The organism is Streptomyces sp. NBC_01142, assembly GCF_026341125.1.
Lineage (GTDB): Bacteria > Actinomycetota > Actinomycetes > Streptomycetales > Streptomycetaceae > Streptomyces.
The window spans coordinates 2,466,796-2,580,226 of the sequence record NZ_JAPEOR010000002.1 but is presented as its reverse complement, the minus strand read 5'-3'; the positions used below and the strand labels follow the sequence as shown (position 1 = coordinate 2,580,226).

Here is a 113,431-nt window from a genome sequence, read left to right as displayed (position 1 = left end):
GCGTTGTCCAGCAGCGCCTCGGCGAGCGCCGCGTCCTCGGCGCGGTCCGTGCGCGGCACCTGCTTGGCCAGCTGCCGGTAGCTGGCGGAGAGCTGCTCGCGCAGCTCCCGTTCCGTGGCCGGGACGGGAATCGAGGCCGGCAGCGAGGCGCGGAGCTCGGCCAGCACCTCGGCGCCGCCGTCCTGCCGCGCGGCCCGGACCAGTTCGAGGAGCAGCTCGCGCAGTTCGGCGGTGAGCCGCTCGTGGGCCTGGCGGTCGGTGAGACCCTCGTGGCTGGCCAGCCGGTGCAGGGCGGCATACGCGCGCACCGCCGAGGCCACCGTCGGCGGGGAGCCGTCCGCGGGTGGGCTGGCGTGGATGCGCACCATCGCCGTACGCGCGGCGGTGCGGTGCCGGGAGTCCGGGGGGACGCCGTCGAGCGAGGCGAGGGCCAGGTCCGGGCTGCGGCGGGCGAGATGGATCCGGGCGAGGCCGAAGGCGGCGCTGCCGAGCGCGTGGTTGCGCCGCCACACCGCGTCGTAGAACTGCATGGCCTGCTGCTCGTGCTCCTCCCGCGCCGCGACGGCCTCCGGGGTGTCGGTGTCCGTGTCCGCCTGCGCGCCGCCGCGCCATTCGTCGGCGAGCTTCTCGTGGCAGTAGCCGAGGGCGAGCTTGGGCGCGTACTCGCCGGGGATGGCGTGGTAGACCCAGTCGAAGGAGGTCAGGGCCCGGCGCAGCCGGCCCTGGGCGAGGTCGGTCAGTCCCCGGTGCCAGTCGAGCCGCCAGTCGTAGCGGGCCCGGTCGCCGAGCAGCCGGTGGGCGCGGTCGAGTTCCATGGCCGCGGTGACCAGCTCCCTGTCGCGCCCGCGCACCTGGTCCCGCCCGCGCACCTGGTGCCGGGCGAGCTCCAGATGGAGCCGGCAGCGCAGCAGATGGAGCTCGGGGGACGGCAGCCATTCGTCGCTGAGCTGGAGCAGACCGGCCGGGTCGTCGTACGAAGTGCGCTGCAGCTCCTTCCAGTTGGGGTCCTGCCGATCCGCCTTCGGTACGGGAAGGGCGACGGCGGCCTCGGCCGGCCCCGGCACCCGGGCGCCGAGGCGGTGCCCGTCGCCGCAGCCGGCCCGCCAGCGGTCCAGCGGCGGGGCCTTGCCCAGCTGACCGTCCAGCGCCATGGCCGCCGAGTCGAAGAGCGGGGACGGTTCGAAGGTCTCCTCGCCGAGCCGCAGGGAGCGCAGTTCGCGCAGCACACCGCGCAGCTGGACGGCCATCTCCTGGGCGGAGGCGTAGCGCCGCTTGGGATCGGGGGCCATGGCGCGCCGCAGCGCCCGGTGCAGCGACTCCGTGCCGAGGTCGGCGGGTGGCGCCGGGTCCTTGTCCAGGAGTACGCCGAGCACCGCGCCGACGCTGTAGAGATCGCCGGCCGTCGTCATCTCGCCCGCCGCCCCGGTCTCCGGCGGGCGGTGGCTGACCGGTCCGGGTGTGCCCGGCTCCCGTACGCCCGCCACGTCGATGAGTTTGATGCCGTTGCCGCAGTGCAGAACGTTGGTGAGGGACAGATCGCCGTAGACGAACTCCTCCTGGTCGTGCAGATAGCTGAGCGCGTCCAGAATGCGCAGCCCGTACGCGACGATGAACTCGCGGACCCGGGGCCCGGAGAACGGCGCGTCGTGCTGGGCGATCCGGGCCGCGACCCACTCCAGCGGCGCCCCGTCGGCGAACTCCATCACGATGAACTCGGCCGAGGACGACGGATGGCGCGCGTAGTTGACCACGCGGATGACGGACGGATGGTTGAGGCTGACCAGTCGCAGCCGCTCCTGATGCGCCTGGAGGACGGCGGCGGGGTTCCCCGGGTCGAGGATTCCCTTGAGCGCCACGGGCCGGTTCTCCAGCAGCAGATCGCGGGCCAGATACACCTGACCGTGGCTGCCCTGCCCGAACGGACCCACCACCTCGTACTGCTGGTGCAACCGGTCGCCGCCCGCCAGATGTGCCCCGGCCGGGGCGGTCACGAGCGCGTCCGGATCGCGTACGGCGACGACCGGAAGATCGGTGAGGCCGTCACCGGGCGGCTCCACCAGGAACTCGTGCGGGCCCATCGGACCGGCCAGCGCCTGCTCGGCGGCCTCGGCGGCCAGCAGTGTCGTCTCGATGTCGACGGTGAGCCGGAACAGGGCGTGCGGCAGTGCGGGGGTGTCGTACAACGGGCCGTCGGGGCGCAGTTGCTGGAGCTCGCGGCGCAGGCGCGGGGCGTGGGTCTCCGGGCGGCGCGGCGCGGGCCGTCCGCCCGCGCCCGCCTTCTGGGGGAGCTGTCGTAATCGCTGCTCGGTCTCGGCGAGCCGGCTCACCCGGACCGCGAGCCGGTCCATCCGGCGGTCGGCCCAGTCGGGCTCGAGCAGTTCGGTGCGGACCATGGTGAGCAGCGGCGAGCGCGGATCGCTGAAGACGAGCAGCAGGCGGCTGTCGTCGTGCGCCAGCAGAGCGCGCAGCAGCGCCACCATCTCCTCGTCGCCGGAGGCGGACCGGTCGACCGCGAGGAACGCCCCGATGAGGGGCGGGCTGTCGGCGGCGATCCGGGCGAGCAGTGCCTGGTGGGGCGTACGGGCGGGGAGCGGCGCGTCGAGGCCGATGCGGTCGGCCGCGTGGACGGCGAGATCCTCGACCGTCCGGTTGGTGACGTCGACGGCGATGTCGATGCTGCCCACCTGTGGCTCGCCCGCCGTCGAAGTGCCGGACGCCGAGGGCGGGCTCTGCTCCCGGTCGGCGAGGGTGAGGACCGATCTGATGGTGTGCAGCAGCGCGTGCTCGCCCTCACCGGCGAAGGCCTGCTCGACGCGGTCCGTGTCCGGCGCGCCGTCGAGCCACCGGGTCAGCCGGCGGTGCAGACCGGGGATCCGGCCCGAGGCGGTCCTGTCGGGGGCGACGGCGACCTCGCCGGAGACGGCACGGGACCCGGTCACCGTCAGTCCCAGCCGCTCCAGTGGCAGATACTTCAGCACCGTCTCGGTCGGGATCATGTACGCGTGCTCCCGCCGCACGGGCGCCTGCGGGGTGCCGAACTGGTGGGCCACGATGCCGATGACACGGCGCGAGCGGCTGTGGACGACCCCGCCGCCGCTGTAGCCGTGCCGGACGACGTACGGCGAGCCGTCGGTGTCGAGCTGCACCCACTCGGGGGTGGGGGCGGGGCCGCCGCGCCCCATCAGCCGGGCGTCGAGATGCTCGCCGCCCGGCAGGTCCTCCGGGTAGCCGGTGAAGTGCACGGGCTCGTTGCGCGCCGGTATCTGGCGGTGCAGTACGGCGTGGGCCACGGACGGCTCGTGGTCCAGTTTGAGGAGGGCGAGGTCGCCGCTGAAGTGCGGCGTGGGCAGGACGAGGTACTCCCGCAGCAGCCGGGCGCGCAGCGGTCCCGGTGCGTCGGCGGACAGGGCGGTGCTCGGGACGTCGACGTACACCGTGTCGAAGGGTGTACGGGTGCCGTCGCGGTCGGGCCGGGACAGGACCGTATGGGCGCAGGTGAGCACCAGGCCTCCGGGGAGCAGCACACCGGCCCCCAGCGGACGGCCGGACCGATCCTGGGTCCGGAGCAGGCAGACCCGCCAACTTTCTTCCTGTGGTGATGAGTTGGACGCGCGTGACGGCTCCCTCATACTGCTCAACGATAACTACGGGAGGCGAGGGGCGCGATGGCTGAGCGTGACGAAACCGCGGTGGCGGGACTGGCCGAGGTGATCGGACAGGTCCGCGACGAGCTGGAGCGGGCGCAGCTGGCCGGAGAGGGACGCGCACTCAAGTTCAGTGTGGAGAAGGTGAATCTGGAGTTCGCGGTGCAGGTGCGGCGGGAGGGCAGCGGGCGGGCGGAGCTGCGGATCGGGGTGGTCACGGCGGGCGGGGGCGGTTCGGCGGGACACGACCGTACGCACACGATCAACATCGAGCTGAAGCCGCACGGACGCGACGGCAACCCGAACATCAGCGTGGGCGGGGAGTGACCGTGCGCTCTGCTCAGGGGGTGCCTCTCTGATCGTGCCGGGCTCGCCCGCCCCGGCGCGGCACCTCGCTGCGGTGTCGCCGGGCCCGTTCCGTGACCGTGGCGGTTCGGCCCGCGCGGTCCGGTTGCCGGACCGTCCTCCATCGCCGGACGGGCGGAAATCCGGCCTGCCCGGCCGTTGCGGACAGCGCGGCCGAAGGCCACGCGAAAAGTCGAGGCGAGCAGATCGGCCAGCATCGCACTACAGCCTGCTCAGCGACGCCGCCGCGAACAGGACGTCCCTGATCGCCTCCCGGTCGCCGTCCTGGCCCGCGGCGGCCTCCTCCGGCGGCACATGGCCTGCGACGAGTCGGCAGAACTCCACTCCGTCCAGGGCGACTTGAGCCACCGCCAGGTCGCGGGAGCCGGTGGCGGCCGGGGAGTCCAGGGCGATGTACCAGTTCCCGCCGCCCGAGCCCTCCACCTCCAGATGCAGCGAACGGCCCGGTGCGCCGGGCGTGACCAGATGCCGGGCAGGCCCGGCGAGACCCGCGCGTCTGCGGTCCGCGAGGGCGGCGGGCAGCAGCCGGGCCGCCAGGTCGATCATCCGGTTCAGATGCTTGCCGCTGGGCGGCTCGTAGGGATAGTCCACCGCGTCCGCGATGTCGCCCGCGTGCATCCAGCACTCGAAGGCGCGGTCGAGTAGGGAGTCCTGCAGCGGGAGGGCGAAGTCGCCGTACGAGACCGGCAGTTCGGCGACTGCGCGGCCGGCGAAGGACACCGTACGGATGAGGGTGTGGCTCTGGTCGCGCCACGGCTCATGGATGGTGCGGGTGGGCGGCAGGTCGGCGGTCTGCCAGAACGACTCGGTGCGCTCGGTGGGCACTCTCGGCGCGTTCGCTCCGAGGGGATCGTCCAGGCCGAGGGCACCGGCGACCAGTCCGTCGACGGTCATGAGATGCCCTATGACCCCGGCGACGGTCGTTTTCCGGCTCACCTGCCGCTCGCCCTCGAACCACTTGAGCCGGACCGGCGCATGCCAGTCCGTGTCGCCGATGTCCCGCAGCAGGGCGTCGAGCCGCGCCGTCTCGGCGTCGTACGGATTCGCCCAGGTGGGCACGGGGATACGGGCGGGCCTGCGGCCCAGGCAGTTCTCCAGCACCCGGAAGCGCAGCAGCGGGTCGAGATCCAGATCCCGGTCGGTGTGCAGCAGGCCGACGGCGTCACGCAGCCGCAGGGCTTCTTCCGCGCAGGGCGCGCACTCGCCGAGATGTTCCTCGACTGCCACGGTCTCCTCGGCGGAGCAGGCGGACAGCGCCCAGGCGCCGAGGAGCGACTTCAGCACACTGTGGGAGCGGCCCGGCTCGTCGCCGGAGCTCGTGCCGCTGCCGGATCCGCCGCCGGCCGGCTCGGGGTGAGGGCTGGGCCGGGGCGGTCCGGTCGTCGTCGCCGGCGAGAGCGCGGGTGGTGGCAGATCGTCCCCCGCCGACCGCGGTGCCGGTATGCGCGGAACGCCCCGTACCTCGTCACGGCCGTCGTCACTGCCGCCACTGCCGCCACCGTCGCGGCCACCGCGGCCGCCGCCGTCCAGAGGCCCGTTCACAGGGAGCGTCCGTATCCGGGCGGGGACGAGCCTTCGAGCGGGCGCGTATTGGCCGTGGAGAGCAGTTGGAGGCCCAGCCGCAGCCGGCGCCTGGCCTCGTCCTCGGTGACGCCGAGGTCGGCCGCGGTCTGGCGGTAGTCCCTGCGCTGGAAGTACGCGAGCTCCAGCGCGGCCCGCAGCGGGGCCGGCATGGAGGTGACGATGTAGTCCGCGCGGGCGGCGACCGCGGCCCTGCGCACCTTCTGCTCCAGCTCCTCCGGGGTGCCGTCGCCGCCCTGCGCGAGCGCGGCGGCCTCGGTCTCGCGCAGCCGGTGCACGGCCTGGCTGTTGGTGAGCTTGGCGACCCAGGCCCGCATCGAGCCCTGTTTGGGGTTGTAGGCGTCGGGGTTCTCCCAGATGTAGCCGAAGACCTCGCGGGTCACCCGGTCCGCCGCCTTGTCGTCCTCGAGCACGCGGTGGGCCTGGCTGTGCACGAGCGCGGCGAACCGGTCGTACAGTTCGCCGAGCGCAGCGGCCTCTCCCCGCGCGAGCCGCTGCTGCATCCTGCGGTCCCAGCGCGGCGGTGTTTCCTTTGCCATACGGCCCCCAAGCTCTACGCCCTTGTGCTGTGCCTGCGTGGCTTCGCCTGCGTCGACTTTTCGCCTTTTTCGCCTGTCGCCTCCTCGAATGTAGTGCGCGGGCCGGGGACACACGCCTCTTTGCCGCAAGTGCGCCCCTGAGAGGGGCGGGGAATGCTAGGGGGTGTCGTTTGGTTCTTGCCGGGCTCGATCCAAACGACACCCAGGCGTGTCGAGACCCCTTGCCCCGGCGCCGCGCTGTGAGCATCGTGTTTCATGAGAGTGCGGCTGGGAAGCCGCCGGGGGAAGGACAGCTTCCGGATTTCCGTCACTGCGTACCGCAACTGCGTTCTGCAACCGCGCGATTCCGGATCGGCACGAGGAGAGGTCCGGTCGTGATGCTCAACGTGGACGAGAGCCGCCAGGGCACGTGGACGGTGCTGCACGTCAGTGGCGAACTCGATCTCGTGTCCTCGCCCGTGGTCCGTCAGCGGGTCCACGACGCGGTTGCCGCCGCCCGGCGCGATGTGGTGCTCGATCTCTCCGAGGTGTTCTTCTGCGACTCCAGCGGCGTCGGTGTACTGATCGCCGCCCGTCGGCTGATGCGCTCCTGCCAGGGCCGGCTGCGGCTGATCCTGCCCGCCCGGGGCGCGGAGGACGGTTCGCACGTCAACCGCGTCCTCGCCGCTCTCGGCGTGCGCCGCCTCTTCGCCGTGTACGCGGACGTGGATTCGGCCACCGACGAGGGGGCGCAGCCGCTCTCCGCATGAGGGTGCCCCACCGGCGAACAGCGGCGGTCCACCGGCGTACACCGGCGTGCGGCGTGCCTGTCACCCACAGTGTGTCTGCATGTCGCCGCCACGTAATTCACCGGGTACTTGCACGCGTCAGCGCCCGGGGTCGTACGCTCCCCGCATGGACAGCGCAGAGTACGAGCGCAAGATCGCTTCCCGCTTCGCCGCCTTCGACCAGGACGGCAATGGCTATATCGACCGCGAGGACTTCAGCGGGGCCGCCGCCGCCCTGCTCGCCGAGTTCTCCACGACCGCCCGCAGCGACAAGGGCCAGGCCCTCTACAGCGGTGCGGAGGCGTTCTGGCAGGGCATGGCCGGAATCGCCGACGTGGACGGGGACCAGCGGGTCACCAAGCCGGAGTTCATCACGGGTGCGGTGAAGAGACTGCGTGACAATCCCCACCGGTTCGGCGAGATCGCCCGCCCCTTCCTCCATGCCGTGATCGCCATCGCCGACGAGGACGGCGGCGGTGTGACCCCGTCCGCCGCCGAGCGGGTCCTGAAGGTCCTGGGCGTGGAGCCCGGCCTCGCGGCCCAGGTGGCGGCCGGCCTGGACACGGACGGCGACGGCCGGATCAGCGAGGAGGAGATCCTCTCCGCCTTCGCCGCGTACTACGTCACGCCCGAGCAGCCCTGATCCCCGCCACCCCCGCAATCCCTCGACCGCTCACCGCCATCCCCGTCCCCTCATCCCCCCGCTCCCTGTGAATATCGCTCCCTGAGCTTGTACTTGAGCACCTTGCGCAGGGTCTCGTTACGGGGGAGGGCGTCCACCACCTCGAGCTGCTCCGGCAGCTTGTGCACGGACAGGCCCTCCCCCCGCAGATACGCGGTCACCGCGTCCAGGGTCAGAGCCCCGGCCCCCGCGGGCTGCTCGATCACCGCACACACCCGCTCCCCGCGCTCGGCGTCGGGGAGCCCGATCACCGCCGCGTCCCCGACGCCCGGGTGCTGGTGCAGCAGATCCTCGATCTCCTTGGCGGAGATGTTCTCGCCCTTGCGGATGATGATGTCCTTCAGCCGCCCGGTGAGCACGAGATGGCCACTGAGGGTGACGTGGCCGACGTCGCCCGTGATCAGGAAGCCCTCGGAGTCGAAGGCGGGCCCGGTCTGCCCGGAGTTCAGATACCCCTGGCACACGGCCTCCCCGCGCAGCCGTACCTCCCCGTCGGCTCCGGCCGGCAGCGGTTTCCCGTCCCCGTCGACGATCCGTATCTCCATACCGGCGGGCGGTCTGCCCTCGGTGGTGGCGAGGTTCTCGGCGGTGTCGTCCGGAGAGCCCATCGTGATCATGGGCACTTCGGTCATGCCGTAGCCGTGAGTGAGCCGGCAGCCCATCTCCCGTACGACGGCGTGGTAGATCTCGGGCGGTTTGGGCGCCCCGCCGCCGGCCAGCAGCCGCAGGGTGGGGATCAGCTTCTCGCCCGGCTGCTTGCGCTGCTCGGCGAGGAACATCGAGTAGAAGGCGGTGGAGCCGCCCGCGGTCGTCACGCCGTGCTTGCGGTAGGTCTCCAGGGCGTCGGGCAGCACGAACTTCTCGAAGAGGACCGCGGGGAACCCGTACAGCAGCAGCATCACGAGATAGTCCGGGCCTCCGATGTGCGCGAAGGGGAACGCGATCGAGCCGACGTCGTCCGGCGACAGATGCAGCGCATGGGCCAGGCAGGAGCCGCCCGCGATCAGCGAACGGTCCGTGTGCAGCACACCCTTGGGGTCGGACGTGGTGCCGGAGGTCCAGTAGATCCAGCGCACGTCCCCGCCGGAGGCGGGCGGCGCCGGCAGCGTGGCCGGGTCGCCGTCGGGCAGTGTGCCGTATGCCTCGAAGACGCCGGGCGCCCCGATCCGGTGTGCCATCGCGGTGTGGTCGAACCCGCGCCACTCACCCGGTACGGCGAAGAACGCGGCCCTGGACTCGCGCAGCGCGAAGCCGGTTTCGCGGTCCCGGTAGAACGGGATGACCGGTGACTGTACGGCGCCGAGCCGGGCGAGAGCCACGCTGAGCAGCACCGTCTCGATACGGGTGGGCAGTTGCCAGGCCACCACGGTGCCGGGGCGCACACCCAGCCCGTACAGCCCCGCCGCAACCTGTTCGGAGCGGCCTTGCAGCGCGCCGAAGGTGAGGGTGCGTTCGTCCTGGAACAGCACGGGGCGGTCCGGGGTGAGCCGGGCGCGGCGGTCGACGAGTTCCCAGAGTGTGCGGGATTCCCCCAGGGCGTGTGCGGTCTCGTTCATGCCGGAGAGCCCCCTCCATTGCTGACGGGTAGTCAGATCGTGCCGAGAGCGTAGGGCTCTGCGCCTTGTCGGTCCAGAGGGTGCGGAGCTAGCCTGGAACCTGACGGACCATCAGAAAGTCTGTCGTGGACGGAGGGCGCTGATGGACCTCACCTGCACGGAGGAAGAGGAAACCTTCAGAGCGAAGCTGAGGGAGTGGCTCTGGCAGGTGCTGCCGAAGCTGCCGCCGAAACCCGACCCGGGCGACTGGCCGGGGCGGCGGGAGTACGACCTCGGCTGGCAGCGGATGCTGTACGACGCCGGGTACGCCGGCCTGCACTGGCCCGTGGACGCGGGCGGGCAGGGCGCGACGCCCACCCAGCACCTGATCTATCTGGAGGAGACCGAACGGGCCGGCGCCCCCTACGTCGGCGCGAACTTCGTGGGCCTGCTGCACGCCGGACCGACGATCGCCGCGGAGGGAACGGCCGAACAGCGCGCCCGCTGGCTGCCGCCCGTGCTGCGCGGCGACGAGGTCTGGTGCCAGGGCTTCAGCGAACCGGACGCGGGCTCGGACCTGGCGTCCCTGCGTACGAAGGCCGTCCGGGACGGGGACTCGTACGTGATCACCGGATCCAAGATCTGGACCTCGCACGCGGAGGTCGCCGACTGGTGCGAGCTGCTGGTGCGCACGGAACCCATCGGCCCTTCCGCGCCCAAGCATCGCGGGATCTCCTGGCTGGCGATGCCGATGGACGCGCCCGGCATCACCGTCCGGCCGCTGCGCACCCTGGCGGGGTCGGCCGAGTTCGCCGAGATGTTCCTGGACGAGGTCCGGGTGCCGGTGGCGAACCGGGTCGGCGAGGAGAACGACGGCTGGCGCGTCACGATGGTCACCCTCTCGTTCGAGCGGGGCACGGCCTTCGTCGGCGAGGTCGTCGCCTGCCGCCGCACCCTCGGCGAACTGGCGCGTACGGCGCAGCGGAACGGCCGCTGGGACGATCCGGTGCTGCGGCGGCGACTCGGCAGGCTGAACGCGGAGTTCAGCGCCCTGTGGCGGCTCACCCAGTGGAACGTGAGCGAGGCGCAGAACGCCGGCGGAGTGCCCGGCGCCGGCGGCTCGGTCTTCAAGCTGCGCTACTCGCACGCACGCCAGGAGCTGTACGACGCGGCGGCCGAGGTGCTGGGCGGTGACTGCGTGGATCTCGCGCACGAGTGGAATCAGGACCGGCTCTCCTCCCTGTCGTACACGATCGCCGCCGGTACCTCCCAGATCCAGCAGAACATCGCCGCCGAGCGCATCCTCGGCCTCCCGAAGGGGCGCTGATGGACTTCCGGTTGACCGACGAGCAGCGGGCGCTGCGGAACGGCGTACGGGAACTGCTCGCCGGCCGCTTCGGCCGTGATGCGCTCCGGGCGGCCGTGGGCCGGGAGGGGACGGTCGACCGGGCGTTGTGGCGGGAGCTCGGCGAGGCCGGGTTCTTCTCGCTGCGGGTGCCGGAGGCGGACGGCGGAGTCGGGCTCGGGCTCCCCGAGGCCGTCCTCGCCTTCGAGGAGGCGGGCCGGGCGCTGCTGAACGGGCCGCTCGTGGCGACGCATCTGGCGGCCACGGGCGGTGTACCGGGTGCGGCGGACGGAGGCCGGGTGGTCACCTGTGACACCCAACTGCCGGGCTTCATACCGCATTTCGCCGACGCGGACGTGTCCGTCGCCCTCCACGGCGCATCGATGGAGGGCCGGTCTACCGATGGCCGGTCGTTGCAGGCCCGGCCACTGCAGGCCCGTTCGATGCGGGTCCGGTATCCCAAGGACCTGCCGACCGCGCGGCCCGCGCGGTCCATGGACCCGCTCACCCCCCTGCACCGGATACCGGGCGCCGCCCGCACGGCCCCGCCGCGTCCGGACGCCGTACTCCTCACCGCCGCCGAACAGCTCGGCAGCGCCGCCCGCACCACGGAGATGGCCGTCCAGTACGCCAAGGAGCGCGAACAGTTCGGCCGTCCCATCGGGGGCTTCCAGGCAGTCAAACACCTGTGTGCCCAGATGCTCGTACGCACGGAGGTGTCCCGCAGCGCCGTCTACGCGGCAGCCGTGACCGAGGACTTCACCGAGATCGCCGGCGCCAAGCTGCTCGCCGACGAGGCCGCCGTACGCAACGCACGCGACTGTCTGCAGGTGTACGGCGGGATGGGCTTCACCTGGGAGGCGGACGTCCATCTCCATCTCAAGCGGGCCTGGTTGCGCGGCGCGATGTGGCTGACGGCGTCGGAGGCGGAGGAGATCCAGGCGGAGGCGTTGGCCTCAGCACTCTGAAGCGTCACCGTGTGTTGATACCGGGTTGTGTCCTTCGGGCGACTCGTCACGGGCCGGAGTCGGGGTCGAGCTCCGGTACCCTCCGTGGGATGCGAGTCGTTCCGAGGCCGGGTTTTCACGGAGTTGCCTGTGCGGCGGCCCCGGGAATGTGCGCCGTTCGCGCCACGTGGGCAGGGCATACGCGTCTCAGTTCGATTCCCCGCAATGTGCGTCGCACAGTATGCACCACGCATACTCCTTCGCGCTGGAATATGCCCGAAGCGCTTGTTGCGGTGACTGTACGTCAACCATGCTGTCATGCAAGGGGGTCACGGTCAGTGACCTGGTTCAGAACCTTGTCGAGGCGCGAGGCGATGTGTCCGCCGGTTCGGATGGTGTGAGCGGTGCAGGTGCTTCAGGTTCAGCTGGAGATCGGTCCCGATCCCGCGGAAGTGGGCCGAGCCCGGAGGTGGGCTCGCTCCAGGCTCGCCGGGTCCGGCATAGGGGTCGACGAGCCGCTCGCGGAGGTGCTGATCCTGCTGATCTCGGAACTGGTCACCAACGCCGTCGTCCACACCGGCTGTCCGGCCGTGCTGCGGATGCTCTTCGGCGCGGGAGCGGCCGAGGCCGGCACGGTGCGGGTGGAGGTCGCCGACATCAGTGCCTGCCCGCCGCGGCCGCGCCGCGCGGAGGGCGACGACACCAACGGCCGGGGCCTCGAGCTGGTCGACGGGCTCGCCGACCGGTGGGGCTGGCAGCCGGAAGGTGTGGGCAAGTCCATCTGGTGCGAGGTGGACAGGGGCGCGCCGACGGTCACGAGGGGGGCGTACGAGCCCGGTGTGTACAAGACCGGCGCATACGAGCCGGGCATGTACGCGCCGTCGTGCGCTGTCACTCGTGGGGCATAAGGTGTAAATCTCCGAATCGGTGTTGACGGCTGGTTGCCGTTTGATCACCCTTGGATGAGCGATGCGTTGCGAGGGGACGCCGAGGGCTCGGCCCTCGGCGAATGCGGATCGCGGCTCGGCGTCGGCTCTTCGGGGCAGAGGAGCAGTGACACGTGCGCCGTAGCGAGCGGGTGGCGGCCGCGGTGCCGTGCTCGGGGCGCGCATGTGCGCGCCGCCACCCGACACCGGCCCGGCATCGAGGGGCACTCACAGGATGGCTACGGGGGCGACGGGTGTTCCCGTGCCGCCGACGAACGGCTCGGGCATCGCGGACAGCAGGAACGCGTACCGCCTCTCTTCTGCACAGGCTGTGGACAACTTTTCCAGATTCCAGTTCTGGCCCTGGAGCATGCCCATCTCGACGAGGTCGAGGGCGTGCACGGGCAGCCAGAGGTTCTCGATCTCCGGCGGGAAGATCTCGAAGGTGAGGGTGTCGTTCGCGACGGCGGCGACATCGCGGGCGTGGAACCACTCGGGTGTGCGGACGGACAGCCCCGGGGACGGGTACGCGTAGCCGTGCCTGTCGCCGCCGAGGCAGACCTGCATCTGCCCGGTGCGTACGAGAACGACGTCCCCGGATGTGATCGTCAGCCCGGCGAACTCCGCGGCCTCGTCGAGGTCCTCGGGGGTCACGGCGTGGTCGCCGGGCAGCCGGTCGAGTCCTTTCGCGCGGGCGACATCGAGCAGTACGCCGCGCGAGACGATGTGGCGGGCCTTGTCGATGCCGCTGAACTGCGCACGGGTGTGCGGCGTGATGGTGTCGGCGGGACGGCCGTTGTAGATCTTCCCCGAGTGCGAGACATGGGTCAGGGCGTCCCAGTGGGTGGCGGCCTGAAGTCCCATGGTCACAACATCGTCGCTGGTGGCGACGGTACCGGGGCCGAAGAGCTCCTGGTTGATCTGCGCCATGGTGTGCAGGGGGTTGACCCGGCCCGGGATGACGCCGGTCTGGATGCCGTCCTGGTGGAGGGGGAGTGCGAGAGCGACGCGACGGCCGCTTCGTACGGTGGCGGCGGCGTGTGCGACCACCTCGTCGGTGATCAGGTTGAGGGTCCCGATCTCGTCGCCCGCGCCCCAGCGCCCCCAGTTGTTCACGCGTTTGGCGATGTCGTGGAACTCGGCCGGAAGTGACATCGGACCTCCTGGGGCTTGTGCTCGAGTATCTGACTGACCGTAGAATCTAACGGTCCGTCAGAAACCGCGGGAAGGGGCCGGGCGTGGGGAACTTCTTGGCAGGCAAGGTCGTCGCCGTGACGGGGGCGGGGCGCGGCATCGGCAGGGCGGTGGCGCTGGCATGCGCGGCCGAGGGGGCGCGGGTCGTCGTCAACGACTACGGGGTCTCGATGGCGGGCTCCGAACCCACCAGTGAGGTCGCGGCGTCGGTCGTCAAGGAGATCGAGGCGGCGGGCGGGGAGGCGGTGGCGGTCGCGGACGACATCTCGACGATGGCCGGGGGCCAGCGGATCGTGGATGTGGCGCTGGCGCAGTACGGGCGGATCGACGGTGTGGTGTGTGTGGCCGGGATCCTGCGCGAGCGGATGCTCTTCAACATGACGGAGGAGGAGTGGGACCCGGTCGTCGCCACGCACCTGAAGGGCACGTTCACGGTGTTCCGTGCGGCGTCGGCGGTCATGCGCAAGCAGGGCGGCGGAACCCTGATCGGGTTCACCAGCGGCAACCACCAGGGGAGCGTGGCCCAGGCGAACTACTCGGCCGCGAAGGGCGGGATCATCTCGCTGGTACGGAGCGCGGCGCTGGGTCTGAACAAGTACGGCGTGACGGCGAACGCGGTGGCGCCGGTGGCGCGTACGCGGATGTCGGCGAACGTCCCTATGGAGCTGAAGGAGATCGGCGAGCCGGAGGATGTGGCGGCGCTGGTGGTGTATCTGCTCTCCGACCGGGCGCGGGAGGAACGGATCACGGGCCAGGTCTACACGATCGCGGGCCCGAAGATCGCGGTCTGGGCGCAGCCGAGGGAACTGAGGGCCGGGTACGCGGAGGGGGCCTGGACCCCGGAGAAGATCGCGGACTTCCTGCCGGGGACGGTGGGGTGCGACCCGATGCCGATGCTGGCGCAGCTGGAGGCGATGGCGAGGGCGGCGGCGTCGGGAAGCCGTCCGAACGAGTAGCCGGGGCGCTGCCCCGTACCCCGCACCTCCGTTGGGGAAACCCCAGCCCCGCAGCTGGAGGCGCTGGCGAGGGCAGCGGCGTCGGGGCTCCGGCCGAACGGCCGGCCGGGGTGCTGCCCCGGACCCGCGCCTCGATCGTCGGCGGGGCTGGGGTTCGGCGGCCGGGAAGCCACCCGGTCCAGCGGGAGTCCGGTCCGCCGGGAAACCCCAGCCCGTCCGGCGGTTGAGGACACGCCCGGAGGGCGTACGGGGGTCTGGGGGCTTGCCCCCAGGGGGTTCCCGGGCGCTCACCGTTCCCCCGCCCTCGCGTACTCGCGGCGCGGAGCAGCCGCAGGGGGAGTGGGGGGACCCCCGTACCCCCACAACTCAAGGGCGGGTGGGTGCGGAAAACACCCCCGGACAGGGAGGAACCGTGGACTTCAGCTTCGAACCGGCCGACGAGACGTTCCGGGCCGAGGCGCGCTGCTGGCTGGGGGCGCACCTCGTCGGGGAGTACGCCGAGGCCGCCCACCACGGCGCCCCCGGCAGCGAGCACGAGCGCGTCGAGGCCCGCCGCGCCTGGGAGCGGGAGCTCGGGAGCGGCGGATGGATCGGGCTGGGGTGGGAAGAGGGCCGGTACGGGAACCGGCAGGCCACCTTGACCCAGCAGGTCGTCTGGGCCGAGGAGTACGCCAGGGCCGGCGCGCCCGGACGCGTCGGGCACATCGGGGAGAACCTCCTCGCACCCACCCTGATCGCATACGGCAGCCAGGAGCAGAAGGACCGGTTCCTGCCCGCCGTCGCGCGGGGCGAGGAGCTCTGGTGCCAGGGGTACAGCGAGCCCGGCGCGGGCTCCGACCTCGCCGGGGTGCGGACCGCCGCCGTACGGGACGGGGACGTCTACCGGATCAGCGGGCAGAAGATCTGGACCTCCCTCGCGCAGGACGCCGACTGGTGCTTCGTGCTGGCGCGCACCGAAGAGGGCTCCGGGCGGCCCGGCCCCCGCCAGGACGGACTCGGCCGGCAGGGACCTCGCGAGGACGGACTCCGCGAACAGGGCACCCGCGAGCACGGACTCCGCGAGCAGCGCCCCCGCCATCACGGACTCTCGTTCCTGCTCGTGCCGATGGACCAGCCGGGCCGTATCGACGTACGGCCGATCCGCCAGATGTCGGGGACCGCGGAGTTCAACGAGGTCTTCTTCGACGGCGCGGCCGCCGCCGCCGCGCATGTCGTCGGCGGCGAGGGCAACGGCTGGCGCGTCGCCATGGGCCTGCTCGCCCTCGAGCGCGGCGTGTCCACTCTCGTCCAGCAGATCGGCTTCGCCGAGGAGTTGGCGAGGGTCGTGCGGATCGCCGTGGGCACGGGCGCGGTGCACGACCCGGTGCTCGCGGAACGTCTCGTACGTCAGTGGGCCGAGCTGCGCACCATGCGCTGGAACGCCCTGCGGACACTGGGAGGTTCAGGCGAGGGCGACCCCGGCGCCCCCAGCGTCGCCAAACTGCTCTGGGGCGGCTGGCACCAGCGCCTCGGCGAACTCGCCATGCAGGTCCGGGGCGCGAGCGCGGCCGCAGGACCGGGGGACTGGAACAGCGAGAACCCGTACGAACTCGACGCTCTCCAACGCCTGTTCCTCTTCACCCGGGCCGACACCATCTACGGCGGCTCGGACGAAATCCAGCGCAACATCATCGCCGAGCGGGTGCTCGGCCTACCGAGGGAGCCCCGATGAGAGGCGTCGTCTTCGACGGCAAGCAGCCCCAGGTGGTTGACGATCTGGAGATACGGGACCCGGGCCCCGGTGAGGTTCTCGTCGCCGTCGCCGCCGCCGGGCTGTGCCACAGCGATCTGTCGGTGATCGACGGCACGATCCCCTTCCCTGTGCCGGTGGTGCTCGGGCACGAGGGCGCCGGCGTCGTCTCGGCGGTCGGCGCGGGCGTCACCCATGTCGCGCCCGGCGACCATGTCTGCCTGTCCACCCTCGCCAACTGCGGCGCGTGCGCGGACTGCGACCGCGGGCGGCCCACGATGTGCCGCAAGGCGATCGGCCGGCCCGGCCGCCCCTTCTCCCGCGCCGGCGAACCCCTCTTCCAGTTCGCCTCCAACTCCGCATTCGCGGAACGGACGATCGTCAAGGCCGTCCAGGCCGTGAAGATCCCCTCCGCCCTGCCCCTCACCTCCGCCGCGCTGATCGGCTGCGGGGTCCTGACGGGTGTGGGAGCCGTACTGAACCGCGCGAAGGTCGACCGGGGCGACACCGTCGTCGTCATCGGGACCGGCGGCATCGGCCTCAACGTCCTCCAGGGCGCCCGGATCGCGGGTGCCTCCACGATCGTCGCCGTCGACTCGAACCCGGTGAAGGAGGCGGTGGCCCGGCAGTTCGGCGCGACGCACTTCCTCGGATCGGCGGAGGCGGAGGACGTACGGGAGATCCTGCCGACCGGTGCCGATCACGTCTTCGAATGCGTCGGGAACACCGCACTGATCCGCCGGGCGATCGAGCTGCTCGACCGGCACGGCCAGGCGATCCTCCTCGGGATGCCGGCGGCGACGGCGGAGGCGTCGTTCGTGCCCGCGGGCCTGTTCCTGGACAAGTCCATCCTGGGCTGCCGCTACGGCTCGTCGCGCCCGCAGCGTGACATCGCGCTCTACGCCGACCTGTACCGGCAGGGGCGGCTGCTCCTCGACGAACTGGTCACCGAGACCTACCCGGTCGAGGACTTCGCGAAGGCGGCGGACGATGCGCACCACGGGCGGGTGGCGCGCGGCGTGCTGACCTTCTGACCGGCTGGGCGCGCCTGCCCGGAGGCGCTGCTCGGAGACGCGCGTGCTGGGGCGCCTGCTCGGACGCGCCTGACCGGACGCGCGTGCTCGGCCGCCGCGGGGAGCGGCGGGGAGCGGCGGATGTCATCCGTCCGTAGGGCTTTCGCTGCCGGCCCCGGCGCGGAACGTACGCCGGTAGACGGTCGGCGGGACCCCCAGCACTGCCTGGAGGTGCTGCCGCATCGACTGCGCCGTACCGAAGCCCGCGTCCCGCGCCACCAGGTCGACCGACAGCTCCGTGGATTCGAGCAGATGCCGGGCCCGCTCCACACGCTGCTGCGTCAGCCACTGGCCGGGGCTGACACCGACCTCCTCGCGGAAGCGGCGCGTGAAGGTCCGTACGCTCATGGACTCCTGTTCCGCCATGTCGCGCAGCTGGATCGGCTCGTGGAGGCGGCCGAGTGCCCAGCCGCGTGCGGCGGTTGTGGTTGCCAACTGCGGTGCGGGGAGGGGGCGTTGGATGTACTGGGCCTGCCCGCCGTCCCGGTGCGGCGGTACGACGCTGCGCCGGGCGACGTCGTTGGCGACGGCCGCCCCGTGGTCGCGCCGCACCATGTGTACGCACAGGTCGATGCCGGCCGCGACGCCCGCCGAGGTGAGGACGTCGCCGTCGTCGATGTACAGCACGTCCGGGTCGACCTTGACGGAGGGGAAGAGGCGCTGGAAGCGGTCCGCCCAGTGCCAATGGGTGGTGGCGGGACGGCCGTCCAGATAGCCGGCGGCGGCGAGGACGAAGCTGCCGGTGCAGATGGAAGCCATACGGGTGCCGGGGCGGACATGACGGAATGCCTGGGCGAGCTCGTCGGGGAGGCGGCCCTCCTCGTAGAGCACATCGGGCTCGTACGCGGCGGGCACGATCACCGTGTCCGCTGCGGCCAGTGCCTCCGGGCCGTGCTCGATGTACAGCGAGAAGTCCGCATCGGCCTGTACGAAGCCGGGTACTGGTGCGCAGGTGACGACCTCGTAGAGGTGGTCACCGCCGGGGGAGACAGCGCGTCCGAAGATGCGGTGGGGGATCCCCAGCTCGAAGGGGATCACTTGGGGCATGGCGAGGACGGCGATGCGGTGCTTCTTGGGTGCGGAGCCGGTCGTCTCGTGTCTCTTCGCGTCGGCCATGGCCCGATCCTAACGAACGCTGTCTCTCGGGCCACTCGTTGCCGGTGATCGATCCCCGGATGCTGGGTGACGTGCCCCAGACAACCGCGCCACACGGCAGCCCGCAGCCCCTTCGTCGTCCTCCCCGTATCCACCGCGCGTGGTTCGTCGCGGCAGTGGCCTTTGTGACGATCATCGGGGCAGCGGCGTTCCGCTCCCTGCCGGGCCTGCTGATCGGTCCGCTGCACAACGAGTTCCACTGGTCACGCGGCACCATCGGCTTCGCGGTCTCGGTGAATCTCGCCCTGTACGGGCTGACGGCGCCGTTCGCGGCGGCGCTGATGGACCGCTTCGGCATCCGCCGGGTCGTCGCCGTCGCCCTGACAGTGATCGCCGTCGGCTCGGGCCTGACCGTCTTCATGACGTCGTCGTTGCAGCTCATCCTCTACTGGGGCCTGCTGGTCGGCCTCGGCAGCGGCTCGATGGCGCTGGCCTTCGCGGCGACGGTCACCAACAGGTGGTTCACCGAGCGCCGCGGTCTGGTCACCGGCATCCTGACGGCCGCCTCCGCCTCCGGCCAGCTCATCTTCCTGCCGCTGCTGTCCTGGCTGGTGGAGCAGCACGGCTGGCGTCCCGCGTCGATCACGGTGGCCCTGTCGGCGCTCGCCGTCGTGCCCTTCGTCTGGCTGCTGCTCCGTGACCACCCGGCGGATGTGGGCCTGGCGCCGTACGGTGCCACGGAGTTCGTCCCGAAGCCCCCACCGGTGACGGGGGCCGCGCGCCGCGCGGTGTCCGTTCTCTTCTCCGCCGCCCGCACGGGCCCGTTCTGGCTCCTCGCCGGTACGTTCGCGATCTGCGGCGCCTCGACGAACGGCCTGATCCAGACCCATTTCGTACCCGCGGCTCACGACCACGACATGCCGATCAGGGCGGCCGCGTCCCTGCTCGCGGTGATCGGCGTCTTCGACGTCGTCGGCACGATCGCCTCGGGCTGGTTCACCGACCGCTTCGAGGCGCGCCGGCTGCTGGCCGTCTACTACGCGCTGCGCGGTATCAGCCTGCTCTTCCTGCCGATGCTGCTCGCCCCGTCCGTCCACCCGCCGATGCTCTTCTTCATCGTCTTCTACGGCCTCGACTGGGTGGCCACGGTCCCGCCGACGATCGCCCTGTGCCGCGAGCACTACGGCGACGACAGTGCGATCGTCTTCGGCTGGGTACTGGCATCGCACCAGGTGGGCGCGGCGGTCGTCGCGTTCGCCGCCGGGCTGGCGCGGGACGTGTTCGGTGAGTACGACGTCGTCTGGTACGCCTCGGGCGCGCTGTGCGCGGCGGCCGCGCTGATGGCCCTGGTGATCCGCCGCCGGCCCCCGGCTCCCCTTTCGGGCGCGGAGTCGGTGTCGCCCGTGTCACCGGTGTCGGCGGGATCACCGGTGTCGCCGGTGTCGGCGGTGTCGGCGGAATCGCTGGTGAAGGGGGCGGACGGGACCGACGCGGTCACGCGCTGAAGCGGCCGAACTTCCCCCGGTGGAAGAGCAGTGGCACCTCCTCGGCGCCCGCGCTCGCCTCCACCGCGCCCAGGGCCGCGACCCGGCCCACCACGATCAGATGGTCGCCGCCGGTGTGCACGGTCTGGATCGTGCAGTCGATCCAGGCCGGTACGCCCTCCAGGAGCGGTGACCCGGTCACCGGCGATCCGGTGTGCGCGACCCCGGCGAACTTGTCCGCGCCGCTCACCGCGAAGCCGCGGCACAGCTCGCCCTGGTGGGCGCCCAGGACGTTGACACAGAAGGACCCGGCGCGGGCGATGCGCGGCCATGTCGTCGATGTGCGGGCGACCATGAAGGCGACCAGCGGCGGATCGAGCGAGAGGGAGGCGAAGGACTGGCAGGCGAACCCGGCAGGACCGTCCTCGTCGCAGGCGGTGATGACGGTGACGCCGGTCGCGAAGTGCCCCAGCACGTGGCGGAATTCGGCCGGGGCGACGGGCAGTCGCTCGTCGTCGCCGACGGCCCTCAGGCCGGGGCGCGGCAGGGGGTACCCGCCGGCGGCGGTGGCCGCGGGCGCGTCGAAGGGCTCGGTGGCCGTGGGGGCCCCGACCGACCTGAGGTATCGGACGGCGGTGGCCGCCATCCCTGCGTGTCCCATCACGCCTTCCATTGAAGCTGACGGGCCGTCAGATTGGAAGGGCTGCGGGAACGCCCGGCACCGAAGCGTCCCTGTTCCTGGTGCCCCTGTTCCTGGTGTCCCGGTTCCTAGCGCCCCTTGTACTCGGGCGTGCGCCGCTCCACGAAACTCGCCACACCCTCGTTCGCGTCCCGCGTGGTCATGTTGATCTCCTGGGCGGCAGCCTCGGCGGCGAACGCGGTGGCGCGGTCGGAGTCGAGTGAGGCGTTCACCAGCTGCTTGGTGAGCGCGAGGGCCCTGGTCGGTCCGGCGGCCAGCCGTTCCGCCCACTCCCGGGCGGTCTTCTCCAGCTCCTGCGCCGGGACGACCCGGTTGACGAGCCCGAGCCGCTCCGCGTCCGCGGCCGGGAGCGAGTCGCCGAAGAACATCAGCTCCTTGGCGCGGTGCGGCCCGATCAGCCGGGGCAGGAGGTACGCCCCGCCGCCGTCCGGGACGAGTCCGCGCCGTACGAACACCTCGATGAACGTGGCCGGTTCGGCGGCGAGTACGAGATCGCAGGCGAAAGCGAGATGGGCGCCGATGCCGGCGGCGGTGCCGTTGACGGCGGCGATGACGGGCTTCTCGCAGTCGAGTACGGCTCCGACGAGGCGCTGAGCCCCCAGCCGTATCGTCCGCGCGACGTCCCCGGCGATCCGCTCACGGCCGGGCGGCGGCGTACCGCGCAGATCGGCACCGACGCAGAAGCCCTTGCCGGTGGCGGTGATGACGACGGCCCGTACATCGGGGTCGGCGGAGGCGGAGGCAAGCAGCGAGATGACCCGTTCCCGCTGGTCCCATGTGACGGCGTTCATGGCCGCGGGGCGGTTGAGGGTGATCCAGGAGACGCCGTTGTCAGTGCTGTGCAGTACCAATGATTCAACGGGTTCTTCGGGGGAGGAAGTCATGGGGGAGAAGCTCCGTCTCTTACGGCCGACGACGTGGTGGAGGTGGCCGACGTGGTCGTGGTCGAGGTCAGTGCCGAGGCCGATGATGTGGTCGATGACGTGGTCGAGGTGGGCGCCGCGATCACGTGCCGCTCCAACTGCACCGGCCCCAGAGGCTTCACGTGCCTCATCAGCCTCATCAGCCTCATCAGCCTCACCGGCGTCACCGACCTCACCGGCACACGGCGAGTGCGTCCAGCGCCACCGCGCCCTGCCCGCGCGGCAGCACCATCAGGGGGTTGATGTCCAGCTCCGACAACTCGTCGCCCAGCTCGAGCGCCATCCGCTGGACCCGCAGCACGACCTCGACCAGGGCGTCCACATCCACCGGCGGGCCGCCGCGTATGCCGTCCAGGAGGGCGCGGCCGCGCAGTTCACCGAGCATCGCGCGCGCCTGGTCCTCGCCGAAGGGGGGTACGCGTACGGCCGAGTCGTGCAGGACCTCCACCAGCACACCGCCCAGGCCCACCGTCACCGTCGGGCCGAACAGCGCGTCCTGGGTGACCCCGACGACCATCTCCACACCTCGCTCGACCATCTGGCAGACCAGGATTCCGTCCAGGTCGACGTTCTCGTAGCGGGCGATGTCGGTCAGGTCGCGATAGGCGTCGCGCACCTGGCTGGCCGAGGTCAGCCCGACTTTGACCAGGCCCAGCTCCGTCTTGTGGGCGAGCTGCGTCCCGGAGGCCTTCATGACGACCGGGTAGCCGACCAGGCCGGCCGCCCGCACCGCGGCCGCCGCGCTGGTCACCAGCTGCTCGCGCGGCACGCGGATGCCGTACGCCCGAAGGAGCTGCTTCGCCGCGTGCTCGCTCAGCTGCTTGCCCGGGCGCATCAGTGCCTGCGCCTTGCGGAAGGAGGGGGACGGGGTGCGCGGCGCCTCGTCGAAGGGGGAGAGGTAGCCGGTGGCGAAGCGGTGGTGGTCCAGATAGGCGCGGACCGCGGTGATGCAGTTGGCGAAGGTACGGAAGGTGGCGACGCGCGAGGACCCGAGCAGCGTCTCGCGGTACGCCGTCTCCGTGCCCACCGGCGACCCCCACACCACGCACACCAGCTTGTCCGTGGCCTCCGCCGCGTCCGCCAGGTCCTGCGCGAGCTTGTCGCTCATCGGCGGGAAGGGGCCGGTGATCGGACAGATCAGCACCCCGACCGCGGGGTCGGCCAGGAGCGCGTCGATGATCTTGCGCCCGCGCCAGTCGCCCACAGGGTGCCCGCCGTTGTCGACGGGATTCGCCACACTCAGGTACTCCGGTATCCATGTGTGCAGCTCAGCCTGCTTGGCCGCGGAGAGTTCCGGCAGCTCCAGCCCGGCAGCCGTGGCCAGGTCCGAGAAGTGCGCGCCCGTGCCGCCCGAGATCGAATAGACGACGACCCCGTCGGCGAGGGGCTTTCGCGCCCGCGCCAACAGGGCGGAGGTGTCCTGGAGTTCGTCGAGCCCGTCCACCCGGATCACGCCGAACTGCCGCATCGCCGCGTCCACCACCTGGTCGGCGCCGGTCAGCTTGCCGGTGTGCGAGGCGGCCATCCGCGCCCCGGTCTCGGTGCGTCCGACCTTGACCGCGACGACCGGCACCCCGCGCCGCGCGGCCCGGTCGGCGGCGAGCAGGAAGGAGCGCCCGTCCTTGAGCCCCTCCACATAACAGGCGATGGCCCCGACTTCCGGCCGCTCGGCGAAGTACGAGATGAAGTCGGCGGTCTCCAGATCGGCCTCGTTGCCCGTCGGAGCCCAGTGGGAGAGCCGTACGCCCAGCTCCTGCAGGGTGAAGACGGGCCGCCCCTGGTGTCCCGACTGGGTGATCAGGGCGATCGCCGGGCCGTCGAGGTCGTCGCGGAACTTCTCGAAGGCGTTGAGGTTGGTGTTCGGCCCGAGCAGTCGCAGTCCGGAGCGTTCCACCGCGGCAGCCAGCCGTGTCTGGGCCGCCGCCCCCTGCTCGCCGGTCTCGGCATACCCGGAGGCGAAGGCCACGGCGAACTTCACCTTGGCCTCGGCGAGTTCCTCGACGACCGGCAGCGGATCACCGACCAGCAGCACGGCGAGATCGACCTGCTCGGGCAGCTCGCGGACGGAGGGGTAGCAGGTCAGCCCGAAGACGGTGTCACGGGTGGGGTGCACGGGATACAGCCGCGCCCCGACGCGCTCGGCCCAGTCGATGAGCTGCCGGGTGATGCCGGTACGGGGCCGTCCCTCGGCGTCGGACGCCCCGACGACGGCGACGGAGCCCGGCCGAAAGAACCGGTCCAGATCGGGCACGGGCGCGTACAGCGGACGTCCGCTGACATCGAGGTCGCCGTCGGAGGCGGTGACCTCGGCCGTGTCATGGACGGCGTTGCGGGGATGCTCCCCGCAGGCCACCACTCGCGCGCGGAGGTCGGAGGTGAGGGTGCCGTGAGTAGATCCAAGCATCGCTGATCCCCGCTCCTGCTCGTTGGCCACGTATAGCTGACGCATAGTCAGATTACAGAACTGACGGCCTGTCAGGAACGGTCCTGCGGGCAAAGGCTGGCAGCGGGCGCGGATTTACGGGTTCTCGGGGCCGTGCGCACAGTTCTCACGGATGGCGCCGGCCGCCCACCGAAGGGCCGCCGTCTCCCTCCGTACCCAGGCAAGCGATCCGGCTATCCCCGGCCTTCGCCGCGAGGAACTGTTTCGGCCAGCCGGCCCTGCCGCGGACACTGCTGCCGCCACTGCCCCGCGCCACCTTCATTCGCGCGGCGCGGTACGGGCGAAGCCCCCAGGGGCCGGGGCAAGTGCCCGCGGCCCAGCGCGTGGACCACGCCCAAGGGGTCAGTTCGCGGACGCGGCCAGCTTCTTGGCGATCTTGCGTGCGTCGATCGCCAGCTCTCGGATCGTCCCGCTGATGGGGTTGGTGAACCCGGTGAAGTACAGCCCCGGCGCCTGCGCGGGTGACCGGCCGCCGTGGGCCGTCGGTCTGCCGCGGTCGTCCAGTACGCCGAGATGGCCGACCAGACCCTCCAGCGCCCGCCGGTAGCCCGTTGCCGCGATCACCGTGTCCGGGGTGATGCGGGTGCCGTCCGCCAGGATCACCTTGCCGGCATCGAAGGAGTCGAGCGCCGCGACCGGTTCGACCGTGCCGGAGCGGACCGCGTCGATCAGGCCCACGTCCTGGACCGGGATGGCGCCCTCTTTCACGCGGGAGTACAGACCTGTGTCCGGGCGGGGCAGGCCGCGGTCCGTGAGGTCGGGGACCGAGATCCTGCCTATGACGTCGCCCGCCCGGTCCACGAGGCGGACCGGCAGGCGGCGGACCAGGATGCCGGTGCGCTGGGCCGGCCAGCCCGCCGTCGAGCGGCGCACGATGTGCGGGGTCGTCCGCACGGCAAGGCGGACCCGCGCGGCGCCGCCCTCGACCAGGTCGACGGCGATCTCTGCGCCCGTGTTGCCGACGCCGACGACCAGGACGTCCTTGCCCGCGTACGGGGCGGGGTTGCGGTAGGCACCCGCGTGCAGCAGTTCGCCGGTGTAGGACTCCCGGCCCGGCCAGTCGGGCAGCTGCGGGGTGTGGTTGCAGCCGGTGGCCACCACGACCGCCCGCCCGGTCAGCTCGCGGCCGCCCGTCGCCTGCAGCACCCAGTCGGAACCCGAGGGATCGATCCGGGAGACCTCGACCCCCGTCACGATCTCCAGCTCATGGAACTCCGCGTACTTCTCCAGGTACCGGATCACATCGTCCCGGGACACCCAGCGCCCGAACGACCGGGGCATCGTGAGACCGGGCAGGCCGGACAGCTTCCGGGTCGTGTGCAGGTGCAGCCGGTCGTAGTGGCGGCGCCAGGAGGCGCCGACCGATGCGGACTTCTCCAGCACCACGGCCCGTACGCCCCGCTCCCGCAGCGCGGCGGCCGTCGCGAGACCGCCGGGTCCTCCGCCGATGATGTAGACGGGCCGGTCGTTCGTGCGGTCGATGTCCTTTTCGTCGGGCATGAATCGTGAGCGTAATCGCCCGATTACTTGATGGGTCTCAGTCAAGACGGGAATCGGTTGCGAATTCATCACGCACCCGAACCCCTTGCGTGGGGCCCGGCCCGTCCGCTGAACTGATGCATCGTCAGAAATAGTGGAACAGGAGGATGCGCATGACCGTCGCTTCCCGGTTCGACCTTCCCGAGGCCGACGACTTCACCCGCCCCTTCTGGGACGCCGCCGCCGAGGGGCGGCTGCTGATCCGTCGCTGCGGCGCATGCGCCAGGGCTCACCACTACCCGCGCGAATTCTGTCCGTACTGCTGGAGCGAGGATGTCGTCTGGGAGCGGGCGAGCGGCCGCGCCACGCTCTATACCTGGTCCGTCGTCCACCGCAACGACCTGCCGCCGTTCGGCTCCCGGGTCCCGTACACCGCCGCCGTCGTCGAGCTCGCCGAGGGCCCGCGGATGATGACCGAGGCCGTGGAGTGCGCGGAGGGGGAGCTGAGCATCGGGATGGAGCTGGAGGTCACCTTCCGCCGGGACGGCGGCGGCAACGGTGGTGTCGGCGACGGCGGGGTGGCCGTGCCCGTCTTCCGGCCGGCGCGCCCGCGGTCTCAGGGCCAGAGCAGCTCCGTTGCCCAGCCGTCCTCTTCGCGGCGGTAGCGCAGGCGTACGTGCTGCCGCCGCGCGTCGCCCTGGAAGAACTCGGCCTCGTACGGCTGCAGGGCGTAGCGCGTCCAGGTCGGTACGGGCGCGTCGGGCTCGGCCTGCGCCTGCTCCCAGGCGGCCTGTGAAACTCTTGCCAACTCCTCCTTCGAAGTGAGGAGTTCGCTCTGGCGGCCGGTCAGCGCGGCGGCCAGCGCACCCGTCGAGCGGGCGTGCAGATCGGCCTGGCTCTCGGTCGCCGGGGCCGGGGTCACCCGGCCCCGGATCCGGATCTGGCGGCCCTGTGCCGCCCAGTAGAAGCCGAGCGCGGCCTCGGGGTGCGCGGCCAGCTGCCGGCCCTTCGTGCTGGTGACGTGCGAGGCGAAGTGCCAGCCCCGCTCGTCCGCGTCGTGCAGCATCAGCGTCCGCAGGTCGGGGCGACCCTGGTCGTCCACGGTGGCCAGGGTCATGGTGTGCGGCTCGGGCTGGCCGGCCGCCACGGCCTCCGCGAACCACTGGTGGAACAGCGGTAGTGGTGCGCGGGGCGCGGCGGCCGGGTCGAAGGCGGGCAGGGCGGTGTCCCAGACCCGCTGCGCGTGCAGGAGCCTGCGGAACGTTTCCTGCTGGTCGTTGTCCATGCGGACATCCAACACTTTGTCGCTGCCTGTTGGTCCGTCGATCCCCGGTCTACCGGTTGCTTCCCGGCTTGGGCAGGGGGCGCGGTCGCGGGGCCGACCGCAGGGGCTTGGGCTGGACGAACGGCGAGGAAGTCCGCTGCGGCTTGCTCGGGAACTGGTTTCGCATCTGGTTCTCCGTCATCGCTGGGTGAATGTCACTCCATCTGAAGTACTTCAGGTGAAGTGGCGAGAACGTAGTACTACACTTGGAGTGGTGTCAAGGAAAAAGCTCGGCGGAGCGATGGAGGCGGACGAATGAGGCAGAACCTGGCCCGGCGCGCGGCGCTCGTGGACGCGGCGATCGAAGTCCTCGCCCGGGACGGCGCACGAGGGCTGACCTTCCGGGCCGTCGATGCCGCGGCGGACGTGCCCAAGGGCACCGCGTCCAACTACTTCTCCAACCGCGACGACCTGCTCACCCAGGCCGGGGGCCGCATCTACGAGCGGATGCGCCCGGACGAAGCAACGATGGAGGCCATGCAGGCCGGCCCGGCCACCCGCGCGCGGACCGCGGTGCTGGTGCGTGAAGTGGTGGAGCGTGTCTCCGCGTTCCGTACGGGATACCTCGCCCTGCTCGAGCTGCGGCTGGAGGCCACCCGCCGCCCCGAGCTGCGCGCGGTGCTCACCGCACGCGTCAAGGGGGACGTCGAGGAGAACGTCCACCACCATCTGGCGTCCGGACTGCCCGGCGACGCCGACGCGGTCAAGATGATCTACCTGGCCGCCAACTGGCTGGTGGTGGAGCGGCTGACGCTGCCCGATGTCTTCCCGGAGAAGGAGGCGGGCGATCTGATCACCGCCCTGGTGGAGCGGCTGCTCCCGGCGGACGAGGAGTGAGGAGAAGTGGCGAGGAGTGACGAGGAACGGGGGGCGGGGACGGGCGAGGGCCGGGACGGCCCCCCCGGGCTTCAGAAGGCGTACTGCTTGACCGGCACCGCGTGCGCCGCCTCCTGGACGCCCTCGGTGATCTTCTTCGCGATCAGGTTCTTCCAGGGCATGTACGGCAGCATCCGTAGCAGCGCCATCCGCAGGCGGAGTTTGTTCCTGGAGCCGACCGTCATCTCCTTGGCCATGCTCTCCGCGAACTTCTGGTTCAGCTCCACCCCCGGCCGCATCTCGCGCTCGTAGCGCTCGAACGCCACCGTGTGGTCGCCGTTCGCCGCCGCCAGTTCCCCCGCCAGGATGTACGCGCCGATCAGTGCGAGGCCGGTGCCCTGGCCCGAGGCGGGCGAGGCGCAGTGTGCCGCGTCGCCCAGCAGTACGACCCGCCCCTTCGACCAGCGGTCCATCTCGATCAGGCTGATGGCGTCGAAGTAGAAGTCGTCGGCGGCTTCGGCGTTGTGCAGCATCGTCGGAATCTGCCAGCCGTCGCCCGTGAAGGCATCGGCGAGGAGCTTCTTCTGCTGCTCCGCGTCCCGGTGGTCGTAGGACAGCTCGGGTGCGCCGAAGACGAACAGGTTCTTGGCACTGGTCTCGCCGCCCGAACTGTAGGCGCACACCAGCTTGTTGGGCAGTGCGTGGTACGTCTCCCAGCGGTCGAGGCCCAGGTCGTTGGGCGCGGTGAAGATGGAGATGTACGCCCCCAGGTGCCGCTTGAACTGCTTCTCGTCGCCGAAGGTGAGCCGACGGGTGTGCGAGTGCAGCCCGTCCGCGCCCACGACCAGGTCGAAGCGGCGCGGCTCGCCCCGCTCGAAGGTGACATCGACTCCGTCCGCGTCCTCGGTGAGGGTGGCGATCGAGTCGTCGAAGAGGTACTCCACGTCGTCGCGGGTGCGCTCGTAGAGGATGCGGGCGAGGTCGCCGCGCATGATCTCGTCGTCGCCGTCCACCCGGCCGCCGAAGAAGTCGGCGGGCATGGTGGCGATGGTGGTGCCGGCGTCGTCGACGTACGAACCGCCCCGCATGTCGGTGGAGGCGCGGCGTACGTCGTCCAGGATGCCCATCCGCTCGCACACGTCGATGGAAACGCCGCGCAGGTCCACCTTGTAGCCGCCGGGTCGCAGCTCGGGGGCCCGCTCGACGACGGTCGGGGTGAAGCCGTAGCGGCGCAGCATCAGGGCGAGGGCGGGACCGCCGATGCTCGCGCCGGAGATGAGGACGGTCTGGTTCCGGCGGCTGCTCTGCTGCTTGTTCTGCTTCTGCGTGGTGGTCATGGCATTGACTGTACGGGCGTCTCATACGCTTGTCTATGACGGCCGTATAGATTCTGGAGGGAATCCCTAACTCCGCCCCAGCACCACTGTTCCGGAGGAGCAGAACCAGCCCCCCGTGCCCGACGCGACCGCGAGTTCCGGAAGCCTGCCACCGGCCTTCCGTACCTGGCGGGCGCCCGCCTCCCCTCTCAACTGCCGTACCGCTTCCACGAGAAGGAACAGTCCGCGCATGCCCGGGTGGCAGGCGGAGAGCCCGCCGCCGTCCGTGTTCACGGGCAGCTCGCCGTCCCGCAGCAGCCGGCCCTTCTCCACGAAGGGGCCGCCCTCGCCCTTGGCGCAGAAGCCCAGGTCCTCCAGCGTCAGCAGGGTCATATAGGTGAAGGCGTCGTAGATCTCGGCGATATCGACCTCGGCGGGCGTCACGCCCGCGCGCTCGAAGGCCAGTCGGCCGCTCACCGCCGCGGGGGAGACCGTGAAGTCCTCCCACTCCGACATGGTGGTGTGCGAGACGTGCTCACCCGTGCCGAGAATCCAGACCGGGTCCTTCGCGCAGTCGGGCACGTACTCCTCCGCCGCGATCAGTACCGCGCAGCCGCCGTCGCTGCGGATGCAGCAGTGCAGCTTGGTGAAGGGGTCGGCGATCATCGGCCCGTCGAGTACGTCGTCGACCGTGATCGGGTCGCGGAACATCGCGTCCGGGTTGGCGGCGGCGTTCGCCCGCGCCTGCACCGCGACCGAGGCGAGCTGTGCCGGCGTGGTGCCGTACTCGTGCATATGGCGGCGGGCCGCCATCGCGTACTTGGCGACGAGGGTGTGTCCGTACGGCACCTCGAACTGGAGCGGTCCGCGGCCGCCGAAGGAGAGGTTGGAGGTGCGCCGTTTCGCCTTGATGTCGGCGCGTGCGGTCGATCCGTAGGCGAGGAGTACGGCATTGGCGTGACCGGCCGCGATGGCGTCGGCCGCATGGGCCGCCATGACCTCCCAGGTGGCCCCGCCGACCGCGGTCGAGTCCACCCATCGAGGCTTCAGACCGAGGTACTCGGCGACCTCGACGGGGGCGAGGGCGCCCAGGCCGGCCGAACCGAAGCCGTCGATGACCGAGCGGTCCAGGCCCGAGTCGGCGAGTGCGCGACGGGCGGCCTGGGCATGCAGGGCGTAGGGCGTGGGGCCGTCGACGCGGCCGCAGTCCGAGAGGGATATACCGACGATGGCGACTCTGCGCTGTGGGGTGGCCATGAATCTGACGGTACATCAGATAGCGTGGAGCGTATGGCCAGAAGTACTGCTGAAGACGTCGACGGCTACCTCGCCGAGGTGGTGGAGCCGGACCGGCTCACCGCGCTGGTGAGGATCCGGGAGCTGTGCCGTACGGAGCTCACGGACTTCGAGGAGGAGATGGCGTACGGCATGCCCACGTACCGCAGGGCGGGCGGCGCGGCGGAGATCGCCTTCGCCAACCAGAAGCAGTACCTCTCCCTCTATCTGATGCGATCCGACGTCAGGGAGTCCTTCGAGGCGCGGCTTGCGGGTCAGGACATGGGTAAGGGGTGTCTGCGCTTCCGGCGTACGGAGAAGATCGATTTCCATCTCGTACGGGATCTGCTGCGGGCGACCGCGGCGGCTCCCGGCGAGGTTTGCTGAGCGCGCCTCTGTGCATCTCCTCCGCCCGCGCCTAACATGACGGCCCGTCAGATCAGGGGTCGATGCCTCTGGGGAGGAGCCCGCCGATGGACGCCGCCTTCACCGCGGAGCAGGACGAGATCCGCCGCACGCTGCGTGAGCTGCTCACCAAACGATCCGGCCCCGACGAGGTCAAGGCCGCCGTCCGCACCGCCGACGGGTACGACCCCGTGCTCTGGGCGCAGCTGTCCGAGCAGCTCGGCCTGCCCGGGCTCGCCCTGCCGGAGTCGTACGGCGGTGTGGGCTGCGCACTCACCGAGCTGGCCCTCGCCTGCGAGGAGACGGGGCGGGCGCTGCTGCCCTCGCCGCTGCTCGCCACGGCGGGGCTCGCGGCGCCGCTGATCACCGCGCTCGGGACCGCCGAGCAGCGCCAGGAGCTGCTCCCGCACCTCGCGGACGGCTCGCTGACCTGCGCACTGGCCGTGCCGGGCGGCAGTCTGGCGCTGGCGTTGGGGCTGACCGGCGACAACGCGTCGGGGGAGTGGGCCGGGGGCGGCCGGGCCGGCGGAGTCCAGGCGCGGCCCGGCGACGGTGGGGGGTGGCTGCTGTACGGGGAGGCGGTCCAGGTCCTCGACGGGCACAGCGCAGGACTGCTGGTGGTCGCCGCCCATACGGGTGGTTTCGCCCGCAGCCGTCCGCTCCTGTTCCTGGTCCGGGCGGATACGGCGGGGCTGTCGCGCACGCGGCAGACCTCACTGGACGAGACGCGTCCACAGGCCCGGCTCGAACTGCGGAACTGCGCGGCGGAGTTGCTGGGAAGCGACGATGCGGCCGATGTGCCGGGGGCGCTGGCAACCGCCGGGGCCGGGGCTGCCGCGCTGCTCGCGGCCGAGGCGGTCGGGGCGGCGGCCTGTGCGCTGGACCGGACGGTGGAGTACGTCCGCGCCCGCGAACAGTTCGGCCGGGCGATCGGCTCCTTCCAGGCGGTCAAGCACCGGCTGGCCGATCTGTACGTACGGGTGCAGGCCGCTCGCTCGGCGGCGTACTACGCGGCGTGGGACCCGGGCGAGGGCGGCCTGGCCCTGGCGGCAGGTCTGGAGGCGCTGAGGGTGGTGACCGGCGAGGCCATCCAGCTGCACGGTGGCATCGGCTTCACCTGGGAGCACGAGGCGCACCTCTACTTCAAACGGGCGGCCGCGGACGAGCTGCTCTTCGGCCCGGTCCACCGGCTGCGCGCCCATGCGGCCGAACGGGCGGGACTCTTCGTATCCACGTCTCCGTCTGTGCCCCCGTCTCCGGCCCTGTCCCCGCACCGGCCCTGTCCCCGCACCCGTCCGGGTCCCCGCACCCGTCCGGGTCCCCGCATCCGTCCGGGTCCGCGCATCCGTCCGGGTCCCTGCCCCCGTCCGGGTCCCCGCCCCCGTCTGCCTCCGCGTCCGGACCGGAAGCGGTGGCCGTCTGATGGCTCCTGGCGTGCGGCTGATCCAGAAGGTGTCGTCGACCCGGGTCTTCGCGAAGATCGCGCCGCATTTCATCCCGGCGCTGGACCGCGCGGTCCATCGCCTCACGCGGGGAAAGGTGCTGCTCAGCGCGCAGATGCTGCCGGGTGTCATCCTCACCGCACGGGGTGCGAAGAGCGGCCTGCCCAGAGTCACCCCACTGGCGTGCATGCCGGAGGAGCCGGGCACCTGGATCCTGATCGGCTCCAACTTCGGCCGCCCGGGCCATCCGTCCTGGACGTCCAACCTGCTGAAACACCCCGACGCGGAGGTGAACTGGAAGGGGACGGACATCCCGGTACGGGCGGTCCTGCTGGAGGGCGAGGAGCGGGAGGCGGTGTGGCGTGCGGCGCTGACGTTCTGGCCGCCGTACGCGACGTACCAGTCAAGGGTGACCCGCGAAATCCGCCTTTTCCGCCTCACCCGCCGCTGACCCGCCCGGCTCGCCGCGGAACGGGGGCCAAGCCAGGCCGAAGCAACCGGGCCGTGCCGTATGTCCAGCACCGGCCGGCTGCGGCCGCCGGTGCTCGGCCTGGGCCGTGATGACCTCCGGCAGGGCGTCGCGGTACCCCGCTTCTGCGAGCCGCTCGACGCCCCTCCGGTGGAGCAGGGCGCAGGCGGAACGAGGGGCTACAGGGGGCGGACCATTTCCGCTTGTGGACCCTTCGGGCCCTGGGTGACCTCAAACTCCACCCGCTGGTTCTCTTCCAAGCTTCTGTATCCGTTGGTCTGGATGGCTGCGAAGTGCACGAACACGTCTGCGCCGCCATCGTCCTGGCTGATGAAGCCGTACCCCTTATCGGCGTTGAACCACTTCACAGTTCCTGTTGCCATCGGTCCCGTCCTTCGTTCGGTGCTACGGCGCAATCTGGGCCCGCCGGGCGCAGCCCAATCGAGCAGGCTCCGGCACTTGATCCTTTCCTCCCGCCGTGGCGAAATCCGCCATCCTCCCTGGGCCTCACCCGCGGGGATGAATCTCAGCGCTACTTCCTGTACCCCAACGACTCACACCCGTGAACGGCCGGCGCAAAGCTGCCGCCCTTCGCGCTGCGCCCGAGCCCGGGAGGGCGAGGCGAGGATCGAGTGGCCCTCGGCCCCGGCACAGGCGGCGCGAAGCTGCCGCGCGCCGACGCGGTACGGCCGCCCGGATTCTGCGACGCGGATTGTGCGACCCGGATTCTGCGGCGCGGATTGTGCAACCGGGACTGCGGCGCAGACTCCGCCGCATCGCCCGCCGGCGGTATGGGTGTGCTTCGCATCCCCGCAACTCCAGGCGCGGGCGGGTGGGGAGAGAACCCCCGGAAACGGGAGCGCCGACGGCGGTCACCAAGAGGGGACCGCCGTCGGCGTGACAGGACTTGGGGGTAATCCGCAGCGCGCGCGGCTACTTCGTCGGCTTCTTGCCCGTGATGCCCAAATGGACCAAAAGTGCCAGATTCGGCTTCAGTTCGTTCTGCTTCACACCCCAGGTCGTGAACCCCTTCTGGTGCGAAGCCACCGCCGCCAGCATGGCCACCAGCGAGCCGGCCATCGCCGCAGGGCTGACGTCCTTGTCGACCTTGCCCTTGGACTGGAGTTCCTTCACCGATTCCGTAAGGGAGTTGGTCACGGAGTTGAGGATCTTCATACGGATCTTGTAGAACCGTTTGTCCCCCTCCGCCGCGCCGAGGTCGACGACCCGGAGGATCGCGTCGTGGCGACGCCAGAAGTCGAGGAAGCCCTCGACCAGTTCCTCCGAGGTCTGCCATCCCGCCTTGCCGACCCAGGAGCGGCCGGAGACCAGTGCGGTCAACCCCGCACCCTCCTTGGCCATTTCCTCGGCGATCTCGAGGACCGCGCCCTCGACGTCCGGGAAGTACTGATAGAAGGTCGCGGGTGAAGTGCCCGCCTTCCGGGCCACGTCGATGACTTTGACGTCCCGGTACGGCGAGGAGCTGAGCATCTCGCTGAGGCAGTCGAGCAGCTTCTGCCGCGTCGCCTGGCCGCGTCGTCCGGCCACTCGGCCGTCGACGGTGCGTACTTGTCCTGTCATGCCGTCAGCTTACCGAGGGGTGATCGGCGCGCGATTCGGCCGACTGCAAATGGGGTGCAGCAATAGTCTTATCAACAGCCTGTGGACAACTTCTGTGCACAACTCAACGAATCTCGGCCTGGTGAGCGGCCTCAGATCGGGATAATTGCGCACATGTTCGAATTAAATCTCTGCACCCCGCGTGCTGCGCCGTTAGCTTGAATGTGACGGGCGCCATATCCCGTATCAGGGAAGGAAGGTCCATGGCCGCATTCACAGAGGGCATGCCGTGCTGGGTGGACGCATTGCTCCCCGATGTCGAGGCGGGCAAGCGCTTCTACGGCGAGCTCTTCGGGTGGACGTTCGAGGAGCGGGAAGGGCGCTATGTCGAGGCCCTCAGTGACGGAAAACTGGTCGCCGGTCTTGCGCCCAAGCGGGACGGCCGGATGCCCACCGTCTGGGGTGTCTACTTCGCCACCGCCGACGCCGCCGCGCTCAGCAGGAAGATCAGGGACGCCGGCGGCCAGGTGATCACCGCCCCGCTGCCGGTGGCCAACATGGGGACGATGGCGGTCGGCGTGGACCCGGGCGGTGCGGTCTTCGGGCTCTGGCAGGGCGGCGACCGGCCCGGCTTCGAGAAGCAGGACGAGCCCGGCTCCTTCTGCTGGACCGAGGTGTACACCCGCGACAAGGAGCGGGTCGACGCCTTCTACGAGTCGGTCTTCGGCTTCCAGGGGACGGATCTGCCCGACGCCTCCATCGACTTCCGGATGTGGTCGCCCGCCGGTACGCAACCGGGGGACGACACCGCGATCGGCGGGCGCAGCGTGCTCACCGACGCCTTCCCTGCCGAGATGCCCGGGCACTTCCTCATCTACTTCTGCGTGGAGGACTGCGACGAGGCCGTGGCGGCGGTCACCCGTCTCGGCGGCCGGGTTCAGGCGCCGCCGTTCGACATCCCGTACGGGCGCATCGCGGTGCTCACCGACAACCAGGGCGCTGTGTTTGCCGTACTCGCCGAACCCAAGGCGGCCTGAGCATGGCTTGAACGCGTCCTGAACACGGCCTGCAGGACGCGGGGTTGAGCGGCTCGCCGCTCCTCCCCCCGCATGCGCCGATTGTTGCAGCGCCTCCTCCTGCACCTGGCGTTCCGTGGCCGAACGTGACGACATGGGCAACCCCAAGTGGCCGGCACGCGCCAGGACTGCCCCCCAGGGCGCCGGGAGGCGCGTATCCGGAGGCGAAAACCGCTCCGCACCCCCCTGACCGTGCCCGAAACCGGGTGAGACACCCCGATCCGCCCCCGGGTTCGCAACCGCCGCCTCCGACAGGAAGAATCAGGGTGCGCACCGCTGAGGGTCTCGGTGGTGAGACGCTGCACGGGGCTGGAATTTGACGGGCTCCATATGTACTGGGGCCCGTACGGGGAGGTGGCAGGCACGTGATGGAGCAGCTGACGCAGCATGACCCGAGACGGATCGGTCCGTTCGAGGTGCTGGGCCGGCTCGGCGCCGGTGGCATGGGACTGGTCTATCTCGCCCGGTCGGCGTCCGGCCGCCGGGTGGCGATCAAGACCGTGCGCACCGAGCTTGCCGAGGACCAACTGTTCCGTGTCCGCTTCACGCGTGAGGTGGAGGCGGCCCGCGCCGTCAGCGGTTTCTACACGGCCGCCGTGGTGGACGCCGACCCGCGGGCCGCGGTGCCCTGGCTGGCCACTGCGTACGTCCCCGCCCCCTCCCTCGAGGAAATAGTGAACGAGTGCGGGCCGATGCCGGCCCAGGCGGTGCGCTGGCTGGCGGCCGGCATCGCCGAGGCGCTGCAGTCCATCCACGGCGCCGGGCTCGTCCACCGCGACCTCAAGCCGTCGAACGTGCTCGTCGTGGAGGACGGGCCGCGCGTCATCGACTTCGGCATCGCCTCCGGCGTCTCCAACACCCGCCTGACCATGACCAATGTCGCGGTGGGCACGCCCGCGTACATGTCGCCCGAGCAGGCGCGCGACTCCCGCAGCGTGACCGGCGCGAGCGACGTCTTCTCGCTCGGCTCCACGCTGGTCTTCGCGGCGACCGGGCACGCCCCCTTCCACGGCGCGAATCCGGTCGAGACCGTTTTCATGCTGCTGCGCGAGGGCCCGGACCTGGAGGGCATGCCGGACGAGCTCCGGCCGCTGATCGATTCCTGTATGCAGATGGAGGCGGGGCTGCGGCCCACGCCCGAGGATCTGCAGGCACAGCTTGCCCCGCATCTGTTCTCCTCCGGCAGCGACGACAGCGGGACGGCCTCCGCATGGCTGCCGACGCGGGCCACGGCGATGATCGAGCAGCGCCGCGGCGGCGGCCGGGTCCCAGCCGCGACACCGGCGCAGCGCCCTGCGGAGCCCGCTCCGCCGGTCCCGCAGGCGCCGCCGCAGCCCCCTGTCAGGCCGCCGGCCGCGGACTGGGACTCCGCCTGGCGCGGCGGCAGTGACCCGCGTACGGGCCAGGCTTCGCCGTCGCCCGTCCCGGACTCGCCCGCGGCGGCCGGACCGGTACGGCTGCCCGGCTCCAAGGTGCCGATCGGCCCGGGCCCCCGGGTCGCGGACGCCGGCCGGGGCGCCCCCGAGGCCGGTCCCGCGACCGGCTGGATCCGCCCGCCTTTCGGGCTGAACGGCGCCGAGGCCGCGACCAGTGCCGTACCCGCCCCCGTACCGTCACCCGCGCCGCCGCCGCTGCCCTCTCCCCCGCCGTCCCCGGACGGGGCCGCCGGACACTGGCGGCCGTGGCGTTTCCGGATGTCGAACGACGTCTGGGGCACCCCGGTGGTGGACGGTGATCTGCTGTACGTCACCTCCTTCGAGGTGCACGCGCTGGACGTCGGCAGTGGCCGGCGCCAGTTCAAGACCAGGGACGTGGCGTGGGCGATGGCCGTCGCCGGCGGCCGTATCCACGCCTCGGACGGACCGACGCTGTACGCCCTCGACGCGGCGAGCGGCAGCGAGCGGTGGCGCCTGCAGACCGACGCCTGGGTGTACTCCCTCAAGGTGGACCGCGGCACGGTCCTGACCGGGACGCGCGGCGGCGGCGTACAGGCCTGGGAGGCCTCCAACGGCGAGAAGCTGTGGGAGGTCACGGGGGCCCAGACGGACTTCGAGACCCCCGAGGCCGGGCCCGCGATCTTCGACGACACGGTGTACGTGTGGAAGGACGCGAGGCTGCGCGCGCTGGAGTCGCGTACGGGCGTCGAGCGGTGGTCGTACCCGATCGGTGACGCGGCGTCCTGCGGCAACGTGCCTGTGCGGGTGCATCCCGCGCCCGACGGCTATGTGTATGTCGCGGCAGGCACCCGTGTCCTCGCCATCGACATCGCGAACGGCCGGGTGCGCTGGCACTTCGAGTCGCCCGCGGTATTCCTCTCGCCGCCGGTCTTCGCACCCGGCCCGGCCGTGACGGGCGGCGGCGTCTATCTGGCCGACTACCTCGGCACGGTGTACGCCCTGGACGCCACGACCGGCAAGGACCGCTGGCGCATCGCCACCGAGTCGCGCCAGTCCATCGAGCCGGTCCTGGTCGCCGGCGGCAACATCCATGTCGGCAGCGGCAGCGCGCTCTACACGCTGGACGCGGTGACGGGCACACCCATGTGGCGGTTCGCGGCGGGCGGCGAGGTCATCGGGAGCCCGGTGGTCGCCGACGGCCGGGTCCACTTCGGCTCCGCGGACCATGTGCTGTACACCCTGGACGCGAGCGGCGGGCAACTGCGCTGGAAGCTCGCGACGGGCGGCGAGATCACGGGCTCCCCGGTGGCGCGGGGCGGCGTGGTGTACGCGTGCAGCAAGGACCGCTGCGTCTACGCGCTGGACGCGATCAAGGGCACGGCGACGGGCCGCGGAACGCCGGGCGGCGGACGCTAGAAGGCTCGTGCGGGGCGCGGCCGGGGCTCGCACGGGTGCGCGCCCTGCGGGGTCTGGCGGGGCCGGGCCCTGGTGGCGACGCGCACCCACCGGGCGTAGCGTCGTGATCGAGAGCGGAACGGCGAAGGGAGTCCGCTGATGATCCGCAACATCATGGGCTCCCTCCTCGCTCTCGCCGGAGCGGCGGCCGTCGTATTCAGCCCCTTCCGTGACTGGTACGACGGCCGTCAAGGACGCGACTACCGCGTCCAGGACCTCTTCAACGGCATCACCGGGACTGCGGCCGGACTCGCGGCCTCGCTCCTGCTTCCCTTCGCCTTCGCCGTGTTGGTGACCCTGGTCGGCCTCCTCCTGCGCTCGCGCCTCCTGGTTGCGCTCTCCGGAGTGATCGTGCTCGGTTTCACCGTCCTGTGGATGGTCCGGCAGGGCCAGGCCGAGGGCATCCTGACGGTCGGCGGCAGCGGCGACGAGGGACTTGGTGTCGGTGTGGGGATCGCCTTCGGCGGCGGGGTGCTGCTGCTCATGGCCGCGCTGGTGATGAGCGGCCGCGGCGAGCCGGCCTACGCCGAGCCGCCGCCTCACGAGCCGCCCTACGAGCAGGCGTACGGGCAGCCCTACGAGCCCTACGAGCCGTCGCACGGGCAGCCCCACGAGCCGACGTACGGGTCGCCCTACGAGCCGCCCCACCGGCCGGGCGACACCGCGCCCCCGGCAGCCCCGCCGCCGGACGAGACGCCGCCGCAGCCCTGGGACCCCTTCCCGCCCCACCGTGGTTGAGTGGCTGCCGTCTTGGGACAGAATCGGGAACTGGAGGCTGATCAACCGCTGCTAGGGTGACGTGCGCTCGTCAAATCGGGCCCCACTCCACCACACCTTCAACGGGGGTTGAAACGTGAAGATTCGCCATGTCCGCGCCATTGCTGTATTCGGCATTGCAGTCGTCGCCCTGACCGGAGCCCGTGGCTCCGGCGGCGGTGGCTGCGACAACAACAGCAGCGGAAGCAGCAGCAGTAGCAGTAGCAGCGGCGGCAGCACGAGCGGCGGCAGCAACGACAGCGGCAGCAGCTCCAGCACCGGCGGGTCCATCGGCTCCGTCACCGGCGGCTCCAGTGCGCACAAGGCCGAGCGCGACGTCAGGATCGACGAGTGCAAGCTCGACAGCACCGGCAAGAACCTCACCGCGAAGATCACGGTCACCAACAATGACTCGCTGGCGTACGCCTACGACGTGAGCCTGCAGTTCAAGGGCGGCATCGGCGACCCCGCGGTCAACACGGCGATCGCCAAGGTCGACAACCTCCAGGTCGCGGCCGGCGGTTCCGCGTCCGGCGTGGCCACCACTCCGTACACCGGCACCACCAACGGCGCCGAGTACAAGAAGTGCGAAGTCATCAGCGCCAGCCGTACCGCGAGCTGACCGGGGCTCCGCCCCGGACCCCGCGAGGTGTCCGCCGGCAGCCAGGGCGCTCCTTCCGCAACACGCCCTACCGCAGCCGGTAACTCCCCCTGCCCCGCCCGCTCGTGAAGAGCTCGGCCTGCCGCTCCGGCGGCAGGTTCCCGAGCGCGATCAGGTGCGGGGCATGGGCGAGTGCCTGGGCCCGCGCCGCCTCCTTCGCCGACCACACCGCCCGTACGGTGCCCTGTACGGCCTCGGTCGGGTACGACGCCACCACCGCCGCGGCCCGCAGCGCGGCCGCCGCCGCCTCGCCCGGTTCCGTCAGCTCCGAGACCAGACCCGTCTCGTACGCGCGCCGGGCCGAGAGCCGCTCCGCCGTCCCCATCAGCGCCATCCGCGCCACCTCGCCGAACGGCATCCGCTGCGCCAGGAAGATCGTCTCGTACGCGCTGACCATGCCGTACGTCGTATGCGGGTCGAAGAACTCCGCCTCGTGCGACGCGAGGACGAACTCGCTCTCCCCGATCAGATAGAACGCCCCGCCGCAGGCCATCCCCTCCACGGCCGCGATCACCGGCTTCCACAGGTCGTTCGCCTTCGGACCGATCGCGATCAGCGGATCGTCGATCGTGTACGGCGAGGAGGGCTGCGGCACTTCGGCCGAGCGGTCGATGCCGGTGCAGAAGGCCTTGCTGCCCGACCCGGTGATCACCACGGCCCGTACGGAGTCGTCGTAGCGGAACTGCCGCCAGGCGGCCGACAGTTCACCTGCCGTCGCCGTGTCGATCGCGTTGTGCTTCTCGGGGCGGTCGAGCGTGACCAGCGCGACGCCCGTCTCCTTGTCCGCCTCCACCCGGATACTCATGCGCGCTCCAGCAGCCAGCGCGGGACGGTGAGGTCACCGAGGCGCGTGAACGCCACCTTCACCCCGGCCCCGATGCGCAGCCGTGCCGGGTCCACGGAGTTCAGCGGCGCGTCCGGCGCGGCGACCACATTGCCGGCCAGCCGGATGCGCGGTGCGTCCAGCAGCTCGACGACGACCGCGTTGTACGGCGCCTGGGCGGCGTACGCGGGCAGCAGCGGCGGATGGGGGAGTACGTACGACCAGATGCGGCCGCGCCCGCTCATCCTGTGCCACTCGCTCGCGAACGACCGGCAGTGCGGGCAGCAGGGCCGGGGCGGGAAGCGCAGCTCGCCGCAGCCGGGTCCGGCGCAGGCCTGAACGCGCAGTTCGCCCTGGGCGGCGTACTCCCAGAAGGGTGCGCCGTCGTCGTCCGGGACCGGCAGAAGCAAGGCGTCGGTCATCTCAACTCCTCAGCAGAACGGCCGACGTGGGCACGCCCTCGCCGGCGGTGACCAGACAGGTGGCGGCGTCCGGGACCTGGGCGGTGCTGGTGCCGCGCAGCTGTTTCACGCCCTCGGTGATCAGGTTGAAGCCGTGTACGTACGCCTCCGAGAGCCCGCCGCCGCCCGTGTTGAGAGGCAGCCGGCCGCCGATCTCCAGGGCCCCGCCCTCGGTGAACGCCGCGCCCTCGCCGCGGCCGCAGAAGCCGTAGCCCTCCAGCGAGAGCGGGACGAGCGGGGTGAACGCGTCGTAGATCTGCGCCACGTCCACGTCCTGCGGCCCGAAGTCGGCGGTCTTCCACAGGTGTCTGGCCGCCGTCCAGGCGGGCCCGGTGAGCGGGTCGTCGTTCCAGTAGTTGACCATCCCGTGGTGCTGGGCGGGCAGGCCCTGGGCGGCGGAGTGGAGGTACACCGGCCGCTGCCGGCAGTCGCGGGCCCGCTCGGCCGAGACGATGACGCAGGCCAGCGCGCCGTCCGTCTCCAGGCAGTTGTCGAAGAGGCAGAGCGGCTCGCTGATCCAGCGGGCGGTCATATACATCTCACGGGTCAGCGGCCGCTCGTACATCACCGCGGCCGGATTCTGGTTGGCACGGTTGCGGCAGGCGAGGGCGACATTGAAGAGATGGTCCCGGGTGGCGCCGTACTCGTGCATATAGCGCCGGGCCAGCATCCCGATCTCGTCGGCGGGCCGCAGGAGTCCGAAGGGGCGGGTCCACTGGGCGGGGGTGGGCAGCTGAACCGCCGTGTTCTTCCAGGGCCTTGGTCCGGAGCCGCGTTTGCGGGAGCGCCAGGCGACACCGACGCTCGCCTGGCCGGTGGCGATCGCGCCCGCGAGATGGGCGAGGGTGGCGCAGGAACCGCCGCCGCCGTAGCCGACCTTGGAGAAGTAGGTCACGTCGCCCGCGCCGATGGCCTTGGCGATCTCGACCTCGTCGGTCTCCTCCATCGTGTACGAGGCGAAACCGTCGACCTCGGACGGGTCGATCCCGGCGTCGTCGAGCGCGGCGAGAATGGCCCGGCACGCCAACGTCTTCTCGGAGTCCGGGAGTTGTTTGGCGAACGGGGTCTGCCCTATCCCGGCTATCGCTGTTGCGTCCCTGAGCGTCGCCACCGCTGCCTCCGCGATCGTCATGACTGCTGACAGCGGGGAAGGCTACAGCTAATCTGACGGATAGTCAGCTAAGTTGGCGGGACCGGTGGGAGGGCGAGCGATGCGCGGCGACCTGGAATGGGGCACCATCCCGAAGCTGGTACGGAGCGCTGCCGAACGGTACGGCGGGCGCGAGGCCGTCGTCGAGGGCCGTACCCGCATCTCGTACGCCGAACTGGGCGAGCGGGTCGAGCGTGCCGCCGCCGCGTGCATGGCGTCCGGCGTCGAACCGGGCGACCGGGTCGCGCTCTGGGCGCCGAACACCCTGGACTGGATCGTCTCGGCGCTGGGTGCGGTGACGGCCGGGGCGGTTCTGGTGCCGCTGAACACCCGCTTCAAGGGCGGTGAGGCGGCGTACGTCCTCCAGCGCAGCCGCGCCAGACTGCTCTTCATCACGGGCACGTTCCTGGGGACGTCGTACGTCGCGTCCCTGCGCCGCGCGGACGTGGACCTGCCGCACCTGGAGGAGGTGGTGGTGCTGGCGGACAGCGCTCCCGAGGACTTCCGTACCTGGAAGGACTTCCTGGCGGGCGGTGACAGCATCCCGGCGGCCGAGGTCCGCACCCGCGCGGACTCGGTGGTCCCCTCCGCGCCCTCGGACATCGTCTTCACCTCGGGCACCACAGGCAGCCCCAAGGGCGCCGTCATCACCCACGCGCAGACACTGCGCTGCTACGACGCCTGGAGCGAGCTCGCCGGACTGCGCGAGGGCGACCGCTATCTGATCGTGAACCCCTTCTTCCACACCTTCGGCTACAAGGCGGGCATCATCGCCTGTCTGACCCGGGGGGCGACGATGGTGCCGCAGCCGGTCTTCAACGTGGACACCGTGCTGGCCAATATCGCGGCCGAGCGGATATCGGTGCTGCCCGGACCGCCCACCCTCCACCAGTCCCTGCTCGACCACCCGGCCCGCGGCCGGCACGATCTGAGCGCGCTGCGTCTCGTCGTCACCGGTGCGGCGGTCGTCCCCCTCCGGCTGGTCGAGCGGCTGCGCGGCGAACTGGGCATCGCCACCGTCCTCACCGCGTACGGCCTCTCCGAGGCGAGCGGCATCGTCACCATGTGCCGCCGCGGCGACGATCCCAGAACGATCGCCTCCACCTCCGGCCGCGCCATCCCCGGTACAGAGGTCCGCGTGCTCGCGGACACGGGCGAGCCGGGCGAGGTCCTGGTACGCGGACACAACGTGATGCAGGGCTACTTCGAGGACCCGGACGGCACAGCCCGGACGATCACGGAAGACGGCTGGCTGCGCACGGGCGACGTCGGCGTACTGGACGGGGAGGGAAATCTCCGGATCACCGACCGGATCAAGGACATGTTCATCGTCGGCGGGTTCAACGCCTACCCGGCGGAGATCGAGCAACTGCTCGGGCTGCACCCGGAGATCGCGGAGATCGCCGTCATCGGCGTCCCGGATCCGCGGCTCGGCGAGGTGGGAAAGGCGTACGCGGTACGGCACCGGGGCGCGACCCTCACGGCGGACGATCTGATCGCCTGGTCGCGCCGGGAGATGGCGAACTACAAGGTGCCGAGGGAGGTGGAGTTCGTGAGCGAGCTGCCGAGGAACGCGAGCGGGAAGGTCCTGAAGACGGAACTGCGGCGGGTTTCCGGCTGACATCAGCCCGTCCGGCGGCCGAGGACAGCGCGGCTGCCGCGTTACCGCAGCCGGACCGGGATCTCCTGCCAGCCGTACGCGATGAACGACGGCACCTGCCGCAGTTCGCCGGGCTCGGCCGCCAGCCGGAGGTCCGGGTAGCGCTCGAAGAGCGCCGGAAGCGCGGTGAGGGCCTCCATCCGGGCGAGCGGGGCGCCGATGCAGCGATGTACACCGATGCCGAAGGCGAGGTGGTCGTCGGCTCCGCGCGTGGCGTCGAACTCCGTGGAGTCGGGGCCGTAGTGCTCGGGGTCGTACCCCGCCGCCGCGTAGGTGGTGACGATGGCGTCGCCCGCCGGGATGGTCACCCCGTCGACGGTGATGTCGGTGACCGCGAAGCGCAGCGGGAGGCTGGCGATGGAGGGGTGGACGCGCAGGACCTCGTCGACGACGGCGTCCCAGCCGATCTCGCCGGAGCGTACGGCGGCGAGCTGATCGGGGTGCTGGAGGAGAGCCACGACGGCGTTGCCGATGAGGTTGACCGTGGTCTCGAATCCGGCGCCGATGACCAGCAGCAGGGTGTAGAGGAGCTCCTCGTCGCTGAGCCGGTCGCCGTCCTCGTCGCGGACCTTGATGAGCTCGGTGGTCATGTCGTCGCCCGGGTGCTCGCTCTTGTAGCCGATGAGGGCGGGCAGCACGGTGCCGATCTGCCGCTGGACGGACGCGGCATGCTCCGGGCTGGGGTCGGAGGTGTCCATGATGGCGGCGATCAGCCGGCCGGTGTCCTCGCGCAGCTCCTCGGGGACGCCGAACAGCTCGCAGATCAGGCGCATGGGCAGCGGGTGGGCGTAACCGGCCCGTACGTCGACCACGTCGCCGGAGGCCCCCGCGGTGCCGAGGCCCTCGAGCAGCTCGGCGGTGATCTGTTCCACCCGGGTGCGCATCGCCTCGGTACGGCGGGCGGTGAAGCTGGGCGCGACGAGCTTGCGCAGCCGGGTGTGGTCGGGGCCGTATGTGGACAGCATGTTGACCACGCCGACCCAGCCCAGGATCCAGCCCCAGGCGGGGTGTTCGCCGAGCTCGGGCCAGAGCGACCAGTGCTTGCGCGGGTCCCTGCTGATCCGGGAGTCCAGGATCAGGGTCTTGAGGGTGTCGTAGCCGGTGGGCGCCCAGGCGGGTATGCCGCCCGGCAGCTCGACGGGCACCACGGGGCCGAGCGCGCGCAGCCGGGCGCTCTCGGCGGGGATGTCGGCGCCGAACGGGTCGAGGGCCACGCGGGTGGACACGGTCATGCTCGGTCTCCCTGGCTGGTCGGGGGTACGGGGGGTGAAGCGGACGGGCAGCGCCGTCAGGGAACGGTGGAAGGGCCCCGGACGCCAGGCGAGGCGCTCGCGCGGGGTGGTGGGCTCCAGGTCGGGGAGCCACTGGGTGAGCCGTTCGATGGCTTCGGTGGCGATCAGCAGGGTGTGCTGCTTGACGGGGCAGGCGTGTTCACCGGCCGACCACGACAGATGCGAGGCGTCGTGCGGGTGGTGGGCCCCGGCGAACTCCTTCTCGGCGAAGTGCCCGAGCGCGCCGTAGGAGACGACGACCGGGATCGCGGCCTGCACCCAGACGCCGTGGAAGCTGAGCGACTCGCGGGCGAAGTGGATGCCGTAGTTCGACAGCGGGGTCTCGTACCGCAGCACCTCGACGACCGCGTCCATGACGGGGCGTGAGCCGCTGGTGAGGGTGGAGTAGTACGCGGGATTGCCCAGGATGCGGGACAGCGCGTTGGAGACGAGGTTCGCGGTGGGCTCATGGCCGGCGCCGAGGGTGAGGAAGACCTGCCAGGTGACTTCCTCGGGGGTGAGGGCGAGGGGGTGGTCGAGCAGCCAGCTGGTCAGGTCATCGCCCCGCTGGGCGCTCTTGGCGGCGATGAGTTCGAGGACGTACCGGCCGTACTCGGCCTCGCCCTGCGCGGACTGGGCTCCGCCCTCCATCATCTGGCCGAGCGAGTCGTTGAGGCGTCCGCTCTCGCTGTCCGGCAGCCCGAAGAGGTTGTTGAAGATCAGCGCCATCAGCGGGCGGGCGAAGCCGGCGACGAGGTCGGCACGGCCCTCGGGGCCGAACCGGGACACCAGGATGTCCACCGCGCGGTGCACTCGCTCGCGCAGGTCGTGCGGCTCCACCAGGTCGAAGGCGTCGACCAGGGTGCGACGGTAGCGGATGTGCGCATCGCCGTCGGCGAAGAGGGTGTTGGGCCGCCACCGCATCATGCCGAGGATCGGTGAGTCCTCGGCGACCGTGGACTCCCAGGGCCTGGGGTCGTGCGACCAGGTCTCGGCGTCGTGCAGCAGATCGAGGGCCGCGCGGCGGTCGGTGACGACGTACGCGGGGATACCGGGCGCCAGCTCCGCCCAGCCGATGGGGCCCTGGGCCTTCAGCGTCGCGTAGTAGCTGTGCGGGTCGGCGGCGAAGCCGTCCTCCCAGAGCCGGACCGGCGCGGACAGGGTGAAGGCGTCTGCGGGGGCGGGGTAGCTGTTCACCAGGTCTCCGGGCTGTTGCGGGCGATCAGGTGCTGGACGAGGGCGAGCAGCGCGTCGATGGAGGCGTTGGTGTCGCGTGCGTCGCAGGTCACCATCGGTGTGCCGGGCTCCAGGTCGAGGGAGCGGCGCAGCTGCTCCTCGGTGTAGGGCCTGGAGTCGGGGAAGGTGTTGAGCGCGACCGCGTAGGGCAGTCCCGTCTCCTCCACCAGACCGAGGACGTCGAACGAGTCGTCGATACGGCGGGTGTCGACCAGGACGAGCGCGCCGAGCGCCCCGTAGGCGATGTCCGCCCACAGGGAGCGGAAGCGCTCCTGACCGGGCGTGCCGAACAGATACAGCACGATCCCCCCGGCAAGCGAGATCCGTCCGAAGTCGATGGCGACGGTGGTCGTCGACTTGTCCCGTACGCCGGCGAGGTCGTCCACCGACACGGACGCCTCGGTCAGCTGCTCTTCGGTGTGCAGCGGCCGGATCTCGGAAACCGAGTCGATGAGTGTGGTCTTGCCGACCCCGAAGGGGCCTGCCACCAGGATCTTCACCAGTTCACGGGCGCTGTCCGGCAGGTGCAGGCCGCTGGGGCTTGAGGCGCTACAGCTTGAGGGCGCGGAGGCCATCGGCGACTCTCTTCAACAGGTCACGGTCGGGCTGGGCGGCGAAGGGGACCGGCGGGCGGGCGCTCACCAGCCCCTGGTCGATCAGATCGGCGGCGAGGACGCGTACGGCGGAGACCGGCAGCTCCAGCAGGGCCGCGGTCTCCACCACGGTGAGCGAACCCCCGTCCAGCGTGTCCAGCAAGGTGTGCTGGGCGGCCGGGAGTTCGGCGGGGATCGGCCCGCCGCCCCCCGTCAGCACCGAGAGGCGCTCCAGGCTGTTGCGGCTGGGCCGCGCGACCCCGCCGGTGGACAGATAGGCGGGGACCAGGGGGCGGCCGCTCCGGCGGCCGGTCATCCCTCGGTGCCGCCATCGGCTCCGCGGGGCGCGGCGGCCATCGCCTTCTCGCCGAGCCGGGCCACCTGCGAGTGGACCCGGTGGGCGAGCAGGTCGAGGCGTACCTCGGGATCGCCGAAGGCGGCCACGCAGGTGCCGTGCGCGGTGGGCGCGACCAGGATGTAGCCGTGGTCGGACTCGATGACCACCTGGCGTACTTCCGCGTTGTCCTGGTCCGCGAAGGCGGCCGCGGCGGTACGGCACGCGCCCTGCACGGTGCTGGTGATGGCGGCGGTGCGCTCGGCGGAGGCCTGTGACAGCGCCGCGGAGTATCCGGAGACGAGGCCGTCCCGGGTGAGCAGGACGGCGGCCCGCACATGCGGGATCTCCAGGATCGGGTCGAGCACCCATGCCGTGTCGCCGGGGTCGCGGCTGGTCATCGGGGGGCGTTCCCTTCGGTGGGATCGAGGGCGGTTCGTGCACGGGCGGTTCCGGCCTGGAGGGCGCCGAGCGCGGCGGCGGCCTCCTCGGGGGTCCGCGCGGGCGACGGGGGCGACGCCTGTCCGGGCAGGGCGTCGGGCAGGGCGTTGGGCCGGGTGCCGGGCGGGGTGTCGGACCGAGCGTCGGGCAGGGCGTCGGCGCGGGCACGGCGGCGGCGCTGGGGCAGTACGTCACCGTCCGCCGCGGACGTCGCGGGTGCCGACGGCGCCGGTGCGGACGCCGCGGGCTCGTGGGGGACCGCGGCGGTGCCGCGCGTGGCCCGTGCGGGGACGCCTGCGGGGACGCCTGCGCCGGGCTGCTTCGGATCGAGGGCGAGACGGGCCGTGGTGGGGCCCTCTTCGACGGATGCCTCCGTCCGCCGACCGGCCAGCGCGGCCTGGCGCGTGGAGCGCGGGGCGCTGGCGGCGGGTGGGCGCTGGGCCGGGTCGATATGGCTGAGGAGGTGGTTCTTGACCAGCAGTACCGCGCGGACGCCACCGTAGGGCGAGGGCGTGGACAGATCGACGGACAGGTCGAACTGCCGTGTCAGCTGGCCGATCGCGGCCAGTCCCATCCGGGGCGGGTCGCCGAGTTCGGACAGCAGGATCGGGTCGCGGCCGGCCACCATCCGCTGTGCGTAGGCCCGTTCGTCCGCGGCCATGCCGACACCGGCGTCGTCGATGGTGACGGAGACGCCGTGGTGGGCACGTTCGAGGTTCACCGCGACGGTGGTGTCCGGCGAGGAGTGCCGCAGCGCGTTGTCGAGCAGCTCGGCGACGATGATGGCGACCGGCTCGACGGCGTGCGAGACGAGCGCGGTGCCCCCCTCCAGGTGGTTGTGGACCTGGACCCGGTGGTAGCCGACGAGCCGGGACTGGCCGCCGGTCACCGCCTCCACGAGGTGGGACTCCTCACGGGCCAGTCCCACCCAGGCCCCGCAGACCACGGCGGCCACCTGCGCGCGGCGCAGGGACTGCTCGTTCTCGTGGTCGAGGGCGAAGAGGGTCTGGGCCAGCTCAGGGTCGTCGTAGCGCTGTTGGAGCCCGCGCAGCACGTCCTGCAGCCGGTAGAGACCGGCCTGGATCTCGCGGGTGGCGCCGCGCATACCCGCGCGGGCGGCGGCGTCGACACGTTTGCGCTCCTGCGCCATCGCGGTCAGGAGTCCTTCGAGGACGCCGTCCAGACCCGAGGCCAGTTCGGTGCCGGCGAGCTCGGGGTGCAGGGTGCCGGGCACCTGGATGTGCGGGTGGGCGGCGCGGGTGGCCTCGGCCGGGATGCGCTGCTTCGCCAGATGGACGACTTCTGCGGTGAACGCCTGGGCAGCGCGGCCGACTTCCTGCCGGGCGACGTCCAGATGGGACCGCAGGGTGGCGATCTCCTCGCGCTGCCGGGCCCGTTGCCGGCGGGACCGCAGCAGTCCGCCCCCCAGTACGAATGCCGACAGGGTCCCGGCGGCCAGGCCGCCGGCGGCCAGGTCCGGTATCTCGATCATCGATTAGACCTCGGGGAGGGCAGGTGTGTGAGGCCGCCGTGAGGGCGGCCCGCCCAGTACACACTGCCATCGACCGGTCGCGCACCGTTTTGGAGCAAGATCCTTTTGGAATTGTCCGAGGCGGGGCCACTTCTGTCCGAAGTGTCAGAGTGTGTGTCAGGACACAGTCACAGGACGGTGGCTGAACATGCCGCGGCCGCGACGGCCTCCCCTCCAGGCCGTCGCGGCCGCGCCCCCCGGTAACAGTTCGTTCAGGGCTTGATGGGCGGAGCCGGCGCGTGGCTGTCCATCGTCGTGATGCCGTCCTTGGGCGGAGCCGGCGCGTGGCTGTCCATCGCCTTGATGCCGTCCTTGGGCGGAGCGGGCGCGTGGCTGTCCATGGTGGTGATGGCGTCCTTGGGCGGGGCCGGCGCGTGGCTGTCCATCGCCTTGATGCCGTCCTTGCCCGGGGCGGGCGCGTGGCTGTCCAGAGTGGTGATGTCCTCGTTCTGCCCGGCTTGGCTCATGGCTGCAACTCCTGAGGAATTGATGGTGCTTGTGGTGGGAGAGAGACGCCCGTTCGGCAACTCCCCCGAGGGCTGCCGAACGGGCGTCTTAGGGCCGCTCACCATAGCTCGTGAGGCCCATGGCAACCCGTCTGCCCCCCGACGCGACGGGTCCATGGAAAGAGAATGTCAGCCGTCCATAAACGTTCGATGAACGCCCTGCACCGCCGGACTCAGGCGGCTGCCAGCGGGGAGAGCAGGGTGCGCAACTCGTTGGCCTCTCCCGCGCCGGACTGCTCATGAATGGTCAGTGCCTCACGCCAGCACGCCTGCGCACGGCCCGTCTGCCCCAGCCGGTTCAGAGCCTTGCCCAGCACCGTCAGAACGTTGGCACGCATCCACTCCCCGCCGATACAGCCGATGGCCAGTGCCTGCTCCGCGTACTGCGCCGCCTGGGCGGAGCGGTGGGCCGTCAGATGCACCTCGGCGATGCGGTAGCAGGCCGTGCCCTCCCACAGGCGCTGCCGGTTCTCCGCGAACACGTCCTGGGCCTGGAGGAGTTCCTCCAGCGCCTCGGCCCGGCGCCCGGCATGGGACAGGGCGATCCCCAGTGCGTACTTCGCGTTGGCGAGCCGCAGGGTCATCCCCAGCTCGTCGTAGATGGCCATCCCCTGCTGGGCCAGCTGCACGGCACCGTCGGTACGGCCCATCGACACCAGGATCCGGGAGAGGTTGCACAGCGCGCTGGCCTCGCCCGGCCGGTTGCCGTCGGCGCGGAAGGCGTCGATCGCCTTGAGGAGGAAGGCCTCGCCGTCGCTGTGCTCGTTCCTGCAGATGGCGATGATGCCCTGCTCATTGGGAGCGTTACTGGTGGTCCACGGGTCGTCGGCGGCATGCCCCAGGGCGGTCGCCCTGGCAGCTTCGGCATCGGCTTCGTCGAAGCGTCCGGCTGTGCTGTACACCTGGGTGAGCGTCGTACGGGCGCGGCCCTCGGCGCGTGCGTCACCCGCGGCGCCGGCTGCCTCCCTGGCGGCGATCGTCGCGGTCTCGTACCGGCGCGAACTCGCTCCGGACTCCGCGAGATCCTTGCAGGCCAGCAGCAGGTCGACCGCCCGGCGCAGGGTGCCCGGCCGCAGTGCCTGCTGCACACAGGCCAGCAGGCAGGCAGCTTCGGTGTGCAGCCAGTCCAGGGCTTCGCCGTCCGCGGTGAACTCCCGGCCGGGGTACTGGGTCGGCTCCAGGTGCGCGACCGTACGGTCGCCCGGGCGCTCTATCGCGTACACCCTCGCCGCCGTCGCCAGATAGAAGTCCAGCAGCCGCGACAGCGCCGACTCCCGGTCCGCCGACGGCTCTTCGTCCCTCTCCGCGCAGGCACGCGCGTAGAGCCGTACGAGATCGTGGTAGCGGTACCTGCCCGGTGCCGCCGACTCCAGCAGGGAGGTGTCGACCAGCGCTTCCAGCAGGTCCTCCGTCTCCTGGGGCGGCAGGTCGAGCACCGCGGCCGCCGCGGCGAGCGAGATGTCCGGGCCGTCGGCGAGGCCCAGGAGGCGGAACGCGCGGGCCTGGGCCGGCTCCAGCTGGCCGTAGCCGAGTTCGAACGTGGCCTTCACCGCGAGGTCGCCCGCCTGGAGCTCGTCCAGGCGGCGGCGCTCGTCGGCGAGCTTCGCGGCCAGCACCGAGACCGTCCAGGTGCGGCGGGCCGCGAGCCGCGAGGCCGCGATACGGATCGCGAGCGGCAGGAACCCGCACGCCGCGACCACATCGAGCGCCGCCTCGCGCTCGGAGGTGACCCGCTCCTTGCCCACGATCTTGGTGAAGAGCTGCAGTGCCTCCTCCGGCGACATCACATCCAGGTCGACAAGATGCGCGCCCGCCAGGTCGACCATCCGGACCCGGCTGGTGACCAGTGCCGCGCAGCCCGCCGTGCCGGGCAGCAGCGGGCGGATCTGGGCCGCGTCGCGCGCGTTGTCGAGGAGGAGCAGGATGCGCAGGCCGTCCAGCGTCGAGCGGTAGAGCGCGGCCCGTTCGTCCAGGGAGTCCGGAATGGCGGAGTCCGCGGTGCCGAGGGCGCGCAGGAAGGCGCCCAGGACCGTCTCGGGATCGGCGGCGCGGTTGCCGGCGCCCTGGAGGTCGACGTACAGCTGGCCGTCCGGGAAGTGGGGGCGCGCCTCGTGGGCCACATGGACGGCGAGGGTCGTCTTGCCGACGCCCCCGATGCCCGCGAGCGCCGAGACCGCCATGACCGAGCCCTCGGCGGTGGCCAGTTGGTCACTCAGCTCGCGTACCAACGCGGCGCGGCCGGTGAAGTCCGGCACGGTGGCGGGGAGCTGCGCGGGGCGGGTGACCTGCGGGGCCGGGGTGGGCTCCTCGCTGGGCCTGGCCAGTTCCTCGTCGGCCTGGAGAATGCGCTGCTGGAGGCGGGAGAGTTCGGGGCGCGGGTCGACGCCCAGCTCCTCGGCGAGCAGTCGGCGGGTGTCGGCGTACACCGCCAGCGCCTCGGCCTGCCGCCCGCTGCGGTACAGGGCCAGCATCAGCAGCTCGCGCAGCCGTTCGCGCAGCGGATGCGCGGCGGTGAGCGCGGTCAGCTCCGAGACCGCCTCCGCATGGCAGCCGACCTCCAGATCGAGGTCGAGCCTGGTCTCCAGGAGCTGAAGACGCCACTCCTCCAGGCGGGCCCGCTGAGTCTCGGCGTACGGCCCCGGCACATTGGCCAGCGGCTCGCCGTCCCACAGGCCCAGCGATTTGTTGATCAGTACGCGGGCCTGGCAACGGTCCCCGGCAGCGCGCGCCTTCTCCGCCTCCGCGGCCAGCTCCTGCGCCACCGCGAGGTCGAGGGCGTCTCGCCTGACCCGTATGGCATAGCCGCCCGACTCGCTGACCAGGGCGTCGGCGGCGAGCGTCTTGCGCAGCCGCGAAGCGTACGTACGGACCGCAGCGAGCGCCTGCGAAGGGGATTCCTCGCCCCAGATCGCGTCGATCAGCTCGGAGGCGGTCGCGGTGCGGCCGTCGCGCAGCAGCAGCGCGGCCAGCAGGGCGCGTTGCTGTGGTGAGCCGGACGGCAGAGTCTCCCCACCGCGCCATGCCCGCACCGGGCCGAGCACGCTGAAACGCAGGTCAACGACGCCGCTCTGCACCGGAGCACGCTGCTCCGGCACGCGTGGCCCGCTGTCACGGTCCATAGCTGCCCCCTGCCCCCGCTGCTGCCGGAATCGCCCTCGACAGTCTGCCCTGTTCATGGCTGCCCCGTCAGCAGCGGGGCACCTCCACCTCGCCCCTGCCCGCGTGCGGCCGCGTGCTAACCCGCGTTGACGATCTCGGTCGGGTGAGTGTCCCGGGGGCGATGCCGGTCAGGGGGCTGTCGAGGGGCGGGAGGTCAGGGGCGGTACACCTCTCCCGGATTCGCCCTGCCCGGCGAAAGCAGTTGCGGCACCGTGACGAAGGTGTAGCCGCGCTCCTTCAGCTCGTTGATGATTCCAGGGACGGCGGGGACGGTTCCGTCGTAGATGTCGTGCAGCAGGATGATGCCGTCGCGCCCCGCCTGGTCGACTATCCGGCTCTTGATGAGCTCGGAGTCGGTGGTGGAGTAGTCCTTGGCGGTGGCGCTCCACAGGATCTGGGCGAGGCCGAGTTCCTTGCTGACCTCGCTGACGTCGTCGTTGATACGGCCCTGGGGCGGGCGCATCAGGGTCGGGTTGCTGCCGGTGATCTTCTCTATGGCGTTCTGGGTGAGCGAGAGCTCTTCCCGTATCTCGTCCTTCTTCAGCTCGTCGAGCCGGCGGTGCGACCAGGTGTGGTTGGCCACCTCGTGGCCCTCGTCCGCGATGCGGCGTACGACGTCGGGGTGCTTGAGCACGTGGTTCTTGCCGAGCAGGAAGAAGGTCGCGGGGACCTTCTCCGCCTTCAGCGTGTCGAGCAGCTTCGGGGTGTCCTTGCCGGGCCCGGCGTCGAAGGTGAGGGCTATGCACTTGGCCTTGTCGCAGTCGACGGCCGGGCCCCCGCCCACGCCCCTGCCCTGACCTGCGCCGCCCCGGCCCTCGGCCTGCGCCTGCGCCTTGTCGTCGGAGGAGGCCCGGTCCCGGGCGGCGCCGGGCGAGGTGGTGTCCATTCCGCAGCCGCCGAGGGTCAGCGCGAGGGAGGCGACCGCGATCGCCGCGGCGGTGGCTTTCCGTTTCATCCTGTTTCTGGGCATGACGTGTATCCCCCTCGGTGGACGGCGGGCGCACGGGATACGGCGGGTGCCGCTGGTCCGTCGTGCGCGCCGTCGCACTATACACGGTGTGTATAGATGGCGTTGATAGTGGGACGGGCTTCCGAACGGCAGGGACTGCCGCACTAGCTGACGGATCGTCAGGTTGGCGCTACCGTGGAACGCATGGAGACCTTCCCGAAGATCATCTCGGTGGACGACCACACGGTTGAGCCTCCCCACGTCTGGCAGGACCGGCTCCCGTCCAAGTACCGGGACATCGGCCCGCGCGTCGTCCGGGCACCGCTGAAGGAAATGTCCTTCCTGGGTGGAAAGTTCGCCCCGGTGATGGGCGCGAAGGGCGAGGAGGGACCGATAGGCGACTGGTGGATCTACGAGGATCTGCACCGGCCGCTCACCCGGCTCGACACGGCCGTGGGCTACGACCGCGACGAGATCAGGCTCGAGGTCATCACGTACGAGCAGATGCGGCCGGGTTCGTTCAGCGTGCCGGACCGGCTGGCCGACATGGACGTCAACCACGTCCAGTCGGCGCTCTGCTTCCCGACCTTCCCGCGCTTCTGCGGCCAGACCTTCACCGAGGCGAAGGACCGCGAGCTGGGGCTGCTGGGGGTGCGGGCGTACAACGACTGGATGGTGGAGGAGTGGTGCGGCCCCCAGGCGCAGGGCCGGCTGATCCCGCTGGCCCTGATCCCGCTCTGGGACGCGGAGCTGGCGGCGGCGGAGGTGCGCAGGAACGCGGCGCGGGGGGTGCGGGCGGTCTGCTTCTCCGAGATACCGCCGCATCTGGGGCTGCCCTCGATCCACACCGACGAGTGGGACCCGTTCCTGCGGGCCTGCGACGAGACCGGCACGGTCATCGCGATGCACATCGGCTCGTCGTCGAGGATGCCGTCGACCTCGGCGGACGCCCCCCCGGCGGTGGGGTCGACCATCACCTTCGCCAACTGCTGCTTCTCGATGGTCGACTGGCTGATGAGCGGCAAGTTCGAGCGCTTCCCGAACCTGAGGATCATGTACGCGGAGGGGCAGATCGGCTGGATCCCGTACATCCTGGAACGGGCGGACGTGGTGTGGGAGGAGAACCGCGGCTGGGGCGGGGTGGCGGACAAGGTGCTGCGGCCGCCGTCGGAGCTGTTCGCCGAGCACGTCTACGGCTGCTTCTTCGACGACGCGTTCGGGCTGAGGAACCTGGACGCGGTCGGGGTGGGGAACGTCCTGTACGAGACGGACTACCCGCACTCGGACTCGACCTGGCCCAAGTCGAAGGAAGTCGGCGAGAGCCAGATGGGTCACCTGGACGCGGACGTCGTGGACCGCATCGTGCGCCGCAACGCGATCGAGCTCCTGAGCCTGACGGACGAGGGCCTGTGGGCGGGCCCGGGAGCCTGAGGGCGCCCGGGTGAAAGGCGGCGTCGCCCGCCGGCGCGCGCGAGCGCATTTCGAGGTCCGCGCGAGCGCGAGCGCTCCGGGGCCTGGCCGTGCGCGAGCACTCCGGGGTCCGCCTGTGCGCGAGCACGTCGGACCTGGCCGCGCACGAGCCCCTTCGGGTCCGCCCGCCCGCGTGCGGCGCCTCCTCGGAATCCGCCCGTGCGCGGGACCGTCACGGCTCGCGCAGCGGGGGCTTCGGCATGATCAGTGTCGCGAAGGCGAGATGGGTCAGGATCGCGACGCCGACCGGGGCTCCTCCCGGCACGGCGAGCGGGAGCAGCGGTACCACGAGGAAGCCGGCCGCCAACGCCCGGAAGCCCGCGGTGGTTCCGTACTTCTTGCAGAGCGCCAGCAGCACCAGCACGAAGAGGGCGATGGTTCCGGTGCCCAGCAGGAAGGCCACGCCGAGGGACGCGTTGTCCGCGAACTCCGCCCGGAACGAGCCGCTGCCCGGACGCGTGCTTCCGGCGTGGGTGAGGGCCGCGGTGGCGCAGAGCCATCCGACGGCCCACGTCGGTACGTACCTTGCCGTGCAGCTGAGAATCCAGCTCGCTGTCCCCATGCCCCACCTCCCGGCATGACTGTAGAATCATAATTGAACACGTTCAAGTCGTCTGGGTGGAATACGGGAGACGGCTGCCCCGCGGTGTTGTGGCGCGCCGATCCCTGGCGGCACCATCAGGGCATGACGCTGCCGATCGCCGAAGCCGAGAAGATCCTCGCCGACAACTTCGCCCCCTGGGTGCTCGACCTCTCCCTGTCCGTCGTCGAGACCGGTGAGCGGCACGCCGTACTCCGGCTGCCCTGGTCCGACCGGCTGGCGCGGGAAGGCGGCGCGCTCTCCGGTCAGGCACTCATGGCCGCGGCGGACACCGCGACCGTGATCGCCGTCGCCTCCGCCCTCGGCGGGTTCGCGCCGATGACGACCGTCCAGCAGTCCAGCACCTTCCAGCGTGCGATCGCCGGTACGGACGTACTGATCGACGCACGGATCAGCAAGCTGGGCCGGCGCATGGCGTTCGCGGACATCGCCATGACCGCCGACGGGTCCGGCGACGTCGCCGCCCGCGCCTCCACCGTGTATGCCCTGCTCGGCTGAGGCTGTCGGTCCTGGCGCCGGCCCCGACAGCCGTCGCGGCCGGGATCGGGCCGCCGCACCTCTTGTCTGATGAACCGTCAGCTACGACGATGGGCCCCGTCCGGCCAGTTGACGTAGCGTCAGATCAGGCGAGGAGGCGGCACGGTGCAGGTACTGCCCCAGGGGCGGCTGTCGTACGGAATGCAGCTCCCGATCCAGTCGCAGAGCACCATCTACGCGGAGCCGTGGGAGGCCGGTGCCGGCGCCGAGGATCTCGCCGAGATCGCCAGGACCGCCGACCGGACCGGGTTCACCTACCTCGCGAGCTGTGATCACGTCGCCATCCCGCGCCGTCTCGCCGGAGCCATGTCCACGGTCTGGTACGACCCGGTCGCCACCCTCTCCTTTCTCGCCGGGATCACCGAGCGGGTGCTGCTGCTCAGCCATGTCGCCGTCGTCGGGCTGCGGCACCCCCTGGTGACCGCCAAGCAGTACGCCACCCTGGACCATCTCTCCGGCGGGCGGGTGGTGCTCGGGGTCGGGGCCGGGCATGTGCGGGAGGAGTTCGAGGCGCTCGGGGTCGACTTCGCCGCCCGCGGGGCCGTACTCGACGAGACGATCGACGCGCTCAGGGCGGCGCTGGGGCAGGAGGAGTACCCCGAGTTCACCGGCGAACGGTTCTCCTTCAGCGACCTCGGGCAGCGCCCCAGGCCCGCCCGGCAGCAGATCCCCCTCTGGGTCGGCGGGTCGTCGCCCGCCGCTCTGCGCCGGGCCGCCGTCCGCGGGGACGGGTGGCTTCCCCAGGGCGACCCGCGCAGCGAACTCCCCGCTCAGATAGCCAGGTTGAAGGCGCTGAGAGAAGAGGCGGGGATCATCGAACCCATCGAGATCGGGACCATCGCCGAGCCGCTGTACGTAGGGGACGCGTCCTGGGAGGTCGGGCGGCGCACCCTCACCGGAAAGCCCAGCGCACTCGCCGAGTCGCTGCGCGCCTACGCAGCAATGGGAGTGCGCCAGATCCAGGTGCGGTTCCGCAGCCGGAGCCGTGCCGAGCTCACCGACCAGATGGCGGCATTCGCCGCCGACGTCGCCCCGCACCTCAACAGCTAGCTCCGCACCTCAACAGCCAAGGGAGTAACGGCATGGGCAAGCTCGACGGGCGTGTCGTCCTGATCACCGGCGCGGCACGCGGGCAGGGCGAGCAGGAGGCGCGGCTCTTCGTGGCGGAGGGCGCCAGGGTGGTGCTCGCCGATGTACTGGACGACCAGGGCGAGGCGCTCGCCAAGGAACTGGGCGCGTCGACTGCCGCGTACATCCATCTGGATGTGGGCCGGGAGGCCGACTGGACCGCCGCCGTGGCCGCCGCCAAGGAGGCGTTCGGGAAGATCGACGGGCTGGTCAACAACGCCGGGATTCTCCGCTTCAACGAACTGGTCTCCACCCCCCTGGAGGAGTTCCAGCTGATCACGCAGGTCAACCAGGTCGGGGCGTTCCTCGGGATACGTAACGTCGCCCCCGAGATCGAGGCGGCCGGTGGCGGCACCATCGTCAACACCGCCTCGTACACGGCTCTGACCGGCATGGCGGGCGTGGGTGCCTACGCCGCGACCAAGCACGCGATCCTCGGACTGACCCGGGTCGCGGCCCTGGAACTGGCCGGGAAGAAGATCCGGGTCAACGCGGTCTGCCCCGGGGCGGTGGACACCCCGATGAGCAATCCGGGCGGCGTGGACCCGGAGGCGGTCAGCGAGCTCTACAGCAAGCTCGTGCCGCTCGGCCGGGTCGGGCAGCCGGAGGAGGTCGCGAAGCTGGCGCTCTTCCTGAGCAGCGACGATTCCTCGTACGTCACCGGGCAGCCCTTCGTCATCGACGGTGGCTGGCTGGCCGGCGTGAGCCTTTTCTGACTGCACGTCAGGTAGCTATTGACGGCACATCCACGCGGTGGAACAGTCGAGCACATCCAAATCTGACGGTTCGTCAGAAACAGAGGACGGCGGTGAACCCCCTTGGAATTCGGGATCTTTGTACAGGGATACGTCGGCAAGCGCGCCGAGACCGACCCGCTCGCCGAGCACAAGGCGCTGATGGAGGAGACCGAGTACGTCATCCAGGCGGACGCGTCCGGGTTCAAGTACGCCTGGGCCTCCGAGCACCACTTCCTGGAGGAGTACTCGCATCTGTCGGCGAACGATGTGTTCCTCGGCTACCTCGCGCACGCGACGGACCGGATCCATCTGGGCTCGGGCATCTTCAACCCGCTGGCGCCGGTGAACCACCCCGTGAAGGTCGCCGAGAAGGTCGCCATGCTCGACCATCTCTCCGAAGGGCGGTTCGAGTTCGGGTCGGGTCGAGGGGCCGGCAGTCACGAGATCCTCGGCTTCATGCCGGGCATCACCGACATGAACCACACCAAGGAACTCTGGGAAGAGACCATCGCGGAGTTCCCCAAGATGTGGCTCCAGGACGAATACGCCGGCTTCCAGGGCAAGCACTGGTCGCTGCCGCCGCGCAAGATCCTGCCGAAGCCGTACGGGAAGTCCCACCCGGCGATGTGGTACGCGGCCGGCTCCCCGTCCTCGTACGCCATGGCGGGCAAGAAGGGCCTCGGCGTCCTGGGCTTCAGCGTGCAGAAGGTCTCCGACATGGAGTGGGTCGTCGAGTCGTACAAGACGGCCGTCAAGGAGGCGAAGGCGATCGGCGACTTCGTCAACGACAACGTGATGGTGACGTCGACGGCGATCTGCGCCGAGACGCACGAGAAGGCCGTCGAGACAGCGGTCGGCGGGGGGCTCAACTACCTGCAGTCGCTGCTCTTCCGCTACCACGACACCTTCCCGCGGCCCGAAGGCATCCCCGAGTGGCCCGAGCTGCTGCCCGAGTACAGCGCGGAGATCATCGAGCTGCTCATCGCGGAGGAGCTGATGATCTGCGGCGACCCGGGCGAGGTGCTCCAGCAGTGCAAGCGCTGGGAGCAGGCGGGCGCGGACCAGCTCTCCTTCGGTCTGCCGATCGGGATCTCGTACGAGGACACGATGACCACGATCAAGCTGATCGGTGAGCACGTGATCCCCCAGATCGACACGGACCCGGTACACCGGACGACCCGGTTCCGGCAGGCCGCGGGAGCGTAGGGCCGACACCGGGGGCTCCGCCCCCGGACCCCCGCTCCTCACCTCGCCGGAGGGGCCGCACAGCAGCGGGCAGGGGAACAGCGCCCCGCCCACAGAAACGGCGGCGGCCTCCCGGACCGCCGTCCCCGGGTTCCGGCCGGGGCACCCGTCGGCAGCGGCCTGCCGCACGTGCCCCGGCCGGAACCATGAACTGCCCACGCGCAGACCGGAACCATGAACTGTCCAGGCACAGAAGGGACCCGTCATGCTCGACCACCTCATTCGCTCGGCGACCGTCGTGGACGGGACGGGCGCGCCCGCATACGTCGCCGACGTGGGGATACGGGACGGGCGCATCGCCGCCATCGCCGCGCCGGGGACCCTCGCCGAAGACGCGAGGACCAGCGAGGACGCGTCCGGGCTCGTCCTCACCCCGGGGTTCGTCGACCCGCACACCCACTACGACGCGCAGCTGTTCTGGGATCCGTACGCCACTCCGTCCATGAACCACGGCGTCACGACCGTCGCCGGCGGCAACTGCGGTTTCACCCTCGCCCCGCTCAACCCCGACCGGCCCGAGGACGCCGACTACACGCGCCGCATGATGTCCAAGGTCGAGGGCATGTCCCTGGTCGCCCTGGAAGAGGGCGCCCCCTGGAACTGGCACACCTTCGGCGAGTACCTGGACGCTCTCGAGGGCCGGATCGCCGTCAACGCCGGCTTCATGGTGGGCCACTGCGCACTGCGCCGGCATGTCATGGGCCCCGACGCGGTCGGCGGCCGGCCCACGCCCGAGCAGCTGGAGGCGATGCTCAGGCTCTTCCACGACGCGATGGACGCGGGCGCGTGGGGCCTGTCCACCACTCAGTCCTCCACCCACTCCGACGGCGACGGCCAACCGGTCGCCTCGCGGCACGCCGCCCCGGAAGAGCTCCTCGCGCTGTCGCGGGCCGTCGCCGAGCACGAGGGCACCCAGCTCGAAGCGATCGTTGCCGGCTGCCTGGACCAGTTCGCCGACGAGGAGATCGACCTCTTCGTGGAGATGACCGCCGCCGCCGGACGGCCCCTGAACTGGAACGTCCTCACCATCGACGCGTCCGTGCCCGAGCGCGTGCCGCGCCAGCTCATGGCGAGTGAGCGGGCGAGGAAGTCCGGCGGCCGCATCGTCGCGCTGACCATGCCGATCCTCACCCCGATGAACATGTCGCTGGGCACGTTCTGCGCGCTCAACCTCATCCCCGGCTGGGGCGACATCCTCTCCCTCCCCGTCCCCGAACGGATCGCCGAGCTCCGTGACCCGGCGGTACGGGAGGAGATGCTGCGCCGCGCCGCCTCCAGGGAAGCGGGCGTCTTCCGCCGCCTCGCCCACTTCGGCCGCTATGTCATCGGCGACACCTACTCCAAGGAGAACGAGGGGCTCAGCGGGCGGGTGGTGAACGACATCGCGGCCGAGCGCGGTCAGGACGCCTTCCAGTGCCTGGTCGAGATCTGCGCCAACGACGAGCTGCGTACGGTGCTGTGGCCGATGCCCACCGACAACGACCCCGCCTCCTGGGAGCTGCGCCGGCAGACCTGGCAGCACGAGGACGTCATGCTCGGCGGCTCCGACGCGGGCGCGCACCTGGACCGGATGTGCGGAGCGCCGTACACCACCCGCTTCCTCGGCGACTGCCTGCGCGGCCGCAGGCTCGTCGGCCTGGAGGAGGCCGTGAAGATGCTGACCGACGACCCGGCCCAGCTCTTCGGCCTGCGCGAGCGCGGCCGTGTGCGGGAAGGCTGGCACGCCGACCTCGTCCTCTTCGACCCGGAACGGATCGAGGCGGGCCCGGCAACGCTCGTACACGACCTGCCGGGTGACAGCCCGCGCCTCGACGCGAAGGCGATCGGCATCGTGTCGGTGCGTGTCAACGGCGTCGAGACGATACGGGACGACCGGGTCACCGGGGCCGTACCGGGCACGGTGCTGCGCTCGGGCCGGGACACGAAGACGGTGAACACCAAGTGAGGGACACACAGCGGCTGTTCATCGGCGGGGAATGGACCGAGCCCGACGGAGGGCACTACGAAGTGCTCAATCCGGCCACGGAGGAAATCGTCGGCCTCGCGCCCGAGGCGAGCCGCGACCAGGTGTACGCGGCGGCCGGCGCGGCCCGTGAGGCCTTCACGAGCTGGTCGCGTACGAAACCCGAGGAGCGCGCCAGGATCCTCGACGCGGCCGCCGACATCATCCAGCGCGAGTCCGAGCCGTACGCCGCCCTCGCCCGGGCCGAGAGCGGCGCGACGACCGGGACCGCACGCGGCATGCAGGTGGCCGTCGGTGCGGCCCGCTTCCGGCGGTACGCGAAGGGCGCCCTGGAGCCCGTCGAACAGGGGCTGCCCCCGCAGATCAACCCGGCCGGGCCGATGGGGAAGGCGGGCGTCTTCGGGGCGCTCGCCGTACGCCGCCCGGTCGGGGTCGTCACCTGCATCACCTCGTACAACAACCCCTGGGCCAACCCGGCCGGCAAGGTCGCGCCCGCGCTGGCGATGGGCAACACGGTGGTGGTGAAGCCCGCCCCGCAGGACCCGCTCTCCGTCTACCGGATGGCCGAGGCGCTGGCGGAGGCGGGCCTGCCGCCCGGCGTGGTGAATGTGGTGACCGGCGCCGCACCGGCCGTCGGCGAGGCCGCGGTCGACTCCCCGGACGTGGACATGGTCAGCTTCACCGGCTCGACGGCGGTCGGCCGGCGTATCGCGGAGGTCTGCGGCCGCGGGATGAAGCGGCAGCTGATGGAGCTGGGGGGCAAGGGGGCGGCCCTCGTCTTCGACGACGCGGATCTCGACGCGGCGGTGCGGGGCATCGGCACCACCTTCTCCTTCTACAGCGGTCAGATCTGTACGGCCCCGACCCGGGTGATCGCGCAGCGCGGCATCCACGACCGGCTGATCGAGAAGCTGGCCGGCTATCTGGGCTTCATGAAGGTCGGCGACCCGGCCGCGCCGGGCACGGTGGTCGGCCCGGTGATCTCGGCCGCCCACCGCGACCGGATCGAGTCGTACATCGAACTGGGCAGGAAAGAGGGGGCCAGACTGGTCGCGGGCGGCGAACGCCCGCCGCGGGAAAAGGGCTTCTATGTCGCGCCCACGCTCTTCGCCGACTGCACCAACGACATGCGCATCGTCCGGGAGGAGATCTTCGGCCCGGTGGTCGTGGTCGTCCCGTTCGACGACGAGGAGGAGGGCGTCGCGCTGGCCAACGACAGCGACTACGGCCTGCTCGACTACGTCTGGTCGGGCGATGTGGCGCGCGCGTTCCGGGTGGCGGGGGAGCTGCGGGCGGGCGGGGTCGGGGTGAACACCATCGGCCGCAATATGGAGGCGCCGTTCGGCGGGTTCAAGCAGAGCGGGGTGGGGCGGGATGTCGGCTCGTACGCGCTGCATGCGTACAGCGAGCTCCAGGCGGTCGTCTGGCCCGGCTGAAAGGCCGTCCGGCCTGGCTGAAAGAAGGCCTCGGGAAAGCCTCGGGAAATTTTGAAATCGGACAAAAGGTGCGGTGCTGCGGTTCTCGCATCCCGGAAGAAGTGAGGCTGCGCCTGTCGATGGGTAGGCGTGTATCAATTTTGATCTTGCATTCATCGCCCGTTCCTCGATTCGAGCCATGAAATTCAAGGATCAAGTGGCCGGACCTTCGACCTCCGGATGTGGAAACCGCAGCACTTAACGTCCTCTTCATGACTCAGACGGAAACGCGGCCCCAGGCCGGAGACACGGTACGGGGCGGGGCCGCGACCGACGGCGGCGTACGCGACAAGGGTCTCGGCGGCAATTCCGTCGGCCTCATGGGCAGCGCCGTCATCGGCATCTCCACCGTCGCCCCGGTCTACTGCCTGACCTCGACACTCGGCTCCACCGCCGGCGAGGTCGGCCTCCAGATGCCCGCGGTCTTCCTGGCCGGCTTCCTGCCGATGCTGCTGGTCGCCTTCGCCTACCGCGAGCTCAACCGCGCCATGCCGGACTGCGGCACCTCCTTCACCTGGACGGTGAAGGCGTTCGGCCCGCGCATCGGCTGGATGTGCGGCTGGGGTCTCGTCATCGCGACGATCATCGTGCTCTCGAACCTGGCCGGTGTGGCCACTTCGTACTTCTGGCTACTGGCCGGCGAGATCACGAGCAGTGAATCGATCGCCGCCCTGGACGACAACAAGGCCGTCCACATCGTCACCTGTCTCCTCCTCATCGCCGTCGCGACAGCCATCAGCTACCGCGGCATGACGGCCACGAAGGGCGTGCAGTACGCCCTGGTCGGCCTTCAGCTCGTGGTCCTCGCCCTGTTCGTGGTGATGGCCTTCCAGAAGGCGGGCAGCGGCTCCTTCGACACGGGCGTCGACTTCTCCTGGTCCTGGATGAACCCCTTCGCCGTGGAGTCCTTCTCGGCCTTCACCGCCGGGCTCTCCCTGGCGATCTTCATCTACTGGGGATGGGACGCCTGCCTCACCGCGAACGAGGAGACCACCGGCAGCGAGAAGACTCCCGGCCGCGCCGCCCTCATCGCGATGATCGTCCTGGTCGGCTCCTACCTGGCCACCGGCATAGCCGCCCAGATGGCCGTCGGCTCCGGCGACAAGGGCCTCGGCCTCGCCAACCCGGAGACCTCCGACAACGTCTTCGCCGCCCTCGCCGGTCCGGTGATGGGCCCGGCCCTCGGCATCCTGCTCTTCATCGCCGTCCTCGCCTCGGCCACGGCCAGCCTGCAGACCACGTTCATCCCGGTCGCCCGCACGGTCCTGGCGATGTCCACGTACGAGGCCCTGCCGCCCTCGTACGCCAAGGTCCACCCGCGCTTCAAGACCCCGGGCCGCGCCACCGTCATGGCGGGCATCGCGACCGGCGTCTTCTACACGGTCATGACCCTGGTCAGCGAGAACGTCCTGGTCGACACGATCTACGCGCTCGGCCTCATGATCTGCTTCTACTACTCGATCACCGCGTTCGCCTGCGCCTGGTACTTCCGCCGTGACCTGTTCCGCTCCGGCCGCGACTTCCTCTACAAGGGCTTCTGCCCGATCCTCGGCGGCGTCCTGCTGACCGCGGTCTTCGGCAAGACGCTGTACGACATGTGGGACCCGGCGTACGGCAGCGGCTCGTCGGTCCTCGGAGTCGGCTCGGTCTTCGTGATCGGCGTCGGCCTGCTGCTCCTCGGCCTGGTGCTCATGTTCATCACGGAGCGCCGCAGCCCGGCGTTCTTCCGGGGCGAGGTGCTGAAGAAGGAGACCCCGGCGTTGGTCGTCGCCGACTGAGCCGGGGGCCTGCCTGTGATCAGCCCGGGCCCGGTCCCGCACGAACCTCTTCGTGCGGGACTCCCGACGTGGCGCGCCCGGACGAGGTGGTCACCACAGCCACGGCATGACGGTTCGGCGGCCTCACCCGCTTCGCCCGGAATCCGTGCGCGTCGCGAGCCGCCCCAGTACCCGGCGGCCCGCTCGCCCAACGCCCACCGGGATCAGCGCCGCGCGGCCCGGGATGCGGACGCCCCCGGTGAACGCCACCCGGGTCGCAGCGCCGTTGCCCGCCGGTGAGGCCGCCACTGCGATCAGTACGAAACGGCTCTGCAGCCAGATCCAGCCCGGACGCCGCACCCCGTCGAAGCGGGCGCGCATGCCGAAGCGGCTGAGCGCGACGGCCTCCACACGGTCCCCGTCCACCCGGACCACCCGCAGGCGGCGCATGTCCGGGACCAGGCGGCCCAGTTCGCCGTCCAGGTCGGCAAGCAGCGGCCACACCTCGTCGAACGGCGCGGCGATCTCCCGCTCGCTGACGCGGGCACCGCGCACGCCCGCGGCCAGTGCGTACAGCCGGCGTACGCAATCAAGGTCGGCAGTCGGCCAGTTGACGGTCATGACGACCACGCCTTCCTGAAGGAGTCCCGGGCCCGGTGCAGCCGCGACTTGACGGTGCCGACGCGCAGACCGAGCAGCTCGGCCGCGGACGCTTCGTCGAAGCCCTCGATGTCCCGCAGGACAAGGACGGCCCGGTGCTCGGGCGAGAGCCGGGTCAGTACGTCCCCGATGTCGGCGGCGAGCTGCGGATCGCCCCGCTGGGGCAGCGTGGTCAGTTCGGCCGGCACCGCACGGGCCGACCTGCGGGCCACCCGGACCGCCTCCCGGCACGCGATCGCCCGCACCCACCCGTACAGCGCCGCCGGATCCTTCAGGGAGCGCAGCCCGCGAAAGACGGCGACCAGGGTTTCCTGCACGGCGTCCGGGCCGTCGGCCAGGGCGATCGGGGTGCAGATGCGGCCCGCGTACGGCGTGAGGATGTCGAGGAGATCGTTCATCGCGAGGGTGTCGCCGCGCTGGGCGGCCCGCACCAGCCGCTGTACGTCGTCACTCACTCCGCTCCCTCGGACCCCTCGACACATGGAGTGCGGCAGCCGCCAGCGCCAGACACACGGGCGTGTACAGCACCAGATTGAGCCATTGAAGTGCTCTCCCGGCTGAAGCCGGGAGATTCCCTCCTACCTTGCGGTGGTGGGCTTGACGCGTTTCCGCGCCTGACGACTGCTCCTTCCGGCAGCCGGGATCGCCACGAGGCCGATCCGGTACAGGTGCAAGACGTTCCGGGCCGCGTTGTGGTCGGCGTTGCCGTACCAGCCGCAGTCAGGGTTTTTGCACACGAACGTGGCCTGGCACTCCCGGCTGCCTGGCGTGGTGAAACCACAGGCCGAGCAGCGCTGGGAGGTTCCGGGAGCGGGAACCTTGTGCACGGCGCCGCCATGACGGGCTGCCTTGTACGTCAGCAGCTCGACCGTACGGCCCCATGCCTCCTGGCTGATGGAGCGGTTCAGGCCGGACTTCTGAGCGACGTTCTTCCCTGGCCGGTCGATGGCGCCCTTGGCGGACTTGACCATGTTCGTGATGCTGAGTGCTTCCACCACGACGGCGCCGTACTTCTTGGCGATGTCGGTGGTGGTCTGGTGCTGCCATTCCAGGTGCCTGCGCTTGGCTCTCGCACGAAGCGCCTGGATCTGGTCGTAGGTTGCCCGCAGGCGCCGGGAGGGCTTCTCCCCGCGCTTGCGGAAGGTCTTGCGGTGCGCGGCCCGCTGCTCCAGCCGGAGCAGCTCGGCCTGTTCCTTCTCGGTCAGCCACTCGCCGTGGTCGTAGGTCTTCCCGTCCGAGAGGGCGAGAGGGACGGTCACGCCGACGTCGATGCCGACTTCCGGTCCGGGGTGCGGCTCCGGCTTGGACTGAAGGGTCTGGACGCGGAAGGCGATGTGCCAGCCGAGGGCGTCCTTGACCAGCCTGGCCCCGGTGATCCGGTTGTCGGCGTCGGCGCGCTTGCCGACCGGGAGATCCTTGGTCCACCGGAACCGGACCCGGCCGGCCTTCGGAATGTTGACCATGCCCCAGCGACGGTGCACGCGGGTGATGTTCAGGTCCCGCCCCTGCGGGATGTCCACCGACATCACCGTACGGAACCGTGCCTTGAAGTTCGGCTCATCCGCTCGGCCGTCCCAGCAGTTCTTCCATGCCTGGAGGTACGTCTTCAATACCGCCTGCGCGGCCTGCGCCGGGAGCACCGCAAGCCAGTCGATCTCTTTGCGGGCCTGCCGTATCGCCGCATCGGCGGCGGCGAGGGAACGTTGTTCCCTGGGGAGCATCTTCCACCAGTCGTGCAGCAGGTTCCACATCGTGCGCGCCGCGTGCGCCTGATCATCCACGAGCCGGATCTGCGCCGGCGTCAGCGCCAGACGGGCACGGTGCCCGAACTGCCGCTTCTCCCCTGCGAGTTCACTGCGCACGCGATCACTCTATCATTTGGGCTTATTTCACCATGATGGAACCCGAATCCTGATGTACGCACCGGCCGTCACGTCGCCTGCAACCTTCACGTCCATTTGGTGTTCGTCACCACATACCGGCGCAGAGCCTTCACGGACGAGATGCTGACCAGGTGCGAGGAGATCATGCGCGAGGTCTGCACAGACTCCGAGGCCGATCTGAAGCAGTTCAACGGCGAAGAAGACCACGTGCACCTGCTTGTGCACTACCCGCCCAAGGTCCAGCTCTCGAAGCTGGTCAACTCCCTCAAAGGCGTCTCCTCCCGCTACCTGCGCCAGGAGTACGACGCGCATGTACGCCGTTACCTGTGGGGCGGTCACTTCTGGTCCGGCTCGTACTCCGCCGGCTCCTGCGGCGGGGCACCGCTGACCGTTGTACGCCAATACATCCAGAATCAGCAGCGCCCCGCGTGAGGGGCTTCCCTGCTCCGCAGTGACACGACGGCACTCCGCGCCGCCCGGTCAAGGACGCGCCTCACCTCCCCCTGAACGGAGGAGCACTGCACAAGATCAGAGGTAGATCGACTGCGGCGAAGACTTGCCGCAGGCCGTCGGGGTCGTCCTTGAGGAAGCGCGTCGCGGTATCGGTTGCCCGCAGCCGCCAGATGACCTGATGGCTCACTCACGCCCCAGGCCCAGTCGAGCGCGGACTTCTTCGTGGGGGACGCCGATGACCGTACCGGCTGCCTGCTCTGCCCGGTACTCGGCGAGAGCCAGCGCGTCCTCCAGGTCGGCCAGCTCCTGCGGGTTTATCAGCACTGCCGCAGGCTGGCCGTGGTCGGTGATGGTGATGCGCTCGCGGGCGTGCGAGGCCCGGCGGACGAGCGAGCCGAACCGGGCGCGGGCTTCGGTGATGGGCAGCGTCTCGTTCATGGCAAAAGTGTACACTTCACGCTCCTTGTGGCTGGGGGTCAGGAGAGCCCCGCCCGGCCGGTGTGCGGCAGTCGCGGCAGCGGCCCGGTTCCGGCGCGCGGAAGGCGCGGTCGCAGCGGTCGCAGTTCTGGAGAGGCTCCGGGCGGGGCGCGGCGGGGGCGGCCGGGGGCGGTGGAGGCAGCATCACCGTGAGGCGGTGGGCGAGGAATGCTGCCGGGTGGTGGATGGGCCCGGCGGGGAGCGCGGCGGTGAGGGTGCGTCGTACCGCCTCGGAGTCGATCCCGCGTCGCAGCCAGGTGTCGACAGCGGGTGCAAGCCGGTGGATGTCCCGCTCGGCGAGGAGGAGCCGGGGATCGTGGCGTCGCAGGTCGGCGAGGAGGGCTGCGGGTACCGGCAGGAGCGGCAGTACGGGCGCAGGGCGCGAGGGCTGCAGCTCGGGTGGCGGTGGTGATGATGGTGATGGTGGTGGTGATGATGCCGATGTCGGCGTCGATCGCAACGGCTGCGCCTGTGCTGAATCGGCCTGCATGGCAGGCGGGTTGTTGCAGGAGACCGTGCGGGTGATCACCCGCCCCGACGGCATACGTTCGCGGGTGCGGGTGAGATAGCCGTGCGCCTCCAGCTCGCGCAGCGCGGCCGCGATGCGGACCTCGCCCTCGGGAAAGCGTTCGGCGAGCGCCTTGATCGAAACCTTGGCGCCGTCGGGCAGCGACTGGATGTGCACGGCAAGACCGATGGCCGTGAGGGAGAGTTCGCGGTGCTGGGCGAGGTGGTTTCCGACCACGGTGAAGCGGTCCGGGTGGCGACGGTTGATGTGCCGCACACCGGATGTGGGAACGCTGGATGCAGCGCACGGAGGCGCGTTAAGCTGCTGCGCAGTCATCGGGAAGGTTGCTCTTCCTTGGTGGTCAGGCCCTCGATCGGGATTGCACTCCCGGCCGGGGGCCGTCGTATGTGTGGTTGTCGAGTCCGAGCCTGCACCGCCAAATGGCATATGCGCCAGTCAGGTTGGAGCGGATCACCCGTGTGGGTGACGGGGGCTTGGGGGTGGGTTGGGGAGGTTCTCTCCCTGAGTTCTTTGGTCCTTGGACGTCGCGCCGTACTGGGTGCGGGCCCACCGAGACGTGAGAACCTGGATGCGGCCGTACACGGACGAACTGACTGCATCCATCTATATTCGGCCGCATCGGGCCATAGGCGCCCCGCAGTGTCTAGGCCCCCAGGAACACCGGATTGGTGAGCGCCGCCGGCGGCCCCGGGAGCCCCGGCACCGTGGGCGCGTGTCGGACCTCCGCGCGGACGTAGGTGGCGTACTCGGGAGTCGTACGCCACTCCACCGTGCCCGCGCCCGACGCCGGGAGCGCGGTCGTATGCAGGGTGCCCTGGTCGGTGACGAAGTGCGCCGTGCAGCCGGGGGCGCCCGTGACCTCCAGGCGGATCGTCACCGGAGTGTCCTCGTCGACGCGGAGGCGTTCACCGATGCCCGCGTGCCGGCCACGGCCGCCCGAGGCGGAGAAGGCGAGGGAGACGGCGGAGGACTCGGCGATATAGCTGTGGCCCGCGCGGATGCCCGCGACGATCGCTTCGCGTGTCAGATCGCCGGCGAGGACGACCGTCTGCGGCGCGCCGATGACCTGGGGCTCACGGTGGGCGTCGCTGCTGCCCATCGCCGGGGTCCAGTTGCGCCCCGAACGTCCGCTTGCCACAAGTGTGTTGTCCCAGGACGCGAGGGCGATCTCGTCCTCCGGGGTGTACGGGCCGTTCCACACCTCCACCGCGTCCGCCTCGCCGAACCCGAACTTCCAGTTGCAGCCGATGCAAGTGGCGTGCGGGTGGGCGGGCACGACGAGGCCGCCCGCGCGGCGGATCTCGCGCGCGTAGTGGCCGAAGCGGTTGTCGCGGGCCCGGTAGCGCCAGTCGACGAAGGTGCCCGGGTCGGTGGCGATGGCGACGATGTGACCGTTGCGGGTGGTGACCTCCTCGCCGGTGAGGATGAGCAGGTCGTCGCCCCAGAGCCCCTGCCAGGCGGAGTGCGCGGAATGGGTGTTGTGCTCGGAGGTGTTGATGAAGTCCAGCCCGGCGGCGCGGGCGCCCGCCGCGATCTCGGCGGGGGCGCGGCGGCCGTCCGAGTACACGGAGTGCAGATGGCAGTCGCCCCGGTACCAGGCCCGGCCGCGGCCCTTCGCGCGCTCGGGCGGGTAGACCGCCCTGGGGGTCTTGCCGGGGGCGCCGTACCGGAGCGTGATGGTGACTTCGTACGCCAGGCCCTGCGGGGCGACGGTGTACGGGCCCAGCGCGATGTTCCAGGTCCCGGCACGCACCGGGCCCGGGATGTAGCCCGGGGTCGCGGCGTCGGCGCGGATGAAGAACTCCGTACGCGCCCCGCCCGACCAGCCGCGGAAGCCCTCCCCGCCCAGCTCGGTGCCGCGCTCGTCGAAGATGCCGATGTCGAGGGCGTTGCCCTGGGTGCCGGGCGGGACGACGGGCCGCTCATAGGTGTACGCGACGTGGATCTCGCGGACGCCGCGCGGGACTTCGACCGGCAGATACACGAAGTCGGGGGAGCCGGGCGGCAGCGTGCCGCGTACGACCTTGCTCTGTTCGCCGCTGCTCGGGGCGGCGTGCGCGAAGCTCACACTGCCCAACGTAAGCGCGGCCGCCGCCCCCGTCACGAGCAGTCCGCGTCTGCCCATCGCGTGTTGTATGTGTTCGTCGTTGCACATGCCGTCGGCTCCCCAGGTGGTGAGAGGGACAGGATTGATGCACTCAAACCCTGGTATTGAGCCGTGAACTTCCGTGCAAGGGAAGGGGATTGGCGGATTGCGCGGGTATTGCTAGTCGTCGCTGCGGTTCCGCCGCACCAGCAGGACCACGATGGCGACGAGCAGCGCGATGCCGAGGAGCAGGCAGATGATCACCGCGGTGGAGAGGCCCTTGCTCTTCTTCTTTTTCTTCTTGTTCTTCTTCCGGTCCTTGGAGACCGTGGTGACGGTGCTCGCTGTGGTGACGGTGCTCGCTGTGGTGACGGTGCTCGCTGTGGTGACGGTGCTCGCTGTGGTGACGGACGACCGGGCCTCGATCGGGGCGGCGGGCTTCTGTACGGCGACGGCCTGCGTGGGGGTGTACGCCGCCGAGGCGGTGGGCGCGCCCGTGAGCAGCGCTCCGGACAGCACAAGTGCGGTGGTGGCGATGCGGAAACGCATCATGACGTGGATCCTCCCCGTGGTGCCGAGTGCTCGGCATCTGGCACCGTACGGCATACGTTCGGCCAGCCACCAGAGACGACGGACGACGGAGGAGCCTCATGCGCATCGCGACCACGATCTTCCTCACCGACCAGACGATCACGCCGGTACGGCTGGCGCGCGAGCTGGAGGAACGCGGGTTCGCCGGGCTCTACCTCCCCGAACACACCCACATTCCGGTGGAGCGTACGACCCCGTACCCGGCGGGCGGTGAGCTGCCGCCGGAGTACGGCCGCACCCTCGACCCGTTCGTCGCCCTCGGCCAGGCCGCCGCGGTCACCTCGCGGCTCGCCCTCGGCACCGGCATCACTCTGGTGGCCCAGCACGACCCGATCGACCTGGCCAAGCAGATCGCGACCCTCGACCACCTCTCCGGCGGGCGCTTCACGCTCGGCGTCGGCTTCGGCTGGAACAAGGAGGAGGCCGCGGACCACAGCGTGGAGTGGACATCACGGCGCGAACTGGGCTGGGACCGGATGGCGCTGATGCGCGCGCTGTGGGCGCCCGAACCGACCGCGTACAAGGGCGAGTTCGGAGCCGTACAGGCGTCGTACGCCTACCCGAAGCCGGCGGGCGGCGCACCGCGCACGCTCGTCGGGGGAGCGGCCGGGCCGAAGCTGTTCTCGCGCATCGCGGAGCACGCGGACGGCTGGCTCCCGATCGGCGGCCGCGGCCTGGCGGAGTCGGTCCCGGTACTGCGCGAGGTATGGGAGTCGTCGGGCCGCGACCCGCAGACGCTCCACGTGGTCCCGTACGCGGTACTGCCCTCGCCCGGCAAGCTGGCGCACTACGCGGAACTGGGCGTGGAGGAAGTGGTGCTGCAGCTCCCGCCGGAGGGCGAGCCGGCGGTACTGAGGGTGCTGGACGAGTACGCACAGTACCTGTGAGGCATTGACTTCGGAATACGTTCCGAAGTACGGTCGGGTCATGCTGACGCCCACGGTCACGTTCTCCGAGCTCTCCAAGAATTCGAAGCACGTCGCCGAGAAGCTCGACGAGGCCCACCGGCTGCACATCACGCGCCGGGACGGCGAGGACCTGTACCTCACGACAGCCCGGCACGACCGCGAGCGCGAGGAGACCGCCGACATCACGGCCCGGCTCTTCGCCGCGCTGATCGGCTCCGACGGTGGGGCGCGGGCGATACTGCGCGCGCTGCCATCGGTCTTCCCTTGGGTGCGCCACCTGTCGGACGACGAGGTGGCGCAGTTCGTGCGGGAACTCGTCGACGCGACGCATGACGCCGTCCACCTGGACGTCCACGCCAATCTCCACCGTGTCGTCGTCGAATGGCGTGCGACGGCTCGGATTCTGGCCGACCCCGAGCTGACCAGGCAGCTCACGCGCCGGCTGCCGGACGAGGACCACGGAGAGGTGGTCGCTCCGTGACCCCCAAGCGTGGCGACGATGTCGCCCCACCCGCGGTCGGCGAGGAATGGCGCTTACGGTTCGCCACGAATGAGGCGGCCAAAGGGTGGGGGGAGTTGGGCGGGGAGGCGCCGGGAAACACGAGGCGCTGTTTCGAGGCCCTGCGCGGCAACCCCCTGTCGCAGGCCGCCCCGGATCGGCAACACCGGCTGCGTGGACGCTTGGCAACCGGCAACCTGGGCGGGCGAGAGTATCCCCAGTGGGAGTACGAAGTGACGGCGGGCGGCCGCGTCCGCTATCTCGTGGATGAGCCGCGCCGCATCGTCCATCTACGCGTCGACCCGGCACCCGAAGGACACCGAGTAGGTATCGGCCTCGGCCTGGGAACGGGCGGGCTGCCCGCCGTACACGCAGCACCTGTAGCCCCCGGCCGCACCGGGCGCCTGCACGGTGGGCGCCCCGGTGCGGGGCCGTACGCGGGGAAGAGGGCGGCGGCGGGCACGCGGCGACGGTCAGTCGTGGTGTGGTCACGTGCACCGAGCCTGCCGAGGGGGACGGCGGCGGGCCCGGAGAAACGCGTGCTGGCTAGTCCAGAGGGAGCAGCCCTGTGTACGTCACGAAGGCGGACCAGGTGGTGGGGGTGACGGCGAGCTGGGGGCCCTGGGTGACCTTGGAGTCGCGGATGTGGATGGTGGCCGGGGAGGCGGCGACCTCGATGCAGGAGCCGCCCTCGCCACCGCTGTGGCTGGACTTGAACCAGTGAAGCTGCTCGGTGTTCATCGCTCTCCCAGCGTTTTCTCGATCAGGGACAGGGTTTCCCGGGCGTTGAGAGCCTGCGACCGAAGGATGCCATAGCGAGCGGTGATGAGCCGGACCTCTTCCGCGTCGGTGATCAGCCTGGGGTAGCCCTGGACCTCTGTGTAGGCAACCTGCTGACGTGCCTTTGCTGTAAGCAGGGTGAACACCCCGTCCACATTGGGGTGTTCCTCGCGATCAGTCGGCATGATCTGAAGCTCTACGGTTCGAAGCCGTCCGATGCGCAGCATCTGCAGCAACTGGTCCTTGTGGACGGCGCGTCCGCCGATCGGCCGCAGCAGCGCGGCTTCCTCCAGGATGAAGCTGCAGGTTGGTGCTGGCCAGCGCTCGAACATCTGCTGACGGGCCAGTCGGTCGGCCACGCGCTTGGCGATGGTCTCCTCGTCCAGCAAGGGGCGGCGTTGGGAGAAGATCGCTCGCGCGTAGTCCTCGGTCTGTAGAAGTCCGTGCACGACCTGGTTGCTGTAGTCGTGCAGTTCGATGGCCTCCGCCTCCAGGTTCGCGTAATTCCGGTACCACTCCGGGTGCCGCGTCCTGGCCCGCGCCTTTGCCGCACGCACATCGTCAAGGGCGGCCTTCAGCACGCCCCCGGCGGCCAGCAACTCATCGGCCCGGACCAGGAAATCCGGCTGCGGCGTCCGTACACCCCGTTCCATCGCGGAGACGAGATCCTCCCCGCAATGCGCCGCCACCCCCAGCTCCCGCTGGCTCATCGAGGCGTTCTCCCGCAGCACCTTGAGCTGCTTGCCGAGCGCGCTGAAGAGATGCGCCGTCCCGTCCACTTCAGCCGGCCGCTCGGGCCGCTCTTCCGTCATGCCGTACCGCCTTCTCGGTCACGGCCGACGTCCCGTACAGCCTGCCGTCCGTACCCGTACAGTTACCCAGCGTCGCGATCGCGCTCCTGGTCAGGGTACGGCGAACCGGACACGCTCAGTGACATGAAAGCCGAAACCGCTACCCCCGCCGCCGAGTTCACCCAGCGCCTGAGCGCCACGCGAAGAGGCGCCCGCCTGGCCCGCCACCTCGCGGCCCATCAACTCGACGGCTGGGGCATCCCGTACGGCAGCGACCTGTCCGACGCGGCCGCACTGATCGTCGCCGAGCTCGCGGCGAACGCGGTCACTCACGGCCGCGTCCCGGGCCGCGACTTCGAACTGCACCTCACGCTCTGGCCGCTGACGCTCCGCATCGAGATCTCGGACGCCCGAGGCGACCGCGAACCGTCCCCGAGGCCTCCAACCCCCGACTCGGAGACGGGCCGCGGCCTGCTCCTGGTCGACGCGCTGGCCACGTCCTGGGGTGCGAAGGACCGCGTGATCGGTAAAACGGTCTGGGCAGAATTGCCGCTGCCATGAGCCGATTTACGGCTCTTGACGGAATGTCCATGGACTGCTCCGGCTACGGTAAGCGCCCCGCATCAGATCAATCCCCCGCCGCGGCGGCGACTTTGCGCACCTGCCCCACCGGGAGGCAGCCGTCGCCGCCTTCAGTCCTCCCAGAACGGCGCGCCGACGCGGATCCGGATCTGTTGGTCGCGATCGACCAGGCGCACCACAATTCCTTCAACCGTTTCGCCGACCTCCGGAAGGGGTGCAGGGGCCTTCTCGTCGGCCCCGGAGGGGTTGTAGGAGCTGATATCGATGAAGCCATTCACCTGCGGTGCGTATTCCAGTTCAAGGAATACGCCAAAATTGAATCGGGCCTTTACCACGCCTCGGGCGCTGGAGCCCAGGGGGTACCTTTCCTTGGCGGCACCCCAAGCGTCTGTTTGCGTCACTTGTGTCGGATCCTCGGATATTTGTTGAGTTCTTCCACTACGCTGTTCGGCACTTCAAGCTCCGTCAGTGGCCCACCTTCGTAAGGCTGCTCGTAGGTCGGGTCCGGCTGCTGACCGTACGGGCCGGGCTGCTGCTGGCCGTACGGGCCGGTGGCCTGGCGTGGGTGGCATGGTCATGGCTACACGCTATGCGGCGGGCGCGAAGGGTTTTGACGCAGGCTTCCTCCTGAGAGCTTTCCCCCGGGGTACACCACCTGTCGGACGACGAGGTGCGCGAATTCGTGCTCGAACCCGCAGCGAGGCGGTTACTCCCTGACTCCCCGCGTGGAGTCGTGGGGGAGCCAGGGCCATCGGCCTGGCCAGTCGCAGATCGTTTCATGCCTTTGACTCACGGCGCGGCCCTGGGCCCGGCCACCACTACCGCTACGCAGTGCAACGGCTCACTTCGCCGTCGAGTTGTTGGTCAGCGTTCGGAAGTCATTTATGGCCGCAAGGTAATCATGTCTGGCGGCATCGTCTTCGGGTAGATCGAATACGCAGGTCGCGAACTCCTCTGCAGCGGCAAGGACCGCCTGGGTCAGTTCATCCAGTCCGACCCTGTCCAACAGCGTATTGCCAGCGGAAACGGAGAACATCCCATTCTTTATCCGACGGACGGTGATATTGAAAGATGTGTCCACTCCGGTGTAGCTCAATACCTTGTTGCTTCCCTTGAGGAATTGGCGGAGGTTGTCCAGGAGCAGGGTCACGGAAAGGTAGATCATCATCCCTTGGTCCGGTGTATGACCCTGTGAGGTCGCCTCTCCGAGGTCGCCGAAGCAGAGCATGTCCCCCAAGTCGAATCCGTTTGGCTCGCCTTGGCCGGGGAGTACGGAAAACCTCATCCTCATCACGGGGTTGCTCAGTCCTGCCCGGCCGCGGCGCGAGCGTTCTCGATAGGGGACGGGTCGTAGCGCGGCAGAGCGGGCTCGACCGCGTAGGGGCAGCGCCACCAATCGGGGACGTAGCTGGCGGGGGAGTGCTCGTCTGCGCGGCAGGTGCTGCACCCGGCCTTCCGGCTCGCGCTGTCATGGCCCGGCAGCGACCAGAGCGTCCTGCGGTCGCACCAGTTCCGCCCCGGCGCCGGTCAGCGTGACCTTGCCGGAGTGCACGGTGTCCAGTTGCTCGACCTCCCTGCCGTACCACTCGATCCGTGTCAGCGTAAGCCGGCCCGCCGAGCCGGTACGGAACCGCATTCCGAGTGCCGCGGCGCCTTCGATGCACCGCACCACGCAGATGATCGTGTCCTCGGTCGTCATCGGCTCCAGCGACAGAACGCTCAGCATCGCGGATTCAGGCACGTCGGTAGGCCTCCTCTGCGAATTGGGTAATTTGTTCGGGTGTCATCTTCGGTGCAAAGGTTTCGAGTAACGGATCGATGTCCCCATTATTGATGCGGCAGGGGATATCAATGCCCATGTTGCTCAGGATGTCCCGAGCGACGGATGACGGCACATGGGTCGAGGCACGGAAGAGCGTTCACGGTCAGCCTTCCAGAGATTCGCTGGCCCACCGGCCGGTGCGGAAGTGCTGACGGCCCCGCGAGTAAGAGCCGATGTCGAGGCACCGCAGAAGTAGACCCCTGCTGCATGGGGCGGGTCGAAGAGCCCCATGTACCACTCGATCCTGTCCAGGGTCAGCCGCAGGTCCGTATCCGAAGCCCCGAGGGGCTCTCGTGCGTGAAAACCTGCCCAACCCGGACAACACCTCCGACGCACCTTGCGATGCAAACCCCTCTGGACTCGGCTGCCGCTTCCACGGCATAGATCTGCAACTTACTCGGCTCGTCCACGCCTCCGCCTTGCGCTGTCCGCTTCAGTCCTCCCACTGGACGGTCCAGCGGGACTCCTCGAAGTACTGGCGTAGGGAGGTCTCATCCTCAACCCACGCATCGCCGCCTTCGCTCTGGAAGTTCCGGTCTGATGCAGTCAGCACAACGTAGCTGGGAGGTTCGTCCGACAACTGCTGAATCCTGACGTATCTGCCGTGCTCTTCCGCGGAAGTGATTCGCCCGATGACCCCGATCCTCATCGCAGGCACCTCACCGACGAGTTGACGGTTGGTCGCGGACACTTCGTCTTGGATAGCGACGGGGTCAGCACCGATCTCACGCCCTAGTGAAGTGTCCGATGCGATCGGATGCCGGGCTTCCATGAGAGTTCCTTACTCTGCCGACGACGGACTCTCTCTCGATGTCACGAAGGCGATGTTCTCGTACTCCTCCTCGAAGACAACGAGCAGTCGTCGCTTGTCTTCGGACAGGAGAGTCAAGTCGTGTCCGAGCACGTCCCGCAGTGCCTCGGCCCACCCTGCGGATGTGCATTGACACTCGAGCCAAGGGAAGTTCTCCAACCCGGTGCGCGCGAGAAGGGTGCTGGGAAACTGATGATCCCTCGCCAGGGTTTCAATCCACCCACCCAAATCTTGTGGTGAAGTTGCGGCCGTGGAGTAGTCGGGGCGGGTTTCGGTGCGGCAGAATCGCGCAAGCTCCTCGCCCGCCCACCCGGGGATCTCGCTGCCATCAACGAACCGCTGAAAGATCGCGTCCGGCAGACGCTGTTCGATTCTTTCCTTCTCCCTTTTTTCCTTCGCAAGCAAGATTCTTCGTCTTAGCTCTTCGCTCATGATCGCAGCCTTATCGCTCGCGGGCTTCGTCGCTATGATGTCGACGTACTAGTTCCTGTGTAGTAGATGTGGTGTTTGTCGCCGACCTGTTGGTACCTCTCCCCCATCATGTCCACGTTGAAGCCACCCGTCTTGGGCTGCCCCGCATGGAAGTGTGGATACGGAGCGTTCGGGTCACGAGTGTGCTCGGCAATTACGCGCGTGCCCTGTGGCGTTTCATACTGGTAGTAACGCCCGTGAGCCCCTGGATTCGGGTCGTATACATAGTTGCTCGTCCGGTGACGTTGCGTCGGATCGTCACCGACTTCCCACTGTTTGACGGGCTGCTGACTATTTGGCACGCCCGCTCGTTCCCGCGCCGCATTGAATGCTTCACCTCGAGTTTCGAGGAATTGATTGCACGGGGCGAGCCCATCTGGGTCAGTCCACGTGTGCGGATTATGGACGTACGCGGTTGGGTTCGGAGCCGGAGCGAGTCCGAGGGGGTCTGCTGACAGATAGCGAGCAGTCTCGGGGTCATAGTGGCGGTGAAAGTTGTAATGGAGGCCGGTTTCGGGGTCGAAGTATTGGCCAGGGAATCGGAGTGGCGTATACGCCGTGCTGGTAGTTGCCCATGTTGTCGCACCCCACAGGGTGCTGCGTGTGTGCCAGGCGAGGTTGCCGGACGCATCGATGAGTTCGTTGGGAGTTCCGACCAGGTCCGTGACGATGGTGAAGAAGCGTGCATCGATCTCGTCCTGTGAAGCAGTGAGGATTCGTTCCGTTTGGGCGATAGGGTGTAGGCCATCGTGGTCCCACGTGAGGGCTACAAGGTCGGGCAGGGCCTCGCTCTGAGTGGTCTGCTCGCAGAGCGTTGTGTTGTCCCACGTGAAGGTGACTTCCTCCACGATGGTTTGGCCGTCGACAGCATGGCGTTGCTTGGAGATACGCCGACCGAGCGGGTCGTACAGATAGAGCCAGTCTGTACCGTCCGGAGTTATGACGGATATGAGACGGTCCTGTGCATCCCATTCGTATCGCCAGGTGTCCGGCTTGCGGGACAGCCGAGGCTTCCGACGGAGCACGACCCTGCCCTGCGCGTCGTGCTCGTAGCGGACGTTTCCGGCACGGCTGATGTGGGTGCCCGTGTAGGCACGCGCACCTGTGGCCTCGTGGCCCGGGTGCGAGGCAGGCCATGCCGCCTCTGTTTGGTTGCCCGCCACGTCGTAGGCGTATCGCTCGGTCCACCCCGCTGCATGGACGGTGGTGACCCGGCCGGTCGCGTTGAGGACGAAACTTCGGGTGCCGGAGAGCTGGTCGTCGATGCCGACGAGGTTGCCGTCTGCGCGGTAGGTGTAAGCACGGTGCTGGAGACTGCGGCCATGGGAGGTGACCTGAAGGTCGACGAGACGACCCAAGGGGTCCAGTTCGTGCGTAAGGGTGATGTTTTCTCCGATGTGCCGGACGAGTTCGCGGCCAATGGCGTCGTGCTCGAATGTGATCGTGCGGTCGGACGTCATGAGTTCGATGCGACGGCCGGCTGCGTCATACGTCCATGAACTGACGACACCGCTCGGGGTCGTCCTGGCTGTTCGGCGACCGAGGGCGTCATGGCCGAATGTCATCGTGCGCCCGTTCACGGTCTCAGATTTGAGCCGTCCGAACCGGTCACGGAGTCGGACCAGCGTCGAGTCAGGACCTTTTGCCACGGCGAGCTCGTCGAAGATGTCGTACTCGAATGTGGTGACCGCGTAGTCCGCCTCGTTGCTGACCACCTGGCCGAGCTCGTTGTGCTTGAGCCGGACCACCTGGCCGAGCCCGTTCGTCCGCGAGTTCAGGCGGCTCGCTGCGTCATAGGTGTACGTGAGGGTCCGGTCGTCGAAGTCCGTCTCAGATACGAGTCTGCCGGCTGAGTCGTACTTGTAGTCCCAGGTAAGCCCCTGCGGGTTGGTGACCCTGGTCAGCTGAAGATTCGTGTCGTGGCTGAACTCGTACCGCGCACCGTCCGGACCGGTACGGGCCACGAGCAGGTCGAAGTCCGCGTACTCGAAGGTGGAGACTCCTCCCACCGCATCAGTGTGGGACAGGCAGTTGCCTTCGCCGTCGTAGACCGAGGACTGGTCGCTGTCGTCCGCGTCGATACGTCGGGAAACCATGCCCTCCACGGTCCACTCGAAGCGGGTGATCGCTCCAAGCGCATCCGTGATGGTGACCGGGCGGCCGAACGCATTGCGTTCGTAGCGGGTCGTCGCACCCAGCGGGTCGGTCGTCTCGAGAGGGAGTCCTGCCCCGTCGCAACGCACGAATGAGCTGTGGCCGAGCGCGTCCGTCACCGAGGTGAGGTTCCCGGCCCCGTCGTACGAGAACCGCGTCGTCGCACCCGAAGCATCCGTGACCGACGTGCGGTTGCCGCGCTCGTCGTACGTCTGGCGCGTGACCGTCCCGTCCGCGCCCTTAACGCGTACCGGCAGGCCAAGCTCGTTGTACTCCGCGGACAACTCCCGCCCGTCCGGGCGTACCGCTGTCGTCACACGGCCCGACTCGTCGTACGTGGAACGGCTGACGTGCCCCAGTGGATCGGTCACCGACAGCAGCCGGTTGTAGCGGTCGCGCTCGAGCCGTGTCACGTTGCCGAGGGGGTCGATCTCGCCGACGACTTGGACGCGGTCATTGATGAGGTAGCGGTGGGTGTGGCCGAGGCCATCCGTCATGGACGTGCTGAGCAGGCCGCTCGCCGGGTCCCTGCCATCCCAGGTGAAGGTGGATTCGAGGTGGCCGTTGGTACCCGACTGAACGATGCAGCGGTCGCGGTCGTCGTAGACGTAGTCGAAGTGGCTGCCGTTGGTGTCGGTCCAGGAGGTGATACGGCCGTGCTCGTCGTAGCCGAAGCGCAGGGGGCGGTCTGAAGATCTGGTGACCTCGGTGAGGTGGCCGTCGGTGTAGCCGTACCGCAGGATCTCCTGGTCGGTGCCGTCCTGGGCTGCGCCGGCGAGGTGGAGGGCAGTGACCCGGCCCTCACTCGTCGTCAGCTTCAGGTGGTAGCCACCGTGATGGACGATCGAAGTCGGAGCATCGGTTTCGTCGTACTCGAAGGTGATCCAGCGGCTGTTGCGGTCGTCGATCTGCGCGAGCAGGGCCACATCGTCGTGGCGCGTCTCGAAGTGCCACACCCGGCCGGAGGCGGGGTCGGTGACGGTGTAGTCGCCGTCGGCGTCGCGGTCCAGAGGCCAGCGGCGGCCGTGCGTGGGCATGACGGGGACCCCGGGCGCCGGGTGCGGGTACGCCAGCAGGCTTCCCTCGTCGCAGACGAACACCACCCCCTCGGAGTCGATCTCCAGGCGCTGGTCGACGGTGCTCGCCCAGGACGGACCGAACCAGCCGCCCGCGCGGTACGACGACTCGAAAGTGCGCTCGACGACCAACGGCAGCGAGCCGGGAAGCGCGAGGTCCGTCTGCGGCAGGATCATGTGGCCGGTCGCGATGTCGACCGGGTCCTTCTTGCACGTCTTCTCGGTGCAATGCTGACCCTTGCCGTCGGGATCCTTGTCGTGGCCGTCGCGGCCCTTGCCCTTCGGGTTGTCGGCCAGGTCCTTCGCACGTGCGGCTGCCTTGAGGCCGCCCGCGCCCTTGGTGGTGGCGGCCTCGAAGATCGCGCGGCCCCAGAACTCGCTCGGGTCCTTCTGGAAAGCCTCCCATGCGTTCTTGAGGGTGCGGTCCGGGTTGGCGACGCTGGATGCCAGCCCGGCGAGGGTCGTGTTCACGCCCTTCCAGTACTCGGCCGGGTGGGTGATGTTGTACAGGTCGAGCGGATGGATCGACCGGACGAAGTTCACGGTCCCGGCTGCGGCCTTCACGAAGCCACTTCCGACATGCATCATCTCGACGCTCTGGCCGACGCCGTAGTCGGCCAGGTCGAACTTTGCCCGATCCAGCCCGGTGGGCTCCTTCGGGGCATGAGCCAGGGCAGCGGTGACCGCGTTCTTTGCCGTCTCTCCGGCCTCGTTGCGCTGACGGCGGGCATCGTTCAGGATCTCGTGGGCACGATCCAGTTGGGCCTTGCCGGGGTCGGTAGAGGCAGGCTTGGGGAGCGGGTCTGAGCCTGTGCGCGCGTCGTTGTAGGCGTCGACCTCGGCGCTGTACGCCTCGGAGCTCTCGGTGCCCTTCTTGTAGAGGGCAATTGCCTTCGTGGCTTCCCCCTGTGCCCACGTCACCGTGTCGGCGTATCTCTCCAGTGCCTTGGCCGCGTCGCCGAAGGCGTCCGCCGCACGCAGCCAGTCGGTCGGCAACGTGCTGAACTTGTCGCGGAACGCCTCGGCCGCCTCGCCTTTCCAGTGACTGGAGTCCAGCTTCTTCATGCCCTGGCCGACCAGATTGAACGCGTCCCTGAAATCCCGGAGGTTCTTCACGCCCGCGTTGATCTTTCCGGCATTGCCGTGGATCAGCTCATTGGCCTCACCACTCTGGCCGAGCTGCTGTTCACCCACGTCCGCGCCCAGGGACGAAGCCTTCCGATCACCCCAGTCCTCGACGGTGTCCGCCCAGTCCTTCGCACCGACACGGTCCAGCAGACCGCCAGTCTTGTCGGTGACGAAGTCGACGCCCTCGCCCGCCTTCTCCTTGCCCCAGTCGACACCATCGCGGACCTTGTCGTAGCCGGCCCCGACCACCTTGCCGAACATGTCTCCGTAGTCAGGCATCAGCGGTCACCCCACCGCTTCTGCTCAGCCTGCTCGACCGTCGCTTCGGAGGGGTCGAGCAACTCGCGCAGCTGCTCGTCCGTCGCCTCCCGCAGCTTCGGGTCGATGAAGCCGCTCTTCTCCCACGAGTCCAGCAGCGCGTCCTCGACGTCATACGTGGTGTTCTGCCAGGTCTGCTTGGCCTCCGCGTTCGCCTTCGACATCGACTCCTCGCTGTAGTCCGCGTTGTCGTACGGCATCTGGGACTTGATCTCGTCCCAGCGCATCTTCTTGACCTCGTCCTCGTCCAGGTGCGGATTCCCGTTCAAAGAGTTCACACCGATCTTGAGCGTGTCCTTGATGTACCGCTCCTGCTCAGAGATCGCCCCGGCCGAGAGTCCCACCGCGCTCGCGAACCCGTTTCCCCTCTGCATCAGCGCGCGCACGCCCCACTCCCAGCGCTCACAGAACGTTGTGAACTCCGCAGTCAGCCCGCCATGCCCCAACTCCAGGCCCGACAGGGCCAGGTCCGTGAAACCACGTCCCGTGGTGGCCTCGCCGATCATGCCGAGCTCCTTCAGCTCGGCATGGGCCAAGTTGATGCCGTTCGCGATCAGCTCCAGCGCGCCCGGCGGCGCCGCCAGGTCCGGCTGCTCCCCGCTCATCCCACTCCGCCGAGATCCACTGCCACCGCATCCGGCACAATTCCGGCCACCGGCGGAAACAACATGCCGTCCTCGCTGCCCGCATCCAGCGCCACCCCGGCCGGCACTCCCAGCTTCGGCACCATGACGTCCAACAGCCGTGCGCCCAGCAGCGTGTGATACATCCACTCCCGCTCGGCATCCCCCTGCGCCCGCGCGAAACGGGCCAGTGCTTCCTCGTCCGAGAACGCACAGATCCACCGCACACCGCCCTGATCCGCGGACCACAGGCTTCCGTACTCGTCGATCGGCACCAGCACCGCCGCACGCCGGAATTCCCCCAGCAGCACCGCAAACTGTCGTCTTGCGGCAGCAAGTTCATCTTCAGGTGTCGGGCTGGGCTCCGGTGCGGACACTTCCGGCGGTTCGAGCGCCGCTTGCGGTGCGGCTGCTTCCGCCGGCGCGGGCCAATCGGCCAACTCGGCCAGTCTCGACGGCCTGTCAGGCCTCGATATGTCATCCCCGTTGTCCACCACGCATCGAATGCTTTCACGCGTGCCTTCTCTAATGCAACGAAGGAAAGGGTCAAGAGGGCATGTAAAAGGAGACAGTTCCGGTGCTGTCGCACACGGCCGGATTTGCTCAGTCCTGCCCGGCCGCGGCGCGAGCGTTCTCGATGGGGGACGGGTCGTAGCGCAGCAGAGCGGGCTCGACTGCGCACGGCGAAACGCGCCGCCAGGCCGGGCGCCGGTCGAGGCCGACCTCGTGCCATGGCCGTTCCGCGCGTGCCTCGGTCATGCCGGTTTCGCCGCCCACAGGCTCACGCTCCACACATCCCCGTGCCCCAGTTGCGGGCCGCGCTCCTCGTGGTCGTCGTTCACGATCACGGCCACACTCGCGCCCGGCGCCCGGTAGCGGTGTTCCAGGAAGCCTCCCTGGTCCACCTCCTTGAGGCAGTCCACTCCCGCGACCCGGGACAACGCCTCGCGCAGGTCGGTCCAGGCGAGGTACCGCGGGAAGTCGACACGCATCCCCGCCCGCCATTCCTCCGCCCGCTCACGTCCCCCGGCCAGCCGATGCAGTTCAACCGTCACACCCGACATCACCCACTCATGCTCCGGGTCCGCGTTGAAGGCGAACTCGAAGAAGCCGTAGTCCCGGCGGAGGTGGCTCCGGCCGTCGCCGATGTCGTCGAAGAAGCTGCAGTCGATGGCCCGGTCGACCTCGTCGAGAGTGGAGCCGGGCCCCACTCCGTGCAGCCGTCCCGTCGTGATGAGGGAGACCAGGAACGGAATCGCCTCGGTCACGGTGACTTCCCCTCCTCGTGCACACCCACGTACACATCCACGTGCGTGCTCTCCGCCGCACTTCATGTCCGTGGGATACGAGCGATCGCAGTGGTCCCCCGAAGGCTTGATCAGAATGTCGGGCTCAGCGTAGGCACCCACGCGCGGGCGCGGATCAGTACTCCTGCTCAATCCGCTCGTTGCCCGCACCTCACAGGCGGCTCGTATGCTCGATCCATGACGGATCACCAGCACGGACGTCCCGAACGCCCCACCGAGAACGCGATGCGCCGCGCCCTCAAGCGGGCCAGGGACGGGGTCGCCCTCGACACCGCCGAGGCCGCCGTGCTGCTCCAGGCCCGCGGGGACGATCTCAAGGACCTGGCCGCCTCCGCCGCGCGGGTGCGGGACGCCGGGCTCGAGGCCGCCGGGCGGCCCGGTGTGATCACGTACTCGAAGAGCGTCTTCATCCCGCTCACCCGGCTGTGCCGTGACAAGTGCCACTACTGCACCTTCGCCACCGTCCCCGGCAAGCTGCGCCGGGCCGGTCACGGGATGTTCATGTCGCCGGACGAGGTTCTGGACATCGCCCGCCGCGGCGCCGAGCTGGGCTGCAAGGAAGCGCTGATCACGCTCGGGGACAAGCCCGAGGACCGCTGGCCCGAGGCGCGCGAGTGGCTGGAGGCCGAGGGGTACGACGACACCATCGCGTACGTACGGGCGATGTCGATCCGCATCCTGGAGGAGACCGGGCTGCTGCCGCACCTCAACCCGGGCGTGCTGTCCTGGACGGACTTCCAGCGGCTCAAGCCGGTCGCGCCGTCGATGGGCATGATGCTGGAGACCACGGCCGAGCGCCTGTGGAGCGAGCCCGGCGGGCCGCACTACGGCTCCCCGGACAAGGAGCCCGCCGTCCGGCTGCGTGTTCTGGAGGATGCCGGGCGCAGCTCCGTCCCCTTCACCAGCGGGCTGCTGATCGGCATCGGCGAGAACCACGAGGAGCGCGCGGACTCGCTGTTCGCGCTGCGCCGCATCTCCCGCGCCTACCACGGCATCCAGGAGCTCATCATCCAGAACTTCCGCGCCAAGCCGGACACGGCGATGCGCGGGATGCCGGACGCGGAGCTGGACGACCTGGTCGCCACCGTCGCCGTCGCCCGGCACATCATGGGCCCCTCCGCCTGTCTGCAGGCGCCGCCGAACCTGGTGGCGGGCGAGTACGCCCGGCTCATCGGCGCGGGCATCGACGACTGGGGCGGGGTGTCGCCGCTGACGCCCGACCATGTGAACCCCGAGCGCCCCTGGCCGCAGATCGACGAGCTGGCCGAGCAGTCGGCGGCGGCCGGCTTCCGGCTCGAAGAACGCCTCTGCGTCTACCCGGAGTTCGTCCGGCGCGGCGAGCCCTGGCTGGACCCCCGGCTGCTCCCGCACGTACGGGCGCTGGTCGACGAGGAGACCGGGCTGGCCCGCGAGGACGTCAAGCCCGTGGGCCTGCCCTGGCAGGAGCCCGACGAAGGGTTCACCGCCTCCGGCCGTACCGATCTGCACCGCACCATCGACACCAGCGGTCGTACCTCCGACCGGCGCGACGACTTCGACGAGGTGTACGGGGACTGGGAGGCACTGCGCGAGGCCGCGGTGCCCGGCATGGTGCCGTCCCGTATCGACGGCGACGTACGACAGGCCCTGAGCCGGGCCGCCGACGACCCGACGAAGCTCACCGACGACGAGGCGCTCGCGCTGCTGCACGCGGACGGGCCCGCGCTGGACGCGCTCACCCGCATCGCGGACGAGCTGCGCCGCGACGTGGTCGGCGACGACGTCACGTACATCGTCACGCGCAACATCAACTTCACCAACGTCTGCTACACTGGCTGCCGTTTCTGCGCCTTCGCCCAGCGTCGTACGGACGCGGACGCGTACACGCTCTCGCTCTCCCAGGTCGCCGACCGGGCCGAGCAGGCGTGGGAGGTGGGCGCGGTCGAGGTGTGCATGCAGGGCGGCATCCACCCCGACCTGCCGGGCACGGCGTACTTCGACATCGCGCGCGCCGTGAAGGAGCGCGTGCCGGGCATGCATGTGCACGCCTTCTCCCCGATGGAGGTCGTCAACGGCGCCACGCGGACGGGGATGTCGATCCGCGAGTGGCTGACGGCGGCGAAGGAGGCGGGGCTCGACTCCATCCCGGGCACGGCCGCCGAGATCCTCGACGACGAGGTCCGCTGGATCCTCACCAAGGGCAAGCTGCCGACGGCCAACTGGATCGAGGTCGTCAAGACCGCGCACGAGCTGGGCATCCGGTCGAGCTCGACCATGATGTACGGACATGTGGACCAGCCGCGGCACTGGCTCGGCCACTTCCGCACCCTGGCCCGGATCCAGCAGGAGACCGGTGGTTTCACGGAGTTCGTGACGCTGCCGTTCATCCACACCAACGCACCCGTGTATCTCGCGGGCATCGCCCGGCCCGGTCCGACGACCCGCGACAACCGTGCCGTCACCGCGATGGCACGCCTCCTCCTCCACCCGCACATCACCAACATCCAGACCAGCTGGGTCAAGCTGGGCCAGGAGGGCGCGGCCGAGATGCTCCGCTCCGGGGCGAACGACCTGGGCGGCACCCTCATGGAGGAGACCATCTCCCGGATGGCGGGCTCCAGTTACGGCTCGTACCGCTCGGTCCAGGATCTGATCGCCATCGCGGAGGAGGCCGGCCGTCCGGCGAAGCCGCGTACGACGCTGTACGGAGAGGTGCCGCAGGAGCGGCAGCAGGCGGCCACCGCGTCGGACGGGCATCTGCCGGAGCTGCTGCCGGTGATCTCCGACTAGCAGGTGGCCCCATGGGCGAAGGCTGGACCGTACGGCGGTGGGGGCAGGCCGCCCGGCTCGAGCTGAGACTGGACTCGGGCTGAGACTGGACTCGGGCTGAGACTGGAGGAGACGTACCACCTGCTGTGCGCGCAGCCGGGTACGGCGTTGCCGCGGGCGCTGCGGTACGGGGTCGAGGCCTGCCGCGCAGGCTCGGTGGCGGCGCGGCACCGGGCATTGGCTCTGGGGCTCGATGAGGCTGCTGGTCGCCCAGACCCGCTCACCGGCCGATGCGGGGCGCGCCGCGGTGCATCCGGACGCAGGCCGGTCGCTGAGGCCTTCGCCGATTTCGACCGGTTCCAGCCGCTCGGCGCGGACCCCGCCGAGCCGGACCCGGAGCCCCTGGTGCGCCGCCTCACCGACGTGCGGGATACGGCGACACCCACCGACAGTGGGCAAAACCGGCCAGATGCCCGTCTGTCCACATACCGTAGCGATCCGATTCAGGCTCCTGAGTCGACCTTCCCGGTCGATTACAGTGCTGCGCCTGGCATACGTTCGACATCGGGAGGGGCGCGGTGAGCTCAGCAGCCACAGCCGTCTGGGGCCGTGCCGAGCAGCAGGACTTCCGTGCACGCGTGCGCGGCTCCCTGCTCGGCGGCGCCATCGGCGACGCGCTCGGTGCGGGGGTCGCCACGCTCACCCTCGAGGAGATACGCGCCGCCCACGGCCCGGACGCCGTCGTCGACCTCGTGCCCGCACACGGCCGGCGCGGCGCCGTCACCTCCGCCACCCAGCTGACCCTCTTCACCGTCGACGGGCTGATCCGCGCCCAGGTCCGCCGCGACACCGGCGCCTGGCACCCGCCCACCGATGTGCACCGCGCGCACCTCAGATGGGCTGCCACCCAGCGCGACTGGGGCCCCGACGAGCGCCGCAAGGACAATGGCTGGCTCGCCCGCGAAGAGTGGCTCTACAGTCGCCGCGACCCGTCCCCGGCCAGCCTGATCGGGCTCGCCGACGAGAGCATGGGCACCCTGGAAGCACCCAAGAATCCCACCGCGCGCGACGCCGGCGCGCTGGTGCGCTCCGCGCCCTTCGGCCTGCTCGTCGGCTGGGAGCCGCACCTGGTGTGCCAGCTGGCCGTGGAGTGCGCCGCCCAGACCCACGGCCACCCCACCGCGTATCTCTCCGCAGGCGCGCTCGCCGTCATCGTGCACGGACTGGCCCGCGGCGAGACCCTTGACGGCTCCGTGCAGCGCGCCCTGGCCCAGCTGGCCCCGCGCCCGGGGCACCAGCCCGTCACGGACGCCCTCAAGGAGGCGCTCGGCGCCGTACGGCAGGGCATCCCGGGTCCCGCCAGGATCGCCGCCCTCGGCGAGGGCCACTACGCCGAGGACGCCCTCGGCATCGCCGTCTACTGCGCCCTCGTCGGCGAGGACATCCGGCACGGTCTGCGGCTCGCCGTGAACCACGACGGCCCCTCCGAGATCACGGGCGCGCTGACCGGCTCGCTGCTCGGCGTGCTGCACGGCGAGACGGCGCTCCCGCCCGCCTGGCTCTCCGAGCTGGAGGGCCGTCCCACCGTGCTGGAACTGGCCGACGACTTCGCGATGGAGATGACGCAGGGCCCGGCCCTGCACGGCCCCACGGTGAACGCGCCCGGCTGGCTGGCCCGCTACCCGCGCACCTGAACAGCGCGAGGTCAGCCGTCCGCATCCTGGCGGCCGAGCACCTTCGCGTCGGCGGCTCGGGGGCTCCGGGGGTTCGGGCGGCCCCTGCTGCTCCGGCGGCTCGGGTTGCTCGGGCGGCTGCGGCGGCCCCGGCGGGCGTCGGCAACAGCCCGGCGGCGGCCGCACCGCTGCCGTCGTCGTCGTTGATGATCAGGGCAAGCACCGCGTCGCGCTCCGGGAGGCCCCCGGCACAGCGAGAGACCGCACGGGATGCGGGTCCCGTGCGGCCGAGAAGAGGTGAAGCCGACAGTCCTCACCGTGGGCGTGTTGCTACCGCATCAGTTCGCCGGCATTGACCAGAAGCGACTGGCCCGTGATCGCCCGGGCCCGGTCGGAGGCGAGGAAGGCCGCGGCCTCCGCCACGTCTCCGTCCGTGGCCAGCTCGGGCAGAGCCATCCGCTCGGTGAGCCGCTCCAGCACCTCCGGCTCCGGCACCCCTTCGGTGTGCGCGGTGAACCGGACGTACGCCTGGACCGGCGGCCCCCACATCCAGCCGGGCAGCACGGTGTTCACCCGGATCCGGTGCGGCCCCAGCTCGCGCGCCAGCGAGTACATCGCCGAGGTGAGAGCTCCCTTGGATGCCGCGTACGCCGCCTGCCACACCTGTGAGGGCGCGGCCACGGCCGACTGCGTACCGATGATGACGACCGACCCGCCCCGCTCCTTGAGCGCGGGCAGGCAGGCGCGGGTCATCCGCAGCGTGCCCAGCAGGTTCACATCGATGACCCCCTGCCAGGTCGCGAAGTCCGCGTCCTCGAGGCCCCCGAAGCAGCTGTCCCAGGCGGCGACATGGACGACCGCGTCGATCCTCCCGAAGCGCTCGAGCGCGAGCGCGGCCAGCGCGTCGCACTGTGTCTCGTCGGTGATGTCCGTGGCGCGGCAGGCGGTCCGCCCGCCGCCGGGATCGATCTCGCCGGCCGACTTCGCGAGATTCGCCTCGGTACGCGCGCCGAGGACCGCGTTGCCCCCGTCCCGTACGACGGTCGCGGCGATCTGATGGCCGAGCCCGGCGCCGACACCGGAGACGATCACGGTCTTCCCCTGGAGCAGCATTCTGGGCGCCTCCCGGCTCTGGCAGTTCTCCTGACGGAGCGTCAGAGTAGGTCCCTCCAACGGAGGAAGGAAGGGGAGCGTCATGAGCGAGGACACACGCCGGGAGGCCTACGCGGAGCTGGCGGGCGTCGGCCCGTACGGAGTGCACCCCGGCCACGCCCTGATCACCATGGTCGAACCGCATCCGGGCCATGAGTTCGCGTACAACCGCTGGTACGAGGACGACCACTACTACGCGGGCGCGATGGCGATGCCCTGGATGTACGCGGGGCGGCGCTGGGTCGCCACCAGGGACCTCCAGCTCCTGCGCTACCCGGAGAAGTCCGCGGTGGCCCAGCCGGTGACCGCGGGGTGCTACCTCTCCACGTACTGGATCACCGACGGCCGCTACGGCGACCATATGAAGTGGACCGTGGGGATCAACAAGCGGCTGAACCGGGACGGCCGGGTCTATCAGGACCGTACGCACGTGTTCACGGCCTTCCAGGACCACAGGGCGACCGTCTACCGCGACGGGGCGGCGGGTCCGCGCGACTATCACGCGCTGGACCATCCGTACGCCGGCCTGGTGGTGGAGGTCATCGATACCGAGGGGCCGGAGCAGCGGGCGGAGCTGCTGGAGTGGCTGCGGACGAAGCATCTGCCGAAGCGGCTGGCGGGCTCTCCCGCGGCGATGGTGACCGTCTTCCGGCCGACGCCACTGCCGGGCGACAGGATGACCTATGTGAAACAGGTGGAGGGCGTGGACAGCCGCCTGACGCTGCTGTGGTTCCTTGAGGAGGACCCGAGGGAGCGCTGGGAGTCTTCCTTCGCCGGTCTCGACGCAGCGGTCGTCGAATCGGGGCTGGGCCGGGTGGAGCTGGTGGCTCCCTTCATCCCGACGGTTCCGGGCACCGACCGCTACGTCGACCAACTGCGCTGATCGGGCAGGGAGGCGCGGGCCGGCTTGTGCCTTGTCGACGGCGGCATCCACCTGACAGCCCTATGCGCCGCACCTATTGTGGTCGTTCGGCCCAGGTGCTGACGGGGCGTTGACGGAGTGGGGGCGTTGATGGAAGCGCAGATGATTGATCTCGCGCGGGCTGCGGGGACCGCCGTGGTCACGCTCATGGCCACGGATGCGTGGGAAAGGACGCGCGACGGTGTCGTCGCCCTGTGGCGGCGGGCCAGTCCCTCACGCGCCGACGGAGTCGAGGAGGAACTGGAGGCAGCCCGGGACGACCTCCTCGCGGCCAGGGAGAGTGGGGACGACCTGACCGAACGGGAGCTGCGCGAGGCATGGACTGGACGTGTGCGGCGTCTTCTCCGTGAGCGGCCGGAAGTGGCGTCGGAATTGCGACAGATCCTCGCCGAGCTTGATCCCGAACTGCAGGACGGTGCACCAAGGACAGTGCAGATGCGTGCGGAAGCGTCTGGCAGCGCCCGTGTCTATCAGGCGGGCCGCGATCAGCACATCAACGAACGGTGAGCGGGGCCGAACGAGACGCAGAGCATATGGTGCAGGGGCGCGCATCAGGCCAAGGCCGCGTCTACCAGGCGATCGGCGACCAGTACGTAACAGAGCATCATCACCACTACGCTCCGGATGAGCCTCCGGATCTCTTCGGGCCGTCGATGCGGCGAACGATTGTGCGGGCGCAAGCTGGTCGGCTCCGTTCCGAGCGGCCAGCCCCGGATTCGGTGCGCACTCCGCTGGTAGGACGAACTCCTCTGGTCCTTCGGGACCGGGAGGAACTCATACGCAGTCTGATGGATGCGGCTCAGAATCAGACCGGGGGAATTCACGTTCTTCACGGCCTTGGCGGCTGTGGCAAGACGGCGGTTGCTCAGGCCGTATTCAACGCGGCCACACAGCAGGGCGGGCGCATCGGCCTCTGGGTGAACGCCTCCGAACGGGTCACTCTCCGGGCGGGAATGCTGGCGGTGGCGGCTGACCGTGGAGCGGAGTCAGTCGAGTTGGCTGCTGCGCGCGATGGCCTGCGCGCCTCGGCTGATCTCGTCTGGCACTACCTGAACTACTCATCGCAACCGTGGGTCCTCGTTCTGGACAATGCGGATGACCCAGCAGCGCTCGGGGAAGGCACGTGGCTTCGGCCGAGTCCGCAGGGCACGGTGATCGTCACCACGCGACAAGCCAGTTCCCATGTGTGGAACGGAGCGGAACTTCACAGTGTGGGCGTGCTTCCCGTGGAGGACGCCGCCCAGGTGCTTCGCGATCTTGCTCCACGAGCCGGCACAGCCGAAGAGGCCGAGACAGTGGGCTTGACTGCCTGCCCCTCGCTCTCACCTTGGCTGGATCCTTCCTGTCTCGTCAACTCTTGGAGAGCTGGTCCATGAGCGACTACCACCGGCATCTGGACGACAGTCCTACGGAGCTGATCGACCGAGGGGCGGTTCCACGTGGCTCCGAGACGAATGGGCGTCAGCTCGTTGGCCGGACCTGGGAGATCTCGCTGAGGGCTCTCGCGGGCGAAGGGATTCCTGAATGCGCGACGCTTCTGCGCTTGTTGTCCTGCTGGAGTTCGGACCCGGTACCGCTCTCACTGCTTCTCCCCGGAGCGGTTGATGCAACGGGCTTGAGCACTGTCGATCCGCCATTGCCTGGACAGAAGGTCGAAGTTGCTCTTCGTGGCCTGCTGGACCATTCGATGGTTTCACTCGTGGAATCTGAGGAAAGCGGTGAGGTGGTGCGTTGCGTAAAGGCGCATGGCGTTCTGCTCGACAGTGTTGCGGCTGCGGTACCAAACGAGGCGCGGCCGCTCCTCGTTGCATCCGCCGCACGTCTGCTCGAGGGAGAGGTCCCTGCGCAGACCCTGGGAGCAGGGGCCGCTGACGGGGTTCGGCGTCTCGTTCCACATGCGACGAACCTGCTCCGGCGAGTGCAGGACGCCGGCACCGCGCCCATGGTGGCCGATGTCGCGACTCGCGTGGCGGGACACGTTTTCGCGAGCGGCGACTACCAAGCCGCTCTGTTTCTGGCCCAAGCTGCCGCGGCGACGGCGCAGCAGTTGCTGGGATCGGATCATCCAGCGGTATTTCGTGCTCACCATCGGGCAGCCGTGGCACTGTTCAGGCTCGGCCGTTTCGAGGAGTCCGTGGCCCTGCACCGACAAGTGCTCGATGACAGGGAACAGGTGTTGGGTGCGGAACATCCGGAGACCTTGGAAAGCCGTCAAGATATTCATGAGCCGCTTGGACAGTTGCACAGGCTCGAAGAGTGCATGGCGACGCTGCGGGCCACGGAGCGAATTCGTGCCCGAGTGTTGGGCGGCGATCATCCCGACACCCTATATGCCCGAGCGCTTCTCATTGAATACTTGGCGGTGTCAAACGCAGTCGAGCAGTTCGATAGAATCGGCCCGCCGACTGTAGCCGCCTCCGAGCAAATCCTCGGAGAAGACTCCTTCATCACTGTGACCGGTCGCCACAATTTCGCATACGGTCTCTACCGTTTCGGCCGGTGGGAGCAAGCGGAGTCGGTTGCCCGAAGGGTTTTGTCGGATCGCGAGCGTCTGCACGGCGCCAACCATCCGTTGGCTCTTTCAGCCGTGGTCCTGTTGAGCTGGATCCTCGAAGAGCGTGGACGGTTTGCGGAGTCCATCTCTCTCGGGCGTCGGGCCGTGGCTGGCCAGGAGCGCGCCCTTGGACCGGAGCATCCGTATCTGCTCGCGAGTCGAGCAGGGCTGGCTGCTTCTCTCGCGGCCTCCGGCGACCTGGCTGAGGCGCAGGCCCTGGCTCGGGAGAATCTGCCTCTGTGTGAGCGTGTCCTCGGGGCGAATGACCCCGTCACGGTGAAGACTCGCACCCTCCTTGACGGTCAGTAGGGCGACCGGGCAGCAAGCAGCCCCCTCGGCTAGGACGGCGGGCCAGTCGAGAGGGCTTGACTCACGCTGCGACTTATGTGGTCGGTGTGCTCAATTCAGGCACCGGGAGGCGTGGTTCGGCCGACATCGAGGATGAACGTCGACCACGCCTCCGCGCTGAGGCCGAGGGTTCCGCTGCGAGGATTCTTCGAATCGCGGATAGCGACTGTGCGGCGATCCTCTGCCCTGACTTCCACGCAATCTCCGTTGACGGCGGAGTACGAGGACTTGGTCCATTCCGTCAGCGCGTCATGCCGAATCAGCATAGTGACTCCGATGGTTGTGCCAGTTGTTGGGCCTTGTGCGCCCAGCCGCTGGGGGCAGCGGCTCTGCGATCGACGCTACGCCGCAACATCACCGGAGGTAGGTGGTGTTCACCCATCCGGATGGCATATTCCTTCGGGATCTTCTCAGTTGATGCTGCACAGGTGTAAGGTGCGCGCCGCCCCCTCGTTGCTTGATCACGAGCCGCAGCTTTCCGCTACTTTGTGAATGAACTCGCGGGATTGCTCGGCGCTCAGCGCCTTGGCCCGCAGGTGCTCGTACATCACGGCGTAGCTCTGGACGTCGTTGGCCTTCTCCAGGTAGAGGTCGCTGGTGACTCCCTCCAGGTAGACCACGCTGGCGTCCATCGCTTCCTGAAACTCGAGGATGGCGAACTTGCCGTACATGCCCGGATGCGCCCCGACGTCGTACGGCAGTACCTGCAGCGTGACGTGCGGCTGTTCACTCAACTGCGCGAGATGTCTGAGCTGGTCAGCCATGATCTGCCGATCGCCGACGATGCGTCGCAGCAGTGCTTCATCGATCACCGCCCAGAAGCGGAGGGGGTTCACCGGATCGGTGAGGCGATCCTGACGCTTGAGGCGGATCTGAATGCGCTTGTCGATCTCGCTGGGTGTGGCCTCGGGCCACATCCCCTCGATAACCGCCTGCGCGTACTCTCGGGTCTGAAGCAGACCGGGAACGATCAGTGATTCGTACACGCGGAGGCTCGCCGCGTCGGTCTCCAGGCCGATGTAGACGCTGTACGGGATGTCGCCGAAGGCGTGCCACCAGCCCTGCTGGCGCGAGTCCTTGGCCATCTGCATCAGCGAGTCGACGATCCGGTGGTCCTCGACCTCGTACACCCCGCACAGATCGCGGACATCGCGCTGGCTGATGGAGCGGCGGCCGTTCTCGAGACGGCTGATCTTCGACTGGGAGACGAGCAGGCGCTCCGCCACCTCTTCGGCCGTCATGCCCTTGAGCTCTCGGAGCCGGCGCAGCTCCTGGCCCAATCGGCGTCGCCTGACGGTGGGGTTGACGTTGGACGCCACGGAAACTGCACCTCCGGCTGCGTAGCTGTGCGTATCTACTGCTCAGCAGACTGCCACCAATGGTCGTTGCTGCGCTGCAAAATGGCTACACGCGCGAACGCGCGGGGCAGCCTGGTGGCTGCCCCGCGCGTCTTGTGCGGCTCCCGAACCGGGTCGTGGGGACGTCGGTGCGGCGGTATTGCGGTGCGGTGGGTGGATCTGTGTTCAGGGTGGTACTCAGTGAGCGGCGACGTGGGCCATGCTGCCGTGGCGTGGTTGCATCGCTACGGCCGCAGGCTGGCGGTTGCCGACCGGGGCGGGCGTACGGCGGGGCTGAGCGGCCGCACCGTTCTGGACGTCCATCACGGCGTGCGCCACGAGTCCGCCCATGGGGTCGTGCCTGATGAGGTCCCGCAGACGGGACCTCGAGGAACGCCCTTCGTTCCCGGGGTACAGGTGCTTGCCGAGTCCGACCGCGTGGGCCAGCGCGGCGAGCGCCGCGGTCCGCGGGTCCGGCGGTACACCGGTGCGGATCGCACTGTCCAGCCGGGCCCTGATGTCCCGGCTGATTGCCGTCTCCGTCGCTTGGTAGCGAGTCGTCGGCAGTACTCCGCACATCTGGCCCGCCACGGCATGCACCATGCCGCACCGCTCCAGATGCGAGAGGTAAATCTGACGCAACCCCAGTCGGGGCCCGCCAATCCAATGGACCGCCCGAACCGGGCTGCCGCGCCTGCGCAGCAGTTCCAGTGCGGAGTCCAGAGTCGGATCTCCGGTCGGCCGTGGCATCACCACGGCGATACGATCCCCGTCTGGGGCTATCCGTCCTGCCAGAGCCAGCTCTACTAGCTGTGCCCCGGCCAGGCCGAGGTCGAGCGACTGCGGCTGCGCTGTGGTACCCGTTGCCGGGTCCAGAGCGAGCAGCAGAAGCTCCTCCGGAAGTGTTCTGCGGCTCCTGCCCATCCATGCCTCCCCGCGTGGATGAATGACAGGGTGACCCCTCTCACATTGGTCTGTCGAGAGCGCCTGGGTGCTTTGTACGGGAACCGTTAGGTATGTCGTTCTCGTCTAGGCACTGGGGCCGAGGGCTCACACAGGACACTGGTAGATGGTTCGGACAACACGGGCTGTCGCTTGACGGCGCCTGGTACGACGTAGGCACGGCGTATGACGCATGACTCATGGAGGAGGCACGGTGGCGGGCGAGTCCCCCGACAAGTCGGAGCAGCGGAAGTCGTCGGGGGAGACGACTCCGGGCGAACGCGACCCGCGGCTCGCCGTGTTCCGTCAGGCATCCCCCGGGGCGACGGCCCCCGGGGTGGACCAGCCGACGGCGGTCTTCAAGACGGTACCTCCGGAGATGACCGAGACCTCGGTGACCGAGACCCCGGCGACCGTGGAACCGGACACGGCAGCGGGCACGGCAGCGGGCACGACGTCGGGCTCGGCGTCGGGCCCGGTGGCGAACGACGTGAGGCTGCGCGCGGCGGTTGCGGCGTGGGTGGCGAGCGCGGACGACGACGGCGACGGGAAGCCGGGGGGCGAGGGCGACGCAGCTGCGGCCTCGGAGGCCGGACAGGGCGACGGCGCGTCTGACGGCGGCGCTGCCGCGTCGACGGCGGACCCCGCAGAAGACGTGGCCGACCGGGAGCCCGGGCAGGCGGAGGCAGAGGCAGAGACAGAGGCAGAGGGCTGGGGCGACGGCGCGTCTGACGACGCCGCTGCTGCTTCGCCGGTGCACCGGGCCGACGACGGCCAGGGTGACGACGACCAGGCCGACGGCGCCTCTGACGACGCCGAGCGGGCTGCCGCCTCGGCGGTGGACCGGGCCGACGACGCGCCCGCGCCGGCGGTTGAGCCCGAGCAGGCAGAGCGCGAGGGCGCCGATGCGTCCGACGACGCGGAGCCGGCTCTCACCTCGGGGGCGGACCGGACCGACGATGCGTCGGGCGACGCTCCCGCGGATGCGGCGTGCTCGGATGCCGCCGCCTCGCCGGCCGGGTCTGCCGATACGACGGCAGCGGCTGACGAGGAGACCTCGGCCGACGCGAGGACATCGGCCATCGATGAGGCCCCGGGCGGCGAGGACGCCGACGGGACTCCGGACGGCGGGTCCGACTCAGGACCTGCCGAGTCCGCCGAGCCCGCGGAATCCGCCGAGCCCGCGGAATCCACCGAGTCCGCGGAATCTACCGAGCCCGCAGAATCTGCGGAAGCAAAGGGCGAGGGCACCCCCGCCGCCCCCCAGCGTGGCGTCGATCAGCCAACCGCCGTGTTCAAGGCTCTCCGGCGGCCCGCCGTCGACCAGCCGACCACCGCGCTCAAGGTGCCCCCGGTACCCAAGCCCAAGCCGGAGTCGGACGCCGAGCGCACCAGCACGTTCGTACCCCTGCAGGCCGATGACGTGCGGACGCCCAGCGCCCGCAAGCCCGAGGCGGCCGCCCCTTCGTGGGCGAAACCCGCAGCGGCCGCCCCGGCCGCGCCCGCGGCCCCCGCACCCGCCTCGCTCACCGAGGCCGAGCGGACCAAGCAGCAGCCGATGCCTCCGCTGCCGCCGCTCGATCTGCTCGCCGAGCTGACCAACACCCCGCCGCCGCCTCAGACCCCGGTCCGTACGGTCGTCCGGCGGGTCAAGATCTGGACGCCGCTCCTCCTCCTGCTCCTGGTCATCTTTGCGGTCGTACAGATCGTGCGCCCGCTTCCCGCCCCCACGCTCGGGCTCTCCGCCGAGAGCACCTACGTCTTCAAGGGCGGCCCGCTCAACCTGCCGTGGCCCGACGAGGGCCAAGGAGCCGTGGAGGTCGAGGGCGTCGGCAGCATCGGTACGTACGGCGCCCAGAAGCCCGCGCCCATCGCGAGCATCGCGAAGACGATGACGGCGTACGTGATCCTCAGGGACCACCCGATCAAGGGCTCGGAAGTCGGTCCGAAGATCACGGTCGACAAGAAGGCCGAGGAGGAGTCCAAGCTCCCCTACGAGTCGACCGCGCCGATCAGTGAGGGGCAGGAGTTCACCGAGCAGCAGATGCTTCAGCTGCTGATGATCCCCTCCGGGAACAACGCGGCACGTCTGCTGGCCCGCTGGGACTCGAAGTCCGAGGCCGAGTTCGTCAAGAAGATGAACGACGCGGCCAAGGACCTCGGCATGACCAACACCACCTACACGGATCCGAGCGGCCTGAAGGCCACCACCGTCTCCACCCCGGAGGACCAGCTCAAGCTGGCCAAGGCGGTCATGCAGAACAAATTGTTCCGGGACATCGTCGACACGACGCTGACCACGGTCCCCGGCGTGGACGGGCAGATCAGGAACAACAACGACAAGGCTCTGCTGAAGAACGGCGTCGGCGGCATCAAGACCGGTTCGTCCACCCCGGCCGGCGGCAATCTGCTCTGGTCGGCCAACACCATCGTCGACGGCGAAGTGCGCCGCATCGTCGGCATTGTGATGGGAATCCAGAAGGCCGACACTCTCGACAAGAAGCTGACGAAGGCGATCGACCACAGCATCGAGGTGATCGAGGCTGCTCAGGGCGGTGTCACGTCCGCCACCGTCATCAAGAAGGGCGATGTGGTCGGGTACGTCGACGACGGCCTCGGCGGACGGACCCACCTCGTCGCCACCAAGAATCTCAAGGCGGTCGGCTGGGGCGGCCTCAAGGTCGACATCGAGATCGCGGACGGCGGCAAAGCGGTCCCGCACTCGGCCACGGCGGGCACCGTCGTCGGCCAGGTCTCGGTCGGGTCCGGCACCGGCAAGGTCACCGCGCCGGTCGCGCTGCAGCAGGACCTGGCGGAGCCCGGCGTCGGCGCCAAGCTGATCCACATCGGCTAGCACCGCGCGGACGGCGAGGGCGCCCCGGGATTCCGGGGCGCCCTCGTGCTAGCGTCCCGGGGCAACTTCGGGACGCCGGGACACGTCCTCGAGCATGGAACTCCAACAGCAGAACTCAGAAGCAGAACGCAGAAGCAGAACGCAGAAGCAGAACGCAGAAGCAGAACGCAGAAGCAGAACGCTGACCGCAGAAGCTGATCGCAGTGGCTGAAGCAGAAGTAGCAGCAGCACCACGTACGCCGGAGGTTGGCAGGCCGTCGGGACGACGGCTCGCGGACGGGGAAGACGGGGAGAGCCGCAGTGACCACCGCTGAGCCGACACAGGCGGACGGCAGCAGCACCCGCACGGGGCCGCGAATACGGCCGCCCGTGCCCCGCAAGGCCGATCCCGGCCCCCTGGCCGATCTCCGTGACCGCCTGCTGCGCCGCCCCGTCGCCCTCACGACGGCAGTCGCCGCGCTGGTCCACCTGATCTGGTTCTTCTTCTTCGCCAACAGCGGCGGCGACATCGCGGCCCAGGACGCCTGGGCCGAGTTCGTCGGCCGCCATCCCGACTCCGCGTACAACCTCGCCTGGTACGGCGGGATGCACCCGGTCTCGTACAGCGTCGTCTCGCCGTATCTGATGTCCATCCTCGGCGTCCGTACGACGATGATCGTCGCCGGTACGGTCTCGGCCTCTCTGACCGCGTTGATCCTGGTCCGCGTCCGTGCCGTCCGGAACCCCGTGGCCTGCTCGTTCGCCGGGGTCTTCGCCTTCCTCTGCAATGCGCTCTCCGGCCGGGTGACCTTCGGCCTCGGCCTGATGTTCGCGCTCGGCGCGGTCGCGGCCGTCTTCTGCTGGCCGCGTCGCTGGCGGCGGAAACGCTGGGCGAAGGCGGCCGTAGCCGCCCCGCTCGCCGGACTGGCCACCGCGTCGAGTCCGGTCGCCGGGCTCTTCCTCGGTGTGGTCGCTGCTGCGCTGTTCCTGAACAAACGCCGCCCGGGCGCGTACGCCCTCGGCCTCGCGCCGGTCATGGTCGTGGCGCTCTCCGCCTGGCTGTTCCCGTTCTCCGGTACGCAGCCGATGTCGTTCTGGACGGCGTCGCTCCCCTTCCTCTTCGGGATCCTCGTCCTCGTCCTCGTCCCGAAGCAGTGGCGAACCGTCCGCACCGGCGCGGCCGTCTACGCCTTCGGCACGCTGCTCACCTGGGCGATCGACTCGCAGATCGGGTCGAACGTCTCCCGGCTCGCGATGCTGTTCGCGGGTGTGGTGCTGCTTGCCGCGCTGCCGTACGCCGTGCCGAGCTCCCGCAAGTGGTACGCGCTGGTGATCGCCTTTGCGGGGCTGAACTTCTGGATCGGCTTCAAGGGCGTCGACGACATGGTGCGTACGGCTCCGACGGCGTCCTGGAACCGTGAGCTCGCGCCGCTGGTCAACCGGCTCCAGGAGATCCACGCCGACCGCGGCCGGGTCGAGGTGGTCCCGGCCAGCAGCCACCGGGAGGCCTCCGCGCTCGCTCCGTACGTCATTCTGGCCCGCGGCTGGAACCGGCAGGCGGATATGAAGCGCAATCCGCTCTTCTACGACAAGGACAAGATCCTCACGGCCGACGGCTACCGCGCCTGGCTCGACCGGTGGGCCGTCCACTACGTCGTGCTGCCGACGGGGGCGCCGGACTCCACCGGGGCGGCGCAGGAAGCGAAGCTGGTCAGCCAGGGGCAGCCGTATCTGAAACAGATCTGGAGCGACGCGAACTGGCAGCTGTTCGCGGTGAAGGACCCGGTGCCGCTCGCCGATCCGCCGGCCACGGTGAACCGGGCGGGCGCGGGCGGGCTCACGATCCAGGTGAAGACGGCGGGCCGGGTGCTGATACGTGTCCCGTACTCGCCGTGGCTCAGCATCGTCGACGAGGAGGGCGAGAAGATGCAGCCCCCGCAGGAGACGTCAGAATCGAAGGCGCGCGACGAGGACGGCTCCAGGACCTTCGTCAACCGGCACGGCTGTCTGCTGAAGACGGAGGAGAGTGTGGAGGGCGACGAGTGGACGGAACTGCTCGCGCCGAAGCCGGGGGTGTACCGTCTGGCGGCGCCGTACGACGTATCACGCGGGACGCCCTGCCCCGATGAACTCCGATGAACTCCGCTGACCCCGTTACCTGCGTTAACACCTACCTCCGCCCTGCCCGCTGATGCATAGTGGACTCCCTTGGCATACCGGGCAGTTGGTCTAACGGTTCAGGTGCGACATGGCATGCGAACAATGCGGCGGCAATGGTGACGGCGTGTTCCCCGGGGCGAGATGCCCGGAATGCGGGGCAGTCGGCTCTGCCTACTCGTCCGGCTCAGCGTCCGCGGCCGGCGCGGGTGAGAGCACGCGGGGCGGGGCGCGGGTGGCCGGGGGGACCCTGGCCGGGCGCGTCTCTCTGTTCTCCCGTACCGGAAAGACCCTGCTGGCCGGAGCAGTTGTGCTGACCGCGCTCGCCGTGGTCGTCTCGACGGTGACTCTCTACGGGGACGACGCGGATCCGGCCGGCGCGGATGCGTCCGACGGCGACTCCGGGGCTCCGGGCGACCTGGGAGGCCCCCCGCGGCGGATCGAACCCACGGCGCTGCCCGGCGACTCCGCGTCCCCCTCCCGCTCACCCCTGCCGACGCCGAGCCGGAAGCCCCCGCAGAAGCGCCAAAAGCCCCCGCAGAACGCCAACGGGCCCTCGTACTCCGCCTGGGCGGGGCCCGGCTGCACCGGCGGCGGCCGCTACCTCGAAGGCGGCCGCTTCAACGACGGCGACGACGGCTGGTACACCGTGGACTCCGGCGGGCACCGTGGCGACGGCTGCGACGGCAGCTTCACCGCGATCCCCATGTCGGGCAGTTCGACCAAGGACGCCGGCGGCACGGCGACGTGGTCCTGGTACGTGGGCAGCGGATACACGAGCTGTGCGATAGCCGTCACCATCCCGGAGAGCGACCGCGACGACGATGTGGCGGGGCAGCCGACGACGTACAACGTCCTGGCAGACCCCGACGACGAGGACAGTGCGATCAAGTCCTTCCAGATCGATCAGACCACGTTGCGCGGCAGCGGCCAGATCGTCGAGAAGGTCCCGGTCGTCGACCAGCAGCTGGCGGTGCAGCTGGTCGACCGGGGCGGCCAGGACGGGAACGACGGCCGCGAGGGTGCGCACCACGCGGCGGCCCAGATGAGAGCGGAATGCCGGGCCTGACAGGTCGGTTCGGGCCCGCAGCCCGATCCCGATCCGCCCGATCCCGATCCTGATCCGCCTGATCCGCCTGATCCGACTGCTTGATCCGTACGGTCCGACCCGTCCGTCCGGCGTCAGCTGCCGACGGCCGCCTGCACGGCTTCGTTGCAGGTGGCGCACTCCAGCCGGTCCCACCGGGGCGCATGCCAGGTGGTGGTGTCGGGGGCGGTGTGCGCCGCCCTCTCCATCCCCGCCGTCGTACGGCCGCACATCGTCCGGGCCTCTTCCCACTCCTCGCCATCGGGAAGGGGCCACCTCACCGCGTGCACGCGGATGGGCTGGCGAATGTCGTGCCCGCTGGGGCCGAAGCGGTTCTGTTCCTGTGATGCGTCCTGTATCGCTGTGGCGTACTGACTCATGCGCAGACCCTAGGCCGGAACAGCTCTCCGCGACCCCGAATCGGCCGAACGCCCTCCTGTCTGCCCCTCAGGCGCCCGTCTTGCCGTCGAGCCGCTCGCGGATCAGGTCGGCGTGCCCGTTGTGCCGCGCGTACTCCTCGATCAGATGGACGTAGATCCAGCGCAGGCTGACCGGCTGCTTCCAGAGGGTGCCGGTGTCGTCGAGGGACCGGTCGGCGCATATCGCCTCGCCCCGTGCGATCTCGGCCCGCCACACCGCGAGCGCCTCGTCCAGGTCTCGCTCCGGCGCCAGAGCGAACCCGCTTTTGTTCCCCTCGTACACAGAAGGGACGTCGAGACCGGAGAACACCCGCTGGAACCAGTTCCGTTCGACCTCGGCCATGTGCTGCACCAGTCCGAGTAACGTCATGCTCGACGGCTCGACCGACGCCTGCCGAATTCCGTCCCCCTCCACCCCTTCGCACTTGAGCGCCAGCGTCGCGCGGTGGAACGTGAGCCAACTCTCGAGCATGGTGCGCTCGTCGGCCTCGAAGGGCGGGATGGGCCTTCCGTCTGGAGTCTTCATGAACCAAGACTGACACGCACCACTGACAGCGGGTGGTCATCAAGGGCGAACGGCACAGGTCTTGAGCGCCGGAGGGGCCAGGTAGGCGGAGATGCGCGAGTACGTGACAGGACAGACCCGGGCTCAGCCAACCTGAACTGCCTCAGCGGCAGAGTTCGTCGAGGTCCTCGGAGAAGGTCACGAACTCGGCCTGGGCCTCGGTGATGATCTCCCGGGCGGGCCGGCGCGGGGTGATCGCGTGCAGCTCGGCCAGCTCGGCCATGGCCGCGTCCGGGCGCGCCTCACGGTCCTCGTACAGGGCGGCTTCCATTGGCCCGAAGCCGTCGGCCAGCACCCACAGGAAGTCGGACAGATTCCCGGCCACCACGCCGCGCTCGCCCTCCGAGCCCATGAACACCACGGGCTGCTCGGCCAGGGGCCGCCCCGGCCGCGCGCACCAGATGGCGGCGAGACCGCCGGTGCCGTCCTGCCCGAAGACCCGGTAGGCGCCGCCGTCGAGCTCGTGGTTGCCGGTCCAGTGGCGCAACCAATCGGTGGTCTCCTCGGCGGAGTCGAAGACGTTGTACGGCTCGAAGTCGACGCCCTCACCCTCGTCGCCGTAGTCGAATTCCGCTCGGGCCACATCGGCCAGGGCAGGCGGAAAGCGGCGGTCACTACCAGTCGTCTCGATCATCTGCGCAGGCTAACCGCCCCCACTGACATCGTCGGATGGTCGGACCTGCGGACACCTGCTTCAGGAGTTCGGTCCAGGCGCCGAACAGGACCGGGGTGGCGGGCCCTGTCGGGCGGTCCGACAGGTGCCGTTGCGTGCCTGGGGCCGCCGCTGCTCACAGTCGTTGATGTCAGCGCCGGATGTCGGTCCGACTGATCCGAACCTCAGCCCTCGCTCCTCATGCGGGCTGGTAGTCCCAGAAGCAGTAGGCACAAGCGCCCCGTCCCTCCGCCGTGGCTTCGGCCAGCACGACACGACGCCGAGGGTGAGTTTCCATGCCCAGACCCAGGGCGTACTCCTGCCCTTCCGCGAGGGCCTTACAGGCCGAAGAACGATGGAAGACCCCGCCCCCGGCCGTGATGTAGACGAATTTGACCAAGCCCTCGGGGGGAGGAGCGCAGTCCACGCACTGTTGGACGACTAAGTCGTGTATGCATCGCTCATCCATGACGCCAGATTAATCAGGCGGTCTGACAAGTACCGGCTGGTGCGCACCGCGTTCGAAAACTCGAATGCTTCGTCTCGCGCGGTTCTGGGATCATGCCCGGATGGCCCACCCTCTCGAACCCCTGGTCATCCGGCACACCCACCGCCTCCCTGCCCCCTCCGGACCTGCCGGGCAGGGCAGCGTCGCAGCGCGGCAGTTCGACGCCGCGCTGATGTCCGTGGGCTTCAAGCTCTCGGCGGCCCTGCTGGAGCGTCTGTCGGAACTGTCCGAGGAAACGGTCGTCGACACCGCCGCGCGCACGCTGGACACCGTCCGCGAGATGGTCGGCGACCATGTCCAGCACAACGTCTACTTCGTCGACTTCCCGGCCAACGTGCCGGACACGTTCGACTTCTGGATGCGGTGCATCGCCGAGGCGCTCGCCGACGACGCCTCGCGCGACGGCACACTCGCCCAGCTCCGCACTGGTGTGGTCGACCTGCTGACCCTCCCGTCGTACGGCAACTACCAGCACACGTACGCCGAGATGCTGGCCGCTCACGATGAGCTGATCGCCGCCGCGGGCGACCGCACGACGGTCGTGCACCTGGGCGGTTCCCCGGACGACGAGGTCACCGCGCTGTACCTGGCCCTGGCGGGCAGTACCACTCCGCTCGGCGAAGAGAACCTGCGCGACCTTCGCTCGCTCGCCGAGCACTGCGTCGACAGCCTTCAGCCCGAGGCGATCCCGGTACGGGAGAACCGCGCCGTCATCAACGCCGCCCGCCTGCATGCCGGCCGGGACCTCCTTCTGGACACCGTCACCGACGTACTCCGCCTGGCCTGCGCACTCTCGGACGGCGACGCGGCCCTTGTGGAACCGACCCGTTTCCGGTCGATGCCCCGACCGGTCCGCCGCGCTCTGCTCGCCGGCCTCGACGCGGTGGTCGCGGCCGCGCCTGCCAAGCTCGCCGATGTCACCGCGCACCGCGAGGCGTTCAAGCGCCTCGGTGAGCGCCTCCACCCGCACGAGTACCCGCGCTGGCCGCACGCCGCCGACGTGTTCGCCGTCGCCCGGGGCGAGAAGGAGGCCCGGTCCTTCGAGAGCCGCATCGAGGAACTGCTCGGCATGAACGACGTCACCGGGGCGGCGCGGTTGCTGACGGCCGCCCCGGGCAAACTGTTCCGCTCCCTGGACCGCCTGCTGCGCGCGTGCCTGACCCAGGACGAGCGCGATGCTGTCGTAGCCGCCGCAGAGCAGGTCGCCCCGCAGGTCTCCGGCCGGGTACTGCTGTCGGTGCGCGAGCATCTGCACAACCGCGCCCAGGAGACAGGCGAGCGCCGCGTCTTTGTCAACCGTCGCGGCGGCGCCTGGGTCACCGCCGACAACCGTCCCCTCGTGCTGCCGCCCGAGCGCAAGCGGCTCATCGACGTCCTGGACGCCGAGATACGCGGCCGCCTCCCGGAGCCGGGGCACCTGCTCATCGACCCCGACATCCTCGATGTCGCGCTCCCGCTCAGCGGCAAGGCGACGGCTGCCGGCTTCGGCGTGCTGCCCCGCGGCTCTTTCTCCCCCGTCGAGGGTGACTTGCTGCGCTTCTTCGTCTACTGGAAGCAGAAGAGCCACGACACCGACTACGACCTGTCGGCGCTGATGCTCGACGCCGAGTACGAGACCGTCTGCTGGCTTTCGTACACCGCCCTCACCGAGGTCGAGGGTGAGCACTCCGGCGACATCACGGAGGCACCCGACGGCGCCTCGGAGTTCATCGACCTGCGCCTGAACGCCGTGCGCGGCACCTTCATCGTCCCGCAGGTCAATGTCTTCTCGGGGGAGGGCTTCGAAGCGGTAGAGGAGTCGTTCTTCGGCTTCATGCTCCGCGATGCCGAGCAGCGGGGCCGCCCCTTCGAGGCGCGCACCGTGCGCATGAAGTCGGAGCTGCGCGGGCCGGGCAGGGTCGCGCTGCCGTTGGTGTTCCTGCGCGGGAGCGACGGCCGCTGGCGCGCCAAGTGGCTCCACCTCTACCTCCAGGGCAACCCGAACGCCAACCGGGTCGAGGAGAACCGGGTGTCGGTCGCCACGCTGTTGCGCGGAATCGTTGAGCGCGACTACCTCACGGTCCGGTACCTCACCGGCCTGATGGCCGACCGCGCCACGGCCACCACGCTGTGGGACGGCACGACGGTCCCGGACGGCCCCGTCACCTACATCGGCCTGGAACGCCCGGACGGACTGCATCCGGACTCCCTGATCGTCACCCCGGAAAATCTGCGTGCCCTGATCCCCGGCTGACTGCTAGCGTTGGTCCCGGCGAGGCCATGGACGGGACTTCCTTCTCATCCTCCTTGAACTAGTCCCTCCGCTTTCCTTGCCCTTGACGTCACGCCGGGGTGCCGAACGGCACTCCGGCGTCGTCGTTCTCCCAGGTCCTCGCGATGCGGTGCGCCCCTCTGCGTTCGTAACCCCCACACCTGGACTGACCATCTGGGGCTTGCTGGGGAGGATGGACCAGAATGGGTCAATCCCGACGATCTGAACTTCTCCCAACGCACAGTGTCCCCGAACGACTACGTGGAGAAGATGCGCGCGCGGAACAGAAATGAACTAGGTGAGCCAGTCCCCCCGACGGGACTCCAGGAGAGGCCGCAGCACGTGCGCAACGGGACATGTGAGAAGAAATGACCGCGATCGAACGCCTATGGGAAGACTTTGAGCTTCCCATCAGAGATGCACTCCACTTCACCGACGGGCACTCCTGTGATGTCGCCCTCGACCCCGACGTGCCGAGCGGTTTTAGGGTGCTCGCCCCCTTCGACCTGGATGAGACGCTGGAAGGTGATCCGTCTTGGACATCTTCGGTTGATGGGCTTGCCGCAGTAGACCTGGGGAGCAAGGGGCTACTGTGGGGCGGCGAGGGTTCGTACGGGTCAGATGGGTTCATCGCACGTTTGACTGCTGATCGTGCGCTAATTTGGGCGATCTTCTTCATGGAAGCCAATCCCTTTGATCGGATCCAGCTGTCCAACAACGTCGCTACCTTCAGCTCAACCTCGGGGTTCGAGATCACAGTTGACATCGACGATCCACGAACTCCCATCTCCTGACACATGCGGTGTGCGGTAGCGGACCCAACCCCACCGCCGACCGTTACACCCAGCAGGGTCGTGTTCCGGATTCTGACGGCCCCGCTCGTCTCCTGGCGCCCCGTCGGACACGGAAACTCTCGATCAACTCCCCTTTCACTCAGGTAAGTTCAGGCGCGATCGGTTGTTCGAAGAGAGGAACGCTGCCTTGCGAACGCCCTACCGTCGTCTGACGACCGTCCTTGGGCTAGCCGCGGCCTCCGCGTCGGCGCTCGTCCTGGGTACTGCCCCGGCACAGGCCGCCGGCTACGTCTACAACGCCTACAACGCCCTCTCCTCGCCGAGCGCGAAGACCGAGTTTGCCCAGGACGGCGAGATCCTCTACGCCCTCGACATCAAGAGTGACGGCCACGGCGTTGTCGCCCAGTGGCGCTACAACTCAAGCTCCGCCGTCCACTCGTACTACCACGGCGGCGGCTTCGGGACCGTCGGGAAGTGGGACCTGTCCTTCGCGGAGGGCACCACCCTGCAGATCCGCGCCTGCCTGCAGGACACGTCCAACGGCACCCCGTACAGCTGCGGCGGCTGGGAGTACGCCAAGGCCTGACCGTCAGAAGACGGCGAAGGGGCGGGCCCTCGGGCCCGCCCCTTTCGTGTTCGCAGGTCAGTGCTCGCCCTGCGCCAGCTTCAGCAGATGGTCGGCCGGCGCCTGTCCGCCGGACGCATTGCGGCCGGCATCGTGTGTCTTCTCCTACAGCTGGCGGACGACGGCACGGCGGCCCCGGCTGACCTCGATCAGGCTGTCGGTCTTCCGCTGGGTGAAGGCGAGGTGTGCGGTGCCGACGGAGACTCCGTGGCCTGGGCCACCGGTTTCTCAAGAGGCGGCCCGGCCGTGAGTGACCGCTGCCGTTGATGTCAGATATGGATGTCAAAGACCTCGGACCATGATCGGTCCGGGGTCTTTGCGCTGGTGCCTCCGGCAGGATTCGAACCTGTGACACCCGCTTGAGGAGTTTTCCTTGGGTAGGGCTTTGACCTGCGGGAACGTCGGGGTTGGGCTGCTTGGCTTGCGAAAACATTCCTCCGCAGTTCTCACGTGTTCACGGGGTTTCCCGGCCTCATGTGTGCTGCATCCGTTCTTGCGAGGGCTGCCCGCGAGACGGCTACCCGCCTGCCCTGTGCCGCAGATGCGAAAAGCCCTGCCATTTGTGTCGCGGTCTGACTCGCGCCGATCTGGGTCACGGTTGTCGGCGGCTCGTGTGCCCGTTGGAACGAGACCCTGAAGTCATCCCTTCCTAGCGTCGTTGCCGCAGCTGCTGGACGACTGGCACAACGGCCAGACAGAGCAACGCAGTCCCTCCGAACGCCGCACCTGCCGAGAGGACGGCATCGGCGGCCGGGCTGCCGTCGAGCGCCTTGAGGAAGCCAACGCACGCCGCGACGAGGGCGGAGAACAGCACCATGACCAGCAGCCAGGGAATCCAGGCACTGTTCGCGGGCTCGGAGGACTTACAGTGCGCAACAAGGTGCAGCAAGGATCCAGGGGTGTCGGGGTGCCATCGCAGCCCCGCGATGATGGGCCAGTGGAGGTTTCCGGGTGGTTCCGTCCTCTCCTAGTGCTTGAAGAGGGTTTCGGGATTAGCCGGATCAGCATCACCATGGACGCCTACACCCACGTAGTCCAGGACACCCAGCGCGAAGCCAAGAGTGCGACACCCGCTTTAGGAGTTCGACAGGCGTCGGACCGGCCGCAGAGTCCTGCGGTGGCGCAGTCCATGCCCAGACATGCAGGTGCGCTGGCGTCCAGTGCCGTTGATGTGACTCGTGGATGTCGGCCCGGCCAGCACTTCTTGTGTATCTTGCTCTTCCTGGCCCTGGCTTCCTTCTCCTTGCGCTGGGCCACGCCGTACGCCGACCACGCCCCTGATGCGCTGGGCAGAGGGTGGTGCCTGACACCACCTGACTCCGACACCACCTGACTCCGACACCAACCAACTGTCTTGTCAGCCGCGATCACAGTCTCTTGGCCCGTGGTGTGAGGGCGGTGCAACTGAATCTCCCACGCGGCCTAACAGGTCGGAAACCGGCCGCTACGGCGGCCGGACTAGCTTCGTGACTATGAGGGTGTGGACGCCAGTACGGTCGGCGCTCGGCAGGTTAGACGCAATCGACAAGGGCGGTTCAGGCAAGGGCAGTTCAGTGGGCCGCTCCTGGCGCCGCCGCAGTGGCCGAACGTCATCCGGCCATCGGCAGATGCCTGGCTGGCGCAGCATCAGAGGCCGTGTGGCGGTGGTCATCACGGTCCCGATCTTCTTGCTGTTGGCGGTGGCCGGTCTCGCCGTGCACGGCCGGGCCGAGGCCTTCGGCGACGCCCGGACGACCCGTTCCGAGGTTGGCCTCAGCCTGCGAATCCAGGCCCTGGTGCACCAGCTGCAACGCGAACGTGGCCTGACTAACGGTCTGCTGGCAGGTGAGAAGGAGTTCCGCCCACCGCTCGCCGCTACTCGCAAGCGCGTGGACATGGCGCTGCGCGGAATGCGCCGTGAGAGCGCCGTCGAGGATGTCATCCAGGGGCACTTGCGGCGCCTTGCCGACATCCGGGCCGGTGCCGACAGGGGCAGCGCCGACGCGGATATCGCAGACCGGGCCGCGACCCTGGCCTTCTACACCACCGCCATCGACGCCCTCAACGCCGTCGACCCGGTGGCGGGGACCGCGACCGGCGCCGACCGTCAACTGCGCGACGGACTGGGGGCGTTGCGGGAACTGGCCGCGGCCAAGGAGTCAGTCGCTCTCGAACGCGGCTTCCTCAATGGCGTGTTCGCCGAAGGCGGCTTTCACGGCCGCGAGTACCTCACTTTCACCGAGGTACGTGCCACGCGTGTCGCCGCCCTCGCCCGTTTCCGGCAGGTCGCCACCGCACCCCAGCGCGCGGCCCTGAAGAAGGCTTTCGGTACCGCGGACGCCGAACGCGCCACCGTCTACGAGAAACGGGCGGAAGCCGCCGCTGGCGGCTCCGCGCTGCACGCCGACGCCGGCGCCTGGTGGGATGCGATGACCGTACTCGTCGACGATCTGTACGCCGTCCAGCAGTCGGTCGGTGACGACGCAAGGGACCGGGCCGACCGGCTCAGCCACGACGCCGAGATCGGCCTCGCCGCCTATCTCGTCGCGGGAGCACTCATGGCCGCCCTCGTCGGGGGCCTCGCCGCTTTTGCCTCCCGTTCCCTCACGCGCCCGCTCGGCGCGCTCGCCGAGGCCGCCCACGACGTGGCGCGGAACCGACTGCCCGCAACCGTCGCCCGTATCCAGCGGTCCCCGCAGGACCATGCCGAGCTCCTCCCGCCGGCGGACGCGCCGGACAACCCCGATGCACGTCTGCTGGGCGGGGCGGCGGAGATCGCCGAGGTCGCGGCGTCCCTGCAGCAGGTGGAACTCACCGCCCTGCGCCTGGCCGCCCAGCAGGCCGGCCTGCGCCGTAACACCACCGAATCGCTCGCCAATCTCGGCCGTCGCAACCAGAACCTCGTTCGTCGTCAGCTCAGCCTCATCACCCGCCTCGAACGGCAGGAACTCGACCCGGACGCCCTCGCCGAGCTCTTCGAGCTCGACCACCTCGCCACTCGTATGCGGCGCAACGCCGAAAGCCTTCTGGTCCTGGCCGGGCAGAATCCGCCGCGGCCCACGGCAGCACCTGCCGACGGCCTGGAAATCGTCCAGTCCGCCGTTGCCGAGGTGGAGCAGTACCGGCGGGTCCTGATCGCGACCGTGGAGCCGGTGCGGGTGCGCGGGCACGCCGTCGCCGATGTCGCCCACCTCCTTGCCGAACTCATCGAGAACGGGCTGACTTTCTCGCCACCGGTCGAACCGGTCGAGGTACACGGCTGGTACGACACCGAGGACGACACATACTGCTTCGCTGTCGTCGACCACGGCGTCGGCATGTCCGAAGCCGACAAGGAACGTGCCAACGCCCGCCTCTCCGACGCTGGCGAGGAGGCCCTGCTTGCCGCGCCTACCCGGTTCCTCGGCCATCTCGTCGTCGGCCGACTCGCCCACCGCCTCGGTGAAGGCGCCCAAGTCCACCTCTTCGACACCACTGGCGGTGGCTTGTCCGCACTCCTTGTCCTTCCCGGGCGCCTGCTCGCCCCCGTGGAGGTCCCCTTCACCTCACCCCCGCCCATCAGGCCCGCTGTCTCCTCCCTGCTCAACGGCTTTAGAGCAGGTGTCGCCCGAGCCGAGGCTCAAAGCACACAAGGAGCGTCATCGTGACCACCGCCGTCCAGAATTTCGGCTGGCTCATCTCGGAGTTCGTACGCACCGCAGACGGCGTCACCGATGCTGTCGCCGTCTCCTCCGACGGCTTACTCATGGCCGCTTCGGACAGCCTCGGCCGAGATCGCGCCGATCACCTCGCCGCCGTCGTCTCCGGCATCACCAGCCTCGCCCAGAACGCGGCGACGGTACACGGCTTCCGCGGCATGAAGCTCGTCATGATCGAAATGCTCGGCGGCTTCCTCATGGTCGGTCGCATTCGCGACGGCAGCTGCCTCGGCGTCCTCGCCGCCGAGGGGTGCGACGTCGGCCTGGTCGGCTATGAAATGGCCGTCCTCGCCGACCGCGCCGGCGAACTGCTCACTCCGCAACTGGTACGCGAACTCCACTCCGCGCCCCTGGCCGCGGGATAGTTGCGCCGTGCTTCGGCTACCTGCGTCTCAGGATCAGGCATCCGCGAAAGATCTCCGTCGTCCGCGCGCACCGCATGTGCGCTACGAGCGCTGGGGCCCTCCCGTCCGACAGACGGAAGGGCCTCTGACCAGGTGTTTCTCTGTGCCCCCGGCAGGATTCGAACCTGCGACACCCGCTTTAGGAGTGGGATCGAATCCTTGCCGGGTGGTGCCTGGCGCTGCCGCGCGATGCTGTTTCCCCTGGTCAGAACCGCACGGCGAGCCACTTGATCCGGCTCATGCCGCCCTGTATCGGACCGGTCCGCTCACGCATCGCTCACGCGCTGCCGGTTGCTGAGCAGCGCGTGGGTCAGATCTGGCCGAGGTCGATCTCCACCGGGAAGGGGGCCGCTACCTTGAGGACGCCGGTGAACACGTCTCCGTCCCGGTAGGTCTTCGTCGCGGGGTCGAGAACGGAGGTGTACACGAGAGGAACGCCTGTCGCGGCCTGCTCGATCCGCCAGTAGAAGCCGATGCCTGCCTTGGCGTACTGGTCGACCTTCACGATCCGGTCGGTGGTTTCCGAGCCTGGCGACACCACCTCCGCGACCAGCAGCACGTGCTCAGGGCGGGTGGGGGTGATGTCGATTGTGTCTGCGCGGTACACGACGACGTCTGGGCGGCGATTGGTGAGTGGGACGTCCTGAAGCCGGACGTCGAAGTCCGTGTCGGCGTTCCACTCCGGGCCCGCGGCGGCATCCAGGACGTTCGCCAGAATCCGGGCCAGCCGGTTGTGCCGCTTGGACGCACTCGGACTCACGACGACCATCCCGTCCACGATCTCGATACCGGCGCACTGCTCCTCGGACCAGGACTCGTACTCCTCGGCAGTGATCTGCTCATGCATCCACGCCGGGGCTACCATCTCGGCCGTCATGAAGCACCTCCCGGACACTGTGTTGCGGGCCCGATCCCGCTGGATTCAGCGTACTGTCTGCCACCCGTCCGGCACGCTGATCTCGGTCATGCCCGCTCCCCGTCGGCCGGCATCCGACCAGCGAGTCCCCGACAGTCCCGGCTGGCATCACCCTCGACATCAGCGCGTTCGTGACGGACCTCGTCGTGGCAGACCCCCGACTACGACCCTGACGCGCTGGTGTGCCGCAAGGACGGCGCTCCGCAGCCGCTCGACGTCGCCGCACTCCAGGGGCGCGTGGATCAAACCTGGATCCTGTGGCACTCCTCCGGCAACAACCGCACGGAGGTGCTGCGACTCCTGCCAGCGCTCATCCGGGACGCCGAGACGGGCGTCCGCTCCCTCGATGGGGCCGAGCGCCGTGCCGCACTGGTCGCCACCTCCGACATCTACCGCCTCACCGGACAGGCCACCGCCTACATCGCGCCCGCCGAGCTCGCATGGGTGGTCGCCGACCGGGCACTGTCCGCCGCGCAGGACGCCGACCAGCCGGCCGCCATAGCCGCCGCAGCGTGGAACATGGGCAACATC

101 protein-coding genes and 4 pseudogenes (2 of these 105 running past the window's edge) are annotated in these 113,431 nt (G+C 69.8%); 48 read left to right on the top strand and 57 right to left on the bottom strand.

The features are described 5' to 3' along the window. Window positions 1-3,524 carry the 5' portion of a tetratricopeptide repeat protein gene (locus OG883_RS29125; RefSeq protein ID WP_266546784.1) on the bottom strand. Its footprint begins 130 nt before the window's first position, so the window shows 3,524 of its 3,654 coding nt (coding positions 1-3,524); it begins with the start codon at window positions 3,522-3,524; the stop codon falls past the left edge of the window. Window positions 3,525-3,665: 141 nt separating this feature from the next. On the opposite strand from OG883_RS29125, the gene OG883_RS29120 reads away from it, so the two are divergent. Further along, on the top strand, window positions 3,666-3,971 hold the full coding sequence (locus tag OG883_RS29120) for a trypco2 family protein (protein WP_266546781.1): 306 nt from the start codon (window positions 3,666-3,668) through the stop codon (window positions 3,969-3,971). Between the two features lie 240 nt (window positions 3,972-4,211). Here the strand turns inward: OG883_RS29120 and OG883_RS29115 are convergent, their stop codons facing one another. Together OG883_RS29115 and OG883_RS29110 are read right to left on the bottom strand one after the other, a co-directional pair. Next, a complete protein-coding gene (locus OG883_RS29115; protein ID WP_266549545.1) occupies window positions 4,212-5,453 on the bottom strand; it encodes a zf-HC2 domain-containing protein in 1,242 nt (413 codons plus the stop codon). Window positions 5,454-5,548: 95 nt separating this feature from the next. Next, the gene (locus tag OG883_RS29110; RefSeq protein ID WP_266546778.1) at window positions 5,549-6,130 is read right to left on the bottom strand and encodes a sigma-70 family RNA polymerase sigma factor; all 582 of its coding nucleotides are present in this window, start codon (window positions 6,128-6,130) and stop codon (window positions 5,549-5,551) included. 374 nt (window positions 6,131-6,504) lie between these two features. Between OG883_RS29110 and OG883_RS29105 the strand changes: the two genes are divergently transcribed. Both OG883_RS29105 and OG883_RS29100 read left to right on the top strand, forming a co-directional pair. Next, the gene (locus OG883_RS29105) at window positions 6,505-6,879 is read left to right on the top strand and encodes an STAS domain-containing protein (RefSeq protein WP_266546775.1); all 375 of its coding nucleotides are present in this window, start codon (window positions 6,505-6,507) and stop codon (window positions 6,877-6,879) included. A 145-nt stretch (window positions 6,880-7,024) separates the two neighbouring features. After that, window positions 7,025-7,540 carry an EF-hand domain-containing protein gene (locus tag OG883_RS29100; RefSeq protein ID WP_266546773.1) on the top strand — a complete coding sequence of 172 codons (516 nt, stop codon included), beginning with the start codon at window positions 7,025-7,027 and terminating at the stop codon, window positions 7,538-7,540. Between the two features lie 50 nt (window positions 7,541-7,590). On the opposite strand, the gene OG883_RS29095 is transcribed toward OG883_RS29100, so the two are convergent. Next, window positions 7,591-9,135, bottom strand: a complete 1,545-nt coding sequence (locus tag OG883_RS29095) for a class I adenylate-forming enzyme family protein (RefSeq protein WP_266546770.1) — start codon at window positions 9,133-9,135, stop codon at window positions 7,591-7,593. Window positions 9,136-9,277: 142 nt separating this feature from the next. On the opposite strand from OG883_RS29095, the gene OG883_RS29090 reads away from it, so the two are divergent. The 3 genes from OG883_RS29090 to OG883_RS29080 all read left to right on the top strand — a co-directional run bounded on the left by OG883_RS29090 (window position 9,278) and on the right by OG883_RS29080 (window position 12,314). Further along, window positions 9,278-10,441 carry an acyl-CoA dehydrogenase family protein gene (locus tag OG883_RS29090; protein WP_266546768.1) on the top strand — a complete coding sequence of 388 codons (1,164 nt, stop codon included), beginning with the start codon at window positions 9,278-9,280 and terminating at the stop codon, window positions 10,439-10,441. Further along, window positions 10,441-11,427: an acyl-CoA dehydrogenase family protein gene (locus OG883_RS29085; protein WP_266546765.1), complete on the top strand. Its 987-nt coding sequence runs from the start codon at window positions 10,441-10,443 to the stop codon at window positions 11,425-11,427. The genes OG883_RS29090 and OG883_RS29085 overlap by 1 nt, the downstream gene beginning before the upstream one ends. A 383-nt stretch (window positions 11,428-11,810) precedes the next feature. Then, on the top strand, window positions 11,811-12,314 hold the full coding sequence (locus OG883_RS29080; RefSeq protein WP_266546763.1) for an ATP-binding protein: 504 nt from the start codon (window positions 11,811-11,813) through the stop codon (window positions 12,312-12,314). A gap of 246 nt (window positions 12,315-12,560) precedes the next feature. On the opposite strand, the gene OG883_RS29075 is transcribed toward OG883_RS29080, so the two are convergent. Further along, complete coding sequence (locus OG883_RS29075; RefSeq protein WP_266546761.1) at window positions 12,561-13,487, bottom strand: cyclase family protein; 927 nt, start codon at window positions 13,485-13,487, stop codon at window positions 12,561-12,563. An 83-nt stretch (window positions 13,488-13,570) separates the two neighbouring features. Between OG883_RS29075 and OG883_RS29070 the strand changes: the two genes are divergently transcribed. From OG883_RS29070 to OG883_RS29060, 3 genes are all read left to right on the top strand, one after another. Next, complete coding sequence (locus OG883_RS29070) at window positions 13,571-14,482, top strand: SDR family oxidoreductase (RefSeq protein WP_266546759.1); 912 nt, start codon at window positions 13,571-13,573, stop codon at window positions 14,480-14,482. 412 nt (window positions 14,483-14,894) lie between these two features. Beyond that, complete coding sequence (locus OG883_RS29065; RefSeq protein WP_266546757.1) at window positions 14,895-16,193, top strand: acyl-CoA dehydrogenase family protein; 1,299 nt, start codon at window positions 14,895-14,897, stop codon at window positions 16,191-16,193. Then, a complete protein-coding gene (locus OG883_RS29060; RefSeq protein WP_266546755.1) occupies window positions 16,190-17,245 on the top strand; it encodes a Zn-dependent alcohol dehydrogenase in 1,056 nt (351 codons plus the stop codon). The genes OG883_RS29065 and OG883_RS29060 overlap by 4 nt, the downstream gene beginning before the upstream one ends. 123 nt (window positions 17,246-17,368) lie before the next feature. Here the strand turns inward: OG883_RS29060 and OG883_RS29055 are convergent, their stop codons facing one another. Next, entirely contained in the window at window positions 17,369-18,400 is a 1,032-nt protein-coding gene (locus tag OG883_RS29055; protein WP_266546753.1) for a GlxA family transcriptional regulator, read from the bottom strand. A 59-nt stretch (window positions 18,401-18,459) separates the two neighbouring features. Here OG883_RS29055 and OG883_RS29050 point away from each other — a divergent pair, with 59 nt between their 5' ends. Continuing rightward, window positions 18,460-19,884 carry an MFS transporter gene (locus OG883_RS29050; RefSeq protein WP_266549542.1) on the top strand — a complete coding sequence of 475 codons (1,425 nt, stop codon included), beginning with the start codon at window positions 18,460-18,462 and terminating at the stop codon, window positions 19,882-19,884. Here the strand turns inward: OG883_RS29050 and OG883_RS29045 are convergent. From OG883_RS29045 to OG883_RS29030, 4 genes are all read right to left on the bottom strand, one after another. After that, entirely contained in the window at window positions 19,874-20,509 is a 636-nt protein-coding gene (locus tag OG883_RS29045; RefSeq protein ID WP_266549540.1) for a flavin reductase family protein, read from the bottom strand. The genes OG883_RS29050 and OG883_RS29045 overlap by 11 nt on opposite strands. A 122-nt stretch (window positions 20,510-20,631) precedes the next feature. Continuing rightward, on the bottom strand, window positions 20,632-21,447 hold the full coding sequence (locus tag OG883_RS29040) for an enoyl-CoA hydratase/isomerase family protein (protein WP_266546751.1): 816 nt from the start codon (window positions 21,445-21,447) through the stop codon (window positions 20,632-20,634). Window positions 21,448-21,658: 211 nt separating this feature from the next. Then, a complete protein-coding gene (locus tag OG883_RS29035; protein ID WP_266546749.1) occupies window positions 21,659-23,890 on the bottom strand; it encodes an acetate--CoA ligase family protein in 2,232 nt (743 codons plus the stop codon). Window positions 23,891-24,271: 381 nt separating this feature from the next. Further along, the gene (locus tag OG883_RS29030; RefSeq protein ID WP_266546747.1) at window positions 24,272-25,429 is read right to left on the bottom strand and encodes an NAD(P)/FAD-dependent oxidoreductase; all 1,158 of its coding nucleotides are present in this window, start codon (window positions 25,427-25,429) and stop codon (window positions 24,272-24,274) included. Between the two features lie 152 nt (window positions 25,430-25,581). Here OG883_RS29030 and OG883_RS29025 point away from each other — a divergent pair, with 152 nt between their 5' ends. Then, window positions 25,582-26,073, top strand: coding sequence for a Zn-ribbon domain-containing OB-fold protein (locus tag OG883_RS29025; protein WP_266546745.1), 492 nt, complete (start codon window positions 25,582-25,584; stop codon window positions 26,071-26,073). Here OG883_RS29025 and OG883_RS29020 read toward each other — a convergent pair. Further along, window positions 26,025-26,693, bottom strand: coding sequence for a pyridoxal 5'-phosphate synthase (locus tag OG883_RS29020; RefSeq protein WP_266546743.1), 669 nt, complete (start codon window positions 26,691-26,693; stop codon window positions 26,025-26,027). The genes OG883_RS29025 and OG883_RS29020 overlap by 49 nt on opposite strands. Before the next feature lie 294 nt (window positions 26,694-26,987). On the opposite strand from OG883_RS29020, the gene OG883_RS29015 reads away from it, so the two are divergent. Further along, window positions 26,988-27,569: a TetR/AcrR family transcriptional regulator gene (locus OG883_RS29015; protein ID WP_266546741.1), complete on the top strand. Its 582-nt coding sequence runs from the start codon at window positions 26,988-26,990 to the stop codon at window positions 27,567-27,569. Between the two features lie 71 nt (window positions 27,570-27,640). On the opposite strand, the gene OG883_RS29010 is transcribed toward OG883_RS29015, so the two are convergent. Then, entirely contained in the window at window positions 27,641-28,885 is a 1,245-nt protein-coding gene (locus OG883_RS29010; RefSeq protein WP_266546739.1) for an FAD-dependent monooxygenase, read from the bottom strand. A gap of 66 nt (window positions 28,886-28,951) precedes the next feature. Further along, window positions 28,952-30,121 (bottom strand): acetyl-CoA acetyltransferase, encoded by a 1,170-nt coding sequence (locus tag OG883_RS29005; RefSeq protein ID WP_266546737.1) that lies wholly within the window; start codon window positions 30,119-30,121, stop codon window positions 28,952-28,954. 33 nt (window positions 30,122-30,154) lie between these two features. Between OG883_RS29005 and OG883_RS29000 the strand changes: the two genes are divergently transcribed. From OG883_RS29000 to OG883_RS28990, 3 genes and pseudogenes are all read left to right on the top strand, one after another. Continuing rightward, window positions 30,155-30,526: an iron chaperone gene (locus OG883_RS29000; protein ID WP_266546735.1), complete on the top strand. Its 372-nt coding sequence runs from the start codon at window positions 30,155-30,157 to the stop codon at window positions 30,524-30,526. An 86-nt stretch (window positions 30,527-30,612) separates the two neighbouring features. Beyond that, window positions 30,613-31,770 (top strand): annotated as a pseudogene (locus OG883_RS28995) (acyl-CoA dehydrogenase family protein); the annotation flags it as partial. Between the two features lie 196 nt (window positions 31,771-31,966). Then, on the top strand, window positions 31,967-32,437 hold the full coding sequence (locus OG883_RS28990) for a nitroreductase family deazaflavin-dependent oxidoreductase (protein WP_266549538.1): 471 nt from the start codon (window positions 31,967-31,969) through the stop codon (window positions 32,435-32,437). Window positions 32,438-32,634: 197 nt separating this feature from the next. Here the strand turns inward: OG883_RS28990 and OG883_RS28985 are convergent, their stop codons facing one another. Together OG883_RS28985 and OG883_RS28980 are read right to left on the bottom strand one after the other, a co-directional pair. Further along, complete coding sequence (locus tag OG883_RS28985) at window positions 32,635-32,838, bottom strand: cold-shock protein (RefSeq protein ID WP_266546733.1); 204 nt, start codon at window positions 32,836-32,838, stop codon at window positions 32,635-32,637. A 550-nt stretch (window positions 32,839-33,388) separates the two neighbouring features. Continuing rightward, a complete protein-coding gene (locus OG883_RS28980) occupies window positions 33,389-34,036 on the bottom strand; it encodes a TetR family transcriptional regulator (RefSeq protein WP_266546731.1) in 648 nt (215 codons plus the stop codon). Window positions 34,037-34,278: 242 nt separating this feature from the next. Here OG883_RS28980 and OG883_RS28975 point away from each other — a divergent pair, with 242 nt between their 5' ends. The 4 genes from OG883_RS28975 to OG883_RS28960 all read left to right on the top strand — a co-directional run bounded on the left by OG883_RS28975 (window position 34,279) and on the right by OG883_RS28960 (window position 39,321). Then, window positions 34,279-35,052 carry a VOC family protein gene (locus tag OG883_RS28975; RefSeq protein ID WP_266546729.1) on the top strand — a complete coding sequence of 258 codons (774 nt, stop codon included), beginning with the start codon at window positions 34,279-34,281 and terminating at the stop codon, window positions 35,050-35,052. A gap of 407 nt (window positions 35,053-35,459) precedes the next feature. After that, a complete protein-coding gene (locus OG883_RS28970; RefSeq protein WP_266546727.1) occupies window positions 35,460-37,904 on the top strand; it encodes a PQQ-binding-like beta-propeller repeat protein in 2,445 nt (814 codons plus the stop codon). 138 nt (window positions 37,905-38,042) lie between these two features. Next, complete coding sequence (locus tag OG883_RS28965; protein WP_266546725.1) at window positions 38,043-38,681, top strand: hypothetical protein; 639 nt, start codon at window positions 38,043-38,045, stop codon at window positions 38,679-38,681. Window positions 38,682-38,796: 115 nt separating this feature from the next. Then, the gene (locus tag OG883_RS28960) at window positions 38,797-39,321 is read left to right on the top strand and encodes a hypothetical protein (protein ID WP_266546724.1); all 525 of its coding nucleotides are present in this window, start codon (window positions 38,797-38,799) and stop codon (window positions 39,319-39,321) included. 67 nt (window positions 39,322-39,388) lie between these two features. Here the strand turns inward: OG883_RS28960 and OG883_RS28955 are convergent, their stop codons facing one another. The 3 genes from OG883_RS28955 to OG883_RS28945 are packed head-to-tail and all read right to left on the bottom strand — an operon-like array spanning window position 39,389 to window position 41,755. Further along, window positions 39,389-40,165 carry an enoyl-CoA hydratase/isomerase family protein gene (locus tag OG883_RS28955; protein WP_266546722.1) on the bottom strand — a complete coding sequence of 259 codons (777 nt, stop codon included), beginning with the start codon at window positions 40,163-40,165 and terminating at the stop codon, window positions 39,389-39,391. After that, a complete protein-coding gene (locus OG883_RS28950; RefSeq protein ID WP_266546720.1) occupies window positions 40,162-40,605 on the bottom strand; it encodes a Zn-ribbon domain-containing OB-fold protein in 444 nt (147 codons plus the stop codon). Before OG883_RS28950 ends, OG883_RS28955 begins: the two co-directional genes overlap by 4 nt. 1 nt (window position 40,606) lies before the next feature. Beyond that, entirely contained in the window at window positions 40,607-41,755 is a 1,149-nt protein-coding gene (locus tag OG883_RS28945; protein ID WP_266549536.1) for a lipid-transfer protein, read from the bottom strand. Between the two features lie 100 nt (window positions 41,756-41,855). Here OG883_RS28945 and OG883_RS28940 point away from each other — a divergent pair, with 100 nt between their 5' ends. After that, a complete protein-coding gene (locus OG883_RS28940; protein ID WP_266546718.1) occupies window positions 41,856-43,415 on the top strand; it encodes a FadD3 family acyl-CoA ligase in 1,560 nt (519 codons plus the stop codon). 41 nt (window positions 43,416-43,456) lie between these two features. Here OG883_RS28940 and OG883_RS28935 read toward each other — a convergent pair whose 3' ends face one another. From OG883_RS28935 to OG883_RS28895, 9 genes and pseudogenes are all read right to left on the bottom strand, one after another. After that, a complete protein-coding gene (locus OG883_RS28935; RefSeq protein WP_266549535.1) occupies window positions 43,457-44,686 on the bottom strand; it encodes a cytochrome P450 in 1,230 nt (409 codons plus the stop codon). Window positions 44,687-44,689: 3 nt separating this feature from the next. Continuing rightward, a pseudogene (locus OG883_RS28930) lies at window positions 44,690-45,922 on the bottom strand (cytochrome P450); the annotation flags it as partial. Beyond that, window positions 45,919-46,536, bottom strand: a complete 618-nt coding sequence (locus OG883_RS28925) for an ATP/GTP-binding protein (protein WP_266546716.1) — start codon at window positions 46,534-46,536, stop codon at window positions 45,919-45,921. The pseudogene OG883_RS28930 and the gene OG883_RS28925, both read right to left, overlap by 4 nt. Further along, window positions 46,511-46,870: a DUF742 domain-containing protein gene (locus tag OG883_RS28920; RefSeq protein WP_266546714.1), complete on the bottom strand. Its 360-nt coding sequence runs from the start codon at window positions 46,868-46,870 to the stop codon at window positions 46,511-46,513. The genes OG883_RS28925 and OG883_RS28920 overlap by 26 nt, the downstream gene beginning before the upstream one ends. Next, window positions 46,867-47,289: a roadblock/LC7 domain-containing protein gene (locus OG883_RS28915; protein ID WP_266546712.1), complete on the bottom strand. Its 423-nt coding sequence runs from the start codon at window positions 47,287-47,289 to the stop codon at window positions 46,867-46,869. The genes OG883_RS28920 and OG883_RS28915 overlap by 4 nt, the downstream gene beginning before the upstream one ends. Further along, on the bottom strand, window positions 47,286-48,821 hold the full coding sequence (locus tag OG883_RS28910; RefSeq protein WP_266546710.1) for a sensor histidine kinase: 1,536 nt from the start codon (window positions 48,819-48,821) through the stop codon (window positions 47,286-47,288). Before OG883_RS28910 ends, OG883_RS28915 begins: the two co-directional genes overlap by 4 nt. Before the next feature lie 251 nt (window positions 48,822-49,072). Then, window positions 49,073-49,327 carry a hypothetical protein gene (locus tag OG883_RS28905; RefSeq protein ID WP_266546708.1) on the bottom strand — a complete coding sequence of 85 codons (255 nt, stop codon included), beginning with the start codon at window positions 49,325-49,327 and terminating at the stop codon, window positions 49,073-49,075. A gap of 212 nt (window positions 49,328-49,539) precedes the next feature. After that, on the bottom strand, window positions 49,540-52,485 hold the full coding sequence (locus tag OG883_RS28900; RefSeq protein WP_266546706.1) for a BTAD domain-containing putative transcriptional regulator: 2,946 nt from the start codon (window positions 52,483-52,485) through the stop codon (window positions 49,540-49,542). 194 nt (window positions 52,486-52,679) lie between these two features. Next, window positions 52,680-53,495, bottom strand: coding sequence for a polysaccharide deacetylase family protein (locus OG883_RS28895; protein WP_266546704.1), 816 nt, complete (start codon window positions 53,493-53,495; stop codon window positions 52,680-52,682). 183 nt (window positions 53,496-53,678) lie between these two features. Between OG883_RS28895 and OG883_RS28890 the strand changes: the two genes are divergently transcribed. Continuing rightward, entirely contained in the window at window positions 53,679-54,905 is a 1,227-nt protein-coding gene (locus tag OG883_RS28890) for an amidohydrolase family protein (RefSeq protein ID WP_266546701.1), read from the top strand. A gap of 211 nt (window positions 54,906-55,116) precedes the next feature. Here OG883_RS28890 and OG883_RS28885 read toward each other — a convergent pair whose 3' ends face one another. Beyond that, complete coding sequence (locus OG883_RS28885) at window positions 55,117-55,506, bottom strand: hypothetical protein (protein WP_266546698.1); 390 nt, start codon at window positions 55,504-55,506, stop codon at window positions 55,117-55,119. A 123-nt stretch (window positions 55,507-55,629) separates the two neighbouring features. On the opposite strand from OG883_RS28885, the gene OG883_RS28880 reads away from it, so the two are divergent. The 7 genes from OG883_RS28880 (at window position 55,630) to OG883_RS28850 (ending at window position 64,408) form a co-directional block, all read left to right on the top strand. After that, complete coding sequence (locus OG883_RS28880; protein ID WP_266546695.1) at window positions 55,630-56,043, top strand: PaaI family thioesterase; 414 nt, start codon at window positions 55,630-55,632, stop codon at window positions 56,041-56,043. 180 nt (window positions 56,044-56,223) lie between these two features. Continuing rightward, window positions 56,224-57,132, top strand: a complete 909-nt coding sequence (locus tag OG883_RS28875) for an LLM class F420-dependent oxidoreductase (RefSeq protein WP_266549534.1) — start codon at window positions 56,224-56,226, stop codon at window positions 57,130-57,132. Window positions 57,133-57,164: 32 nt separating this feature from the next. Further along, window positions 57,165-57,926, top strand: a complete 762-nt coding sequence (locus tag OG883_RS28870) for an SDR family NAD(P)-dependent oxidoreductase (protein WP_266546693.1) — start codon at window positions 57,165-57,167, stop codon at window positions 57,924-57,926. A 102-nt stretch (window positions 57,927-58,028) separates the two neighbouring features. Next, window positions 58,029-59,153 (top strand): LLM class flavin-dependent oxidoreductase, encoded by a 1,125-nt coding sequence (locus OG883_RS28865; protein ID WP_266546691.1) that lies wholly within the window; start codon window positions 58,029-58,031, stop codon window positions 59,151-59,153. A gap of 244 nt (window positions 59,154-59,397) precedes the next feature. Next, on the top strand, window positions 59,398-61,137 hold the full coding sequence (locus OG883_RS28860) for an amidohydrolase family protein (RefSeq protein ID WP_266546688.1): 1,740 nt from the start codon (window positions 59,398-59,400) through the stop codon (window positions 61,135-61,137). Further along, complete coding sequence (locus OG883_RS28855) at window positions 61,134-62,591, top strand: aldehyde dehydrogenase family protein (RefSeq protein ID WP_266546685.1); 1,458 nt, start codon at window positions 61,134-61,136, stop codon at window positions 62,589-62,591. Before OG883_RS28860 ends, OG883_RS28855 begins: the two co-directional genes overlap by 4 nt. Before the next feature lie 251 nt (window positions 62,592-62,842). Continuing rightward, entirely contained in the window at window positions 62,843-64,408 is a 1,566-nt protein-coding gene (locus tag OG883_RS28850) for an APC family permease (RefSeq protein WP_266546682.1), read from the top strand. Window positions 64,409-64,531: 123 nt separating this feature from the next. On the opposite strand, the gene OG883_RS28845 is transcribed toward OG883_RS28850, so the two are convergent. The 3 genes from OG883_RS28845 to OG883_RS28835 all read right to left on the bottom strand — a co-directional run bounded on the left by OG883_RS28845 (window position 64,532) and on the right by OG883_RS28835 (window position 66,909). Next, complete coding sequence (locus OG883_RS28845; protein WP_266546680.1) at window positions 64,532-65,008, bottom strand: hypothetical protein; 477 nt, start codon at window positions 65,006-65,008, stop codon at window positions 64,532-64,534. Beyond that, window positions 65,005-65,445: an RNA polymerase sigma factor gene (locus tag OG883_RS28840; protein WP_266549531.1), complete on the bottom strand. Its 441-nt coding sequence runs from the start codon at window positions 65,443-65,445 to the stop codon at window positions 65,005-65,007. Before OG883_RS28840 ends, OG883_RS28845 begins: the two co-directional genes overlap by 4 nt. A 180-nt stretch (window positions 65,446-65,625) precedes the next feature. Beyond that, a complete protein-coding gene (locus tag OG883_RS28835) occupies window positions 65,626-66,909 on the bottom strand; it encodes a transposase (protein WP_266546677.1) in 1,284 nt (427 codons plus the stop codon). Between the two features lie 51 nt (window positions 66,910-66,960). Between OG883_RS28835 and tnpA the strand changes: the two are divergent. Continuing rightward, window positions 66,961-67,362, top strand: a pseudogene (gene tnpA / locus OG883_RS28830) (IS200/IS605 family transposase); the annotation flags it as partial. Between the two features lie 204 nt (window positions 67,363-67,566). On the opposite strand, the gene OG883_RS28825 reads toward tnpA, so the two are convergent. From OG883_RS28825 to OG883_RS28810, 4 genes are all read right to left on the bottom strand, one after another. Beyond that, window positions 67,567-67,821: a type II toxin-antitoxin system Phd/YefM family antitoxin gene (locus tag OG883_RS28825; RefSeq protein ID WP_266546674.1), complete on the bottom strand. Its 255-nt coding sequence runs from the start codon at window positions 67,819-67,821 to the stop codon at window positions 67,567-67,569. Window positions 67,822-67,837: 16 nt separating this feature from the next. Continuing rightward, window positions 67,838-68,644 carry a helix-turn-helix domain-containing protein gene (locus OG883_RS28820; RefSeq protein ID WP_323181000.1) on the bottom strand — a complete coding sequence of 269 codons (807 nt, stop codon included), beginning with the start codon at window positions 68,642-68,644 and terminating at the stop codon, window positions 67,838-67,840. 388 nt (window positions 68,645-69,032) lie between these two features. Then, a complete protein-coding gene (locus OG883_RS28815) occupies window positions 69,033-70,544 on the bottom strand; it encodes a CehA/McbA family metallohydrolase (RefSeq protein ID WP_266546669.1) in 1,512 nt (503 codons plus the stop codon). Between the two features lie 111 nt (window positions 70,545-70,655). After that, complete coding sequence (locus tag OG883_RS28810) at window positions 70,656-71,027, bottom strand: hypothetical protein (protein ID WP_266546667.1); 372 nt, start codon at window positions 71,025-71,027, stop codon at window positions 70,656-70,658. A gap of 98 nt (window positions 71,028-71,125) precedes the next feature. On the opposite strand from OG883_RS28810, the gene OG883_RS28805 reads away from it, so the two are divergent. Further along, on the top strand, window positions 71,126-71,953 hold the full coding sequence (locus OG883_RS28805) for an LLM class F420-dependent oxidoreductase (protein WP_266546664.1): 828 nt from the start codon (window positions 71,126-71,128) through the stop codon (window positions 71,951-71,953). A gap of 40 nt (window positions 71,954-71,993) precedes the next feature. Continuing rightward, complete coding sequence (locus OG883_RS28800) at window positions 71,994-72,455, top strand: prevent-host-death family protein (protein WP_266546661.1); 462 nt, start codon at window positions 71,994-71,996, stop codon at window positions 72,453-72,455. A 564-nt stretch (window positions 72,456-73,019) separates the two neighbouring features. Here the strand turns inward: OG883_RS28800 and OG883_RS28795 are convergent. Both OG883_RS28795 and OG883_RS28790 read right to left on the bottom strand, forming a co-directional pair. Further along, entirely contained in the window at window positions 73,020-73,214 is a 195-nt protein-coding gene (locus OG883_RS28795) for a DUF397 domain-containing protein (RefSeq protein WP_266546659.1), read from the bottom strand. Further along, window positions 73,211-74,065 carry a helix-turn-helix transcriptional regulator gene (locus OG883_RS28790; RefSeq protein WP_266546657.1) on the bottom strand — a complete coding sequence of 285 codons (855 nt, stop codon included), beginning with the start codon at window positions 74,063-74,065 and terminating at the stop codon, window positions 73,211-73,213. The genes OG883_RS28795 and OG883_RS28790 overlap by 4 nt, the downstream gene beginning before the upstream one ends. A gap of 123 nt (window positions 74,066-74,188) precedes the next feature. Between OG883_RS28790 and OG883_RS28785 the strand changes: the two genes are divergently transcribed. Beyond that, the gene (locus tag OG883_RS28785; RefSeq protein WP_266546655.1) at window positions 74,189-74,605 is read left to right on the top strand and encodes an ATP-binding protein; all 417 of its coding nucleotides are present in this window, start codon (window positions 74,189-74,191) and stop codon (window positions 74,603-74,605) included. A gap of 131 nt (window positions 74,606-74,736) precedes the next feature. Here the strand turns inward: OG883_RS28785 and OG883_RS28780 are convergent, their stop codons facing one another. The 11 genes from OG883_RS28780 to OG883_RS28730 form a co-directional block, all read right to left on the bottom strand. Beyond that, a complete protein-coding gene (locus OG883_RS28780) occupies window positions 74,737-75,027 on the bottom strand; it encodes a hypothetical protein (RefSeq protein WP_266546652.1) in 291 nt (96 codons plus the stop codon). Window positions 75,028-75,467: 440 nt separating this feature from the next. Then, window positions 75,468-75,920 (bottom strand): hypothetical protein, encoded by a 453-nt coding sequence (locus OG883_RS28775; protein ID WP_266546649.1) that lies wholly within the window; start codon window positions 75,918-75,920, stop codon window positions 75,468-75,470. Window positions 75,921-76,094: 174 nt separating this feature from the next. Further along, a complete protein-coding gene (locus tag OG883_RS28770) occupies window positions 76,095-76,367 on the bottom strand; it encodes a hypothetical protein (protein ID WP_266546646.1) in 273 nt (90 codons plus the stop codon). Next, entirely contained in the window at window positions 76,360-76,485 is a 126-nt protein-coding gene (locus tag OG883_RS28765) for a hypothetical protein (RefSeq protein WP_266546643.1), read from the bottom strand. Before OG883_RS28765 ends, OG883_RS28770 begins: the two co-directional genes overlap by 8 nt. Before the next feature lie 396 nt (window positions 76,486-76,881). After that, window positions 76,882-77,139, bottom strand: coding sequence for a hypothetical protein (locus OG883_RS28760; RefSeq protein WP_266546641.1), 258 nt, complete (start codon window positions 77,137-77,139; stop codon window positions 76,882-76,884). Window positions 77,140-77,229: 90 nt separating this feature from the next. Then, window positions 77,230-77,691 carry a hypothetical protein gene (locus tag OG883_RS28755; protein WP_266546639.1) on the bottom strand — a complete coding sequence of 154 codons (462 nt, stop codon included), beginning with the start codon at window positions 77,689-77,691 and terminating at the stop codon, window positions 77,230-77,232. 32 nt (window positions 77,692-77,723) lie between these two features. After that, window positions 77,724-82,367, bottom strand: coding sequence for a putative T7SS-secreted protein (locus OG883_RS28750; RefSeq protein ID WP_266546637.1), 4,644 nt, complete (start codon window positions 82,365-82,367; stop codon window positions 77,724-77,726). After that, window positions 82,367-83,011, bottom strand: coding sequence for a hypothetical protein (locus tag OG883_RS28745; RefSeq protein ID WP_266546634.1), 645 nt, complete (start codon window positions 83,009-83,011; stop codon window positions 82,367-82,369). Before OG883_RS28745 ends, OG883_RS28750 begins: the two co-directional genes overlap by 1 nt. Then, a complete protein-coding gene (locus OG883_RS28740) occupies window positions 83,008-83,526 on the bottom strand; it encodes an SseB family protein (protein ID WP_266546631.1) in 519 nt (172 codons plus the stop codon). Before OG883_RS28740 ends, OG883_RS28745 begins: the two co-directional genes overlap by 4 nt. A 106-nt stretch (window positions 83,527-83,632) precedes the next feature. Beyond that, complete coding sequence (locus OG883_RS28735; protein WP_266546628.1) at window positions 83,633-83,788, bottom strand: hypothetical protein; 156 nt, start codon at window positions 83,786-83,788, stop codon at window positions 83,633-83,635. Beyond that, window positions 83,785-84,297: a hypothetical protein gene (locus OG883_RS28730; RefSeq protein ID WP_266546626.1), complete on the bottom strand. Its 513-nt coding sequence runs from the start codon at window positions 84,295-84,297 to the stop codon at window positions 83,785-83,787. The genes OG883_RS28735 and OG883_RS28730 overlap by 4 nt, the downstream gene beginning before the upstream one ends. 216 nt (window positions 84,298-84,513) lie before the next feature. Here OG883_RS28730 and OG883_RS28725 point away from each other — a divergent pair, with 216 nt between their 5' ends. Beyond that, entirely contained in the window at window positions 84,514-87,105 is a 2,592-nt protein-coding gene (locus tag OG883_RS28725; RefSeq protein ID WP_266546624.1) for a bifunctional FO biosynthesis protein CofGH, read from the top strand. A 557-nt stretch (window positions 87,106-87,662) separates the two neighbouring features. Further along, a complete protein-coding gene (locus OG883_RS28720; protein ID WP_266546621.1) occupies window positions 87,663-88,778 on the top strand; it encodes an ADP-ribosylglycohydrolase family protein in 1,116 nt (371 codons plus the stop codon). 309 nt (window positions 88,779-89,087) lie between these two features. On the opposite strand, the gene OG883_RS28715 is transcribed toward OG883_RS28720, so the two are convergent. Then, the gene (locus OG883_RS28715) at window positions 89,088-89,870 is read right to left on the bottom strand and encodes an SDR family oxidoreductase (RefSeq protein WP_266546618.1); all 783 of its coding nucleotides are present in this window, start codon (window positions 89,868-89,870) and stop codon (window positions 89,088-89,090) included. 82 nt (window positions 89,871-89,952) lie between these two features. On the opposite strand from OG883_RS28715, the gene OG883_RS28710 reads away from it, so the two are divergent. The 4 genes from OG883_RS28710 to OG883_RS28695 all read left to right on the top strand — a co-directional run bounded on the left by OG883_RS28710 (window position 89,953) and on the right by OG883_RS28695 (window position 93,694). After that, window positions 89,953-90,792 carry a hypothetical protein gene (locus OG883_RS28710; RefSeq protein ID WP_266546616.1) on the top strand — a complete coding sequence of 280 codons (840 nt, stop codon included), beginning with the start codon at window positions 89,953-89,955 and terminating at the stop codon, window positions 90,790-90,792. Window positions 90,793-90,921: 129 nt separating this feature from the next. Further along, a complete protein-coding gene (locus OG883_RS28705; RefSeq protein WP_266546614.1) occupies window positions 90,922-91,338 on the top strand; it encodes a hypothetical protein in 417 nt (138 codons plus the stop codon). Between the two features lie 281 nt (window positions 91,339-91,619). After that, window positions 91,620-92,207, top strand: coding sequence for an AAA family ATPase (locus OG883_RS28700; protein WP_266546612.1), 588 nt, complete (start codon window positions 91,620-91,622; stop codon window positions 92,205-92,207). After that, window positions 92,204-93,694: a tetratricopeptide repeat-containing protein gene (locus OG883_RS28695; RefSeq protein WP_266546609.1), complete on the top strand. Its 1,491-nt coding sequence runs from the start codon at window positions 92,204-92,206 to the stop codon at window positions 93,692-93,694. The genes OG883_RS28700 and OG883_RS28695 overlap by 4 nt, the downstream gene beginning before the upstream one ends. A gap of 95 nt (window positions 93,695-93,789) precedes the next feature. Here the strand turns inward: OG883_RS28695 and OG883_RS28690 are convergent, their stop codons facing one another. From OG883_RS28690 to OG883_RS28680, 3 genes are all read right to left on the bottom strand, one after another. Beyond that, window positions 93,790-93,999 carry a DUF397 domain-containing protein gene (locus tag OG883_RS28690; RefSeq protein ID WP_266546606.1) on the bottom strand — a complete coding sequence of 70 codons (210 nt, stop codon included), beginning with the start codon at window positions 93,997-93,999 and terminating at the stop codon, window positions 93,790-93,792. A gap of 195 nt (window positions 94,000-94,194) precedes the next feature. Further along, a complete protein-coding gene (locus tag OG883_RS28685; protein WP_266546604.1) occupies window positions 94,195-95,052 on the bottom strand; it encodes a helix-turn-helix transcriptional regulator in 858 nt (285 codons plus the stop codon). 216 nt (window positions 95,053-95,268) lie between these two features. Further along, window positions 95,269-95,994 carry a GPP34 family phosphoprotein gene (locus OG883_RS28680; RefSeq protein ID WP_266546601.1) on the bottom strand — a complete coding sequence of 242 codons (726 nt, stop codon included), beginning with the start codon at window positions 95,992-95,994 and terminating at the stop codon, window positions 95,269-95,271. A 211-nt stretch (window positions 95,995-96,205) separates the two neighbouring features. Between OG883_RS28680 and OG883_RS28675 the strand changes: the two genes are divergently transcribed. The 3 genes from OG883_RS28675 to OG883_RS28665 all read left to right on the top strand — a co-directional run bounded on the left by OG883_RS28675 (window position 96,206) and on the right by OG883_RS28665 (window position 102,071). Next, window positions 96,206-98,866, top strand: a complete 2,661-nt coding sequence (locus OG883_RS28675; RefSeq protein ID WP_266546598.1) for a serine hydrolase — start codon at window positions 96,206-96,208, stop codon at window positions 98,864-98,866. Between the two features lie 300 nt (window positions 98,867-99,166). Then, window positions 99,167-100,984, top strand: a complete 1,818-nt coding sequence (locus OG883_RS28670) for an MFS transporter (RefSeq protein ID WP_266546595.1) — start codon at window positions 99,167-99,169, stop codon at window positions 100,982-100,984. Between the two features lie 253 nt (window positions 100,985-101,237). Continuing rightward, a complete protein-coding gene (locus tag OG883_RS28665) occupies window positions 101,238-102,071 on the top strand; it encodes an adhesin (RefSeq protein ID WP_266546592.1) in 834 nt (277 codons plus the stop codon). A 113-nt stretch (window positions 102,072-102,184) separates the two neighbouring features. Here the strand turns inward: OG883_RS28665 and OG883_RS28660 are convergent, their stop codons facing one another. From OG883_RS28660 to OG883_RS28650, 3 genes are all read right to left on the bottom strand, one after another. After that, window positions 102,185-102,469, bottom strand: a complete 285-nt coding sequence (locus OG883_RS28660; protein ID WP_266546589.1) for a hypothetical protein — start codon at window positions 102,467-102,469, stop codon at window positions 102,185-102,187. 67 nt (window positions 102,470-102,536) lie between these two features. Beyond that, window positions 102,537-103,034, bottom strand: a complete 498-nt coding sequence (locus OG883_RS28655; protein WP_266546587.1) for a DinB family protein — start codon at window positions 103,032-103,034, stop codon at window positions 102,537-102,539. Between the two features lie 142 nt (window positions 103,035-103,176). Further along, complete coding sequence (locus OG883_RS28650; protein WP_266546584.1) at window positions 103,177-103,707, bottom strand: SMI1/KNR4 family protein; 531 nt, start codon at window positions 103,705-103,707, stop codon at window positions 103,177-103,179. Window positions 103,708-104,294: 587 nt separating this feature from the next. Between OG883_RS28650 and OG883_RS28645 the strand changes: the two genes are divergently transcribed. From OG883_RS28645 to OG883_RS28635, 3 genes are all read left to right on the top strand, one after another. Next, on the top strand, window positions 104,295-106,466 hold the full coding sequence (locus OG883_RS28645) for a hypothetical protein (RefSeq protein WP_266546582.1): 2,172 nt from the start codon (window positions 104,295-104,297) through the stop codon (window positions 106,464-106,466). 386 nt (window positions 106,467-106,852) lie between these two features. Then, window positions 106,853-107,278 (top strand): hypothetical protein, encoded by a 426-nt coding sequence (locus tag OG883_RS28640; RefSeq protein WP_266546580.1) that lies wholly within the window; start codon window positions 106,853-106,855, stop codon window positions 107,276-107,278. A gap of 187 nt (window positions 107,279-107,465) precedes the next feature. After that, window positions 107,466-107,864: a hypothetical protein gene (locus tag OG883_RS28635; protein WP_266546578.1), complete on the top strand. Its 399-nt coding sequence runs from the start codon at window positions 107,466-107,468 to the stop codon at window positions 107,862-107,864. A 688-nt stretch (window positions 107,865-108,552) separates the two neighbouring features. Here the strand turns inward: OG883_RS28635 and OG883_RS28630 are convergent. Beyond that, window positions 108,553-108,792 carry a hypothetical protein gene (locus OG883_RS28630; RefSeq protein WP_266546575.1) on the bottom strand — a complete coding sequence of 80 codons (240 nt, stop codon included), beginning with the start codon at window positions 108,790-108,792 and terminating at the stop codon, window positions 108,553-108,555. A 72-nt stretch (window positions 108,793-108,864) separates the two neighbouring features. Between OG883_RS28630 and OG883_RS28625 the strand changes: the two are divergent. The 3 genes and pseudogenes from OG883_RS28625 to OG883_RS28615 all read left to right on the top strand — a co-directional run. Beyond that, window positions 108,865-108,966 (top strand): annotated as a pseudogene (locus OG883_RS28625) (oxidoreductase); the annotation flags it as partial. Window positions 108,967-109,540: 574 nt separating this feature from the next. Continuing rightward, window positions 109,541-111,529 (top strand): nitrate- and nitrite sensing domain-containing protein, encoded by a 1,989-nt coding sequence (locus OG883_RS28620; RefSeq protein WP_266546572.1) that lies wholly within the window; start codon window positions 109,541-109,543, stop codon window positions 111,527-111,529. Then, complete coding sequence (locus tag OG883_RS28615; protein WP_266546569.1) at window positions 111,526-111,945, top strand: roadblock/LC7 domain-containing protein; 420 nt, start codon at window positions 111,526-111,528, stop codon at window positions 111,943-111,945. The genes OG883_RS28620 and OG883_RS28615 overlap by 4 nt, the downstream gene beginning before the upstream one ends. Window positions 111,946-112,294: 349 nt before the next feature. On the opposite strand, the gene OG883_RS28610 is transcribed toward OG883_RS28615, so the two are convergent. After that, on the bottom strand, window positions 112,295-112,861 hold the full coding sequence (locus OG883_RS28610; RefSeq protein ID WP_266546566.1) for a Uma2 family endonuclease: 567 nt from the start codon (window positions 112,859-112,861) through the stop codon (window positions 112,295-112,297). A 219-nt stretch (window positions 112,862-113,080) separates the two neighbouring features. Between OG883_RS28610 and OG883_RS28605 the strand changes: the two genes are divergently transcribed. Further along, window positions 113,081-113,431, top strand: partial view of an XRE family transcriptional regulator gene (locus tag OG883_RS28605; RefSeq protein ID WP_266546563.1) — the beginning only. It continues 585 nt past the right edge of the window; the window shows 351 of its 936 coding nt (coding positions 1-351); the start codon lies at window positions 113,081-113,083; the stop codon falls past the right edge of the window.

Coding starts and splice junctions, on each gene's coding strand:
- OG883_RS28660 (WP_266546589.1), bottom strand. CDS start 102,469: ATGAGTCAGTACGCCACAGCGATACAGGACGCATCACAGGAACAGAAC.
- OG883_RS29005 (WP_266546737.1), bottom strand. CDS start 30,121: ATGGCCACCCCACAGCGCAGAGTCGCCATCGTCGGTATATCCCTCTCG.
- OG883_RS28800 (WP_266546661.1), top strand. CDS start 71,994: ATGCTGACGCCCACGGTCACGTTCTCCGAGCTCTCCAAGAATTCGAAG.
- OG883_RS29025 (WP_266546745.1), top strand. CDS start 25,582: ATGACCGTCGCTTCCCGGTTCGACCTTCCCGAGGCCGACGACTTCACC.
- OG883_RS28860 (WP_266546688.1), top strand. CDS start 59,398: ATGCTCGACCACCTCATTCGCTCGGCGACCGTCGTGGACGGGACGGGC.
- OG883_RS28905 (WP_266546708.1), bottom strand. CDS start 49,327: ATGAGCCAAGCCGGGCAGAACGAGGACATCACCACTCTGGACAGCCAC.
- OG883_RS28950 (WP_266546720.1), bottom strand. CDS start 40,605: ATGACCGACGCCTTGCTTCTGCCGGTCCCGGACGACGACGGCGCACCC.
- OG883_RS28690 (WP_266546606.1), bottom strand. CDS start 93,999: ATGCTGATTCGGCATGACGCGCTGACGGAATGGACCAAGTCCTCGTAC.
- OG883_RS28765 (WP_266546643.1), bottom strand. CDS start 76,485: ATGGGCATTGATATCCCCTGCCGCATCAATAATGGGGACATCGATCCG.
- OG883_RS28875 (WP_266549534.1), top strand. CDS start 56,224: ATGCAGCTCCCGATCCAGTCGCAGAGCACCATCTACGCGGAGCCGTGG.
- OG883_RS28805 (WP_266546664.1), top strand. CDS start 71,126: ATGCGCATCGCGACCACGATCTTCCTCACCGACCAGACGATCACGCCG.
- OG883_RS28785 (WP_266546655.1), top strand. CDS start 74,189: ATGAAAGCCGAAACCGCTACCCCCGCCGCCGAGTTCACCCAGCGCCTG.
- OG883_RS28910 (WP_266546710.1), bottom strand. CDS start 48,821: ATGATCGAGATACCGGACCTGGCCGCCGGCGGCCTGGCCGCCGGGACC.
- OG883_RS28640 (WP_266546580.1), top strand. CDS start 106,853: ATGACCGCGATCGAACGCCTATGGGAAGACTTTGAGCTTCCCATCAGA.
- OG883_RS28735 (WP_266546628.1), bottom strand. CDS start 83,788: ATGACCGAGGCACGCGCGGAACGGCCATGGCACGAGGTCGGCCTCGAC.
- OG883_RS28885 (WP_266546698.1), bottom strand. CDS start 55,506: ATGGGGACAGCGAGCTGGATTCTCAGCTGCACGGCAAGGTACGTACCG.
- OG883_RS29100 (WP_266546773.1), top strand. CDS start 7,025: ATGGACAGCGCAGAGTACGAGCGCAAGATCGCTTCCCGCTTCGCCGCC.
- OG883_RS28745 (WP_266546634.1), bottom strand. CDS start 83,011: ATGAGCGGGGAGCAGCCGGACCTGGCGGCGCCGCCGGGCGCGCTGGAG.
- OG883_RS28880 (WP_266546695.1), top strand. CDS start 55,630: ATGACGCTGCCGATCGCCGAAGCCGAGAAGATCCTCGCCGACAACTTC.
- OG883_RS28975 (WP_266546729.1), top strand. CDS start 34,279: ATGGCCGCATTCACAGAGGGCATGCCGTGCTGGGTGGACGCATTGCTC.
- OG883_RS28650 (WP_266546584.1), bottom strand. CDS start 103,707: ATGATCGAGACGACTGGTAGTGACCGCCGCTTTCCGCCTGCCCTGGCC.
- OG883_RS28970 (WP_266546727.1), top strand. CDS start 35,460: ATGGAGCAGCTGACGCAGCATGACCCGAGACGGATCGGTCCGTTCGAG.
- OG883_RS29055 (WP_266546753.1), bottom strand. CDS start 18,400: ATGGCCGACGCGAAGAGACACGAGACGACCGGCTCCGCACCCAAGAAG.
- OG883_RS28900 (WP_266546706.1), bottom strand. CDS start 52,485: ATGGACCGTGACAGCGGGCCACGCGTGCCGGAGCAGCGTGCTCCGGTG.
- OG883_RS28715 (WP_266546618.1), bottom strand. CDS start 89,870: ATGCTGCTCCAGGGGAAGACCGTGATCGTCTCCGGTGTCGGCGCCGGG.
- OG883_RS29030 (WP_266546747.1), bottom strand. CDS start 25,429: ATGCCCGACGAAAAGGACATCGACCGCACGAACGACCGGCCCGTCTAC.
- OG883_RS28700 (WP_266546612.1), top strand. CDS start 91,620: ATGGATGCGGCTCAGAATCAGACCGGGGGAATTCACGTTCTTCACGGC.
- OG883_RS28840 (WP_266549531.1), bottom strand. CDS start 65,445: ATGAACGATCTCCTCGACATCCTCACGCCGTACGCGGGCCGCATCTGC.
- OG883_RS29110 (WP_266546778.1), bottom strand. CDS start 6,130: ATGGCAAAGGAAACACCGCCGCGCTGGGACCGCAGGATGCAGCAGCGG.
- OG883_RS28935 (WP_266549535.1), bottom strand. CDS start 44,686: ATGACCGTGTCCACCCGCGTGGCCCTCGACCCGTTCGGCGCCGACATC.
- OG883_RS28610 (WP_266546566.1), bottom strand. CDS start 112,861: ATGACGGCCGAGATGGTAGCCCCGGCGTGGATGCATGAGCAGATCACT.
- OG883_RS29020 (WP_266546743.1), bottom strand. CDS start 26,693: ATGGACAACGACCAGCAGGAAACGTTCCGCAGGCTCCTGCACGCGCAG.
- OG883_RS28890 (WP_266546701.1), top strand. CDS start 53,679: ATGGAGACCTTCCCGAAGATCATCTCGGTGGACGACCACACGGTTGAG.
- OG883_RS28790 (WP_266546657.1), bottom strand. CDS start 74,065: ATGACGGAAGAGCGGCCCGAGCGGCCGGCTGAAGTGGACGGGACGGCG.
- OG883_RS29035 (WP_266546749.1), bottom strand. CDS start 23,890: ATGCTTGGATCTACTCACGGCACCCTCACCTCCGACCTCCGCGCGCGA.
- OG883_RS28925 (WP_266546716.1), bottom strand. CDS start 46,536: ATGGCCTCCGCGCCCTCAAGCTGTAGCGCCTCAAGCCCCAGCGGCCTG.
- OG883_RS28795 (WP_266546659.1), bottom strand. CDS start 73,214: ATGAACACCGAGCAGCTTCACTGGTTCAAGTCCAGCCACAGCGGTGGC.
- OG883_RS29075 (WP_266546761.1), bottom strand. CDS start 13,487: ATGTCACTTCCGGCCGAGTTCCACGACATCGCCAAACGCGTGAACAAC.
- OG883_RS28755 (WP_266546639.1), bottom strand. CDS start 77,691: ATGAGCGAAGAGCTAAGACGAAGAATCTTGCTTGCGAAGGAAAAAAGG.
- OG883_RS28845 (WP_266546680.1), bottom strand. CDS start 65,008: ATGACCGTCAACTGGCCGACTGCCGACCTTGATTGCGTACGCCGGCTG.
- OG883_RS29120 (WP_266546781.1), top strand. CDS start 3,666: ATGGCTGAGCGTGACGAAACCGCGGTGGCGGGACTGGCCGAGGTGATC.
- OG883_RS29085 (WP_266546765.1), top strand. CDS start 10,441: ATGGACTTCCGGTTGACCGACGAGCAGCGGGCGCTGCGGAACGGCGTA.
- OG883_RS28850 (WP_266546682.1), top strand. CDS start 62,843: ATGACTCAGACGGAAACGCGGCCCCAGGCCGGAGACACGGTACGGGGC.
- OG883_RS28655 (WP_266546587.1), bottom strand. CDS start 103,034: ATGAAGACTCCAGACGGAAGGCCCATCCCGCCCTTCGAGGCCGACGAG.
- OG883_RS28695 (WP_266546609.1), top strand. CDS start 92,204: ATGAGCGACTACCACCGGCATCTGGACGACAGTCCTACGGAGCTGATC.
- OG883_RS28815 (WP_266546669.1), bottom strand. CDS start 70,544: ATGTGCAACGACGAACACATACAACACGCGATGGGCAGACGCGGACTG.
- OG883_RS29060 (WP_266546755.1), top strand. CDS start 16,190: ATGAGAGGCGTCGTCTTCGACGGCAAGCAGCCCCAGGTGGTTGACGAT.
- OG883_RS28990 (WP_266549538.1), top strand. CDS start 31,967: ATGGCTCCTGGCGTGCGGCTGATCCAGAAGGTGTCGTCGACCCGGGTC.
- OG883_RS28915 (WP_266546712.1), bottom strand. CDS start 47,289: ATGACCAGCCGCGACCCCGGCGACACGGCATGGGTGCTCGACCCGATC.
- OG883_RS28710 (WP_266546616.1), top strand. CDS start 89,953: ATGAGCGAGGACACACGCCGGGAGGCCTACGCGGAGCTGGCGGGCGTC.
- OG883_RS28680 (WP_266546601.1), bottom strand. CDS start 95,994: ATGGGCAGGAGCCGCAGAACACTTCCGGAGGAGCTTCTGCTGCTCGCT.
- OG883_RS28920 (WP_266546714.1), bottom strand. CDS start 46,870: ATGACCGGCCGCCGGAGCGGCCGCCCCCTGGTCCCCGCCTATCTGTCC.
- OG883_RS28940 (WP_266546718.1), top strand. CDS start 41,856: ATGCGCGGCGACCTGGAATGGGGCACCATCCCGAAGCTGGTACGGAGC.
- OG883_RS29040 (WP_266546751.1), bottom strand. CDS start 21,447: ATGACTTCCTCCCCCGAAGAACCCGTTGAATCATTGGTACTGCACAGC.
- OG883_RS28955 (WP_266546722.1), bottom strand. CDS start 40,165: ATGAGTATCCGGGTGGAGGCGGACAAGGAGACGGGCGTCGCGCTGGTC.
- OG883_RS28675 (WP_266546598.1), top strand. CDS start 96,206: ATGACTCATGGAGGAGGCACGGTGGCGGGCGAGTCCCCCGACAAGTCG.
- OG883_RS28725 (WP_266546624.1), top strand. CDS start 84,514: ATGACGGATCACCAGCACGGACGTCCCGAACGCCCCACCGAGAACGCG.
- OG883_RS29095 (WP_266546770.1), bottom strand. CDS start 9,135: ATGAACGAGACCGCACACGCCCTGGGGGAATCCCGCACACTCTGGGAA.
- OG883_RS28645 (WP_266546582.1), top strand. CDS start 104,295: ATGGCCCACCCTCTCGAACCCCTGGTCATCCGGCACACCCACCGCCTC.
- OG883_RS28705 (WP_266546614.1), top strand. CDS start 90,922: ATGGAAGCGCAGATGATTGATCTCGCGCGGGCTGCGGGGACCGCCGTG.
- OG883_RS29000 (WP_266546735.1), top strand. CDS start 30,155: ATGGCCAGAAGTACTGCTGAAGACGTCGACGGCTACCTCGCCGAGGTG.
- OG883_RS29015 (WP_266546741.1), top strand. CDS start 26,988: ATGAGGCAGAACCTGGCCCGGCGCGCGGCGCTCGTGGACGCGGCGATC.
- OG883_RS28965 (WP_266546725.1), top strand. CDS start 38,043: ATGATCCGCAACATCATGGGCTCCCTCCTCGCTCTCGCCGGAGCGGCG.
- OG883_RS28870 (WP_266546693.1), top strand. CDS start 57,165: ATGGGCAAGCTCGACGGGCGTGTCGTCCTGATCACCGGCGCGGCACGC.
- OG883_RS29050 (WP_266549542.1), top strand. CDS start 18,460: ATGCTGGGTGACGTGCCCCAGACAACCGCGCCACACGGCAGCCCGCAG.
- OG883_RS29045 (WP_266549540.1), bottom strand. CDS start 20,509: ATGGCGGCCACCGCCGTCCGATACCTCAGGTCGGTCGGGGCCCCCACG.
- OG883_RS28825 (WP_266546674.1), bottom strand. CDS start 67,821: ATGAACGAGACGCTGCCCATCACCGAAGCCCGCGCCCGGTTCGGCTCG.
- OG883_RS29090 (WP_266546768.1), top strand. CDS start 9,278: ATGGACCTCACCTGCACGGAGGAAGAGGAAACCTTCAGAGCGAAGCTG.
- OG883_RS28980 (WP_266546731.1), bottom strand. CDS start 34,036: ATGACAGGACAAGTACGCACCGTCGACGGCCGAGTGGCCGGACGACGC.
- OG883_RS28985 (WP_266546733.1), bottom strand. CDS start 32,838: ATGGCAACAGGAACTGTGAAGTGGTTCAACGCCGATAAGGGGTACGGC.
- OG883_RS29010 (WP_266546739.1), bottom strand. CDS start 28,885: ATGACCACCACGCAGAAGCAGAACAAGCAGCAGAGCAGCCGCCGGAAC.
- OG883_RS28895 (WP_266546704.1), bottom strand. CDS start 53,495: ATGCCCAGAAACAGGATGAAACGGAAAGCCACCGCCGCGGCGATCGCG.
- OG883_RS28810 (WP_266546667.1), bottom strand. CDS start 71,027: ATGATGCGTTTCCGCATCGCCACCACCGCACTTGTGCTGTCCGGAGCG.
- OG883_RS28750 (WP_266546637.1), bottom strand. CDS start 82,367: ATGCCTGACTACGGAGACATGTTCGGCAAGGTGGTCGGGGCCGGCTAC.